The following is a 111898-nucleotide window of genomic DNA, read 5'->3' on the forward strand; positions in this document are numbered from 1 at the left end:
AAACACCGGATTTATCAGAATAACAAAAAAATTTACATTATAAAAAACACAAAAATCCAGACAGAATTTCTGCCGTGAAACCTATATTTCAAGCTATCGTTTACTTGAATATAATAATTCTTATCTTACAATTTATAATAGTAAATTTTTTGTGTAATCACATAACAATATAATATAAAAGATAATAATTTTTAAGTAAAAGACTTTACTACTGAAATTCAGTCAATAAATCCTATCTTTTTCCTAAGGAGAAAGAAAGAACGGGATTCAAAAATGAATCTCGTTCTTAATATTTAAAACAAGCCAATTAAAACTGCCTCTTGTTTAATTATTATTCAACTTTTTCCTCGTAATATGCAGGATAAACAGGAATTAATCGACAATAACTACTATCCGATTGAAATTTACTATAAATTTCCAAAGCATTATCAAAATACGAAACGTATTCATTCCAATTTGCTTCTGTCAATCGTAAATCATTGCAATTTTGATATACAAAATCTGCATCCAATATTAAATCGCCATTCCAATCACGGTAAATTCTAAATCGAATTGTATCTGTCTTAATATCTACCAATTCCACCCAATTACCACCATCACAACCGCCTTTCCAAACAGCAGAAATAGGAACATTTACAGGTTTTTTCCATTCTTCACATGGTTGCTTGAACTTCCAATTAAAGAATAAAATCGCACAAATAATAGCTATTATAATTCCTGCAAAAAAATATAACAATTTAATCTTTATTATCTTTAATCTTAATTTTTGCATCTTTTTCATTGCCTGTTCCGATTATAATAGTTTTTGTTTTAGCATTATATTGAACTCTTGCATTTCCCTCTTCCTGATACTCATCAACAATATTTACAGGACTATTGATTATACTACTTGGTTTATCAACGCTTTTATCTTGCGTAATAACGTTTTCAGCAAAAGTTGCACAATTATTACTTATTATAGAATATTTTTTTCTATCTGGGTCACTGTTTTCTGACATTTTACCTTTGGCGTAGTCATTCATTTCTTTGAATTTATCGCTTATAATATAAGCGCCCTCTATATCTCCACCGTGTCCTGATTAATCAGAAAGTTGTTTCATTACTTTGTTTAAACTTTCGATGGTAGGTTTTCCGTCTTTTCCTATAACGACATTTGAAATTGTAACAGTTCTTACTAAGCCTTTACCCTCTTTATCGTATCTTCCATATTCATAGTATTTTGTCAGACCTGTTTTATTGTCAATCAATAAAACTCCTGCGTGTCCAGTAAATGGAATTCCGTTTGCTCTGTATTTTGGAAAAGCAATATAAATCGCATCCCGCCCATCCGGGTCAATCATATTTATCGGATTATTCCCACAATATACATACGGACTCAAACCGTAATACTTTTCAGACAAGGGGTCCGTCGTAAACCACCGCCCCAAGGATTGGTCGTACATGCGGGCGCCGTAGTCCAGATAGCCCAGGCCGCCGACCGTCTGTAATTCCTTGCCGTTGTATTTAAAACGGTTTGCGGAAGACTGTGCCTGTTCGCTGTGGGGATGCCGGTGACCGAAGGCATAATAATCGTTCTCTTCCAGTAAACGGCCGTTGCCGTCTATAATCGCACGGATACTGCCCAGATGATCTTTCAGATGATAACAGATACCGCTGCCGCTCACCACTCCCTCACTGAAAAGACCGCATTCAAAAACAGAAGAACTACCTCTAACCCGGTAAACCAGGTTTCCCACATAAGCATAACCGTTGCCGTCACTGTCCCATACCCTTAACTTAACTCTGCCGTAACTGTATTCATAACCAGCTATAATCGTACCACCTTCCCTGACATTGTGTAACAAATGTAGAAGATTATATTCAAAATTCAAATTTATTTGAAAAGACCCAAAAAATATATAGATTAAAAAATCCCGGCAGAAATTCTGCCGGGAATAGATTAAAAATGACCTATTGCTTATCATGCAATATCCCTTTACGACGAGGAGCTATATGTATCCATTCCCCATCTTCATTTGGACGACCCAGAAAATCAATATTCAAATCGGGAGAAGGTTCCAATTTACGAACGTAACGTTCATTTATAACAAAATAAAAATGACTGTTACGAAAAAGCGTTTCCATAAAATTAGGAATCGTAGAATAATTGCCTCTGTTATAGAGATATTCCAGCCAATCGTTTCCATACATAAACTGACGCGTTTCAAAACTATGGGGAGGAATATTTAAAATACGATGAGCTTCCATTTCAAGCGTATCACCCTGATATATACCATAAGCTCCGTTCAAGCGGGAAGGATGCCTGCTAGGAATGCTAGGATCTTCCGGATATTCCCGCATAAAAATACGCACAACACTATCACTATGATTCTCTATGGTGATATCCAAAAAAAGAAATCCCATAAAACTCTCTCCCAATGGATAATATTTATCCGGATATTGATCCGAATAGACTCGATCTATACGGATATTGATCTTATCAACCAAAGACTCCGGCTTACGACATCCGTGAAAACCAAAAAGCATTCCAAAAATTATAAAAAAAAGAAATCTGTTCATTTATACCAATATTTTAAAATTAAAGGACGCATCTGACGATAACGGTCCGGGTTCTCCTTTTTTACTATACCATAATATCTAGACAACATTTCTCCACGAAACAGAGGGGTACAATGTTTCCACGAAGCGTGTTTGAATTGCAATTCATAAGCCATATAATGAGTTCTCTTTGTTCTACTGAATCTCCTTATTCCATGTCCGGTATATTCGTGTACACCCAAAACATTTTCAATATGCTCGACTGTATTTAAATCACGTTGTACTCCGTCATCCATCTGATCTACAGATATGCGAAAATTTTTATTTCCGACTATATATGTCGTTATAGCATATTCAACACTAGAAGAAGGATCATTATATGTGTCATCCCCATTTTTTACGGCAACCTCGCCGCCATCCAACAGTGATACATCATAGCCCAATTGTTTCAATATATCCGTATATATACGGGAATAGGATTTAGCCGAAAGAGAAACCTTTTCCAAAGGCTTACTATTCTGAGGACTAAGTCGTTCCTTACTCTTAGGAGCGGCTGTTCGGCCTGTGACAATACGTACTGTTCCACGAAATCCTTCCTCATCTGTCCCTAAAAAAAATCCATCACTATCATAATACGGACTTGCCGCTCTCCCATCCGGGTCAATCATATTTAACGGATTATTCCCACAATATACATACGGACTCAAACCGTAATACTTTTCCGACAAAGGGTCCGTCGTAAACCACCGCCCTAAGGACTGGTCGTACATGCGGGCGCCGTAGTCCAGATACCCCAGGCCACCCACCGTCTGTAATTCCTTGCCGTTGTATTTAAAACGGTTTGCGGAAGACTGTGCCTGTTCGCTGCGGGAATGCCGATGACCGAAGGCATAATAATCGTTCTCTTCCAGTAAACGGCCGCTGCCGTCGACAATTGCGCGGATACTGCCCAGATGATCTTTCAGATGATAACAGATACTGCTGCCGCTCACTACCCCCTCACCGAAAAGACCGCTTTCAAAAACAAAAGAACTACCCGTAACCCGGTAAACCAGGTTTCCCACATAAGCATAACCGTTGCCGTCACTACCCCATACCTTTAACTTAACTCCGCCGTAACTGTATTCATAACCAGCCATAATTATACTACCTTCCCTGACATTATGTAACAAATTTAAAATATTGTATTCAAAATTCAAATTTTTTCGACTGTCTTTTGACAGGTTACCGTAAATGTCGTAGTCATAGCTGCCGCCGGATACATTCTTGCGCTCGTAAATATCGCCCGAAGCGACCACGGCCGATTCCGTCAGGCCGGACAAGCTGTTACCGTTGTAGCTATAGGCCAGATTGTCTACCAGAACACCGTTGCTGTAACGCTTCAATGATAATATATTGCCGTTTTTATCATAACCGATCCCCTGCTCCACATATTTATTTACCAAAACACCGTTTTCGTAATGGTTACCTCCGGTAAATCGGCCGGCTCCGTCATAAGAAAACGTATACAACTGTTCCGCTTTGCTACCGTAACGGCAACTCCATTCCGAAATATCTCCCCCATAAAGTCCCGGCCCTTTCTGTGCATTCTCATACCGCAATCCCAAACGGAAAAAAGAAGAACCCTGTTCCGTCAAACGGCCGCGTATATCATATGACAGGGTTTCCGTCGCCGCATTCTCCCCGTAACGGCGGACAGACAATCGACCCAATGCGTCGTATTCATAATCCACCTTGCCTTTATATACTCCGTTCAGGTATACCTTGCAACAAAGCAAACGACTTACATGGTCATAGTTATTGACTTTCTCCAAATTTGTGGTAACACCACCGACGGTATGAGTTTCACATTCCGAGGTCACATTACCCACAAAATCATAGGCATAATGATAACGGCTCACTCCGCCCAAATGGTTTTTCTCAACACGCTGTATCAAACGTCCTTTACTATCGTAATAAAAACAACGCTCGATATAACGTCCCGAAAGCCCCGGTTCCGAGACACTGTTACCGGACAGTATCCGCTCTTTCTCATACGTCTGTAACCCCACTACACGACTGTCATAAGCCGAAGCATAGCCTGTAGCAGCCACAAACCCCAATCCATTTACCGGGGGATAACTGTCGTAACAACGCTCCGTCAGTACAATACTGCTACCGCTGCCGTAACGGTACGACTCTTGTAACAGACGGTTATGGTTATCATAACTCAACATAAAATGCCGGTCTCCCTGGTCACGGCTGACAGGAAGTCCGGCAGCATTGTAACCGATCTTTTCCGTCACCACACCGGGAAGCATACGCTCCGTAATATTTCCCCGCTTATCGTAATTATAGCGGTAACAATAGGCCGATAAAGAAGCAGAAGAGATTACGGCACTACCTCCGAGCATCGGTGGAATCACACAAACCAGACGATCCAGCACATCATAAACGTAATAGGTATCCAAAGCTTCCCCGGAAGAAGCATAACAGCGCTCCAGTACCGCATCGCCCCGAAAATTGGTAAATACGATGCGACGGCGGTTATCTTCTCCAGATATTTCCTGACGGTACAATGTGCCGGCAGCAAAATACCCCGGGCTACTCACACTGCCGTTAGCATAAACATACCGGCGGACCTCATTTCCGCTGTTCAAGCTATAATTGTAACGAACCGTATGCCCGCCGGACAAGCGGTAGGGGGCTCCGGGCCGGCTGCTTTCCAGCAAACGACCGGCACCCGATTCCTCGTAACGGCGCTCACTGTACGCGTAAGCATTACCGCCCGAAGAACCGTATAGTCCACCATAATAGTTGTTTTGCGCCGATTGTGCACCGGTATTGTAAATCCCCTTATCCGTACCGCCTGCATAAGGAAGATAGGATTTTACCTCTTCACGCCCGTAGAAATCAGGTGAAACGGGTGTAATCAAATCCTGACGGCCCGGATTCGCTCCGGATTCCACCACCTGCACACAACGCCCCAACCCGTCGAAATAGCTGATCGTCGCTTCCGATCCCGACAAACCCAAACGATGATTTACAAAAGTTACCCCAAAATGCGGACGATAACGGATCGTATAATTGCGATCGGCAGAAGGCGTTATCGTATGCAACGGAAGAGGCTCAAGATCGGTTTGAGCCAGCACCCAAAAGCCCCGAAACAAAAAAAACAGAAAAAAAACGATTTTCATAACGATAAAATATTAAATGAAAAAAATTCCGATAATCTCAAAAAAGTTCTCCCCTGTGAAGGCAATCCCCTATTCTTTTAAATGGTATTCATATTGTTCCACAATATTCCCGTCCTCGTCTTTCACCGATAACAAACGTCCGCAGGAATCATAACCATACATCTGTTTCCGGCCCGAAGGATCGGTAACCGACGTCAGACCGGTAAAAGGAAGATAAGTATACAAGGTGACCAAAGCTCCCGGTAAAGCCGCACGCAGACCTTCCAAACGATTCTGATCGCTTGCCGTCGGTTCGGCAGCCATCGCCATCGCGTTTACAACGGAAGTACCTCCCATTGCTGAAACCACCGCCGGATAAGACGCATTCTTAATTTCGGCGACCGGATACAGCCCGTTATGACTCCACAGATAACAGGTCACAGGCTCTCCCGTCCTGGTCATACTGGCAGGACAACCGTTCACGTCATAAGCAGTGACGGTTTTACGGTCGGTTTCGACGTCTTCCACCTGACGATAGACCGTAGACGGCACGGTTATTGTCTTACCACCGCAGGCTACTTGCGTATAATTATAGGTAACAGCCGCTTTTTTCACTCCGTCGATAGAAAACTTTTCTTCTTTCAAAGCCGACAAATTATGAGCACCGATCAGATAAAAATCGGTTGCATACGTATATTCCCGTTTGTACGTCTTGCCGTTACAGGTATAAGACTCACTCCGCAACAATGCCGAATTACCGATATCGGCAAGCTGTATTGTATCGGGAATAAGCGGTCTGTCGATCGAACCGGCGCTCCGGACCGACATCAATAGGGACGTTCCCGGATCGCCGGGATCGGTCGGATCCTTCGGACGCTCAGGAGTAACCGGATGTAAAGTATCTATAGGCCGGTCGATTCCGGGGTTCTCCGGCACCAAAGGCGTATAATTGGCAAAAGGGTCTGTTTCGGCAATCGGAGTACCCGGATTCTTTTGGGGCGAAACGGTATAATATGCATAGTCCCAGCGTTCCCGCAGCGTATCGCTCCCGAAAATCTGCTTTTTCGTCGTCGATTTCAACTTGCAATACCCGTTGTAAAGATTTACATCGAAATAAAAGAAATCATTTACGCTTTTGAAATCTTCCGAATACTGCCCATTGGTCCGGTCCTGTATCGTGTAAACGATACCTTGTACATAAAGTCCTACCTGCAATTCTTTCAAATCGAATTTCTCGTATTCATGGGTTTCTATCTCCACCGGTTTAAAGATTCCGTTTTCTTTTTTATACATTGTACGCCGGATAAGTTTATCGTAAGCCCAATTCGATTCCAGAAAATATCCCGGTATAAATTGTAACTTATAAGGAGCGCACTGGGAAGCCAGGGAACAACCGAAACCGCTCCCCAGATACCGCCGGTCTTCAGATCCTTCGAACGGATAGGAAGGTACATGCGGCCATCCGGCATAAACGAAATGGTTGCGTCCGTAACGCGGGTTGTATTCGTAATCCGTCCGGATCGTATCCCCGCTTCCGGCTCCGGTGGTCAATTCCGATACCCGCCCGTAATATACCCGGGCATTTTCCAGGGATAAGCCGGGCAAAACACTGCCCGAAGAATAAGAATTCGATTGCGACACCATAACCCGTTCAAAAATGGTACCGACACTTTTTATCCCGCTTTGAGTCAGAAAGCAACTGGCATTAACTTTTGTAAAATCTATCGACGTGAAACTGTCGTAATAATTGAAACTCCGTTTGCGTAATAAGGTTCCGTCCGATTCATACTGACCGATTTCCTTGATCCGGACACCGATAGATACCGGACCGATGACCGGTTCATCATGCTGATTCGCTTCATAGACAAACTCCGTATACCCGCCCGTCGCATTCGTAATACGTTTCAAAGAATACCTTTCCGCATCGGAAAAAGAATAATCGTATTTCCCGGGGATCCGCACACTGCCGGTATTCAGAAAAGTCAGATTCTGGGTCTTGGAAGCTGTGTAATACCCAAAAAAATCCTGGGCAAAACGGGAAGAGATAGTTACACTTTCATCTATATATTTAAAACCGTAACGATCGGCAACACTACCGTCCGAACCGTAAACCGTCACTCCCGCCAGACGCAAACGCCCGTCTCCGAAATAACTGTTCTGATTCTGAAACACGGCATACTGCCGTAAAACCGAACCAGCATATACATCCATACGGCTTAACCGGGCTTTCAGGCCGTTATCCGTGCGGTCCTGCATATGTGTAAATACAACCTTCCCTCCTTTATAGCGTATTTCCGATAACACCTTACAATCGAAATATTCCACGGAACTCCAACCCAATATGTCCGGGGAATAATCCCCCACCGGGACATCCCCTAAAGCCGCGCTTGCCGAACCGGATATCGTATTGACCGGTAAACTACGCGACCACTGGCCTACATTCCGGTAAACAAATTCGATGGTCTCCGTTTTATTAAACGTTTCGATTTTTGTCAGATACCAGCTCGAAGTAGTCCTGTAATCCGTATTCACATATAAATTGGTCATTGAAGTCGCTACCGGATTTCGTTTCCCGATCCCTTCCGTTTCCGTAAAATAATACGCTGTACCGTCCGGTGTCGTTATTTTAAAATTGAATTTGGAATAGACCGCCGAAGGTACCGATAATACTTCTATTTTATTATCGGTAACCGGAATCTCGGTAATCTGTTTCGTATTGACATCATAGATAAACGAACCGCTTCCTCCCGGAAAATTGTAATAATACCGGTCGTAACCAGCCTCTTTTTCATGCCGCAACACCTGTTTCAGGTATGTATGCTCCTGCCGGTTTATAATACTGATCTGATCCCGCAAATCGAAAGAACGGGTATCATCAGGCTGGTTGTTGACCACACGACTGATCACACCTCCCGCCACCAGACTCCACCCCAATCCCGTATTACCTGAAACATCCTCCACTTTAATACCTCCCGCATGATAAGACAAACTCAACGGCAATGACAGTTCCCGCAATTTTACAGTATAAAGCGGAACCGATATTTCCGGTATACCCGTACTGTAAGACACCGGATAGTCCACATAACGGATCAATTGAGCCGGCTCAGGGGTCGGTAACGAAAGATTATCCTGCTGGATTTTCGGCAGATCGTACAATTGGTTTAACTGCTGTCCATACCCCCGGCAGAACAATAACATAGCACACGTAAAAAGTCCCAAAGTTTTCATAATTGAAAAGATTTAATAAATAATACAAAAAATAGATCAAGCATTGTCAGACAATTCGAACAATAAGGCAAATAACCTATCTTATTTCGTTTATCACGCGACACATCCGTTATTCAACCGGAACAACACAAAAGCTGCATAATTCATGATAACCGGTTTTTCTGTACTAAATTTAAAGTACAAAAGCCAAAAAAATTCAGACAGGCAAAAACAAAAACCTTATCACTTCACTTATAACAATCTGATTATCAAATGCATTTTTAACAAAAACCTTATCAATATAAATCCGGCCCTTTTTTCTTAAGAAAAAAGGGCCGGAAATTCACAATTTCAGGTTTCGACCTGTTTAAAAATAATACCCGAGATTAAAATAGAAACCCAGCTTATCGGTATAATCGGACATATTGAAACTGCAACCGATGGGCCCGACAGCCGTATCATAAGAATAACCCACACTTCCGCCCCAGATCCCCCGGTCACCGAGGATATCGAAAAAATTATCGTTCTGTAAAGCAAAATTTCCGGTCACAAACAGATAATGGCGGCTTCCCATACGCTGACGGAATTGCAACCTGGCCACCATCAATGATTTTTCAAAGACTTCGATATGGCTGATACCTTCGAACGGAAGCTGCTGTGCCATATAACGGCCTTCTACCTGCCCTCCCATGTAATTCAGATAAGGATAAGGCACGTAATTACCGATCAACACACGCCCGTATACAGAAGGCAACATCTTAAAACGGTTGGAAAGCGATACGACACCCGTGAATCCGGCACTCAAAGCCGAACAGGGAGCATGTCCGTCCAGCCGGACAAAATTATCGGTATGCAACGAATAAGCAGCCTCAAAAGACAATCCCCGGGTCGGATAATATTTTCTGTCATACGTTTCCAAATGAGCCAAGGCAAAATAGCTAATGTATCCTTTCGATATGGCATCCGTACCCTGACTATCCTCCTTATATAAAAAAGGATCATAATCGAAATATTCATACCGCACCCCCACCTGGAATTTGAAATTCCGGAAATAAAGATCGGACAAACTGGCTTCTCCCAAATGATAGCGGTAAGTAATGCTGTTACTTTTACTTCCTTTGTCATACAGATTAAAATCATTGTACCGAAACATATAAGCCAGATTCAAACGCCGTAAAAAAGGATTTTCCAAAGCATAGTCCAATCGGATATAAGGATTTTTATTCAAACGGGCAGTCAGAGAAAACTTGGACCCTCCCAAAGCTTTATAATTGAATTTGGTATTCAATAAAATAGCAGCCATTTCTTCCGTATCGAAACGGAAACCGAGATTCACAACATCCATATGCTTTTCCGTCAGCAACAATTCCAGAACGTATTCCGGCCCCCCGAGCAAACGATAGGTTACTCCGGAAAAAGCTTTTGTCCCATACAGAGAAGCGATAGCTCTATGCAACCCGGTCAGGGTAATCCCTTCATTTTCCTGTATCCGGATATTCCGGCGCAATCGTTTGGCCTCGTCTTCGGATACCCCTTTCAGCACGATCGAACGTATAAAAAAGGTATCTTCCTGTATCTGCCTGGGTTTCCGTACTACCTCCTCCGTTATTCCGATTTCCTTCTTCAAAGCCATCAGCTTTTCCCACTGCGCCTCGGCAGCCCTCTTGCCTCTGACAATCAGCGTATCAACGGCCTGCGGATTAAAGCTGGCAGCCGAATATTCATTAATATCCGGCTTTATATACAAATCCGTCAATGCATAATTTTCTTCGAACTTATTTAAACACATCAGATTAATCAACTGTCCCATCACCTCCGGAAAAGTATTTAACTTATCGCTCTTCCGCAAGTCAGCCTGTACATCCACTCCGATAATGATATCTGCTCCCATAGCCTTGGCTACATCTGCCGGAAAATTGTTGACAATACCGCCGTCCACCAATACCATACTATCCAGATGTACCGGAGTAAAAAAGCCCGGAATCGCCATACTGGCCCGCATCGCCTGCACCAGATTCCCCTTATTCAATACCACCTCCTGTCCGTCTACGATATTTGCTGCAATACAGGCAAAAGGAATGGGCAACCGGTTAAAATCCAACGAATCATGATATCCCAATGTCAAATCTGTAAAAAGATTGTAAACGTTCTGCCCGGCAACAAACCCGGCCGGAACACGCCTTTCCTTCCCTTTACCGAAAGAAAAAGAAAAAACATATTTTTCTGTAGCTTCCTTTTCCATAAAAGGCAGATAATCCCGCTTCACCTTATCGCTCAACAAAAAAGTCCAGTCCTGTTGCCGCACCAGCGTATCCAGTTCCTCTCCGGTATAACCGATGGCATACAATCCGCCAACAATAGATCCCATACTGGTACCGACCACATAATCAATAGGGATTCCGGCTTTTTCCAACACTTCGATTACTCCGATATGGGCTATTCCTTTCGCCCCGCCTCCACTCAACACCAGTCCCACTTTTTTCCGCCCGGCAAAAGAGTCCGAAAATACAATCGACAAACCGATCATAAGGATGACCGACAGATACTGCTTTTTCATGGTTTACAATTTATTTGCTCTAAAAAACAAATATAGAATAAAATCAGTAAAGACACAGAAGTAATCCTCTGTGTCTTTACTATTGAATAATCCGTTTCCCGATTTACACGACATCCAGCGCCGGTATCAATGACTGATAGCTTTGTTATAATCTGCCAGGGAAACTTTCTGTTGCAGCCAGGTTTGAATCAAACTGCTATATGATTGAATCCAGGTCACCTGTGCCGAAAGCACATCGATAATCGGCAATTTTCCTTCCGTATAGCTGAACGTATTCAACTCCAGGTTTTCTTCTGCTATCCGGCAGGCTTCTTCAGCCACCGCTATCTGTTTTGTATTTTCGGTCAGGTTTGTCCAGGCATTACTGACTTCCAGGGTAATCTGATCCTTTGTAATTTGCAGGTCATACTCCTTGCTATGCAACATGGCCCGCTGTACATTCACCTCTTTACGATGAGCCCCCCACTGGAAAACCGGAATACTCACCGAAGCAAAAGCAACCGTATTCCACATTGTCGAACCGTCGATATTCAGCATCTGTGTGCCCCAGTTTTCCTTTAATCCAACCGCCAGGGAGGGCAAATATTTGCTACGGGTCAGATTAACCTGCCGCTTCTGATATTCAATATTCAACCCGGCAATCGTATATTCGGGCCGGTTTTCAAAAGCGGCTTCCGCTCCGATTTGAGGAGGCAGTGCCAGCAACATACTGATACTGTCGGTAATATAAACCTCATTCATCGGTAACTCCCCCATCAATACATTCAGATTCTGCAAGGCCACCTGAAATTGTTTAAAAGCATTACTTCTCTGCAACTCAGCATCCTTTAAACGGGCCTGTACCTGCAAAAGATCGGTTTTGCTGATATATCCGTCATTAAAACGGTCCGTCAGCACCTTCTCCAGTTCTCCGATAATCTTCACATACTGATTCATAACCCGGTACAGGTCTTTCTTGGCCACCGTCGACCAATAATTAACATCGGCGGCATACAGGATATTATCGACGGTCAGTTCTTCCGCTTTCTCGGCTATATTTTTCTGTACCTCGGCAGCCTTATAGCTGTTCCGGACAGCCCCGCCGCCATATAAGGTCTGTGTCAATCCGGCTTCGACACTGTAAGTTTCGTTCGCCATCGGAACCTTGACTCCGCCGAAATCCATATCGTAGTCATTGATACGGTATTGTACATTCCCAGAAACATTCACCTGTGGCAGATAAGCCGTTTTAGCCGTCTTCATCGCTTCCTGCATAGCTATGCGCTGTTCGGCACTCTGCTTGATCTGCTGGCTGTAATTCAGTACCTTTTGCCTGTACTCACCAACTGTCAGCGAAGTTGTCTGTGCAGCCAGCGGTAAACCGCCCAGCCAGCAACAACTGTATATGATCCATTTTTTCATACGTTACATTTATTATATTTCTAATTTTCAATTTACGATCAACAACCTATTATCAGTCACTTCTACAGCCAACTGCCAAAAATCGCAAATCAACAATCTATAATCAATTACCGGTCAATACGTATCTTATAAAAAATACAATAGGTTACCGGCAAAACAAACAAAGTCAGCATTGTCGCCACAAACAGCCCCCCCATAATCGTCGCAGCCATCCCGGCAAACATAGCGTCCCACAACAAGGGCAACATACCCAGAATCGTCGTACCCGACGCCATCGTCACCGGCACAATACGGGTTTTCGTTGCCTGTACCACAGCCTGTACCGGTTCTTTACCCGATTCGAGTTCTATTCCGATCTGATCCACCAGTACAATCGCATTCTTGATATTCATACCGATCAACCCCAATAATCCCAGCATGGCAAAAAAGTCCATCGATTTGCCGAATCCGATCAATCCCCACACCACGCCGATAAAAATCAGAGGCAACATCAGCATAATCACAACCGGACTCCGGTAATTTTTAGGAAACAGTAATAATAAGGTAAGATAAATCAACAAAAACATCAACGGAATATTTTTTCCCAAAGCAGCCATCGAAGTATCCTGTTGTTCCTGATCTCCGAAATATTTCATCTTATACCCCTCAGGCATCTGTACCTGAGTTTGTACACTGGTCAGCACCTGCTGAAAAGCAGCCATCGCATTCGCTCCCCGTTTCGGATCACATTGCATCATCAGGCAACGTTCCCGGTTGTACCGTTTGATAACGCTATAATCGTATTCCAATTTAAAATTATCGGTCACCTGTTCCACTTTTATCGACTTCCCTTTTGAACTGAACACAGGTAACGTACGTATATCCTGCGGATTTATGGAATCCTGATCGGATATTTTCATCAGAATCGGCATAAATACATCACCTTCCCGGTATTCGCCCAAAGGAACTCCATTGGTAGCCGCTTTCAAGGAATACGCCACCTGCTGACGGGTAATCCCCAAACGCAACCCTTTTTCCTGCGAGAACATCGGTTTCCATACAGGTACAGGTGTTCCCCAGCTACTCCTCACTTCCATCACCTCGTCGCATTCACGGGCGATAGCTTTCGCCCTCTCACACAAGGCCACCAGGGTATCGATATTTTCTCCGATAAATCCGATTTCAATCGTCGCCTCCGGCACGGGCGACAACATGAACAAAGACGAACGGGTCAGTACATTCGGATAATTGCGGAGCATATAATCGTAAAACTCCTGCTCCATAGCAGGGGAATCTTTCGGATCGTGTGTTTCTATCAGCACATTGGCAAAATTGGGAATAGGTCCGAAAGAAGAACTGGCCAGGTAGTAACGCAAAGGCGAACTCCCCATCGTCACGGAAAAGGACTTCACCTTCGGATCCTGTTTCAGGTATTCTTCTATCTGAAACACATTCTGTTCCACATCCCGTATACCGTAGCCATTCGGAAATATCAGATCGGCGCGCATATACGGTTTATTCATCAAAGGGAAGAAACTCTGCGGCATCAAAGCCATAACAACCAAAGAAAATATCAACACTGCAATAACCGTAAACAAAGTTATAAAGCGATGATGAATCAATTTATGCAATACTCCTTCGAACCTGTGATAAAATTTCGTATCATAGGGATCGGACTTTACTTCAGAGGTATTCTCTTTCAATATGAAATTCCCGAAAGTCGGTGTCTGGGTCAATGCCAATATCCAGCTAAGTCCGAGAGATACGGCCAACACGATAAATAAAGGCTTTACGATTTCAGCCACGGAATCGGGAGCCAGAAACATCGGTAAAAAAGAACAAACTGCAATAAAAGTCGCACCGAGCAGTCCCCATTGAGGTCCCGTAGCCCCTGCGATCAAAGCTCTGTATCTGGACATGCCCCGTTTGATTCCGATCTGGGCATTGTCGGTCACCACAATGGCATTGTCAACCAGCATACCCATGGCTATGATAAACGCAGCCAGAGAAGTACGGTTCAGGCCTACTCCCAGAAACAACATAATCAACAAGGTGCCCGTCACTGAAAACAACAGAGAACTCCCGATCAGCATACCGGCCCGGGCTCCCATCACGATAAATATAATAGCGACAACAATCAATAAAGATTCGATCAGATTCAGGATAAACCCGTTATTCGCTTCCCGGGCGATTACATTCTCCGGATAAATCGACACCACATCCATGCCGACGGGTATTAATTTCTCCAACAAATGCAAACGTCCGGCCACCAAATCCCCGACAGCAACTACGTTATCCTCAGCCCCGGAAGCGACCCCGATGCCGATAGCCCGTTTACCGTCCACCCGCATCAGATTGGAAGGCGGATCGAGGTACCCCCTTTCAACGGTAGCTATATCCCCCAACCGCACCTCATTACCTTCCTTTGTAATAATCAACTGATTGCGAATATCGTCCAGATCTTTATAAGTACCGTCGGCCACAATCTTTAACTGGAAGCTCCCGGCATTGATTTCCCCCGTATTTACCTGCAAATTCTGTGTCTGTAAAGTCTGGGCGATCAGGTTGGGATCGAGCCCGAGAGCAGACAATTTGGGTACGGAAAACCGTACATACACAACCTCTGTCTGTTCCCCGAACAACTGAACCTTTTGTACCCCTTCAATCGGGGTCAATTCCGTCTTTATTCTCTGCGCCCAGTCCCGCAACTCTTTATACGAAAAGCCCTCATCGATGGTAAGCGCATAATAAATACCGTACACATCCCCGAAATCGTCGCTGACGGTAATATCCGAAGCCCCCTGGGGTAATTTCGGACGGATATTCAACACCTTACGCCTCAACTCATCCCATTTCACAGGCATACGCTCTGGTTTAATGGTCGGTTTCAACTCGATGCTGATTTTAGAAATTCCGTAATACGATTCGGATTTGATCTGTTTTACTTCCGACATCGACTGGATTTCCCGTTCGATGGGTTCGGTTATCAATTTTTCCACTTCCGAAGCCGTAGCTCCCGGATACTGGGTGATCAGCACCGCCTGTTTGATAACAAAAGGTGCGTCCTCTTTTTTAGGCAATTTAAAAAACGAAATGGTACCTCCGATCAGCATGATAATCAGAAAAAAATACACTACTTTCGTATGCTCTAGTGAATATTTTGGAAGATTCATATGCTGCTCTTATTCTGTTAACACATTTACCGGCTGTCCGTCTATCAAACGGGTCGTCCCCGCAATCACCACTTTTTCATCCGGATTCAGTCCTTCTGTAATAATAATCATATCTTTATCCACCAATCCGCCTTCCTTCACTACACGCTGCTCCACTTTACCGGCCGCATCGTTATATACGAACACCCGTTTCTCTTTCGTCCGGGGATCCATAAAAACGGATGTCAAAGGCACCTGCACATAATTTGCATATCCCTCCCGGGATATTTTCAACACCACACGGCAAGAAAAACCGGTAGCGACTTTGTAATCATTCAGATTGAAATCCGGATCGTCTACATAGAGAGATACGGGAACTCCCGAACCGTCGGGAGAAGCTTCGATATACTCTTTCACTTTCGCCTTAAAGAATCTTCCGCGGTAATTTTCGAATTCCACGGCAATTTGGGGCGAAGCGAGCAAATACTGCATATTATTTTCCGGCAATGTAAATTTAACCAATAACTTATTCGGATTGATCAAACATACGATTCCCTGGCCTGCCTGCACTTTCTGATAATTTTCCACATATTTTTTCTGAATAAAACCGTCGAAAGGTGCCAGCAGTTTTGTCTCGTCCAATATGTTCTTTGCATTTTCATAAGCCGCCTTTGCATTGGCATAGCTGGCCTGTGTCGACTCATAATCCTGGTGCGAAATCGCCTGCTTTTTAATCAGTTTTTCCGACCGCTCCATCTGAGATTTAGCCGTCATATATGAAGACTTTTTAGCTTCATACTGTAGACGGAAGTCCAAAGGATCCAACACGGCAACAACCTGTCCTTTCTTCACCCGCTGCCCTTCTTCGACATTCAGGGCAATCAACGGTCCCGACATCTTAAAAGCCAGATCACTGAACTGATCCGGAGAAACGACACCACTGAAAGATTTTTCCACCACATTCAAAGGAAGTGCTTTCGTCACTTTTACCGGACGAGGACCGCTTTCCTTCACTTCCGGCTGTTTACACGACACAATACAAGCCGCACACATCAACCCAAATACTAATTTACCACGCATAATTTTTAAATTATTTCAAACATTTATTCATTCTTCTTACTCAAATAATTGTCAACCAGCTCCAAACCTTTCTGAGTCGCCATACCCCTGGCAAAATTTATAACAATTGTTTCAAACACCTCCGAAAACGAAAAGTTGTATTCTTCGATTTTTTCGAAATTCATCAGGATTTCGAATTGCGCTTGCAAAATCAATGCCAACAAACGACCGTTCAGTTCCGGACGCACATACCCTTCCCGAATCCCCTCCTCCGTCAAACGTATCAACCCCTCCGTATTCGATTTCCGGTTAGCTTCCAGATAAGGAAGTACCTTCGGATGGTATTTCTGTAAATCACGCATATAATTCCGGTTTACCCGCCGTATCGCTTGCGATATCCGGGCAAATTCCTTCAATCCCAATTCAAACGGATTCGTACAGGTAAGCGCCAGTTTATCCCGCTCTTCCCTGCTTTTCTCCTCCTGATATGCCAAAGTTTTCAACAGCAAGGCATCTTTATCCCTAAAAACTTCATACAATGTACGTTTAGAAATTCCAATATCCCCCGCAATAAAATCCATCGTTATCGATTTAATCCCGTGCATCAGAAAAAGTTCAGAAGCACGCTTTACAATCCTTTGTTCCAGTTCTGCATCCATATACCTTATTTTTTGAACCGCACAAAGGTAACCCGAAAACTTTAAAAACCAAAAAAGTTTTCAAATTTTATTTATTGTTTTCAGCCCGAAACAAGTCAAAATATAAAAGAATTACTATCGGCAAAAAGCAGGTCTAAACTTTAAATTTTTAATTATTCAGGGAGAGATAAACATCTGAATTACCAATATCGGTTATCATTTATCGATTTTTTATAACCGTAAATCAAAAATTGGGTCATTTATTAAAACTTATCTGAAAAAATCCCGTAACTCTTTTGAATTCGGGTTCTTTGACATTTTACAACAAGAACAGACCTTTAGAATAGTCATACATTTCAAAAATTTAAAGAACTAAATTCAAGGTATTTACGAAAAAGGGAAATAAGTCAACGGATTTAAAACAATAAAACAGGAAACAGATCACAAAGAAAAATTAGTTAAAGAAAGAAACCCTTGAAATTACCGTAACGTTATAACTGAAAACTAAACTAACGAAAAAAGATGAAAAAGAAACTAGTAATGTTATTAATCGCGTGGGTACCATTGTTGTCATTCGCGCAGGAAAGTACTGAAATAGTGGTACAGGAGAGGAACACTTCCTGGAGTGGCTATGTAACCAATGGTTTCTGGGACAATTGGTTTATATCCATCGGTGCAGGAGGTCAGGTTTATTTCGGACAAAATGACTCCCAGGGTAAATTCGGGAAACGCATTGCTCCGTCTTTCGATTTTTCCATAGGTAAATGGCTCGTACCTACCATCGGCTTACGTGCCCAGGTAAGTGGTTTTACATTAAAAGGATTCACCTATGATCCCAATAACATGTATGTAACAGGCAGTCCCGACAAAGACGGTTTGTACAAACAAAACTGGAAACAGTTCAATGTTCACGGAGACGTGCTTTTGAACCTTTCTAACTGGATCGGCGGCTATCGTACGGATCGTTTTTACGAAGCCGTTCCTTATTTAGGATTCGGTATCATGCATGCTTGTCGTTCTGCCAGTAACAATGTATTCACGGCAAATGCAGGTTTGATCAACAAAATGCGTCTTTCCGATGCTTTTGACCTGAACGTAGAAATCCGCGGTTCGGTATTTGAAAAGAAATTTGCCGGTGAACCGGGAGGTAAGAGAGCCAACGGTATCTTAAGCGTAACTGCAGGTTTTACCTACAAATTCAACGAACGTCACTTCCAACGCAGCATGCAACCGGTTGTTATGGCAGAAGACATAGCTCTGGCTGCTACAACACAACAACTGGAAGCAACACGTGCTCAGTTAGCCGAACAACAGGCGCACAACCGGAAATTACTGGAAGATCTCGACCGTACCAGAGCCATGAAACAAGACGTAAAAGTTGAAAAAGAAACAGTAATGGCTCCGTTAGCTATTTTCTTCACCATCAATCGTGCCAATATTACGGCCCGGGATAAAGTCAACCTGAAATATGTAGCAGAAACGATCAAGCAAAATCCGAACAAAGTCTATACCATTATCGGATATGCGGATAAAGCAACCGGAACACCTGAATTCAACATGCAACTCAGCCGTCAACGCGCCGAGAATGTATTCAAAATCCTGACCAAAGATTACGGTGTTAATCCGAATCAACTGAAAGTAGAAGCCAAAGGCGGTGTCGCCAATATGTTCGACAGCAACCCGCTTAACCGGGTAACCATCGTCGAATAAGACACAAATAAAAAAGAGCAGACCCGAAAATCTGCTCTTTTTATTTTATTCCCGAGTCTGTTATTTCATAGCATCTTTGATCTGTTTCGCCAATTCTTTTACATCCGTACTTTCGGGAGAAAGTTTGAGGGCCTGATTGACATAATCCAACGCTTTCTTGAAATTTCCTAAAGCTTTTTCTTTTTCTGATGCATATTTTTCTTTCTCTGTATTGGCAATCGGAGAAGCTTTCTGTAAAATAGCGGCACCGTTATTAAAATACAAAGAAGCCAAAGCCATAAATGCTTTTGATTTCAGGTCTACATTGGTAAGATTGGTAATTTTCACATAATCGGCAGCAGCAGCTTCCAGATTATTGTTTTTTTGAGCTTCCACTCCTTTTTTCAGATAATAAGAACCGTACATACTTTCCAATTTCACATTTCCCGGAACAGCTTTTAATCCCTCTTCCAATGTGGCCAGCATCTCGCCTTCTTTTTTCAGGTCCTCTTCAGCCTGAGCCTTACCCAAATAAGAATTGGCCACTTTATAATTCTTTTTTATGGCCATCTCAAAATATTTCTCGGCAGCAGCATAATTATTCATTTTGCTTGCAGCAACAGCCGCATTATAAATATAAGCCTTATCGCTAAAATTTACGATCTGCAGATACTTCTCGAAATTCGTAAAAGCCTCTGCATAATTTTTAGCCTTCCAGGCAGCGTTTCCTGCATTCTTTTCAGTAGCACCGGGATCCTGGGCAAAAGCTCCTAAAGCCATAAAACTCATCAAAAGTAACAATACTGTTTTTCTCATAATTTTTCTCTTTTGTATTTAACGAATTTGTATTTTTCCTTTGTGGCAACTAAGGTAATAATGTCAATAAAAAATTCAAAGCAGCATTAATTTTTTTTAACACAAAATTAATTACTATACAATAAAGACAGGATTTTACACAATCCCTGCTCATCCTCTTTATCGAAAGCATCCGGCCGGTCGCTGTCGACGTCCAGACACCCGAATACTTTACCTTCCCTGTCCCGTAACGGGATGACAATCTCGCTTTTCGAAGCCGAATTGCAGGCTATATGTCCCGGAAATTCTTCCACATTGGGAACAATAACTGTTTTCCCGGAACTCACGGCTGCCCAGCATACCCCCGTATGATGGCGCAATTTCTGACAGGCTACAGGTCCCTGATAAGAACGTACAAGCAATTCGTCATCCACCAATACATAAACACCGGTCCAGAAAAAAGTCTGCATTTTATGATGCAACACGGCTTCCATCGTCGCCAAACGGGCCCAGATATCTTCGGTCGTTACGATATATTGCTTGATCTGCTCGTATAGCCGATCGTATTTTTCCAATTTTTTCGACATGTCCTTACCCTCAATTTTCTCCGATATGTTCCAGAATATCGATCAAATGCCGCCACCACATCTCCACCGTTGCAATATTTACTTTCTCATCCGGAGAATGAACACCTCTCAATGTAGGACCGAACGAAATCATATCCATATCCGGATATTTTTCCAAAAACAAGCCACATTCCAAACCGGCATGAATGGAACGAACGATCGGTTCTTTTCCGAACAATTTCCGGTATGATGCGACGGCAATCTTCAACAAAGCCGAATCCGGATTGGGAGCCCAGCCCGGATACCCTTCTCCATGGGTTACTTTCGCATGGGCCAGACTGAATACAGAAGCAACCATATGGGCGATATTCATTTTTTCCGAATCGACATCACTTCGCTGAGAAGTTGTAATAAGCACGTTGTCATCCAGCATCTTCACTGACGCCAGATTCGTGGAAGTCTCCACCATTCCGGGCATACGGTAACTCATGCTGAAAACCCCGTGCGGACAGGCATACAAAGCATTCAACAACCGGGCAGTATAAATCGGGACCAACACCTGCTCCGGCAAATCCGTCGATTCCAGTTCCATCTTTAATCCGGGTTCGGTAAGCTTCCATACCGACTCCATCTCTGCCTGATACACATTGAAATCCACCCGTACCTGCTCTTTACACTTTTCGGAAAAGACAATGACGGCACTGGCTTCCCGGGCAATGGCATTTCTAAGGTTACCTCCCGAAAAATCAGCAATGCGAATACCGTATTTATGATTTAAATCCCATAAAAAGCGGTTCAATATCTTGATGGCATTCCCTCTCCCTTTATTGATATCATCCCCGGAATGTCCGCCCTGCAAACCTTTCACCGTTATTTTTACGGCAAATACACTTCCTATTGGAGCGTCCTTTTCCACCGGCATTTCGATAACGGTATCTATACCTCCGGCACACCCGATAAACAGTTCCCCCTCATCCTCCGAATCCAGATTCAACAACATTCTTCCTTCAAAAAATCCCGGCTTTAAAGCAAAAGCGCCGGTTAAACCGGTCTCTTCATCCACGGTAAAAAGGCATTCCAACGGTCCGTGCTTTATGGTATCCGAAGCCAATATCGCCAACTGGGCAGCCATCCCGATCCCATCGTCCGCCCCCAAAGTCGTCCCTTTGGCTTTTACCCATTCCCCATCTATATAAGGCTGAATCGGATCTTTATCGAAATCGTGAACCGTATCCGCATTTTTCTCACACACCATATCCATATGCGCCTGCAATACAACGGTAGGCGTCTGTTCCATACCTGCCGAAGCCGGCTTTATAATCAACACATTTCCTGCTTCGTCTTTTTTAGCTTCCAATCCCTGCTCTTTCGCAAAATTCAGTAAATAGGCAGCGATCTTCTCTTCTTTTTTCGAAGGGCGTGGAATCTGGCATATCTCCTCAAAATAATGCCATAAATCTTTCGGTTGTAATTCTCCAAATTTCATAAGTAAGTAGTTATTAATCTTAATTCATCAAATCGGTCAATTTCCGTAAAACCCATACACAGGATTTTATTTCCTGCGGAGCAATTGTAAAAGTAAGGTCGGCATGCACCTGCTCTTCCACGCCAATCAAAGCCTTACGGGCTTCCTGTCCCTTCTCCGTTAACACCACAAAGTTATTCCGACGATCCTCCTGGCTCATCTTACGCTGTACAAAACCTCTTTTTGTCAAGGTATTCAGTAACTTGGTCACATTATACTTATCCTTCTGCAACCGTCTGGAAATCGTCTGCTGGTTGACATTGTCTTCTTCCCACAACACCTGAAGCAATTCAAACTGCTCCCGACTAAGATCATAACCTGCTTTCTGAAAAGCCCTGTTTAAAACTTTGGTATAGCCTCTTTCGGCCCTACTCAAATAGGATACCAATTCTCTGACGTCGTTCATTATCTATGTTGCATTTTATACTATACGCAAACATAACGATTTTTTTTAACACTTTTGTCTATTCAAAAGATTTTTTTCTCTTTTCTTTGCTTCCCGTCCCTATTATTCCCGGGTCTAAAAGACTTTCAGACTGGTTAATTCAAATTATCTGATCAAAAAAATTACACACTGGGACGGACTCATTTGTGTAATTTTTGATTTTTGATTTTAAAAACCTCCTTTTGGGTTAAATCTACACCCCAATCGTAAATCAGAAATCTTAAATAATTTTTCTCTTTCCCCGTCTTACTTCAAAATCATCTCCCTGAAAAAAGTAAAAGTTTCCTCTTCAACTTCCCGGAAAGAACCGGAGGTTAGTTCACAGGCAATCACATGGGCGCCGGCATTGGGGAATGCAATTTTTACCTTCCTGTCTTCGGGGGTACCCAGGGCATCATACATCCACAAAGCCGCTTTCACATCTATTGTCGGATCCTGGTGCTTTTTATCTTTATAATAATACCCTAAAAATACGGGCGCCTGCACTTTGGCAAATTCAGCTTCCGTCATACGGGCGTCCAGCAACTGTTGCAAGTAAACCGTTGCTTCCAGCCGGTAACTGCAATTCCAATACTGACATATTTTACTGTCAGGAGCATCCTCACTCTGTCTGTATTTTCCTCCATAGGCCAAGCGGGCGATTTGCAAGCCCCAGGGCCCCGACAAGAGAGGCGCAAACAGATTATTAATGCGTATATTCGGAGAATACAATATCAGTCCCTCCACTTTAGCCGGGAAATCGGCCGCCAACATCAAAGCCAAGGTACATCCGGTAGACGTCCCCATTATAACCACTTTATTTCCCAGATTGTGAGCTATTGCCAAAGCTTCACGGGCAGAAGCATACAAACGTTCGGGAGTCATATTCAAAAGGGCATCGTCCCCCTGCAACCCGTGCTCCGCCAGACGGGGCAAATATGCATTTACATGAAATTCACGGACGAAATCGTGAGTCACAGGATAAGCTTCATACCGACTGGCGGAAAAACCATGTAAATACAAAAGGACATATTCTGTCTTTTTACCAACACCATCTCCCCATAAAACAAGGCTTTGATTGTCCGGTTTCACGGCATAGGCAGCCTCCTGTTCTTCGATATAATTTACAATACGATCGGCAGCAATTTCGATACGAGGAAAATCCGTATTTAAAACAGGTTCCGGAAAACGAGGCCCGGCTAACCAGACAACTACCAGCAGAAGTAAAATACTCCCGCCCCATATCAGCTTTTTCATAATCCCATGATTCCTTTTTTAGCTATCATCTCCAGAATGATCGGATTGTATTCCGGAAGACAGTATTCTTTTTCATTGACATTCACTTTTCCGTCGGATATATCCACAATTACAGCATCTCCGGAACGATATGCCTCTATGATTTCCGGAGCGACGATAATCAACAACCCGTGATTTAAAGCCATCCGGAAAAAATTACGATTAACGGATTTCACGATCACGGCTTTTACCCCGGCTTCCACTAAACCGATGGCGGCATGTTTGATCAATTTACCGCAGCCGAAATCTTCACCTGCCAGAATAATATCACCCGATTCCACCCGTGTTGCAAACGAAGCATCCAAGCCGGCGAGCAAATGCGGGACCATCGCACGCGAATCCTCGATAGAAATCCGGTAAGACTGCTTTTCTTCAAACAACTGACCGGAAGAAATATGATTCACATCCGTATAATTCCAAACATATCCCCGTCTGCGGTCGTCACATTCATCAATCCGTACCGCTACAACGGGAGTCGCCCAATAACCGTATACCTCTCCCGAATATTCTACCTCTGCACTTAGCTTTCCGGTCAATGCAGTCGCGGCAACTGTTGCAGGCGACGCAATGTATTTCTCCACACCGACTTCCGACATCCGCTGCATGGAATTACTATTGGTGGTCGTAATAAAACGTTTGGTATCAGCATTCAGCATATGACTGCTTCCCAGACAAGGTCCGCAACTGGCACCCAACACGGAAGCACCGGCCTTCGTTATTTTATCTACAAGTCCTTCCTCCCGGGCCTGTATATAAATATCATAGGAAGCCGGTATAACGGAAAGCTGAAAACCGGAAGCCAACCGTTTTCCCTCCAGAATACGGGCCACTACCCGCAAATCTTCAATACGTCCGTTAGAACATGCCCCGATCAAACCCTGCTGAATTTCCAGCATTTCCGCTTCGGCAACACTCTTCACATCATTCAACTGATGAGTAACCATAACCAGCGGCATCACCTGTCCTAAATCCAGTGTAAACTCTTTGTGATAAACGGCATTCTCATCCGCCCATACCCCTTGTACGGCATAATCCCCGAAATAATCCGCCAATCTGTCGTCAGGCGGAAACACAGAGGTCTTCAATCCTGCTTCTGCCGATATATTGGCAATTGTCATCCGGTCGGAAATCGACAATTCTTTCACACCTTCACCATGATATTCGACAAGGGTATAATCCACATCCTCATCCCTCAGCATGCCCAGAATATGCAAGGCTAAATCTTTGGCATACACCCCTTCCCTGAACTTACCGGATAACGTAATTTTTACCGTCTCAGGTACCCGGAACCACATCTTTCCGGTCTTCCACAAATAAGCCGTCTCGGTTTTATTCAATCCGACGGCAAAACAGTCTAACGCACCTGCCGTACAAGTATGGCTGTCGCTTCCGACAACAACAAGCCCCTGGTGCAGAAAACCGGCTAAAACCTGATGACAGATCCCTTTATCACAATCGAAAAAATGCTCTACACACTGTTCTTCCATAAAATCATGGATGGAATTGTAATCCTGGATCATATTGTTTACCGTCCCGGTCATCTTACGGTCGAGAACAACCACCAAACGGTCCGGATGCAATACATTTTCTCCTCCCATCTTCTGAAACAGTTTCCGTACCCGGGCGGAATTATCGTGACTGAGTACGATATCAGGCTCGATATATACAATGCTTCCTGCGGGAGCATTCAATATTTTTTCAGCAAAAGTGCTTCTTCTCGTCATACACACTACTTTTTAACAGCTTTATCCGTAAACAAAATCCCTTTCAGATGATCTATTTCATGCTGGAAAACAACTGCGGTAAAACCCTTCACCGTATCCCGGCACACATTATGATTCACCTCATCAATATAACTGACAACAATTCGTTCGGAGCGCATCACGCTATCCCGGGCTCCGGGTAGCGACAGACAACCTTCAGGACCACATTGTTTCTCTTCCGAATACTGTATTATTTCCGGATTGATATAAAACTCAAAAGGTTCTCCCGCCTTATCAAACCGCTGCACAGCGATCAATTGTCTCGACACACCGACCTGCGGTGCTGCAATGCCAACCCCGGTATTAGCCGTATCCCTCACTGTCGCCAGCATACCTGCTTTCAACAGCCTGTATTCCTCTGTCTGTAACATTTCCGGAGTCAAAGCCAAAGCCCGGCTTCTAAGCAACAAAGAATCCTCCCCGTTATCTACCGTATACAACCGCATCATCTTTCCTTCCCGGGACCAGATGATCTGCTTTTCTCCCGGCGTAAAACCTTCCCGGCAACATCCGCCTGCTCCAATCAGATATACCATACTCCCGATAATCCATATATAGCGGGATATACGGGGAAAAACACAACTTGTTGTGTCCGGTTTTCTTTTCATTCGGTATCTTATATCAAAAATTTTGCAATATACTTTTTACATTCCGGATTTTTTCCACATCGCTATAGGCAATATCGTATTCCGGTATTCCCGGTACACCACCCATAAAAACAGCCGGATTCCGGAACGACATTTTACTGTCCCTGCTGCTTTTACCGCTCATATGCAATGCATTGACTCCCAAAGCAGCAATCGTAGCCGCATTAGCGGCACAAACACCGCTGCCGGCCATAATGTGAATACGCCCCTCCGCCGACTTTACAATCTCCCTGAGGGTATCGAATCCTTCCATAACCGTATTCCGGAGTCCCGATGTCAGTATCCGGTAACAACCGGCTTCGATAACAGCCTCCAACGCCTCTTTATAATCGTCCGTCATATCGAAAGCCCGGTGAAAAGTCACCTGCATAGGCAAAGCCAGCCTCACCAATTCTGCCATACGCACTTTATCGACCTTCCCGGCCCGGTCCAATATCCCCAACACGACGCCATCCGCTCCCGTCTCTTTGGCAAAGAGAATATCCTCCCGCATCTGCCTGTACTCCAAATCAGAATATAGAAAATCTCCTCCCCGGGGACGGATCATGACAAACAACTGCATATTCCCGGTAATTTCACGGGCCATCCGAATCGTTGCAGCAGAAGGCGTTGTTCCTCCGTCATACATTCCGGCACACAGTTCCACCCGGTCTGCACCGCCCTCTTTGGCTGCCAGACAAGATTCCAGGGAATATGCACATATTTCCAATTCTGTTTTCATAGATCATAAACTCAATATGAGGATTCCGTTTTATCTCTCAATTTTTGACCACAGCATTCCGGTCTGTCACTTTCAGACTCCTGATCTTCCCGGTAAATCCGTCCTCTGTATCCCCGATTTGTTCCAACGGGAAGACAAGAGTTTGTTGGATATACATCGTACTTTCACGGCCGTTCTTATCTTTTACAACCCGCTTTTTCCCCTCCAAACGCTGTTCCTGCTTCCCATCAACATACAATGTAGTACCTTTAGCATCCCCTTCTATCTTTATCTTCTGCCATTCGGCGGGTTTCAGCTGATAATCGAAAGTATAAAAATAACCGTCACGCCGGAACCCCAATTGTCCGCCGGCAGTATATACGACAACCGCATCGGGCGAACGGAACAGGACAGACTCCGTTGAATTTCCACTGGCAGGCGCAATCTCAAACTCAACCGCATAGTCATATCCGATTTCCTTTACCGGAGTACGAACCATTGTTTTACCGTTCAGCTTTAATCCTTCTGAATTTACAGCCTTTACGGGAATCATGCAATCATACCCATTCCCGGATAAATCTTTACCTTCCGTCGTTGCAAAACGATATTCCAAAACTGTAGCCCCGGCAGATTTTACCTTACCCATCAAATTTACTCCCGGTGCCTCTCTCAAATTTCCCGCTAAAGCGGCAAAAGCTTTATACGGAACTTCTGTACGTCCGGCCCACATTTTCTGTGCCAACACCTGCATCGCGGGAAAAGTCCGGTGATGCACATCTTTTTCGGAAATGCCGTTTCCGCAATGGTCGTTCCACACGGCAAACGTTCCGCCCAGAATTTGCGGGTGACCGGCAGGAAACAACTGATTCCCGATTTGTATGGGTTCCCATTTATCATACACTACACCTAAATTGAGGTAATCATGATAATATCCCGCAGCAGGCACGATATACAACCACCCGTCGGGCGTACTGATCAGCTCATATCCCTCTTTTATCATCTCCTTCGGATCGGCATAACCGTTGTACCAGACATTCATAATTACGTTTTCAGAAGTAACGGGAGTTTTGCCCTGCGCATGTGTCAATGCCCCCCAAAGCCGGGCCCGTTTGCCGAACCCCTGCACATATTTCAGATAATGGTTGGTAAATTTCCGGAAACCCTCCGCCTCTTCTTTAGCATATTCATCCGTACCGATATGTACTTCGGGACCGACAAACACCGGTTTGCTACCCCCGAGATATTCCCTGAACAAACTGTCCAGAAAGGGATATATTTCCGGATTCGACAAATCCAAATGATCCATACCGTATTTCCGGCTCCCCAACGATTTCCGGTAATGTGAAAATGCCAGTGAATGAGCAGGAACATCGATTTCCGGCACTACATTCACGCCATAATCCATTCCCTGTAATTGCAAATCCGTAAACTGACGCTTTGTATAAAAACCATCCTTGGCCGTCAGACCGGGAAACGTTTCACACTCCAGACGGAAAGCCGCATAAGTTTTGTCCCAATCGTTATCGAAAAATTGTATAAACCCATTATCGTTCAAATGCACATGAAATTCATTCATCTTGTAATAGGCCATAATTCTGACATAAGCCTGCAAAAATTCCAGACGGAAAAATTTACGGGCCACATCCAGCATAAATCCCCGGCGCGCATACTTCGGATAATCCCGGATTTTCCCGACGGGCAAACTCAAACGGCCATGTTCTGCAAGTTGTAACAAAGTGCGTGTTCCCCAAAATACACCTTTAGCAGCAACACCTTCTATATCCACCCGCTTTCCTATCGTCATGCGGTATCCCTCTTCCCCCAGACTACGATCGTCTGTTTTCAATGTAAGGTAGATATCTCCTTCACCAGGATTTCCCGTTTTCACCTCGTATTTAAGTCCACATAAAGTATTCATATCTTCAACCAGTATCTCCGCCGTTTTTTGTAATTCGCGGACATAGGCCGGATCAATAACGATAGTTTTCCCTTTTTCCAACAGGAAAACACCTTTTCCTCCACACCATTCCCGTATGGATGGTATCACTTCCGGACAAGCATTGGCATCAGCCAAAGGCGTACACTCTCCCGGAACAAGGGCGTCCAGATGAGTCACTTCCACTGTCTCTCCCGTACCCTGATTAGTAAGCGTAAAATAAAACCGTACATAAGCATCTGTCAAAGGTTTCCCGATATGTCCCTGTGCATCCACTACCGGCAAACGGTCCGTTCCTTTCAATTCCAAAACATACCCCTCCGGTACCGCCGGGAAAACCACCTGTTTATCACCGGCCTGAATACCGGGCATTTTCAATCCGTCGGCAATCCGCTGTATATTAGTTACTGTCAAAGTATCAACAGCAAACACATTCATTATATACAATATACAAATCGCTAAAAATATTCCTTTCTTCATACAAATGTTTTAAAATGCCCTATAAAAGCCGACAATTCATGTTTTACAAATTTTTATAGAGCAGATTGCAAAATATAATATCCATCAACGGATTTATCGATTCAATACACTCATATGATCTCCATGCCCATCACCTCCCGGAAACAGCGGAGAACAACCTGTTTTACCTCTTCCATGCTTACTTTATGCCCTAACTCTTTTTCCAGCGAAGTGACCCCTTTGTCGATAAAACCACAGGGATGAATATAATTAAAATAACTCAAATCCGTATTCACATTCAAAGCAAAACCGTGCATGGTAATATAACGGGAACATTTCACCCCGATCGCACAAATTTTCCGTTCCCTGCTGCTACCAGCCTCTAACCATACACCTGTAGCACCTTCCACCCGGCAACCTTCTATCCCATACTCCCGGATACTCCGTATCACCACTTCCTCCAGCTCATGAACGTATTCCTTTACTCCCCAGCCGAAATTTTCCAGGTCGATAACCGGATAGGCCACCAATTGCCCCGGACCGTGAAAAGTAATATCTCCTCCCCGGTCGACTTTTATAAACTCGGCATGCCTGACCCGAAGTTGTATGGTATCGATCAGCATATTACCCTCTTTTCCGCTTTTACCCAAGGTATATACAGGCAAATGTTCCACAAAGAAAAGGTAATTGGAAGTTACTTTTCCTTGCAGCTTCCGTTCCCTCGTTTCCTCCAGCACCTTCTCCTGCATTTCCCACACTTCCCGGTAACGCCTCGATCCTAAATCCTCATATATCGTATGTCTCTTTTCCATATTGAACTGATAAATTCAAACCTACCGTTTTTCATTCAAAAATGACATTATGAATCATCAAGCGAAAATTCAAACGCCTGATGCCTGTCCTTTGTCCGCATGCAGGACCATCGTTCTCACCAGCTTCTCTTCCGCGATTCTTACAAATCACCTTTCTGACTTATCTGACATGTTTCTCTGCATGATAGCTGGAACGCACCAATGGTCCGCTTTCGACATGTGTAAACCCTTTTTCCAAACCGATACGACGATATTCATCAAACACTTCAGGGGTAACATATTCCTTCACTTCCACATTAGATGCCGTCGGCTGCAAATATTGCCCGATGGTCATGACACGGCAACCGACACTTCTCAAATCATCCATCGTCTGCAAAATCTCTGCTCTTGTCTCACCTAATCCCAGCATAATTCCGGATTTCGAAACAACACCCGATTCCGATACCTGCCGTACAACCTCCAGCGACATATCATAGGTAGCCCGGCTACGAATAGCATTCGTCAAACGCCGTACAGTTTCCAGATTATGCGAAATAACTTCCGGACGGGCAGCAATAACTCGGCCGATTAACTCTTTCCTACCCTGAAAATCAGGTATCAACACTTCCATCGTAACCTCCGGATTCTCTTTTTTCACCGCTTCTATCACTTTCACCCAATGAGCAGCCCCCAAATCATCCAGATCATCCCGGTCAACCGAAGTAATCACTGCGTGTTTCAGTTTCAGTAACTTTACTGAATTCGCAATATTATAAGGCTCTGAGGGATCCAGAGGAGCCGGTTTTCCGGTTTTCACATTACAAAACTTACATCCGCGGGTACAGACATCCCCGCAGATCATAAATGTCGCCGTACCGCATCCCCAGCACTCTCCCTGATTAGGACACATTCCACTCGTACATATCGTATGTAAATGATGCTCCCGAACAATATTCAGTACATCTACCGAAAGCTGTCCCTTCGGTAATTTAATTTTTAACCATTCCGGCTTTCGCCTGCTATTACATGCCATATTATCTGTTTTATATTCTCCACTTTCCAAATTACAATATCTTACAAAAATAGAAAAAAGAATTTGTGAAATCTGAAAATTTAAAGATTAGCTGATGAACTATTTATTTTTATAATACAACGACACTGAAAACAAGCCTCGTATACAAAAAAACGGTACATCCGTTAAGATGTACCGTCTAACTAACCCCATAAACAACAATAATTATTCCCGTAATTATTACTCAGTTGCTATATGAAAAAAACTTTTAGTTGTTTGTAACTAAGATGCACAATTACGGGAATGGTTGCGTTCCGGTATAAAAAAAAATTTATTTTTTTTCAAAATAGCGGCAATAAGCCTTGATACCACACTCTTCACACTTGGGTTTCCGGGCCGTACAGGTATAACGCCCGTGCAATATCAGCCAATGGTGGGCCGTAGAAAGAATATCGGGAGAAATATTTTTAACCAGTTGTTTCTCGGTTTCCAAAGGAGTCTTAGCACCGGTTACCAAACCGATACGGTCTGCCACCCGAAATACATGAGTATCTACAGGCATGGCAGGACGATGAAAAGCCACCGCTTCGACCACATTAGCCGTTTTACGCCCCACTCCCGGTAAGGTCTGAAGCAACTCCATATCATCCGGTACGACACCGTTAAAATCCTCTACCAGCTTCTTCGACATAGCGGAAAGATGCTTGGATTTATTGTTGGGATATGAAATCGACTTTATCAGATCATAGATTTCTTCTACCGTTCCCTCTGCCATAGCAAAAACATCCGGGAAACGCGCGAATAAGGCAGGCGTAGTCATATTTACCCGCTTATCGGTGCATTGGGCAGACAATATCACGGCCACCAAAAGTTCAAAAGGAGTCTGATATTGCAATTCACTTTCCGCCACCGGCATATGCTCACTAAACCAGGCTATAAAACCTTTATATCTTTCTTTCGTTGTCATTTTCTTTTGTATTAAAATTATTAAACACGTTACCTCACCATTTACAATCAAACCTGCACACCCAATCGTAAATCAGAAATGGAAAGAATTTCTCCGTTTACCTCTCCTCCACCCTTGTATTTCAAATTTAAAATCGTAAATCAAAGATCGTAAATCAAAGATCGTAAATCATAAATCATAAACCCCCTTCTCCTATCCTTTTCAAAAACCGCTCTTTCTTCGAGTCCGGACAAAGTGTAATCGTATACAACAACTGCTTGTCTTTATCCCGGATATCCTTCTTATCAGCCTTTTCATTCTTAATGATCTCATTATATTCGGCACTGGAAGATAAGGCATACAAAGACTTATCGGAATATTCGAAATAATACCACATATTGTCATCGTAAAGATACATATAAATCTCATTTCCTGTTCTCCGCCGTATCAATTCCATCTTTATTTTCATCTCTTTTCCGACCGGTTTCTTCATAAACGACAACACCATAACTTTTCCGTTCGCTACATAACTTCTTTTCCCGGCATCCCAACTCAAAGACAACGAATCAAGGACAAACGTCTGATTCAGTGAATCCGGAATATTGTTACCGCTTCTATCCAATTGCTTATTCAACAACGCCATTTCTTTACGCCCGAATACAGCCGTCAGTTTGGAACGCAAAGCCGGCGATATCTGTATCCCCTTCAACTTTTTATCAGTCAAATCCCGTTGCAGCACGGCCTCCATCTTTCCCAACATCGGGAAATTAATGATATACAAAGCATTGTCTATATTCAATTGTTCTTCTCTCAGATTATACCGAATCTGTCCGGCAGTATTCTGATAGATTCCCGGAGCTTCCAAAGCTATATTCAAACGGCCGAAAGCCGATACGGTAGCTGTGGCGGGATCGTAGCACATCCGGTAATCTTTACCGATAAAGGTATCCCGGATAATGTATTTCTTGTCGTGCTTAGACCACACCATCTCCCCTTGTCCTCCGATAATTAATTCGTCATTATAAAAAATCCGGTTACTCTGGAAAGCGGCATAAGGTTTGACAATCTTATCGACATTCAGGAAAATTCCGTTGTAAATCCGCGCATCCTTATCGTTACGGTTCTCCACCTGTACAGGTATACGGATATCATTGGCCGCAAAATAAGTTTTCACCTTCAGCCAATTGTGTTTCAAAAATGAATCATCGGTAATCAAACCGACATAACCGTTGAAAAACAAATGCTTTTCCCTGGAAAACATCGTGATATTGCCTTTATAAACAATGCCTTCATTCAGATCAAAAAAAGCATTGTCAGGAATATTTACTTTCGCATAAATAAAACCGGACGTATCCGCTTTAATCTCCGTAAAGCGGATCACATTCCGTTTCCGGTCCTGATTGATATAATCGAAATCACCGCTACCGTCAAAAGTATACCTGCCCTTTAACTTTAAATCCACATTCGTCAGGGTTTTCGTCCGGTCGGTCAATTCACACAAAAACCGTCCTTGCTTGAATTCCTGAATATCCCCCAAACTACCGATAAATATTTTTCCTTCATCGGGGAAAAAGCGGCCGTTGGCCAAATCGATATGATTGACCCAGAAACATTGTATTTCACCGGTTGCCAGATTATATTTTGCAAGCGGAGCAATAAAAGTAAGCGAATCACAGGCCTTGTCTGTCGAAACGAATATATTCTTCCCCTGGTCGGGTATCCGTTTCTCATCGTCGATCTGCCAGATCCGGTGCAACTCTTTCTCATCCTCAATGCCGATATTCAAATAAGCCTCATCCATATACCACACAAAACTCCTGAAAGAACATTCGTATTTGTTGGACGGGAAATCGGCCTTATTGGCATCCTCATTATTCATAAACTTACCCTTATTCAATGCCAGATCGATATTGGCCTTTACATTGGCTGTATTCAACTGTATGTTCTTATTGCCCAGCGAGCTCAACTGCAAATCGGTATGTTCGGAAAGGATATTATGATCCTGTAAATGAAATAGCGTTGAAGAAAGACTGGCATCTTTCATCTCAATCGTTCCGGAAGCATTCATCCGGTCTTGATACACAAAAAGCGTTCCGGCATGTTTAATCCGGTCATTATACACACTGAAAGGTAAGGTTGTCGAAGTCGCCATCAGATTCTTATCTTTTCGAAGGTATTTAATCTGTACCTCTTTCCCCACAGCCCCCGGACGCCGGTCTGCGACAGAATCTACTGTAATCTGCTTCGTCGCTGTCATCATCGAATCCGGAGTCATCAATATATCGGAAGATTTAAAATCAGTACCGTTCATGGTAACAGCTCCATCTGCCCGGAATCCGTTCTGACTCATCGTAATGCGGCTTTTCAGATTTCCTTCTCCGTACAGCTTCAATCCGTTTCCCGGTGTCTCGTATTCCATTCCCAAAGCATTCCCCTTCATCAACACCAATGTATCGTTGATATCCGGTACGATATGAGACACCATCGTACCGCTGAAAGCATAACGGAACTTACCGGCATCATTGATATTCTTCAATGTATAAGGGCGGATCACAAAATAAAAACTATCCTGCTTATAAACTCCGTTTTGTATCTCCGGATCGTCGAAATACACATAAGAATCTTTCGTCGAGTTGAAAACCGGGAAATCGGGATTTTCTTTCCTTCCGGATTTGTTATCCGGTTTGTCGATGACGATATCGCCGGTTACATCCCGTATCAACGAGTTGATCCTTTCCCCTCTTTTTCTCGTCATGCGGTCCGTAAGATACATGCCGGTAGAATCGACATGTGTCAAATCCACCGTATAACGGTCATATGAAAAGAAAAGATTCGTCCCGTACATATCGAACATTCCGGCTTTCAGCTTACCGCTGAATTCCATATCGCGGTTCTTCATCATCACGACCGTTTTATCCGAAGGTTCCACATAGATATCTTTGGTCTCACTGATCGTAAATTTCTCCACACCGTAAATCTTCAGATTATAATTCCTTAAATCGAGTACGGCATTGATACGTCCGTTCTTCGGATGCGAATCGAAACGGATATTATCGTAATCCCGTTTCCCGACACGGGCCTCCGTATAAGCAAACAAACGGGGCTTTAGCGTCACTTCGTCCTTCTTTTCATTATAGTCCAGAAAATCCCGGTACGACAAAGAAATCAACTCCTTGCGCAACTGGTCTTCCGGTTTTTTCATAATCCCGGCATATTCTCGTATCGAAAATGTATTGGTTTCCAACTCGATTGCCGCTTTATGCAGACCGTTTAAAGGATGCACTTCATCCAGACCCTGCAGGTTATCGTAAATACGATCATTGAAAAAATTCAGGGATTCGACCTGTGCCTTGAAAAGTCCGGAGCGGCTGTTCATACTCATTTCCATATAACTGCTGTCTATCGGCCATATGATCTGCTCTACACTGAACAATATTTTATGAAAATCGTCCCTGAACGGCACATGAAGACTTTGTTCCGTAAGCCGCTTGACCGTTACCGTACGGTTCTTATCCATATAGACAAAATTGACATTCGGATGAAACAACTGTCCGGAATCCATATCCAGAACGATCCGTGAAGTCGCAGCCAGCACACGGCTCGTATCGATCGTAAAACGTTCCGAATAAACATACATATTCAAGGTATCGTTAGGCTGGATATGTACATAGGCCGGATTCTCTCCCGGTCCATACCCGGAAAACTTTTCCCCGGCATAAATAATCCCTCCCCGGTAACTGGCATACGGGAATAAAGAATCGATCACAATATCGGTTGCATACGACATAAAATAAGGATATTCCGCTTTTTTATTCCGGGCATATTTGGAGGCATTATCCTTTAATTTTCCCAAAATCGGCCGGCCATATTTGGCTTCGCAATGAAAAAGCACCGAATCCGCAGCATATTCGGACATATTCAAATCGATCGTGTACCTGGCCAGATCGGCCTTCAAAGAATCCACATCCGACCAATATACGCATCCGCCCCGGCCGCCCCATTTATTACTCTCCAAAAAATAAACCCCTTCTGTAGAAACGATACATATCGAATCTTTAGCCGTCTTACAGACAACCTCCGCCTCTGTATAGTCTATCCGTAGAGGAGTACCCCAAACCCAGCGGGCCTGTCCTTTGATATACCATCTGTGGGATGTCCCGGCAAACAGAAGATCGTCACACGCCAGCTTGCGGGTCGACTCCAGATATCTTTTTACCACGGTCCGTTTTTTATCCGGAGCGTTCAGAGCCTTCTTTATACCGGTCAGCCACACGTCTAAATTTTCCTTTTCCTGTTTTTTGCAAAATGCATTCACACACTCCGCAAAATCCCGGAGTTCTGCAACCGGAGACAAACGCAGTGTCTGCATATCCTGAAAGATAACACGGATACTGTCCTTCTCGTTTTCAGGCAAAAAAGAAGAAGTCCACGTCGCGATACAATCATCGATCAAAACTTTCTTTTCTCCGGAACGGACATCCTTAAATATTGTTTCCAACGACTGGGTTAAAGTCTTGGTATCCTGGGAAAAAACAGAAGAGCAGATACAGCAGCACCAAAGCAAGGAAAGGCAATATAAAGCGACACGCATACAAATTCTTTGTTTTAATTATTTTCAATAAAACTTTACAAAAATAGAATTTCTTACCCAATATTCTTAAAAAGAAATGTCTATTTTTGTCAGTGACACACTAACATGACTAACTATAAGGAATCGTGATGAGGGAATTACTATCCAACTACAATCCGCTGATCGGCGAAAAACTCGGGACATTACAGAAATCATGCCGTAACCTGTTGTCAGAAGAAGACATCCGGCTGGTAGAAAAAGCTTTTACTATTGCCATTCAAAACGGTACACCGCCCGAGACATCATCTGACGTTACACCTGTATTATTACCGGAACAGGAAGTTACTCGTATACTCGACATTGCCTACATTGTCACATCGGAAATCGGCTTGGGACGCACCTCTTTGATTTGTGCCCTATTGCATCAGTCTGTTGAAAAAGAACAAATCCGGCTCGACACCGTCACAGATATATTCGGTCAGAAAGTAGCACAAATCCTCGAAGGCCTCAAAAATATCAGTCATATCTATGCGACACAAAAAATTGTAGACTCGGAAAATTTCCGGAAACTATTATTGAGTTTTGCACAGGACATCCGTGTACAACTGATCTTTCTGGCGGAAAAACTTTATGCCCTCCGGGAAGCCGAACACATGCCTTCCGGGCAACAAAAAGCTCTGGCACAGGAAACAGACTACATTTACATTCCTTTTGCACACCGCCTGGGCTTGTATAACATCAAATCGGAAATGGAAGACCGCTCCCTGCGCTACTCCAATCCCGATATTTATGCCGAAATATCACGTAAACTGGCAGAATCGAAAGACGCCCGCGAAAAATACATTGCCGAATTTATCGCTCCCATCGTCGAAGAGCTGAACAAACGCAACATCCGTTTCAAAGTTAAATACCGGACGAAAACCATCGCTTCCATCCTGAATAAAATGCGTAAAAGCCAGGTGGAATTCGAAGAGATATACGATATTTTCGCCGTACGATTCATCATCGACAGCACAGGTGAAAATGAAAAACCGGATTGCTGGCGCGTATATTCCATCGTAACGGATAAATATACCCCTAATCCGCAGCGGCTGCGCGACTGGATCTCCGTACCGAAATCCAACGGTTATGAATCCTTACAAACCACCGTTTTAGGACCGGGTAAACGCTGGGTAGAGGTACAAATCCGCACCGAACGTATGGACGAAATCGCGGAAAAAGGTTTTGCCGCCCACTGGAAATACAAAGGAGGAAGCTCGGATTCCATCATCGAAAACTGGCTGAACGAATTGCGCGAAATCCTGGAAAGTCCGGAAGAGAATGCCATCGAATTACTGGACGACCTGAAACTGGATTTACAAGACAAAGAAGTCCATGTATTCACTCCCAAAGGAGACCTGATCACTCTTCCGGCAGGAGCCACATTGCTCGATTTTGCCTACGCCATACACACCAATATCGGAGGAAAATGCGTCGGAGGCAAAGTAAACCAACGCAATGAACCCCTGCGCTATCAACTCCGCAACGGCGATCAGATATCGGTATTGACCTCTTCCAACCAGCAGCCGAAAGCCGACTGGCTGAACTTTGCCGTAACCTCCAAAGCCCGCAACAAAATCCGGCAATACCTGAACGAAGAAATCAATCACCAGGCCAATATCGGAAAAGAATTGCTGGAACGAAGACTGAAAAACTGGAAGATCGATTTTACGGACGACGTCATCCGTAAACTGATGCAGCATTACAAATACAAATTTGCCCTCGATTTATACCAGGGAATCGCCATCGGCAAACACGATCCCACAGAGATCAAAGAGATTTTACTGCAGACAAAAGAGGAAGAAAAACCGGCAACCGCCGCAATTCCCAAAGATATACGCATTCATCCGAAAAAAATCAGCGAGGATGTATTGGTTATCGATAAAAACGTAAACAACGTAGATTATAAATTTGCGCGTTGTTGTAATCCGGTATACGGAGATCAGATCATCGGATTCGTATCCATCGGAGAAGGTATCAAAGTACACCGCCAACAATGTAAAAATGCCCTTGATCTGCAAAAACGCTATCCTTACCGTATCGTACAAGCCCAATGGACCAACGAGGGAGCAGCTTCCTACCAAACCGTTCTGGACCTTATGGGAAAAGATGAAATCGGTATTGTCAACCAGATCACGGAATTGATCAGCAAAGATCCCCGGGTAACCATGCGGGCCATTGCCATCAATTCAGGCGAAGGTCTGTTCGAAGGACACATCACTCTGCTGATCGACACCGCAGAACACTTGTCCCAACTGATTACCCGCCTGAAACACCTTCCCGGCGTCCTGAAAGTCCACCGCCAGGATTCCATGCTGGAACAATAAAAAAATCGTCTGACAAATTCAGACGATTTTTATTTCACTACCCGAATATACCCGTCTTAATTATAGCCCCGGACAAAGCAATCGATCCCCTTCTTTTTAAGGGCAGCGGCGGCGGCAGCGGCTTCTTCGCGGGTATCGTAAATGCCGGTGCAATAACGCACGCCCCCGTTGTTCACTTTTTCCGTGAATACAACCGGGAAATTATAGATAAGCTGGGGAACCGTTTTGAAAACCCCCAACTGAAGGGTAAAAAACGCTCCTTTCACACTCTTCAGATCCTTCAACCGGGTCTCGCCCACTTTCTGCACCTCTTCCGCTGTCCGGGCCACCAGATAAGGATTGTGCCGGGAATCGGGACCGGGCTTATAATTGGTACGTGTAACCTTAAACTCGATACGCCGGTTCAATTGCAAGGCATCTTCCCGCTGCTGTCCCCTCAACCGGTTTACAAAACGCTCCGTCAATACATCCCCCACTTTCAGAAAAGAATATGCCTTTGCCGTTTTCTCATCAATCTGCCTCGGCTGGGTCTCACCATAGCCTTTAGCTTCCAGCCGGTCCCAATATACGCCCTTGGAAATCAGATAATCCACGACCGATTGAGCCCGCTTTTCCGAAAGTTCGAGATTGGCCTTATCATTACCGATCATATCGGTATGGGCTGACAATTCTATCGCTATATTGGGATTGTCTTTCAGAATCGTCAATAACTCCTTTAAATTATCCATCGCATCCTGACGCAACTCCCATTTGCCGAGATCGAAATAAATATTCGGGATAACAATCGGTTTTTCGATCGGCTGCATTTCGATAAGCACCTCGAACACCCGGTCTCCCTTTTCCCGATAAGTCGATACCATCCCCTTTCCTTTCAGGAAACGGGGGTTTTCCGCCGCAAACACATATTCCTGTTGAGGCAAAACCTCCATCTGAGCCATACCCGTCGAATCGGTTTCAAGATATACGACACTACCATCGTCGCAGGTTACCGTCACCGCAACCTTAGGAATAGGCAACTCGGTCGTATTGTTACGGGCCAGCAATTTCACCTTCAATTGTTGGGGAATATAAGCAAAACTATAAATTTTATCATTCCGCCCCACCCGGGAAGAAGTGAAAAAACCCTCCTCCTTACCCGATCTGAACGTGATACCGAAATCATCGGCAAAAGAATTGATCGGAGCCGGCAAATGTTCCAGTTGCTGTTCTCCTTCCACCTCCTTTAAACAATAAATATCGAGTCCTCCGTAACCGTTATGGCCGTTGGAGGCAAAATACAACTCTCCGTTATCACGCACATAGGGATACATCTCATCCTTTTCCGTATTGATCAAATCTCCGGCATTCTGCGGTTCTCCCCATTTTCCATCCAGCCATTCGGCAAACCAGATATCTTTTCCGCCTTTACCGCCGGGTAAAAGATCGGTAGCAAAATATATCCGCGAACCGTCAGGCGTAACAGCGGGATGACCGACAGAAACCGAATCCCCGCATATCCCGGATTTCGACAACTTACCCCATATCTTCTTTCCGGTTTTCTCGTCTTCCGTGCGTTGAGCCTTGTAAATCCGGGTTCCCCGGTTTCTTCCTTCCACAACGCGGGAAGAAGTAAAATAAAGATCATTCCCGTCGGCAGAAAAACACAAGCCGCCCTCTCCTTTGGGAGACCAGAGTGAATCCTTGAGAACAGCCGGTTTCAGCCAGCGGGGTTCCGGGAAACGCTTTACTTTTACCTTACCTTGTTTATCGACCGTCTTAATTTCCTGTGTATATTCCGTCACATATATATGACAAAAAGCATCCCCGGTAACCGGGTCCGTTCTCTTCCCTTTCCGCTTCTCCTGCGGACGGCTGGAGGCAAAATACACAATATTATTGTCTTCCGGATAGAATACCGGGCCGAAATCTCCGTAACGCGAATTGAAATCTTTCTGTAATTCCACCGTATAACGGGTCTCTTGAGACAAATCCTTCATCAGCAACTCCACATAATATCTACCGTCTTTTGCCCGTTCGTCCTCCGGAAACAACTCTGCAAAACGCTCGTAATTTTCAAAAGCGGCATCAAAATCCCCCCTGCGTACATTCATCTCCGCCATTTTAAGATACGGATCAGGCAATTTCTTATTGGCCTGCACTGCCTTCCGATACCAATTGTGCGCATCGGCAATCTTGTTTACATCTTCCGTACAACGGGCGGCCAACATCGCGGCACGGGCCCGCAATTCAGGATTCCGGGCTTTATTAAACGCCTTGTCGTATTTGGTTTCTGCCTTATAATAACGTCCGGTTTCATAAATCACATTTCCCCTTCTTATATAATAGCGGGAAGAACAGGACGCACACACCAATACAATTAAAGTCAGTAAGAATGATAATTTTCCGATCATATCTTATAAAGCTGCTATCAATAGATTTATATCTCTGGAAATCAAACCGAATTTATCGGCAATGACTTCTTTCGTCAAAATTCCGTTATAAATATAGACTCCGTTCCGCAAACCGATATCCTGCCGGATGGCATTGGACAATCCGCCCTGGAGTGCTATTTTCTCCAACAAAGGCAAAAATACATTGCTGTAAGCGATCGAAGCCGTCCGGGCTACCCGGGAAAGCACATTCGGCACACAATAATGAACCACTCCCTCATACATATAAACGGGATGCTCATGCGTAGTAGGACCACACGTACCGATACAACTACCGTGATCGATGGAGAGATCGACAATGACAGCCCCCCTTTTCATCAACCGCACCTGTTCTTCGTTAACCACCATATCGTCATCATTATCGAAGCAACGCACTGCACCGATAAGCACGTCTGCCGTCTTCAAAGCCTTTTCCAAAACAGGACGATGCATCACCGACGTATAAACACGCTGCCCGAGGTGCTCGGTTAATTGTTGCAACCTGTTGACCGAACGATCGAATACTTTCACCGTAGCTCCGAGTCCCAACGCATTCCGGGCCGCATACTCTCCCAAAGTTCCCGCCCCGAGAATAACCACCTCCGTAGGTGTAATCCCACTGACCCCTCCTAAAATAATACCTTTCCCGCCTCCGGAATTACTCAGATATTCACTGGCAATCATAATGGCACAATTCCCGGCGATCTCGCTCATAATACGTACTACCGGATAAAAGCCGTCTGCATCCTTGATAATATCGAAACCGACTGCCGTCACTTTTTTCTGCATCATCTCGACAATCGCATCTTTACGCAGATCCACCAATTTCAAAGGAGAAAGAATAACCTGCTTGTCATGCATCAAACGGGCCTCGGACAAAGACACAGAAGTCGCTTTCATAACAATATCCGCAGTATAAACCTCTTCTGCACTCTCAACAATATAAGCTCCTGCGTCACAATATTCCGTATCCGAATAATGGGCATTCCCCCCCGCTCCCCGCTGTACAAACAGAGTATGCCCCATGGATACCAAAATCTGCACAGATTCCGGCGTCAGACAAACCCGGTTTTCACCTTTTTCCAATTCGTTGGGAATACCGATAACTAACTTTTTCTGTTTTCTCCCCAGAAAAACAGCTTTCTCCTGGCAAAACAACCATTCTTGCCCGACAGTACTGCATCTTTTATCTGTATCTCCCATAATTCTAAGGTATTATATTACATATCAACCTCTAACTCCCGGCTACCGTCAGCCAGTTCCCTAAAATAACAAGCCACCGTATCTTCCGGTAACAATTCGGCTATTTTCTCCGGCCATTCGATATAGCAAGGATTCCCGCTGAAAAAGTATTCTTCATAACCGAAATCCAAAGCCTCCGATATATCTTTTATACGATAAAAATCAAAATGGTATATCACTTTTTCATTTTCTGTCTGATATTCGTTCACAATAGCAAAAGTAGGCGAACTCACATCATCGACAACACCACTGCAACCGGCTATGGCTTTTACAAAAGTCGTTTTTCCGACCCCCATAGCACCATATAAAGCAAATATCTTCCGGTCACCGACATAGTCCAGAAATTTCCGGGCTGTCTCATTGATCTCTTCCAAACTACCGATAGTCCATTTCATAACTTTATCTCTGTATTTTTACATCCCCGCCCCCGGTCGTCCCACATTCAAATCATTTAAAACACTGTTTATCATTTACGATTTTTTGACCTTCTTTTAATCTAAAACCGGAACACCTCCATCTCCTTACAAATGCTTACCTGTAGCTCAATCGCAAATTAATAATTACACAACAAGTCCGTCCCAGTGTGTAATTTTTTACCATCAACTCCAAACAACCCCTCCATCTGCTCCAACCCTGTATTTCAATCAATCTGAAATCGTAAATCAAAAATCTAAAATCGTAAATCTAAAATCGTAAATCTAAAATCGTAAATTATCCCCCTTTTCCCAAAAGCCAGCACAAATCCTCCCTCACCCCAATCGTAAATCTAAAATCGTAAATCTAAAATTCATAAGTTATTCCAAATAATATTTTTTGAAAAACTGTAAATACTGTTCTATTTCTTTTTTCTCACACATGGTATCGAAATTACTGTCGGAAATAATAAAATTCCGGTAATCGACATTCCTCAAAGACCGGAACAACTTGCGATTATCGACCGCAGTCTGAAAATAACGCATAGCTTCTTCCTTATTCCGGAATCCGGACACCACCATACAATCGTGCTCATCGTCATACTTCACGTTATTTACCATCAATCCGGCAAAATTAAACTCTTCAAAAGTCGTCTTCAATTTAAAAGGATCGATCGTATTCGGATAAAACAATACGAATTTATGGGCAACACTCTTCGCATATACGAAATCGCCATCTCCGACACCGACTTCCCCGCTTTGATTCCGTTGATAATTATCATCGAAAAATTTCATATACTCTTCGATATTCTGATTCTCCAGTAAAATACCCAAATTGCTCTGCGTAATCGTAAACATATACGAAGATGTACCGGAAAGCCGGTCGAAAATCTCCTTATTGCGCGAAACCAATTGCAGATATTCCATAGACTGCACCTGCGTACCGACATTCTTCACCACAACCATCTCATACCGGTCATCATAAGTCTCTTTTTCCAAGGCAAAAGCAGGTTCTATACCATGCAATAATTCTGCCATTTTTTTCACATTCACCTGACGGTAAGGTACCATTAAGACAAAATCATGCTTTTCATCGGCCTCGTATTTAAACAAATGGGCAGCAGCCCCCTGGCGGCCTGTTATGATCTCTCCCTGACCCCGGTCGTCAAAATAATTCGTTACAAAGAAATCGACATATTGCTCTGCATTCTTCAACCGCTTCAATACGGAAAAATTCGTTTTACTGATTGCAAAAATACGATACCTGGCTCCTTTGAAATTTTTCAATAATGTTTTATCGACGGCAACCCGGTTTAAATACACGGCAGCCTCCCCGTAATTTGCAAAAGGCTCGATCTGTAATGCCGTCGTTTTATACCACAGATCCTCTTTCTTTACCTGATAATCCCCCTTTTCATCTTTCTGTTCCGCCTTCAAAGCCGCATTCAGGAAAGTAAGACGGGTTTGTAAATGCAACACCTGCATCGTCTTCATATCCTCGGGCAGAAGGATAACCACGCAATATTCCTCTTCCTTATTTACTTTATACGGATTTTCCCGGTCCTCTTCCGTATTCTCCGCATTCTTTTCCTCATCGAACGTCCAGTTACGCACCGACTTCAAATAGCGGGCATCATACATCTCGGCATCGGCATACAAAACCGGTTTATCCCCGACATCCATCGAAGCCAGTATTCCGTTGACAACAGTCTGAATACGCTTTGTCGGTTGGGCTGCCAAAACTTCATTCAAAGCAATCCGGGCCTCGTCAGCCGGTTGAAGATTCACGATACACATCGCCCGCAAAAACAACACATAACTGCTCATCTTACTCCCGGGAAACTGCTGTAAAATATCTTCACAACGGGCCAACGCCTCTTTGTAATATACATTCTGATACAACTCGTAAGCTTCCGCATACATCCGGTCGACGGTCCTTAAATCACTGTCCACCTTCTTAAAATATTCGGGATCTTGCAAGCCTTTGGCATAATCGCTGTCGGGAAATTTCCGGATCAGCTCGTCCTTTAACGTCTCCGCCTGGGAGGCTTTGCCGGCTTTTCCCGCCGCTTCATACGCCAGATAATAAACCAACGTGATATTGCCGCTCTCCGGGAAACGGGAGATAAAAGCAGTAAAGCAATCCAATGCTTTTTCCGGATCATTGAATTTATAAAGATACACTTCTCCCGCCTTATAATAGGCATCCTCTATTTTCTTATTGGAAGCGGTCATCTGCTCTTCCGTCAAAGGAATATCTTCGAGATAATAATCACGGCTGGTAATATCCGCCTTCTTTACCGTACCTTCTCCTTCCTCTGCCAATACTTCCGATTCTTCCGTAAAATCGACCATGGCTTTGTTCTGCCGTCTCCAGTTATCTTCCAGTTTACGGCGTCCCCACTTCCGCTTAAAGTCATTTTTCCCCAATGAAATCGTCATCGGATTATAAAAATACCAGTCGCCTCCGCTTCCGGAAGAAGATTGGTTATAAGTATTTCCCCGGCTCAACATATCGTTGCGCTGGAAAAAATTACGCTCGAGCATAGCCTGCTGCTCTATTTCTTTTTGCCGTTTTTCCTCATCCTTAATATCCTGGATAATCCCGTCGATTATATTATTCCGTTCCGCATCCGACAAGCCAGCCAGACGTTGTAAACTATCCTGCCGCTGAATGGTATTCAAATTCGTTACCAGTTCCGTCAAATCGCCCACCAGCGTCTTCAACTGCTCATAACCTTCAATCCGGGAATCCATAAAATACATACAGGAATCGTAACAGCTTTGAGCCGGTACATACTGCCGTTCTTTGTAATAATAACCGCCCAACTTCAAAAACGACAAAGACTTCTGGTTATCGTTGTCTATACTGGATTTTACAGACTTCCAATACAAATCGATAGCAGCCTCCTCATTTCCTTTCTTTTCTTCTATATTGGCCAAAGCATAGTATATACGGTCCTGGTATTCCTCATTCCGGGAATCTTTCAACATCTTATTCAATTTCTTCTTCACACTTTCATCTCCGGCCTGGTAAGCCAATGCCATATTGATCTTGGCATTGAAAACCATTTCGTAATTGAAGTTAAACCGAACCGCTTTCTTTAAGGCAGCCATCGCCTGCGCATCCTGATTCTCTTTGAGATATAGCTGGGAAAGCATAAAATTGTAACGGGGCTTACGCTTCATACTCTTACACACACCGAGCAAATTCTCCGCCTCCCGGATGGCCTGCGGATACTGTGCCTGCCTGACATAAAAATCGGTACGGGCAGCCGCATACATCTCTCTTTGCCGACGTTTCAATTTAGCCCCCTCGAGAGAGGCGAGGTATTGTACCGCTTCATCGTAACGTCCCATCTCGGTCAGGTTCCGGAACATCCACAGATCTACCTCTGTCATCAAAGCCTTATCTTCCGGATACTGCCGCTGAATATAACGGAACGTATTGCCCGCCATGTTATATTTCTCTTTGTAAAAATAGGCTTTACCTAATAGCAAATAACATTTGGCAATCTGATCGTTAAACTCTTTCTTTTTACGGAAAGTCTCGTAATTCTTTGAATTCTTATTCCGCCGTCTCTTCGGTTTTGCTGTGATCGAATGCTTATCGATAGCCTTTACGGCTTTTTCAATCGCATAATCCATATCACTGCCGCCGATAGCCCTGGTCTGTTCATTATTGGAAACAAATACCGGCAATAAATTAGTATAATCCTCCTTGTGGTTTTGTTCCATCTTTTTCACACCGCCCTTCAACGCCTCATCTCCGTTAAAATATACATTATAACGAGTTGTCAACCGGTGATATTGCCGGGTAAAAAAGTTATTCTTTTTAGTAGAGCAGCCCGTCAGTGCAAACACCAAAACAGCTAATGATATATAAAAAATAGACTTCATTGAATATCGGTATCCGGAAATATGCTGTGTCAATGTTTTTGTATTCTTACCCTGCGTGCCTGAGTCGTATTTTCATTAACTGCCCCGGCAACCTGTTCCGCCAATTGCATAAAAGCATTCCCTGTAACCGAATCGGGATTTAAAGCCACCGGTTCTCCAGCATCCCCGCCCTCACAAATACGTTGTACAACAGGAATTTGTCCCAACAAACGCAATCCCTTCTCCTCGGCCAACTGCTTACAGCCTTCCTTACCGAACAGGTAATATTTATTTTCCGGTAATTCTGCCGGAGTAAACCAAGCCATATTCTCGACCAATCCTAAAACAGGAACGGCAATACCGGGAGATTCAAACATCTGGATCCCTTTCACGGCATCGGCCAAAGCCACCTGTTGGGGAGTACTCACCACAATTGCACCGCTCAAAGCCACCGTCTGAACCAATGTCAGGTGAATATCGCTCGTTCCCGGCGGCAAGTCGATCAGCATAAAATCCAACTCATCCCAAAATCCTTGCTCCACCATTTGTTTCAACGCATTGGAAGCCATCGGCCCACGCCACACCGTAGCCGAACCCGGATCGACAAAAAAACCGATAGACAATAATTTCACTCCGTATTTCTCCACCGGAACAATATATTCTTTCCCGTCTATTTCAGACATATACGGACGGGCATCTTCACAACCGAACATCTTAGGGATAGACGGGCCGAAAATATCGGCATCCACCAGCCCCACCTTATACCCCTGTTGCGCCAAGGCCACGGCAAGATTAGCCGCAACGGTAGATTTTCCGACACCTCCCTTACCGGAAGATACGGCTACAATATGCTTCACTTTTTCCAATGAAAACGGACGCTCCATCTCCTGCACAAACACGGTCTCAATAGCGACCTCCTTATAAGCCGTCTTCTCCTTGATCAAAGCATCGCATTTTTTACGCAAAGCCGCTACAAAAGGATCATTTGCTTTTTGAAACACCAAACGAAAAGAAACTTTGTCTCCCTCTATCTTTATCTGTTGCACCATATCCAATGCAACAATATCCTTCGAAGTTCCGGGATATTTTATTTCCGTCAGCAAATCCCGGACGTCTTTTAAATTATTTTGTAACATATCGTTTATGATTTTTTACATACAAAGACCTGCCTTCTGCAAGCCCGTTTATTCTAAAGAAACAAAGATAGAATTTTTACCTCGTATTTTTAGTTAAAAGCAGAGATTTATCCAACCACTTCCATTTTTACACGTAGAAAAAAACGAAAAAACAGAACCCGGTCGATCTCTTCGGTAGCCGTTCAGATTCCGGAGTTCCTTAAACTATACAATATGAAAAAACACCTGCTTTACCTTTGTCTTTTGTTATCCGGTCTGTTCGTAGCATGCGGAGAAGACGACAACGATAATAAAATCTACCAATTACAAGGCACCTGGACCGTCCAGAACAAAGCGGTAAAAGTATGGCCGCGGGAAGGCGGACAAACAGAAGCCCTTGCCCTGGAAGACTCTCTGTTGCAATACACCTTTCTGGAAGAAAATTCAGAAATCATCTTTCACAACGACAGTATCAGTCTTACCATCAGTTATATGGGTTTTACCCAACCGGGCACTTACGCCTGTAGCCTCAGAAAAAACATATTGAACATCGTTCCTCCCGACAATTTACCCCTGATACTGGAAGGAACGGTTAACCTCAACTCCCCGATTCTGGAATTTACCTTTACCACCGAATCCTATATGACGATATTACAACTGCTCCACCCATCGTTCTACGACCGGATACTGTCGGCCAACGTAAGCTACATCCTCCAACGCAACGAATAATTTTGGACATATAGATTTACGATTTTAGATTGGGTCCTACAGACCTACTGTTGCAAAAATAAGAATCGTAAATCTGAAATCAATTACAAACGTGTATTGTAATTGCGCAGTGCACGGCGGTAAGACTCAAATCCGGGACACACCTTCTTCACCAACGCCCAGAAATCAGCGGAATGATTTTTCTCTATCGTATGACAAAGCTCATGCAAAATAACGTAATCGATAACCTCATCCGGCAACTTCATCAATTTGATATTCAAACTGATATGATTATCGTAAGAACAACTGCCCCAATTCGATATATTATTCCGGAAAGACAGACGAGTATATCGGAACCCATATTTTTCAGCCAGCAGCTTTACCCGGCCCGGAAGAATCTTCCGGGCTTCCATCCGGTAAATCTCAAGTAAAAATTTCTTTACAATCTCTTCAATCGCCCCGTAATCCGTTCCTTTAGGAATAAACAAGGTGATCAGCTCCTGCTCAATCCTGTAAGCAGGCTTCTCAATCACTGCCTCTGCTATTTTCAGGGTATGCAATTTCGTCTTTACTTCCGCCCCGACCGCCAGACCGACCCCGGTATCCTTTTCGTACACCTTCATCCGGGATATATGCTGTATGATCCATTCCCTTTTTTCCAAAAGAAACTTCTCGGCCTGACGTCCGCTGACACCGTAAGGAATATTGATCCATACACCTCTTCCCGGAGCGAGACGTACCGACATCGTACGGATATGCCTGCCCCTTCGTATCTTAACGCTTCCGATTCCCGGTATCTCAAAACTTTCCATACACCGTTCTTATAGAAACAAAAAGAGAATGCCTGACGACATTCTCTTCTCTATTATCAGCTATATTCTCAGTCTTCTTTTTTAATAGCTTCACTCAGCTCCGTAAAAGCTTTATCTACGCTTACCAACAAATCTCCGAAAATCCTGTTGAAATGTTTTTTCACTTCTTTTTTATTTTCCAGTTTACCGGCAGCACCGATACGGTCACGCAAATCATTACGGGTAGCAATTATATTTTTTACGATCTCACTTACCTGCGGATTATTTTTACCTGTCACAATTGCATAATTGAAGCAATCGCCTACAACTGAAAATGTCAGGTAATCAATGTCTTTCTTTAATCTTCTGATACTTGCCATAGCTTATTTCATTTAATTTCCATCAAAAGTATAAAAACCATTCCTCCTTTACAAATTTTTCGCCGAAAAGCTTCAAAAATCACCCCGTCACTTCCCCTGATAACAAAATTCCGCTCCTGCCTGAAAATCGTAAATCAAAACCCTGAAATTCATCCCCCTATTCACCCAATCTAAAATCCTAAATCGTAAATAACAAAACAAGTCCCTCCCTCTATGTAATTCCTTACCAATCCACGACTCCAATTTAAAATCTAAAATCTAAAATTTAAAATCCTAAACTACGCCCTCCAAAACCCGCTACAATCCAGCAACCTCCTAAATCGTAAATCAAAACCCCTCATAATTCCTATACCCTAAAACAATAATTCCAATCCAAAAATCTAAATCCACCTTCCCCAATCACCCAATCTAAAATCGTAAATCATAAATCTAAAATCCTAAATCCCCCCCTCCCGTAAAATTCCTATACTTCTAAAACAATAAAACCAATCCAAAATCAAAATCCACCTTCCCCAACCACCCAATCGTAAATCAAAAATCGTAAATCTAAAATCCTAAATCCCCCCTCCTTTAAAATTCCTATACTTCTAAAACAATAAAACCAATCCAAAATCAGAATCCATCTTCCCCAATCACCCAATCGTAAATCAAAAATCGTAAATCTAAAATCCTAAATCCCCCCTCCCATAAAATTCCTGTACTTCTAAAACAATAAAACCAATCCAAAATCAGAATCCATCTTCCCCAATCACCCAATCGTAAATCTAAAATCCTAAATCTAAAATCCTAACTCCCCCTCTCTTCCGGCCTTAGCCTCGAACAGCATATCCACAACCGTCATAGCTGCCATAGCCTCAACCACGGGTACGGCACGGGGCACGACACAAGGATCATGACGGCCGTGAGCCTCCAGAAGAATTTCCTTCCCTTCCCGGTCCACCGTATTCTGTTTCTGCATAATCGTAGCCACCGGCTTAAAAGCCACACGGAAATAAATATCTTCCCCATTGCTGACCCCGCCTTGCAGTCCACCGGAACGGTTACTCTCCGTATGCACCTTTCCTTCTTTCATAACAAAAGGATCGTTATGCTCGCTTCCGCGCATTGCAGCCGCAGCAAAACCGATTCCGTATTCAAAACCTTTAACCGCATTAATACTCAGCATTGCCTGCGCAAGACGCGCCTGAAACCGGTCGAACACCGGTTCCCCCAAACCGGGCATAACACCCCGGATCACACAACTGACCACCCCGCCGACGCTGTCTCCGGCCTCCTTTACCTCCCGGATCAACGCAATCATACTTTCTGCAATCACCGGGTCGGGACAACGAACGATATTCGCCTCGGTCATACTCAGATCGATTTCCTGGTATGAATGGGGTAAAACAACCGTTCCGACTTGAGAAGTATACCCTTGTACACAAATCCCGTAAGCAGCCAGTATCTGTTTCGCAACCGCTCCGCCGACAACCCGGGCAATATGTTCCCGGGCCGAAGAACGTCCCCCGCCCCTGTAATCGCGTACACCGTATTTTTGCTGCCAGGAATAATCGGCATGAGAAGGACGGTACAAATCCTTTAAATGACCGTAATCCTTACTGTTCTGATTCGTATTGTGTACAATAAAACCGATCGGCATGCCGGTGGTTTTACCCTCAAAAATTCCGGAAAGTATTTCCACCCGGTCCGCTTCTTCCCTCGGTGTTGATATCTCCGACTGTCCCGGACGACGACGGTTCAACTCCTGCTGAATCATCTCCGCCGACAATGCGATACCGGCCGGACAACCGTCTATCATTCCTCCGACAGCCACTCCGTGCGACTCTCCGAACGAGCTCAACTTATATATCTTTCCGAACGTATTCCCTGCCATATTTCAAATTTAATCCTGTCATCATTTGCAAACGATAGACCGTATACCTCAGCAACATCCGGGTTCATTTGAAAATTACCTTCGGCTTACACGATCTCAGGACAAAGATAAGGATAAAAAACGAGAGTAAAAGCAGGATAAAACAAGAAAGCCGAACACTCCCCCCTGAAATAAAATTAAAGACCGCCGGATCGGATATCCGGCGGTCTTTAACTATTCTAACTATTCGTGTGTATCAATACAATCCATAACCGGGATTTTGTTGTGTGGCCCGGTCCTCTGCACTCATCAATTCCAGTTCGCGCACAGCGATCGGTAAAAGAATGCGGTGATCATCAAAAGCGATCTCGTCCAGTTCCCTGGGACACCAATGAAAAGTGCGGCTGCCGTCATAGCGAACCACCGGCCGCTGATTACGCCAAAGGTCGAAAGCCCTGTGTCCCTCTCCCAGCAATTCCAGCCGTCTTTCATACAGCACATCGTCCAAATCATAGCCGGCATCATACTTATCCGGGTCCGTAGTCGTACGGTTGCGTCGCAATTCGGAAAGATAATAACTTCCCGTTCTCACTCCTTCCGATCCCCTCAGTGCGGCTTCGGCAGCAATCAGGTAAGCTTCCGACAAACGGAAGATTTTCGGATTACATACAAGCGGATTACCGTCCCGACCCGGATATTTTCCGGAAATGAAATAACACTCATCCCAATCGTTGTCTTCCCAGGGCAACCAATCCCACCAACCATATTGCACTACGCCGAAACGTACATCCTTGGGGTCGGAATTCTTCAACTGCATAAATTCCAGCGATGCCATCACAGACCAGTAACCGTTAGGTGAAACGAAATAACTCAATCCGTCCCAACTACCGTTATCCGATTCCGTCGTCGGCATCTCGAATATGGATTCGGAAGTATAGGTCTGCTGCCAGGCTTTCACATACTGTTCCTGAGAATATAAAGAATAACCGCCGTCATCGATAACCTCTTTCGCACACTGAAAGGCCTTATCCCATTGTTCCGTATACAGGTACAGACGTGCCATAAACATCCGGCCTGCCCAATAGTTGAGATATCCATTCCGGTGTTCTGCAGGAAGTTTATCGACACACTCCTCCATTTCACGGATCATAAAAGCAAACACATCACTCACTTTATCCCGGTAGTACATCCCCTGGATATCCTCCGGCAACTTGTCCGTAATCATAACTCCGAGTGCGTCCTCCTTTATTTTTCCCTTTCCCAGATTAGAAGGCAGAGGCCCGTAGCGCAAAGAAGCATCCCAATGCACCAAAGCCCTTATAAATCTCAGTTCGGCTACCATAGCTTCCGTCTCTGCATTCTGATTTTCGATATACTGCACCTGATTAAGTACGGTATTGATATCGTAAGCCGTAGAATACAGCCGGCTCCACAGGGTCATATTCGTATAATTTACCGAACGTTGCGTCAAATCGTAAAAAAGTTCCATCCGGTAATTTCCATAACAACTTTGCAAATCATCCCCCATCACATCTCCGTCCAGCATACTGCTATAACGGTAATATTCCAGATACGTATACGCTCCGTTTACAGCACTCCGTAATTGCGCATTCGTCCTGATCATATCTTTGTCTACAGGTACCGATCCCGTAGGTTTGATATCCAGAAAATTGTTTCCGCAACCGGCGGCAAACAGCCCTCCTATCACCAAAAGTCCTATTTTTTTGAAGAATTTCATAACTTTTTCATTTAAAATTGAACATTAATACCTACCCGCCAGGATTTCAGCATCGGCCAACCGTCGATACCCCTGGACATTCCGTTCATACCCACCTCCGGATCGATATACTTGCTCTTGGAAAAGGTAAGCACATCGTTTCCGTTTACATATACTTTCGCACCTGCCAGCCCGATCCGGTTTATCCAGGTTTTCGGGAAATTATAAGCCAGCGTAATGTTTTTCACCCGCAGATGATCGGAAGAAAGCAAACGGCGCGTAGAAGTACTTTCCGAAGATTTAAAAGGATTATTATAAATGACAATCGGATTTTTGGCACGGTCGCCCGGTTTCCGCCAGTAATCTTTTCCGGCATCCTTACGGAAATTCTGCCACCCGATATTCCTACCGTCCGTCACTACATCGTAATGCGTATTGTCCCACATATCTCCTCCCAGGGTAAACGTCAGCAAGAAAGAAAGTTCTACCCCTTTATACGTAAATGTATTGGTCAAACCGCCAAACCAATCCGGATATCCTTTACCGACAATAACACGGTCGGCCTCATTCACATCCGTAGTGATACTTTCCCGGTCGATCACATTTCCATTTGCATCCTTCGTATTCATTTTCCAGGTACCCAAACCCGTTTCCGGATCCACTCCGGCCCATTCCCGGGTATAGAACGAATACACATCTTTACCTTCCTGAGTAATATAAGGATGATTGATACGGGCTCCTCCCTTCAAATCTTCTACTTTGGAACGCATATAGGAAATATTGAAATCAGTCATCCACTTAAATTCCCGGTCGATATTGCGACTGCTGAGGGTGATTTCCACACCGGTATTGCGGAGTTTCCCGTCATTGACGATATAACTGCTCCAACCCGTCATATAAGAAACATTCGTCCAGTCGATCAAATCCGTTGTCAACCGGTTATAATATTCCACCGTTCCCCTTAAAGCTCCCTTCAGCACGGAAAAATCAAGGCCGGCATTCCAGGTATACGATTTTTCCCAGGTCAGGGAAGGATTTCCGTAAGAAGAAGCAACGGTAGCTGCCTGCTGATTATGCTTGGCTGTCACCGAGAATAAAGTCATCGAATTGAAATAATTGGAAGGCTGATTACCATTGGTTCCGTAAGATACTTTCAGCCGCAAATTATCAAGCCAGTTTTCAACCGGGGCCATAAAAGCTTCCCGGGTAATATTCCAGGCACCTGAAACAGACCAGAAATTACCCCAACGGTTTTCCCGGATAAAACGGGAGGTACCGTCCCGCCGGAAGCTACCGGACAAATAATATTTATTTCCGTAATTATAATCCAGTTTACTGATAACAGACACCATACGGTCTTTTCCCAAAGCTCCGCCAACACCTGAAGGCACAGCCGCATTTCCCAGATACATCAGATCGCCATATGCAAACTGCTGTCCTTCCCCCGAAAAATTATCGTACAGATATTTCATCGCTTCATAACCGACCAAGGCTGAAACATTGTGCTTTCCGAAATCTTTATTGAAATTCAACGTATTGGAAGTGGTCAGTGTTTGATACATACTACCGTACTGCCATACATAACCGTTGGTAGCGGCACCGTCATTCGATTCCGGTGTCCACACCTGCTTCTGCTGGGTATAATTGATATCCACTCCGTTAACGGTCCGGAAATTCAACCAATCGGTAAATTTCAGCGTAAACACCAGATTGGAAATACTGGACAATTGCTTCGTACCGAACTGCACCTGACTCAGATTAGCTACATAATTGGGGATATTGTTGGCAAACCCCGGCTTCGGATTAAGCGTATGCTCATCCAACCATACCGGTTGGGAAGGGTTGATCTGGCCCAGACCGTAAACAGCGTTGCTGTAATAATAGCCTCCTTCTGCCGTTTGCTCGTCCTTAATAGAATAACCTATATTTTCTCCAATGGAAAAGTCCACCAGTCTTCCGATTTTACCCGTTACGGACAAACGTCCCGTAAAACGCTCGAATTCACTTCCTATCACGATTCCTTTCTGATCGACATACCCCAAAGAAGCGTAAAAATTCAGATTTTCCCTTCCTCCGGTTGCTGATACATTGATTTTATTTTCCTCTCCTGTACGAAAAATAACATCTTCCCAATTGTATTCCCGCGGATGGGTCAGATATTTTTCCAGGTCAGCAGTCGAATAATCGAACGTACCGTCCAGGGGATCGTCAGGGTGAATTAATTTAGCCGTACCTTTCAGATTTTGCATGGCATATGCCCTCGCTGCTTCCTGAATATTCGTATTATTAGGATCATAGTTCGATTGCCAGGGCAAAGCATTGTTGTTATATAAATATCTGTTCTTCAATGCCTCGATCGAATATTCCGTCAATTCTTTCGTATTCATATAAAACCCTTTCAGAGCCCGCGGCATCGCCTGTGAAGACCAGGCCCGTTCATAGGTAACCGAAACCTTTATTTTTCCCTGTTTCCCGGATTTGGTCGTAATGATCACGACACCGTTGGAAGCCCGGTTTCCGTATAAAGAAGTAGCCGCCGCATCCTTCAATACCGTCATCGTTTCTATATCTTCCGGATTCAACATATTCAATCCGGAACTGATCGTCACTCCGTCAATGATATATAAAGGAGCCGTCGACTCGTTCAAAGAACCGATTCCCCGGATCTGTATCGAAGAAAGATCGCCCGGCTGACCGGAAGTACGCGAAAACCGCACACCGGCAACATTCCCTTGCAATGCCTGCACGGCCGATGTACGCGAAGCCGCAGCCTGTGTCAGCTTATCCCCCTGCACACTGACAGCCGAACCGGTAAACGATTCCTTCTTCACCGTTCCGTACGCGACAACCATCACTTCTTCCAACTCCGTATGCTGGGCTACCATCGTTATCCGGATATGCAACCTGTTGCCGACCCGGACTTCCTGCGGTTTCATTCCGATAAACGAAAATTCCAGCACCGCATCGGGATTTTCTCCTATTACCAGTTCAAAAACACCGTTGACATCCGTCGCCGTTCCTTTTTGCTCCCCCTTCACCTTTACCGCAACTCCCGGTAAAGGTACACCGGATTCATCAACCACAACTCCCTGTATCTTTTTCGTATCCTGCGGGGAACCATTCTCCGCTCCCCCCGCATACAAAAAAGATGGAAGAAAAACCAGAAGTAATAAAAACACTTGAAACACATTGTGACGGACAAAGCACAACCTGTACCTCGTCCTCTCCGGAAGATTTATTTGCTTCATAATTTCAATTTTTAACCCTTTAACGGACTATTGTCCTCAAGGCTGGTTAGTAATCAATATTGAAACACACTCTTTTTCCACACCAAAAAACGTAATCTTCTGACATACCCTAAAAAATTGACATCTAAGGAGAACAGACTCCCCTAAAACGTCCGTTTTTATTGGACGAAAAAATTTTTTTTCAAAAAAAAACCAATTCTTTGAAACTAAAGACGATAAATTTTTATTTTTGTAAAAAAAGTTTAAAATTCTCTTCCTAAAAAAACGGACGTTTTCCTGGAGAATAGCACCCGGGGACGGGGCTAAAGTGCTATCCGAAAAGATTCACCAACCAAAATAATCCACTAATTGTTAGCGTGGTGTATGAAAAATTAAAAAATCCAATATGTAGCACCCGGGGACGGGGCTAAAGTGCTACCCGGAAAAATTCATCAACCACAATAATCCACTAATTGTTAGCGTGGTGTATGAAATATAAAAAAATCCAATATGTAGCACTTTAGCCCCGTCCCCGGGTGCTAAAAAAAAATGCCGGCTCCCAAATTTAAGTAGGTAAATATGTGCATGTATTGTATAAATATGTGCAATCCGGACGGATTACGAAGGAAAAGATTGGGAAACCGGCATTATGGATATAAATTTATTGTTCAGTGTATTTTTTCTCATTCGGTGCAAACGGCGGGTATCCGGTCTACAGGAAAATCCGGCGTCGCACCTGTAAGCAAAGGATTAGCGGAAACCACCGTCTTGCAATTGCCGTTGAACGCTCCGCCTTCTTCAATTCGGATGCCCCCAACCGCCACATCACCGGAAACAACACCCCGTTGGCGGATATACAACAACTCGCTGATGTAAAAAATTCCGTCGGCTTCTCCCGATATATCGGCGATACGGCATTCGATGCCTTCCGAATGGACCCGGCCGCCGGGACGTATGATCAAACGACCGCCGATTCGGATCGTCCCCGAAAACTCGCCTTCCACCACCACATCGGCATTACCCGACAAATGCCCCCTGCAATGAACAGACCCGCTGATCAGGGTCGGCGCCAGGGAAACGGAGACCTCCTCCTGCCCTTCTCTGGACTTATTGAAATTCAACATAGCATTTTTTTAATTTCTCATTTTTTACGACAGTCAAAACGTGCCGCATAATAACTGCTCCACCGACCGATACCGGAAAGTACACTGTCGGCTTCCGCCAGTACCCCCGCAAGGCCCTGAAGCCGGGCAAACAACAACTGCAAGGCTGCCTCCAGGCTTCTGCGGGCATGGATATAAAACCGGCTCCGGAAAGCATCCGGTACAGCGGCATCCTCCTCTGTGCAAATGGCTGTAGAAGACCGGGAAATACAGTCACCATACAGCTGTAAGGTATTCCGGAACACGATTGTTTCCGGCAAAATATCCGGCATCCCGGTCTCTGCAAGCAACGACTCCACCCTGCGGCAAAAACCCAGAAAATCCGAAGGCCCCAGGGCGCCACAATCCAGCGGTCCGATACGGTTTATCATACATTCAGCTTTCGGTATATACACCGTACAAAATCATCACTTCTCTTTCAGCCACTTTCCACATAACCAAAACGGAAATGCTACAAAAAAAGCAACTCCCAGAGACAACGCACAGGGCAACAGCAGCAACATACGAAGCAGATCACCCGGAAAACGCTTCAGCCACACAACAACAATACCCCTGTTTATCGAATCAGAAAACATGATCTTGTAATCAAATCAAACACGATTTTAAATCAACATTCATCCGGACAACCATCCCTTAATACAACGGCACTTCCGGCAATCGGAACCAATCCACGGAATCCAAAATATCCGGAGACCCAATCATAAATCATAAATCCCGCCTACCCAGCCTCCCTTCCCGTCCAGCCACTCCTCTATCTTCCCGACCGGGGCATCTTTCAGAATCACACGCTTGTCCTTATCCAGCAGATAAAGCGTAGGCATAGCCTTCAGATCGTACAACCGGGCTTCTGAAAGCGCAGGATTACTACCGTTGATCCAGGCCGGAGGATAGGTCGTCTTTTTCCAAAGCGAAAGATCACCGTCCGGATAAACCGCTACAACAGTAAGCCGTTTCGCTAAAACCAGTTTTCTGAACAAAGCCGAACCGACGATAAACGCTTTGGTAGAGATACAATCCGCACAATCGGGATTGTTAAAAAACAACACCGTATATTCCGACTTTATCCCTGACAGTCGTCCGCTTTTACCGTTAGACAGCGTATAGGTAAAATCCGTCGCCACATCCCCGGGACGGTTCTTCAGAGCCAGTTCCAGCCGATAGCGCGGACGGATTTTATACAATTCCGCCAAATCGGGTAAAGAGACGATATATTCCAATACCGGTATATAAAACTCCTCATTGCGGAACGGGGAATTCGGATCGTAAAGATACTTTCCCGCCAGCTCGGTGAAATACATCAGCATTGTATGATCCACAGAAGCGGAAGCCATCAATCCACGCAAAGCCTTCACCGACTCATCCGGCGATACGTGCGGCAGAACATCCAGAAAATCCGCAAAAGCTTGTTCCGTAATCTCCGGACGGGCAATCAGCGTCGTATCCGAAAAATCGAAGCCGTCCCAATAATGGGCAACCAAATAGGAAGCCCGGTCTCCCGGAGAAATCAGTACAGGCGGAATCTGCGGAAGGGTGAAAACCTTTTCCGGAAGTACTGCTGCCGGCTTTTTTCCTGACTGAGCCTGCGAACAGCCGGCCGTTGCCGTAAACAACATCAACCATAAAACACTATATATATAAAATCTAATCATCGCTTAAAATCTATTTCGGAGAGGGCAAACCAAAAACCGCTGACCGGCCCGTATATACTGCTCAAAAACACAGCTGTCCTTATCTACCTATAAACCGTTAATAATCACTTACACAACGTACATACACATATCCGGTTTTATCAGAAGGATGTGAACGAGGGAAAGTGGCCGAAAAGTCGAAAATCCAGGCGTTGTACACTGTACCCGCCGCCGGTTCCTCTGTGGAACTCCAGTATCTGTGAGTTCCCATCGGCGAAGCGCCGGACACGCCCGTGTATGCATATCTGATTCCGTCACGCAACACCCACATCAGCTGCAACTCCCGCTGGGTGGGAACACGCCACTTGCGCCCGCCGTGGTTGTATGCCGCACAACCGGTCGCCACAGGGTCGGAAAAAGCCGCCTTCGGCACTATATCCTGGCTGCCGCCACCCGATCCGCAGGCCTGGAGCCAGGTCATCATCTGAGTAGCATCCGCCGCGCTCACTGGAGCATCCGCCGGAGCTACAATAAAACGAAAGGCAACACGGCTGTTGATGTTCAGGTTGTCGCCATAGCCTGCGGACACACCGTGGCGGACGGTCCTGTCGTCAAGGGTCAGCCGTTTGCCGAGCGGCCAGTAGGCCGTCACGGGCATTCCCTCGCCGAAAATTACGGCATATGTGCTCGCTGTACCATCCTCCGTTCCCACATGCTCCAGTCTTATCTTCTTTACACATTGTCCGTACAATCCCGCAGGAAAGATGAAAACCGACAAAAGAAAAAATAGTAAATAATTTACAGTATTCATAGTTTTATATTTTATATCAGGGATTAAGGAGATTACGCACAGCACGGCCGTGATAGCGGTCTTCTAGAACGTCCACCCTCCTTACCTCGCCCTTCAGTGTCATTATATAAGCCTGATTACCGGAACTTTCAAGAGTCGACGACCAGAAGCCATTGCCGCTCATCGTACTGATGAGTCCCGAACCGGCTATCCAGATGCCGATTAACTGCCCGATGGCGGGGGCATACCACCAGTGAGGTTTAGAAATATCCGAACCTGGGCTGATTTCATTTTCCAGTCTGTAACCCAGGGAAGCCACAAGCATATAATGTCCTGACTGTATATTCGCCGAAACATATCTCGAATTTTCAAAACCATCCATGAGCTTCAAGCATTTTCCGGCAAAGCTTATAGAAGGGTAACCATTCCTTTTCCATCTCATCGTGTCTCTGCCAAAATAGACATTATCTTTATCAGCACTAGGAAGCCAGAGTTCATTCTCCAGCATCAGGCACCTGTTGTTCTGCGGGTAAACCTCAATTTTCTTTGAGAATCTCCATACTTTAGCGTTCCCGCTAGCAGCCGCCACTTCCGTCCCGTTTTTATCCAGCCCAACCAATATTCCCCCGAAATAACCGGGCTCAAACCGGGTCTCCCCTGCGCTCCCATCTACCGTCGACTTTTTCAGCCTGATCCTATACGTCAGATCGTGGTTGGGGGGAATACTGAAATTGTCCGTAAAATTAGTACCCAGGGGAATATGGAACAGGATAGAACGTTTTATAATCGGAACCTTCTTATCGCTATCAAACTTGTTATATTCGATCTTGTACCCCATCACCTGAAGCTGAGTGGACCCGACGGGAGCCTTTGCCTGACGCTCATAGAGCGTCAGGCCGGCTACCGACGGAAAAAGGTTGACGGATACATCAAACGTTTTCTGAGGGATCGTATAACTTTCCGCAACGGGCGCTGACGGCCACTGATGGCCGGTATATCCGGCTCCGGTGCCCGGGAAAAAGCTGCCCCGGCCCATAGGCAGCAGGTAAGAGGAGGCCGGAATATTCACCAGAGAAGCCTGCCACAGGGGAAACTCCCCCGTTCTGAGCGAGGCATCCAGTTCAACCGGAAGGATTGTGATTTTAGACACATTACGCCGCAAAGAAATATAGAGCGCAGACATACCGGCGGTGATCTTCGCATCCGCGACACCGCACATAACCCGCAATGCACGCCAGACGGGATTATTCGTTGCATCCGGATATCTATCCCTATACAGCGGATAGGCGGTCTGATCTGTTTTATCAGGAAAATAATTCAGGCTCAGCAGATCGTTATAGGTAGACGTGCCCTGTGTCAGGTTCATCCTTATCGGTGAGATACTGTTATTATTACCACTGCCTGCATTGGCGATCACCACAATCCGCTGCTGTCCGGTCCCGGCATTCAGCGTAACCGAGGTGCTGTTCAAAGTGCCGGACGGACAGTTGTAGTAGGCCTTCCGGGTCATGACCGAAGTGGCCGCCGTGCCGTCGAACTGCAACACCCAGAAACCGTAAACCTTGTCTTCTTCCCCGGAACGGGTCAGGGGGACGGGCATCTCCACAAGTTCCGCTTCCACCCCATCCGGAGAAACAGTAAAGGTACGGGTTCCGGCAGAACGGGTACCGGCAGAAAAGGGACTCTCGAAGGAGAGACTGTTGAAACCGAGTGTCACCCGGACCGAATCGGCCGCCAATACAGGTCTTGCGGGACCATCCAGCAGTTCATCCGAACAAGAGCACTGACACCACAGGAACAACAGCAAATACACTATCTTTTTCATATTCATCTTTATCTTTCTTTATAAGTATCGGTATTCCGGATTAAGGGGCTCTGTCGCGGACACAGCGGACGTATGCCTTCTGAGATTTAAGAGTACTCAGGAAACTCCAGCCACGGAGAGCATTATCCGTTCCGGAAACCACCACGTAAGATATCACCCAGGCATTATTTGCATCGGATTCCGTCCCCGTCCAGTAAGGACGGTCGGGGGAAAGGCCCAGAAGCTGTCCCGGATTAGTTTTAGCCTCGAGAAGCATCATCCGGAATTCCGAAGCACGGGGAAGACGCCATTTTCCATCCCCGTAGGCGCGGCAAAATTCCTTAGCCACAAGCGAACCGTCGGCAACAGACCACTCCACGGGCAATGAAACGGCATCTTTTTTGCTCACCCCAAGCATTGAGGCCACCTCCTCCATCCTCCCGGACGGATAGGTATTACCGGCGGCTACTGGAACATAGTTTCCGTTATTCTTCATAGCCACCGTGCCGAGCCAGTCGTTATACATGTACCTCCTGCCGGCAGCAAGCGTATCGTGAGTATAGTGGTCGCCACCCAAGTTCCACCCTCCCGCCTTATACGTCACTCCGGCCGTTTCGATTGCCGGAATCTCAAAGCTGTAATCCAGGCGCAAAGAGGTCCAGTCTGTCAGTGAAAGGCTCATTGCGGTATTGTCATACACCAGGTTGTAGGTGTTCCTGTATCCCTGACGGAAACCGTAGCGGGTGGTATCGCCCGTACCTTCACTGTTGAGGTGGGCATGCCTGAGCGGAAACACCAGCCGGCTTCCCGAAGTGGCATTGCCCGTTTTCAGAAACAGGGCCACACTCCCGCTCTGCACATCCCGGGACATAAACGAGGGTACGAAAAAGTGAAAGGTTTTATTTTCCGTTAGCGACAGGGTATAGTCTTGATTGCCCCCGATCGCTCCGGCAGTGGCGGCATCCGTATCAGCGTCCGCCTCTGCCACCCGCAATCCGGTAGAGGGATCGATGCGGCCCCGGTTTCTGATCCAGAAACCGCCCTGATTATCGACACCGGCACCGCGGATAGTGGCAGCAGCGCTTCCCGCCTTTTTTACGTTGATGACGATGTGTGTCCAGGCATGACTGAAAGAAAGGTTAACCTTCCCGTCATCGCCCACGGTTTTCAACTGATCACCGGGGGCCACAAAGAGCAGTTCCTTCTGCTTCTGGGTCTCCACCTCCATATCGCCGCGGAAATCGAAGGCTATCGTCCCGTCGGCCCCGCGCGTCCAGTCGGCCAGGGGGTACCACGACTGCACGCGGACACGGTCTCCGGGAAGGACCATCGCCCTGCCGGTCAGATCTACCGAACCGTCGGGAGTGTGCAGGCTGCTTTGCCACGCACCGCCCGTTTTCCGGAGATCCATCCGTACATACCCGGAACCCGTGAAAAGGGGAGTCGTGCCGTCCTCTTTCGTCAGCGACATGCCGAACGTGCTCGTCGTGCCGTCTTCCGGGAAACCCGTGATCAGACCACCGACAGCCCTCGTTCCCGGAGTTCCCCCCGGCAAAGAGGCCGAAGCACTGAAACGAAGGGGCACCGCATCGCCGGGCGAAGGAAGATCCGGACCGTCAGGCGTATCGCAAGACACCGACAGCAGGACATACCAAAACAAACAGGACAACGCCATTAAATATTTTTTCCTATTTACACTCATATCATATCATTTAATCTTTACCATCCAGGTCACTACCGATCTGCCTCACACAACGCACTTTGCGCTTTGCCGACTTCGAAGGCCACGGGCCCTTTTCAAACACAGAGCCGGCACTGGCTGTCGAAGCGACATCAAAATCAAAGGCCCAGGCCTGACCGGCCGATTTCACCCCCAGGGTATAGTTGTAAGAGGCGCCAGGCCCCGTACCCGTCACCAGCCCCGAAGGCCGGGGGGCATATTCGTTCCCGCTCCAGTATTTCCCCGTGGGATACCTGAAAACCTCTTCAGGATATTCCCCTGTCAGATCCCCTTTATACACGAACATCAGCGCCAGCTCCGAAAGACGCGGCAGGCGCCAGTCGGTATATCCCCCGCCCTCGTAAGCACGGCAGGCATCGAAAGCGGTCAGGCTGCCGTCCTCCGAACGCCACGGGAACAGGCCGTCAGGGTGGCCGACATCCGTAAGATCATCGGGGGCAATCATCAGGGCAGGATAAGCTCCCTCTACCCAGAGGGCGGCAAATCTGAGGTTATGGACGTCTGATTCCGACACCGTTCCGTAGTGATAGATATCGCCGTTGTTGCTCCCCACCCCTTCATAAGGGTAATAGAAATTGGAGCCCTCGCCGTAGAAATCATTGTAATCAAATGGCTGGTTAACTCCGTACTGATAATCGAGACGCCCGCGCCAGAAAGCGGCCTTTTCATACACCACCCCGGTAGCCGTGCTCTGGGGCCTTCTGTTGCCCGTCCCGAGTTTGTACAACATGCGGACACCCGACACAGGAACAGGAGCCCCATCGGTGATCCCCGTTAGCCAGGGTTTCACTCCCGCGGTAAAGCCCAGTCCCAGCGGTTTCTTTTCGTAAGCCTGCTGGGCCGAAGCGTATCCTTTGGCAGTTACACGTCCGATGCTGATGCTGTAAATGGTGTTGCGCAGGATGTCCAGATTCATCACCGTTTCGGGCGTACTGTTTCCATCACAGATATCAATCCGGTACCAGCTCTTCTCCGTCGAAGCAGCCGGATAATAGCCGCCGACGATAATGGCCAGACGGTTGGTGTGGTTGGCGTCGAAAACCTTATTGGGCGATGCGTCTGTACCTTTCAGTTTCGTTTCCGGCAGGAAGATGCTGCTGACACACCAGCCACCCTTGACGGTATTGCCGGAAATCCCGGCGTTATAATCCCAGGGGGAGGCAACCTCCACGCCGGGGACAACCGAAGGTTCACTGACCGAAGGGACGCCCGCAGCGCTGTAAGTGTGCGCCAACGGTAAACGGGTGTACCGACGGCCGGCTTTCCACACCTGGATATCGGTCATCCGGAAATCGACAGTCCCCGGATTCCAGGTGTTACTGCCGTCGACGGGAGTACCGATACCGACATCCACGCGCGCAACGGCACGCAGCAGTTGTATACCGGAATAGGTTTCCCCCTTCTCAACCCTGACAGGCTGCCCGCGGTTTACCACCCCCGACATCGGAATCACGTCCGAAGCGCCGAAGGTCAGGATTCCGCTGGACAGTGCGCTATAACAGGCCTTCTGAACTTGCTCATAGGTTTTTCCGGCCAGAGAATAGAGATCCGGGGAAGTGCCGAAATTGGCGAGTATGACCAACAGGTACAGATCGTCCGTGTCATTACTTTGCTGCAAGGTGGCCTTGTAAACACCGCCACTGCTGAGCTCACCCTCAGCCACACGCCGCAGTGTACCGTAGCTACCATCGCTTTTGGCATGGAATTGCAACACATAAAGCGAATTGATTGCGCTATTCCCGTTGTCGGGAGTTAGCGCCCTTGTACGGGGCCCACTGCTCTGCGTTGCCGACACGGCAAGTGTCACCAGGGCCGGTCCGCCGGCAAGCACCTCTTCCATCCGGTCGTTACGGCAACCCGCCAGAATCACCGGCAGCAGGAGCAGCAGCAATCCTTTCCTCCATTTCAATATCAGATCGTTCATCATATTCGTCGTTCAAAATAAATGACCGGGTCCGTTACGGCAACCACAGCCACAATCAGTTATACTCTTTCCAGATATGGTTTTCACCCCAGCCCGTCACCACCATCTCCACGTCCACCCCGCTTTCCAGGTTTATCAGCACATGCAGCGTTTTTCCTGCCACAGGGGCTATCGGAAGGCCGTCGCTGCCGGCAGTCACGCTGCGCAGCAACTCCCCGTCGTGAAAAATACCGATCGTCAGCCCTTTCCCCTCCGAAGCAGGAAAAAGACGGAACTCCGGAACCACATAATCCCGTTTAGCATCGAAAGCTCCGGCAGGGGCATAAGAGGCAGACTCTCCCCCGTATATCCCCCCGAAATCGATACGGTCCGGAGTACCCTGGACATTGAGCGAAAATACTCCCGCAGATGTTCCCGCCAGAAGTTCCAGTCCGCGCACCGTTATATTCATCGACGCCACCATCCGCGAAACCGTTATCTTATGTTCCGCAGAAGAACCGGACGCCGTCGTGTTTTCAATTTCAAGCTCCCCGTAAAAAAGATCAGGAGGAGAAACATAGGTTGTCCCGTCCGAACGGGTGGCAACCAAAGGTTCCAGGGAAACAGTCCCCCGGGAAAAAGCATCGCCCACGGTTAAAGGGCTCACACGGATTCCGCCGTCACCGGTATTACACCAGGCCACACAACGCAGGCGCGGAACTCCCCGGTAGTCCAGACGTACCGTCTGGGATATGCTGACAGGAACGATATCCAGCAAAAGGTCTTTGTCGTCGAATATGTACAAACGGACATCACGAACCGACTCCTCACCGCCCGGAACACTTCCATGCAAAGCCACCCGCAGGTCCAACCCCCGGAAACAACCGCTGAGGTCATCGAAAATGCAACCGGCCGCCAACAAAAGCATCAGCAACATTCCTGTCATTCCGGACAAATTCCTGTATTTTCTGCTGTACATCATAAACTTTGTTTCTGTTAAAATTTTGTCGGATGTACCTGTGCTAAAGCATAAACCATAGCACAGGTATTTCATCGTACATTAAATTTCTCCGAAAGAAATTATTAAGAAGTAGACAATACCAAAACCAGGGAAGATATTAATTCCACTCTTTATTGATAACGTTAGGAGTCCACGTTGCAGGCGTTACCGTAATATCAACAGCAGCATCAACAGTTGGAGTATCAGGATCATCCTCACCACCACCTCCGGTACCACCGCCGTCTCCCGGCTTGAAGTTACCGTTCAGTTTAAGATTTACCGTATAGGTATTTCCACTTCGAATTCTCATCTGATCATTACCGTTAAAAGTGACATTGAAAAACAAAGGAGTGTCAGTAGTTCCATCTTTTTTCCAGTTAACCTTAACAACCAATACAGTCGGTTCGTCAAGTTCGTTATTATCAAAAACATACCAGTGACCTAAATTTTCCATCTTATTAGCAGTAAGAGCACCCGGAATAGTGGCAACCCTGTATTCTTCATGCACCCTGTAATCCGTCGGTACAGTAGTAGTGGTAGATTCCCAGGTAACTCCTCCCGCAAATTTCCGGTTATTTTTTGCGATATATTTAAGACTCTCGCCGGTTCCGGTAGGTAAAAAATTGGTCCATCTTTGCGCACGCATCAGATAAATCGAAGCAACTGAAAAATGAGTGCCATATACACTACCTTTACCAATTGCACCGGAAAAATCTATCACCTTAAGGTCGATTCTGGCAGCCACAAAATTAAGCGGAATCGTCACCTGTCCGTCTTTTCCTGTTGCATCATAAGTAATTGTGCCTTCTCCGCTCATATAAACCTTTTCATCATTCTGTACCGGATTCCCGTCTTTAAGAAGATTTGCAGTCGCAGCCATAAATGTAGTCCTGCTGGTCACCGAAGCGAAAATTCCCGTAGTGGTCTGGTCACTACCGATATTAGCTACTACCACAGCCTGTTTTGCACTCGTCGTTGTCTTTACATCCATTACCGCGCTGCCTGTAACTGTCGCTTGGTATACCTTATTGACCAGCGCATCCCCGTCAAAGAAAAACACGGTAAGATCGTTCACTGTCGAATTCTTGGTGTCCAGATCATCTGGCACGCCTGCCGCTCTTGTACTGCCATTCCCCTTTAAACGAAGAGTGACCACCGCCTCCCTAGCATTTACATCCGGATCTCCCGGCAATTCGTTATTTTTCGCACAACCTGCCAATACCGCTATCGCAAGTACCGACAATAAAATTGATCTCATTTTCATCTTCAATTTGTTTTTAATTTAAAAAAATGGTTGATATTTGGTTTATTTTGTATTTCCGGTCAGTACCGGTTCAAAAGTTCTTCCAACTGACGAAGGTTATCCGCCCCCGCCACACAGCCCGACCGGGCGGAACGCTCAAAAAAACGCCGGGCCTTGTCCGCATCGCCTGTCATCATATAACAAACGCCTTTCAGATTATCTGCACGCGGGTCCGGAATAGCAACCACCGCCTCAAGCGCTTCGGCATATTTACCTGCCCGCGCCAGAAAAACGGACCGGTTCAGAACGACAGCCGTCGTATCCGCTATTCTCTCGTAATAAACTCTCACACAGCCCGCCATCCGCAACTGAGGAAAAAAATGTTCCCTCAAGTAACGGTAAGCCTTTCCATCGTATAACGCCTGCAAATGTCCCAGACGGCCCGCCTTTTTCTGTACATCCCAAACCGGCGTATAGTCAATCACATCCAGCACTTCCTGCCTGTAAACCATATCACTGGCAGCTATCAGTTGACGCAGTTCATACCAGGCTTCCTTACCGTTATATTGTACGAAGCAGGAAGCATCCAGCCCGGTACGAACCGTCAGGTAATCCACCAGCGAACGGGCACGGGCATTGGCAACCTGTTCGTTCCAGAACGAAGGACCGTCAGGAGAAGACAGGCCCATCACCAGTATTTTAACGATACGGGAATCTTTAGAAGAGGCTATCCGATCAACGAGCAAAAGCATGTGTTCCAGCTCCCGGAGGTTATTTCTGTATCCCGGAACGATCTTCGTCTCCCCCACGGGAAAGTAAATTACAGGACTACTTGCTTCTACCCGGCGTACAACGGCAATTGTATCCGAAATACCCCCCGGCCAGCGTTCTACAAAACGGTCCTGCTCCGAAAGTTTATCCCCGGCAGACAGGGCAGGAACAATATCCGCAAGCACAGGACGAAACTCCTCTGCAGGTGTAAAAAGAACGATATCCGAAGCCAATAGTAAAGGATCGGGATGCATCGTGCGGCAGCAGGTGCGCAACTCCGCATCCAGGCGAAGCCCCGAACCGTTCATCCAATGCTCGTAACGAAAGGTATCCCGGTAAAAAACCGTATCCCCCGAATTATGACAGACCGGCACAGCGGACTTGTCCTTCGCCTTTTTCCACAGGCGAAGCTGGGCACGGCGACTGCCGTACAACACGGGCGGCAGGCTACGGACACCGCCAGTGCCTTTGTATAAAACAGGCGTAAGTGTCACCAAATTATCCGAACCGATATCCGTCACACGAAGACGCAGAGAAACATAAACAGAATCCCCGGCACGGCGGACGGAAACCTCCCCCGGCTCTATAAATTCCGTATTCTGAGCCGAAAGCCCGAAGGAATACAACAGTCCAAAACACAATAAAATAATATATTTCATACCTCTTTTTATTTATAACCTACCTACCGGCAACAAGGGCACACACTCTAGTAATAATAAATCAGGTTGACAGCGGCCTTCGTCGGGCCTATATAATGCTGTACACCGCTGCCCAGTTTTTCTCCACAATTCTCACAGCGGTATTTGTCGTATTTCAAATAGGCATACCCCAGCCCCAGTGTCGCTTCTAAACTCCAATGCTTACCCAGAATCCAGTTGTAACCGTAACTGACGCCGGCACCGGCCAACCAACCTTCGTAACGGTTTTTCTCAATATGCTTGTTACGGACAGCCCCGAACCCCCAAGGAAGCATTCCCCCCAGATTGAACTGCCCTGCATGCGCATGAATCCCGAAAAAATGCCCCGAAAAAGGCTCACACCCCCACCAACGCAGTTCGGGCTGTAAAAGCCAGTGCTTCATCTTACGTGTCGGCGAAAAATTCCACGCATTATAATTCGCAGATACGTCCAGCGTCCACTCATAGTCCAGACTGAATTCCATCCCGAAATTCAGCGTACCCGTCACATCATAAAGCAGATTGCTCTTCACTCCCCCCTCTTGAGCCGACACCCGTGCTCCCAGAAAACAGAAAACAACAACAATGAATATGTTTACTTTTAATCCCATATAATTATACTTTCATTTCTTCATTCTATTCCAAACTCCTCCAACTTACAACCCTGCAAACCGAAAAAACACCACCCCAAAACCCATCTCTGAAAAACTCTATTTAGTGATAGAGTATGCAGAAAAATAAAAAGCAATAAACACCTGATTATTAACACATAATCTATTGAAAAGTAAAAAAAATTGTTTCAGCAAATATTACACGAAAATCAGAAGTACATTTATACTATATAAATATCTGTTTTTTAAATATTTATATAAATATATACTGCAACTTTGCTGAAACACGATTAACCGAATTAAAACAAAAACATCAATATTTAAGAACATGCATAAAATTTTATTAAATAAACTGCTCTACGTAAACGAACACCAGAGTTGCAAAAATTACCAAATAGAAATCGACACCGGATTCAAATACATCGAAGTGCAGGAAGGAACACACGTATACGAACCCAAACTGCATTACAATAATGTAGTTATACTCATTGAGGGTGAATGTGTTATCAGTTGTAACCAATATAACAACCGTAAAGTATCTTCTTCTGAAATGGTACTTTTACCCAGAGGAGCTCTCGTAGACGCTCACACCCAAAAAGACTGTAAATTACTGTTATTCAGCTTCGGAAGGGTCAGAAACGTATGCGACGTAAATATGCTCGAAACTTATTACAATTTACACAGGGATATCCGGTACGATTTCGTCCCTCTCAAAGTCAGGCATCCGCTAAACGAATATATAGAACTACTGGTATTCTGTCTCAAAAATGGAATGAACTGCGCTCATTTACATGAAATTAAGCACAAAGAATTCTTTCTCTACCTCCGTGGTTTCTACACCAAAAAAGAGGTCGTCCAACTGTTTTATCCCATCATGGGAAATAAAATAAAGTTCAGAGATATGATCCAGGAAAATTATATCAAAGCCGGAAGTGTAGAAGAAATGATACGGCTTTTGAGGATGAGCAAAAACGCATTTTATACAAAATTCACAAAAGAATTCGGAATGTCACCCAAGCAATGGATGCTGAAACAAATCAGACACCAGGTTTTTGTAAAAGCAGCCGTACCCGGAATCACAATAAAGGAGCTGATAGATTTATTTAATTTCGATTCGCCGGTCCAGTTCAACCGCTTTTGTATACGCGAATTCGGTTGTCCCCCCGGAGAGTTAATCAAACAACAGCAACAAGTTAGCAATGAATCGTAAAAATAACGCCACAAAACGAAATGATAAAAGATTAGTACGTTTTGTTAATAAATATCAGAAACAAACCCCTATCTTTGTCCTGTCAAAAGATGTTAATCTTTTATAAGTTTAAAGGTGTATCTCTATCACTAAATAGAGCGATTTTACAAATATATAAAAAATGTAATTTTATCAAAAAAAAATTACATTTTTTTACATTTCTACAAGTTGGGCTACCAATTGATCGCATTCATCCAAAACCTTCTGATCGAACTCTTTCAGATAAATCCGTGTTGTTTTTTCAGAAGTATGTCCGAGCCCTTCGCTGATCACCGAAACAGGAATGCCGCATTCCTTAGCCTGGGTTGCCCAGCTATGTCGGGCGACATAGGTGGTCAGTTCGACCTCATACCCCAGCCGCTGCCCCAACTGCTTGAGCCTCCGTTCCGCCTTTCCCAACGCCAGACGGTATTGGCGGTAAGGCGAAAGACCGGAAGAATCGTCAATAACCGGAAAAATATAATCCGTATCATTCCGGTAACGCGAAATGATGTCTTTCAATTGATCCGTCAGACTGACCCGGATAAGCTGCTGCGTCTTGTGACGGTAATACTCGATAAAATTACACTTTATATTCTCCTTCTTTAAAAAAACCATATCCACAAAAGACATTCCCCGGGCATAAAAACTAAACATAAACAGATTACGGACAAAATCGAGTTCGGGAGCGTCCTCCAGCGAAAGCTGCATCAGCCGACGGATATGGTCGCGGCTCATTGCTCGCTTCACGGTTTTGGCCGGACGGGTCTGTGCATGTTGAAAAGGATTTGCGGATGACTCCATTTTCCCGTCCAGAATAGCCTGGTTATAAACCGCACGCAGATTGCGCATATAAAAACTCACCGTATTACGGCATACCCCGCTTTTTAAAAGGTATTTCTCATAGGCCCTCACAAAAGCGGCATTCACTTCGGAAACAGCCACCTTCTCTTTCCCGGTAAAATGCAGCAAGGACGAACGGGTACTACGGTAGGCCGCCGCTGTCCCCAACCGGTTCAGTTCCTCTTTCTGGCGAATACAACCGTCTATAAAAGCAAACAGTCCCTCGCCTTTTACAGGCCCCTCGTAATGTCCGGTAATATCAGACACAGTAAAATCAGGCATACTCTCCTTCAATTCACCGATCAAACTGTTCAGCTTTTTCCGTTCCTTTGTGATCCAACGGTTGATAATGCGAACCTCACGATGAGTCAGCCCGTCTTTCCGGTATACCACTTTCTCTTGCCCGGCATCATAATCCGGCTCGGCAACTTTAAATCGGCTATAAATCAATTTTTTACGTCTGCGATGGATGACCTGGAACACCAAAGGATAAGTTCCGTTCAGTAAAATACGGTCTTTGTTCAGTTTCAGTTTAACAGATGTCATATCTCTACTATTAATAAGTATTATAAAACACTAGATACGGACATACGGCTTTATGGTAAACAAAAATCCGGAAATAATCCGTATTATCCCCTGAATAACATCGCCGGAAAACCGATCCACGACTTTCAGGTGTCACGATTCCATCCGTAAACCACACTTTAAAAGTATAAGTCAAATAAAGTTTTTACTTTATCCGATTTTTTCAATTAAAAAATTTTACAAAGTTGCATTTTTTACTACCTTTACGCCGTCAAAAAATAGGTGCCAAAGACAACGTTTGCGTAGCTTACTGACAATCAGTTACAAAATCGGGTTTTCGAAACAATCTGTCTATATATAAAATAATATATAAATAATAATTAAAATAGCATGGAAAACAGACTGAGTAAAATTTGCAGCCAATTCCAACTGGAAGGCTCTATTCTATCGGTAAAACCCCTGGGACAAGGTTTTATCAATGACACATTGTTGATCACAACAGCAGAAGCTACAACCCCCAACTATATTTTACAACGTAAAAACAAAAATATTTTCAAGGATGTTCCGGCCATGATGGACAATATCTACCGGGTAACAAACCACCTGAAAAAGAAAATCGTAGCAGCGGGAGGTGATCCGATGCGGGAAGCGATGACCATTATTCCGACTAAAGACGGAAAATTATATTACCAGGACGAAGACGGTGAATTCTGGGCCGTATGTGTGTTTGTCAGCGATACGATCGATTATCAGAAAGCGGATACACCGGAACTGGCTTATCAGGGAGGCAAAGGCATCGGTAAATTCCAGGCCATGCTGTCGGATTTCAAAGAACCGCTCGCCGATATTCTGCCGGGTTTTCATAACATCCGTTACCGCTTCAAACAATGGGATGAGGTATTGGCCAAGGACCCGGTAGGGCGTAAAGCCACTGTCCCCAGTGAAATCCAATGGATTGAACGCCGCCGGGAAGAAATGCTGCACTTCTGGGAATTGGTTGAAAACGGAACCATCCCGACCCGTGTCACCCACAACGATACAAAAATCAACAATATTCTGTTCGATAAAGCAGGCAATGTACTTTGCGTCATCGATCTCGACACCGTATTAAGCAGTACTTGCCTCAACGACTACGGAGATGCCATGCGGTCGTATACAAACACCGGTCTGGAAGACGACGAAAATCTGGACAACGTATCCATGAACATTGATATCTTCCGGGGATACACACAGGGCTATCTGTCAGAGACAGCCAAATTCTTAAATCAAAGCGAAATCGACTACCTGGCTTTCTCCGCCAAATACATCACCTATGAGCAGGTATTACGCTTCCTGATGGATTACATCGACGGAGACAAATATTACAAAGTAAAAAATCAGGTACATAACCTGATCCGTGCCCGTGCACAGCACAAGCTTTTACAAAGCATGGAAGATCAATACACAAAAATGTGCGATATTGTAAAAGAAGAAATAAATAAGCTGAAATAATCGCTATACGTTTTTTTTGATTTGTGATTCGGTGTATATTTGCACACGAATCACAAATCAAAATCATTCATTCAAGGTGAGTCTCATGTTTCAGGTAAAAAAAATTGCAGCTTTGCAAGCGGACCGTCTGAACGAAGCCGCCGGGCTTCTGGCGCAGCAACCCGCCTTCCCCATCGGGTGCAACAACTGGTCTGAACAATATCCCTATTCCCCCCAGGTCGCCTTCAACATCGCCCACAACGACAAGGCTATTTTCATCCGTTTCGAAGTATCCGAAAATTATACGATGGCCCATGTGCAGGAAGACAACGGACAGGTATGGACCGATTCCTGTGTCGAATTTTTCCTCTCTCCCGATGATAACGGCTACTACAACTTTGAATTCAACTGCATCGGCAAAGCGTTGTCTGGATTCCGGCAAACCCGTGAAAATGCAGAACATGCAAACCCGGAAACAATGCAAAGCATCCGACGGCTTTCTTCACTGGGGAACGAAAACTTCGAAGAACGGGAAGGTGACAACCACTGGTGGCTCATCGTCGCTATTCCGGCTACAGCCCTTTTCAAACACAGTTTCAAAAACCTGTCCGGCATAAAAGTAAAAGCCAATCTGTACAAATGCGGAGACCACTTATCTAAACCCCACTTTTTGTCCTGGCAACCGATCGATACCCCCGAACCGAATTTCCATGTACCGCAATTCTTTACCGAACTGGAATTTCAATAATACATCCGGAATTTAACTTTGTAAAAACAGATGAAAGACAAATTGTATATCGGTTTACTGGCCGGGCTCACCGCCCCGTTTATCATTGTCGCACTGATCTACTTACTGCGCTTCAATTATCTCTCTGTCACTGCATTTATCGAACAGGCATTCGTATTGAAAGTACATTTGAAAATTGTTGCCATCGGCGTATTTTTTGCCAATCTGGGATTGTTTTACCTGTTTCTGCGCTTTAATAAAAACAACGCCTCGAAAGGCGTTATCTTATCCGTTTTCCTCTATTTCTTCATCATGCTGTTCGCATCCCTTTGAAATCCGTCACTTCACCTCTTCATAATCGGTGTCTTCGATATCCCGGTCTCCGTCCAGTTTCTTTTTCTGCTCCTCTTCTTCCCAATGTTTCCGCATCTTATGAATACCGTACTGACTGATCAGATCGGTGATTCCATAAAACATGGAAGTGATTCCCAATATGATGACAACATATTCAGCACTTCCCCAAGGTCTGAAAACCACGACCAATCCCGCCAACATAATCAGGATAGGGAAAAAATAGTTCATAGGGGAAATGTAGCCGAGCTGACGGGCTGCCGACAAAGTCACCAATTGTGCAATTGCCGCCAAAAGCAAAACACATCCCAATATAACCATCAATATCGTTGTGAAAAACAAAGGTATGGAAATAAGCAAAATACCCAGCACCATACTTCCGATTCCATTCAGGGACAACAAGCCGTCAGCCCGTTGTTCGGCCTGCTGGCGACGGTAAGAAGCAACGAAAGCCATTATTCCGGTAAGCAGGAACAAAGCTCCGATAAACATAACGATGGACTTTAGGGCGACATCAGGCCAAGCAATCAAAACAACCCCGATGATAACCGAGATCAATGCCCGGTATACGGCATTCCGGAAAGTCGTCTTACTATAAACAATTCTCATATCCGATATTTTAAGTATTTTATAAAAACTGACAATCTGTTGAAAGATACAATAACCTGCAACTCAAAAAAACGACAAAAGAAAAACCGGAACGTAAAATTGAAGTCCGTAAACCCAGGCCGTTTTCTCTTTCCCTTGATTTAACGAAAGTAATCAATTTTTGTTAGAATCCTATAATTATCCGGCATCTGTTTTTTCAAACAGGCAACGAATATAAAAAATATCCGGAAAGCCAACGTTATGACGACGACTTTCCGGACGATACTTATTTTATGAGCCTTCCCGGAATATTACCGGATCAAATCGACACTCCTCTTCACAAACCTATTCAAAGCTTCTCCTTTCAGTAAACCGTTTGCCAGTAAAGCCAAATCAATCAACTGCCCTACGATCTTATTCTCCTTGCCGTATTCCTCCAACAAGGTTTCTTTCTGCTTTTTCAGTTTATCGATCTGCTCGGAATACTCTTTCAGGCGATCTTTATCGACTTGTGGTACTTCCTCGTCTTTTTTACCCTTATTCAATTCGTCCAGTTCCGTTTTCTTCCCTTCATTCTCCTTAATTTCGAAATTAATCGGAGCCAGTTTGGCATCCATCGATTTTTTCTCATCCTCCAAAACGGTTTTCACCAGCTTATGATCGGTATTTACAACCAAAGTATACTGGTCGCCCATTGCCCCGTAAAAATTCATTCCCGGATTCATGGCAGCCATTTCTTTCATACGGCGCATAAACTCCGAACGGGTCACGACAACCGGATCGCTGCCTTCTCCCAAAGCCTCGAAGCTGACCATAAACATGCCGTTATCCTTGGGTAATTGTGAAGAAAATACCGGACGCAACTCATCCTGTTCCGCTTCAGAAAGATCGCTCTTACGGGTTTCTTCCTTCTGAATCAGTTTCTCTACAACATCCGAATCCACCCTAAAATATTTGTGGTCGGCATGTTTCTGCTCCAGATGATTGATAAAGTGGGTATCCAACTGTCCGTCCATCAACAACACATCGTATCCTTTGGCTTTCGCCTTCTCGATATAACTGAACTGCTCGGTAGCATCTGTAGCATAGAGGGAAACGATATTCTTATCCTTATCCGTCTGATTTTCTTTTATCAGAGTATCATACTCTTCAAAAGTAAAATATTTTCCGTCGGTGTTTTTGAACAAATAAATTTCCTGGGCTCTCTCCGCAAATTTTTCATCGGTCAGCATTCCATACTGAATGAATATTTTCAGGTCATCCCATTTCTTTTCGTAATCTTCCCGGTTGTTTTTGAAAATATCGCTCAGGCTGTCTGCCACCTTCTTCGTTATGTGGTTGGATATCTTCTTCACATTGCGGTCGCTCTGCAAATACGAACGGGAAACATTCAACGGAATATCCGGCGAATCGATCACCCCATGCAATAAAGTCAGGTATTCGGGTACAATCCCTTCTACGGAATCCGTAACATACACCTGATTGCTGTATAGCTGAATCTTATTTTTCTGAATCTCAAACTTATTACTGATTTTCGGGAAATACAGTATACCGGTCAGATTAAAAGGATAATCCACATTCAAATGGATGTGAAACAGAGGATCTTCTGCCATCGGATACAACTGACGGTAAAACTTCTGATAATCTTCTTCCGTCAGTTCGGAAGGTTTACGTGTCCAAGCCGGATTAACATCGTTGATCACATTGTCGGCATCAGTCTCTTCATATTTCCCGTCCTTCCATTCCTTCTTCTTCCCGAAAACAATTTCTACAGGTAAAAACTTACAGTACTTATTCAACAATTCGCTGATTTTACCTTCTTCCAGAAATTCTTTATCATCGTCGTTGATGTGCATAATGATATCCGTTCCCCGTTCGGCCTTTTCCGTATCGTCCAGGGTATATTCCGGATCCCCCTTACAGGTCCATCTGACTGCCTGCGCACCTTCCCGATAAGATTTCGTTACGATCTCCACTTCATCGCTGACCATAAACGAAGAATAAAATCCCAAACCGAAATGCCCGATAATGGTTGCCGCATCGTCCTTGTGTTTTTCCAGAAATTCTTCGGCACCCGAAAAAGCAATCTGATTGATGTATTTTTCCACTTCTTCACGGGTCATACCGATCCCGTTGTCCGAAATCGTCAGCGTGCCTGCCTCTTTGTCAGCCTTCACCCGTACCTTCAATTCTCCCAGCTCGTCTTTAAACTCACCCGAGGAAGCCAGAACCTTCAGCTTTTGAGTAGCGTCTACGGCATTCGAAACGATCTCACGTAAAAAAATATCATGATCCGAATAAAGAAACTTTTTGATAATCGGAAACAAATCAGTTGTTGAAACACCAATTTTGCCTGTTGTCATAGCGTATATATTTTAATGATTAGTTATTTTTCTGATTTACGCTATTCAACAGGCAATTGTTGTGCCATTCGGAAAATACTGACAGGATGACAGTCGCACTGATTTATTTTCAGGCTTCCTCCTGCACGGCCTCTGCAATCAACTCCAGTGCTTTTACCGCAGTCTTGGCAATATTGCGCTCCCGGGTAAAAGAAAATACAAACTTCCGGGCAAACGTTTTACAAGGAGTAGCCACGCCGATCCAAACCGTACCTACCGGTTTCTCCGGTGTTCCCCCGGCAGGCCCGGCAACTCCGGAGGTCGCAACGGCATAGTCCGCACCCATCACCCGCTTTACTCCCTCCGCCATCTGTTTCACAACTTCCCCGCTTACGGCCCCATATCGCTCTATATCGTTCATATCCACCCCTAACACCTTATTTTTCACCTCATTGGCATACGCAACTACGCTCCCTTTGAAATAATCCGAACTCCCCGCTACAGAAGTAATCAGATGAGCTATATATCCCCCCGTACAGCTCTCTGCCGTAGCAACCGTCAGATTCCTTTTGCGCAGACACTCCCCGAACTGCTTTTCCACAGAATCCGCTTCCCCCTCGGTATAGTACAAACCGGTAAGACTTTCCTTCAACGTTTCATAATACGCTTCCAGCTTTTCGACCGCTTTCCCTTTAGCCGTAATCCGCAGCTTAACCAAACCGGGAGAAGGCAGGTAAGCCAATCCCAGGCCTTCCGGCAAAGCCTCCTCCCAACTGCTCAGCCGTTCGGCCAATTCCGATTCCGGAATATCGTACACCTGCAACATCCGGTAAGCCAACTGCAAATGCGGATATCTCCTTTTCAACTCCGGAAGTACATACGTTTCCATCAGATGCTCCATTTCAAAAGGGACACCGGGCAAAGAAATCAAAGACTTCCATCCCCGCTCGAACCACATACCGGAAGCGGTTCCCTTAAAATTCCGCAGAACCCGGCAATTGTCCGGCAATACCGCCTGACTTTTATTGTTCTCATTCAAAGCAATTCCCCGGCCCCGTAACAATTCCTCCAACCACACCATAACTTCCGGATTTAACGTCAGCTTAGAACCGAAATACTCCGCCAGCACCTTTTTCGTTACATCATCCTTCGTCGGTCCCAACCCTCCGGTCACAATCACCAGCTCTGCCTCATTCATGGCATAGTCCACGGCTTCGTAAATCTCGTCCCGCCTATCGGCGACAGAACGCATCTCTGTAACCTCGATCCCGGCCAATGTCAGATGTCCCGCAATAAACCTGGAATTCGTATCCAGAATCTGACCCAGTAAAATTTCATCACCGATGGTAATAATAATCGCTTTCATAACTACTTCGTCTTAGCTGTTCCGTAAATCCGTATCCGCAAAAGGACCGGAAATTCACAAATCTGTTTTTAACCGAAACAAAACTACAACATTTTTCCCTCCGTTATCCATCTGCCAATCCCAAAATTCAAAACTTTTCTTTACCTCTATTTTCCGGCTTTTATTACCTTTGCAATGCCTTTGTTGCAAAAACAATACCGACAACGCATTTTAAATTTATGATTTACAATTGCTCAAAATTACACACTGGGACGGACTCATTGTGTAATTTTGAGGTATGGTCAAATAAATCCGACAACGAATTATTTTATCGGCTAATCTACAGTCTGAAATCATAAATTTAAAATTTACAACGAACCTATGAATAGTGAAACAATATATATCATCATCCTGCTGTTTTTATGTGCAGACTTTATCTTCGAAAGATTTTTAGAAGGATTGAATATACGGGCGATGTCACCCGTCCTACCGGAGAAATTAAAAGGTATTTACGACGAAAAAGAATACAAACGGTTTCAATCCTATAAAAAAGAAAACAACCGGTTCGGCCTGATCAGTTCCGCTTTTTCTTTTACCGTAACCGTCCTGTTTCTGGCAGCCGGAGGTTTCGGCCTGTACAACGACTGGATTGTAAGCCGCACCGACAGCATCCTCTGGCAAACCCTGTTCTTTATGCTGGGCTTGTCTGTGGTATCCACCCTGTTGGAAATGCCGTTCAGTTGGTATGCCACATTCCGGATAGAAGAAAAATACGGTTTTAATAAATCGACGCTCAACACCTGGATAACGGATGCGGTAAAAGGGGTATTTCTCTCATTGATCATCGGTGGACTCATTTTATCCGCCGTCGTCGGCTTTTATTTATGGACAGGAAGCCGGTTCTGGATATATGCCTGGGTATTGATCAGCTTATTCTCAATATTCATGGCCATGTTCTATTCCCGCCTGATTGTTCCTTTATTCAACAAACAATCCCCGCTGCAAGCCGGCAGTCTGCGGGATAAGATCGAGGCATTCGCATCCCGGACCGGTTTCCGGTTGAAAAATATCTATGTAATCGACGGATCGAAGCGATCGACAAAAGCCAATGCCTATTTTACCGGATTGGGGGCGGAAAAACGGATCGTCCTCTACGACACCCTGTTACAAGATCTGACAGAAGAAGAAATTGTAGCGGTACTGGCACACGAAATCGGACATTACCGCAAAAAACACACCCTGAAATTCATGTCCGCCTCCATTCTGCAAACCGGTTTCATGTTGTGGCTATTCTCCTTACTGGTTAATATACAGGCTTTTTCAGAAGCACTGGGGAGCGATCGGGCCTATTTCCAGCTGGGTCTGGTTACCTTCGCTATCCTGTACAGTCCGGTCAGTATGTTATTGGGAATATGCATGAATATCTGGTCCCGGAAAAATGAATACGAAGCAGACGCATTCGCAACCCGGCATAACGAAGGAGAAGCACTCGTCAGCGGATTGAAAAAAATATCGGTAAAATCCCTGAGCAACCTCACTCCTCATCCCTGGTATGAATTCGTATATTATTCCCACCCCTCGCTGCTGAAAAGGATAAAAGCTATCGAACGGACTGATCGTTGAGCCATTCCTCTACCTTCCGGGGTGTACCGGAATATACATTTCCGAAACGGTCGGTCGCCTCCACCCTGATCACTGCTCCGGCAGAACGGGGAATCGCAAAAAACAGATGTTCCGTCGGTTCAGCCCCGATATAATCGTATTTAAAACTCTTCCGGTGAGACACAACATAGCTGTCGATAACCGGATCAATACCGGTATAACGTTCCATCTCCCCCATTCTCTCCCCGTCCTCATACCAATATATCTTCCAGGACGGGTCATAATTCCACACATTTACAGTCAATGCTTCCGGTTTCAAATCATTTTCTCCGGCGGCATATGCCCTGAACTGATAAGAACGGTCATCTCCAACCGGCTTGAAATACCAGGAAATGCTGTCTCCGTCCATTTCATACACCGTATAACCGATGGGGGTACCGTCACCACACCACGGTGCCTGCCAAAACAGACCGCAGAGAGAGGCATGTACATGCTCGTACAAATTATCCGCTATCACATAATTTTCATGATAATGGGTATGTCCCGATAATATCTGTACCCGATAAGACTTCAACAAATCGTACAAATGAGCACGATTGTTAATCACCTGTGAAGTCCGTTCTTTCGCATAATTTCCACTCCGGGCCTCCCGGGAATAAGTCGGAATATGGGTCAATACCACCACCGGCGAACCTTCCGGAACCAATGCCAGATCCTGTTCCAACCATTCCAATTGCCTTTCAGCCAGATAACCGGTATATAAATAATCCTTTCCCAAAGCAAACACCCCGTCCAAAACAATATAATGTACTCTGCCCCGGTTAAAAGAATAGTAGGCCGGACCGAAATGAGCGGCATACATCGTCCTGGAACGCTCATTCGAACGTCCTCCCCTGTCCAGATCGTGATTACCGGCAGCATAGAAAAAAGGAATCTGCGTATGATACAGAATATGTTTCACCGCCCCGAAACATCCCGGATTCCGCTGTATATCCCCGATCACATCCCCCGCTACCATCCCATAAACCGGTATTTCCCCGTATTTACCGGCCACCCAACTCTGCATATCATCTGCAATCTTTTGCAAAGCCGGAAGCTCTTCATCGAAATACACCTGCGGGTCGGCAGCCACCACCACAACATGCCTGTCATCGTTCCTACCGCTTTTTTGCAGGTAAAAATCAAACTTCTGTTTCTTTGCAGCCTTGTTAATCCGCCGGAAAAAACAGGGTACTTCATCCTGCAACGGTACTTCATAACCGGCAGGCAAAGTGATATATACAAACTCTGCCGCTGTATTCCCCGGCAGCCGGTATCTCCCCCGGGCATCCGTCCTCACCACCGTATAACCGTCGGTTACAGCCACGCCCTCCACGCCGCGCCCTTCGGAAATAACACGGCCGGACAATTCCGGAAAAAACGCGGCCGGACAAACAGTACCCCAGCCCATCCATAAACACAAAAAAACAAACTTCTTAAAACACCACATGTCAGAATGTATATAGAGAGATTGTAGATTTTAGATTGTAGATTGTAGATTACACGATTATAGATTTCAGATTATCTGATAAAACGGTTGCCGATTTATTGAATCACAATTCAAAATTACACACTGGGACGGACTCATTGTGTAATTTTTACCTCAAAAACCTTCCAACCTCCATGCAAAAACACGAAAACAAAAACCTATACAAAGCACCCCAAACACCAATCGTAATCAAACTTATAGGTCAATCTAAAAATCAAGTTGCGGAATCTGCATAACCTACGGGCCCAATCTAAAATCAAAGTCTCCTTCATATTTTCTCGTAAAAATACAAAAGATTTAATATTAATAACCACATTTATTAAAAAAATTATTAACACTACTCGGTGATAAAATTTTTGGAAATCTCGGAGCGGGTCGTTTTGGAAGGTACGATAAGAATCAAAACTGAGCCCAGCAAAATAATACCGCCGATAAAAAAATCTTTTGTGCTCAATTCCGGTTTCATCGCAGCGTAAAAAAGAGCCGCCAACAACTCCAAAGTATAAGTCAGGATAGGTTGAAATACACGAAATGCCATAAAGGTTTCTGACTTTGTCCACTTTAATGCAGCATAAAACCAATAAACCGAAGCGGAGTTCAGAAAAAAACCGGCTAAACAACCGCTGATTACGGTTTCAGGATTCAGCATTTCCGTCATTTGAGGCAAATAATTCAAAAAAAAGAACAGTTTCGGTAAACTCTCTCCGAACAAAAAAGTGATACCTGCGATCCCGAAAAAGAAAACAATAAGAACCGTACCCCCGACAAACATCGTATATCCGGAAATACCGCATTTTTGACGAACGGTGGTTTCCGGACTTTTACGGGAAGTCTGTTCCACAACGATAGAACGGATACAACTCGCAGTGGCTGCAAGCAATATCAATACAGCCGTCGGGATTCTCACAGCTGTCGGTAAAGAATAAATCAACAGTAAAAAACCGATAAGAATTACAGCAATCCCCCAATATTCCCGTTTGTGAGGAACCCGTTTAAAAAACAGATAAGCCATCAGATAAGTAAGCACAACCTCTATATTAATCAACAAACTCGTTTCCGTCGTCGTGATGTATAAATAGGTCGAAATCATAAAAAAACTCTTGGTCATCTGCATCGTTGTATAGAGCCAGGAATAATGCACTCCGCTCTTCCAATTTTCCGGATTTACCCGTTCCCGGATCAAGAGCAAAGCCACACCTCCCGAAAAAATAAGAAAAGACGTAAACACAAGCACATTAATACCGTACTTCGATACGCAATAGCGATTGACCACCCCCATCAGTGCCCATGTCAATACTGTAGCTAATGCAAATAAAGCGCCTTTCATTATCCGGTACGATTCGACGATGTGTTGTTCTATATGCGCATATGTACGGAAAGGGACTGATTTTGTTCCGGCATCAGCCCGTTACAGAAGGAATAAATTCACTCACGGACAAAAATCCGATACTCCTGAATAAAAAAGAGCCTGACTAGATATATAGCCAGGCCCTCTTATTCAATTAAGCTTCGATTAATGTGCCCATTCGGCAAAAAAATCGTTGCCTTTATCGTCGACGATAATAAAAGCCGGGAAATTTTCCACCCGGATCTTACGTACGGCTTCCATACCCAATTCTTCGAAATCAACCACCTCTACAGACTTAATGCTGTTTTTAGCCAAAATAGCTGCCGGACCACCGATAGAACCCAGATAGAAACCTCCGTGCTTCTGACAGGCATCGGTAACGGCTTTCGAACGGTTGCCTTTGGCTACCATAATCATAGAACCGCCCATAGACTGGAACAGATCTACATAAGGATCCATTCGCCCGGCTGTCGTCGGTCCGAAACTACCGGAAGGCATCCCTTGCGGCGTTTTAGCCGGTCCTGCATAATATACCGGATGTTTCTTAAAATACTCGGGCATCGGCTTGCCTTCATCTATCATCTGTTTGATACGTGCATGAGCGATATCCCGGGCAACGATCAACGTACCCGACAAATTCAGACGGGTCTTAACCGGATATTTAGTCAGTTCTTTCAACACATTTTCCATCGGCTGATCCAAATCGATATTTACTGCAGGCGCCAAAGCCGGCGTTTCAGCCGGTAAAAACCGGGCCGGATTCTTCTCCAATTGTTCCAGGAAAATACCGTCTTCTGTAACCTTCGCCTTGATATTCCGGTCTGCACTACAACTTACCCCAATACCGACCGGACAGGATGCAGCATGACGCAGCAAACGGATCACCCGGACATCGTGTACCCAATATTTACCTCCGAATTGAGCGCCGATCCCTTTTTGCTGGCATATTTTCTGAATTCTTGCTTCCCATTCTAAATCCCGGAATGCACGTCCGCCCTCATTACCGGAAGTGGGCAAATGATCGTAATATCCGGCAGATGCCTTTTTCACCGTAGCCAGACAAGCTTCAGCGGATGTACCGCCGATAACCACTGCCAAATGATAAGGAGGACATGCGGATGTACCGAGATCAAGTACTTTTTCCGCAATAAACTTCGTCAATGTCTCTTCATTCAATAAGGCTTTGGTCTGCTGATACAAAAAAGTTTTATTAGCAGAACCTCCCCCTTTTGTCATAAATAAAAATTTATAGGCATTCCCCTGGGTAGCATACAAATCGATTTGTGCCGGTAAATTCGTCCCGGTATTCTTCTCTTCCGTCATCGTAAAAGGCACTACCTGGGAATAACGCAAATTACGGTCGCGGTAAGTTTCAAAAACCCCTTTACTGATAGCCTCTGCATCATTATATCCGGTATATACGTCCTGACCCTTCATACCGATACAAATTGCCGTGCCCGTATCCTGACAAGTAGGAAGCTGACCTTCCGCAGAAACAACCTGATTCAATAACAACGTATGAGCGACAAATTTATCATTATCGCTGGCTTCCGGGTCTTTTAAAATATCGGCCAGCTTCTGCAAATGAGAAGCACGCAGATAAAAGGAAACATCCGCATACGCCTCACGGGCTAATAATTCCAGTCCTTCTTTTTCAATTTTCAAAATTTTCCGCCCGTCACAATCCACGGTTTTCACATAATCTTTCGTCAACAAACGATACTCGGTCGTATCCTTTTCGATCGGAAACGGCTCCTGATACTTGAACTCTGCCATCTTATATAAGTTTTAAATTACAACTACTCGGTCACTACCGCTATTCGGCAACGAAATTAAGATTAATAAGTGAAAATATCTAACGTTTTTAAAGAAAAAATTCTGTAATTACACAACGAAAAGAAAACACCGGATTTTCCCCGCCCGCCCTTTCTGAATCCGGAACTACAAATCCTTATAAACCTTACATCCCGACAATTAATCACCGATCAAAAATTACACAATGAGTCCGTCCCAGTGTGTAATTTTACTTTCGACAAATGTCAGTATCTGCTCTTTTTCTTCCGGATAAAACCAGGAAATATCTGCGTCCCTTCGGAACCAGGAAAGTTGTTTTTTGGCATACCGCCGCGAATTGCGTTTGATCAGACGTACCGCTTCGTCATAGTCTGTTTCCCCTTCAAAATAATCGAAAAATTCCTTATATCCGACCGTATTCAAAGGATTCAGATTCCGGTACGGCAAAAGGGCCCGGGCTTCTTCTTCCAGGCCTTCCGCCAGCATCATGTCCACCCGTTTATCAATCCGATCGTACAATTCCTGTTTATCCCGGTTCAAGCCGATCCTGATGATCCGGAATCCCCGGTCTTTAGGGGTGTTGGTACGCAGCGAAGAATAGGGTTTTCCCGCCATCAGACATACTTCCACGGCATGCAGCACCCGTTTGGCATTATTCAAATCGACAACCTCATAAAACACCGGATCCAGGCTTTTCAACATCGTCTGTATAGCAGCCAATCCTTCCTCTGCATACCGTTGCATCAAATCCTCCCGGAGTTTCGGGTCTATCGTCGGTATATCGTCTATGCCTTTACACACGGCATCGATATACATCATCGAACCGCCGACCATCAGGACGACATCCCTTGTCCGGTGTAATTCATGGATTTTTGCCAAAGCCTGTTGCTCAAATTGCCAGGAATTATAATAGTCGTGCACAGACAGCGTATGTATAAAAAAATGAGGTACGGCTGTCAGCTGTTTTTTCTCCGGAACCGCAGTACCGATCCGCATTTCCCTGTACATCTGCCTGGAATCACAGGACAGAATCGAAGTCCCGAAATGCCGGGCCAAATCAATACTCAAATCCGTTTTTCCGACCCCGGTCGGCCCCAGCAATACGATCAGTGTTTTTTCCATACCAGCTTATTAAACGAAAAAGGCCGGAAGACCAAAGCAAACCGTCCGGTCTCCTCTGGCCTTTCGACCTCTCCGTGTTTTTCCGAATTACAATTTATCGATATAGTCGTCTATACTTTCATACCGGTCGTCGTATCTCCCTTCATCTTCAAACTCATCATCATCACGACCGAACTCGTCATCCTCGTCGCGATAATCGTCCGAATCATTGGAAAACTCTTCCATAAAACTATCGTCATACTCTTCTTCCGGTTTGTCGAATCCCCATTTTTCCTCACCTTCAAACTCCATCTGTTCCGGAATATCACCATCACAATAGATACATACCGGCAACACATCGGCAGAATCCGCGATATATTCCCCGGCGTATTCTACCCGGAAATAACGATTATTGAAAAAATCGAAAACATACTCCAATTCAATACAGTTGGCATTGACAATCTCCTGTATCTCCGTCACGTCCATAACCAACGTATCCGTTTCCTCATCTTCGGTAGACATATCCATAAGGGCAATTTCCTTCACCCGGTTGCCCATTCTGTCCAAGGTGTAAAACGAAGCCATTTGCGACCCGTCATACCCCAACACTTCTATAATTTTATCGTGAAATTGCTGAAAAGTCTGCTTTCCACCCATAGCAATCTCACATCTGAAATCCGAACTGTTCGGTAAACTGATTTCAAACCTGTAGTTCATAATGAGTCAATATTTATAGTCCGCAGCTTGCACCAATTCCAGCCGCAATAATTCCACACACCACTAAAATAACGACAAAGAAAACAAGCACAGCAATACAGATACCGATAATACCACATATCCGTCCTGCATTGACATTCTTGTATGAAACCGGAGTATAGGCCTCCGGATCAGCCTGATACAAGCGGCGAGGCGTTCCGGATAATGCCACGGCAATAATTCCTAAAATCAATCCGACAATTCCGTAGCACCAGCAGAAAACCAATGAAAGTATTCCCAATACCAATACGGCTGTGGAATTCGGTAAATCTTTTTTATTCTGATCAATAATTTCCATAAGATTAAGTTATTTATGATTTAAATTCAAAAACGATCAAACTGTGAATCAATCATTTCCCTTTCAAACATCCAAATATCTCAAGTGATTGTTAATTTTAGCAAATATGAAATTAAAATTATTCCCAAACAAACAAATCCGCTAGTTTTTATCCATCCGGAAGTAATTTTTTTCACTCCCGTTACTTTCAATAAAGCCAATATTAAAAACAACATCAACGGCAATAATGCCGGATAGGTGGTAATCGAAGCCCATAATTCTCCTTTCAGCAAAAGGATCAAAGCCCTCTGCATACCGCATCCCGGACATTCTATTCCGGTCAGTGATTTAATCCAGCAGGACAATTGATGTGCCTCCAACCATTCGAGCATACAATACGTCAATACAATTAGAACTGTTACATTCAAAATACCACAACCACACCCTTTTTACGTTCGGTAAAAGCTAAAATTCCAAATTCCGGAAACGTGCTTCCCCAAACCACTGTAGATCTGTTCCCTCCCAAGCGTAAATCAAAAATCCAAAACAGTTTTCTCCAAAACATCCATCGCCTCCTTTACCAGCTGCATATCAGCCTGGGCACCCATATGTCCGATCCGGAATACTTTTCCTGCCAGACAACCGTAGTTTCCTCCCACAACAAGTCCTTCCTCTCTTAAAGCTGCATCCAGTTTTTTCCAGGACACACCTTTCGGAACATATAAAGCCGTTACTGTGGGCGACAGGATGGCATCCGCAGCAGGAAACAACGTCAATCCCATCTGCAAAGCCCGTTCCCGGCAATAAGCCGCCACTTTTTCGTGCCGGTTGATTACCCTGGTCAATCCTTCATCCAATATCAGGCGGCACGCGGCATGCAACTGTGCCGTTCCATGCCAGTAGGGCGTATAAGGAAAATACCGGTTTCGTACAGCCTCCCGGAAAGGCATAAGTGCATCGTAACCGACATAGCCGGTCTCCTCTATAATCTCCCAAGCCCGCTCACTGACGGATAAAAATGCCATATTCGCCGGCGCCGACAAACATTTCTGGGAAGCTCCCAAACACAAATCGACATGCCATTTATCTGTTTCGACCACACTCCCACCGAGTCCGGACACCGCATCCACATACAACAGCGGGACATTGTACTTTTCTTTCAAATCCCCGATACGTCCGACCGGATTCAGCGTACCGCTAGGAGTCTCGCTTTGTACCATCGTAATCATTTTCGGGCAGAACTCCCGGATAGCCCTTTCTACCGTTTCAAAATCAGTAATCGATTCATCGAAGGAAAAACCGACAGTACGCACCTCACATCCCAGTGACTCCGCCATTTCTCCGATTCCATAACCGAACAGCCCGGTCGATAAAGCCAATACTTTATCTCCCGGTTGTAAACAACTCTTCAATGCACCCCATAAAGCAAGCATCCCTTCTCCCGTCTGTATCACAACCGAATTCCGGGTACGCATAATCTTTTGCAATGCTTTTTCGGTTGCTTTATATAAATCGATATATTCTTTTTCTAAATCTGCCGATCCGTAATTAACGACTGCGGCATCCAATATCTGCTGTGGTACCGACACGGGGCCGGGAACCATCGGAAGTCTGTATTTTTCCATATCATCATTTATTTTAGATACACAAATTTAGATTTTCTTTTGCAATATAGTCGCAAAAGCCCTGAAAAGTTATTGTCTGTCCCTAAAAAACAAGCGAAGTTTATGCGATCTTTACTTTATCCCCCGGATAGAGGCAACCGACAAAAAAATATTCCGTAATAATCTGTCTAAAGGATAGTCTGAAGGCAGAGACTTTATAGATATCCCACTTTTTGCCGCTTTGTTTTTACTTTTAAGTATAAAAAATTATATATTTGTAACCTTAAAAACGGGACGTTTACTATATGAATAAACCGGAAGAATTAGTAAATAAAATAATAGAAAGTCTGGACGAAAACAAAGGACATCAAATTGTAAAAATTGATTTAAGAAAGATTGAAAACTGTTTTTGTAGTTTCTTCGTAATATGTCATGGAACCTCCAATACCCATGTATCCGCATTAGCAGACGGCGTAGAGGATAAAGTTCAGGAAGATTTGCATGAGAAACCTTTCCACACGGAAGGCCGGGAGCAAGCACAATGGATCATTGTCGATTACGGGGATGTCATTGTACATGTTTTCCAGAAAGAACAACGGGATTATTATCAACTGGAAGACTTTTGGGGAGACGGCATAAAAGAAGAAATCAACAACTCGGAACAATAATAAAAACAAAAAAGTAATAAAACAGGCCGGGTATTCCGGCCGTTTGTGAAGCGACTGAAACATATGGCAGAGAACAAAAAAAACAATAAAGAGAACTTCAATTTTCCCCCTGTCGGTGGCGGCGGAAAAAATATAAAAGCTCCGAAAGTCGGAGGATATTGGTTATATCTCATCATAGCACTTATCATTGTCGGGTTTAATTTCCTCAACCTGCAAACCGAACCGGTGAAAACCAACTGGCAGGAAGTAAAAACCAAAATGCTGGAAAAGGGGGACATCGAAAAATTCGTTGTCATCACCAATAAGGGACAGGTGAACGTATTCCTAAAACCGAATAAAATCGAGGATTATTCCCAACTGAAATCCAAAGGATTCAAAAACTCGAGTCCCGGTCCCCAATTCACATTTGCGATCGGTTCACTGGAAGGATTCGAGAAAAATGTAGCCGAAGCCCAGAAAGATATTCCGGGAGCGGCTAACACCACCATAGAATATGAAAAAGAATACGACGGTTGGGGAGATATTTTATCCTTCCTTTTCCCGTTGGCTCTATTGGTATTCATTTGGATGTTTTTCTTCCGGCGGATGAGCAAAGGCAGCGGTGGCCCCGGCGGAGGCATATTTAATGTCGGCAAGTCCCAGGCCAAACTATTCGATAAAGAATCGAATATCAAAGTTACCTTTAAAGATGTTGCCGGATTGGCAGAGGCCAAGCAGGAAGTGGAAGAAATCGTATCTTTCCTGAAAAGTCCGGACAAATATACCAAGTTAGGAGGAAAAATTCCGAAGGGAGCCTTACTGGTAGGTCCTCCGGGAACCGGAAAGACATTGATGGCCAAAGCAATGGCAGGAGAGGCAAACGTACCTTTTTTCTCCATGTCAGGTTCTGACTTTGTGGAAATGTTCGTCGGTGTAGGAGCATCCCGTGTACGCGACCTTTTCAAACAAGCCAAAGAAAAAGCACCGTGTATCATTTTCATCGACGAAATTGATGCCATCGGCCGGGCCCGCGGTAAAAACCCCAATATGGGTTCCAACGACGAACGGGAAAACACGCTGAACCAATTGCTTACCGAAATGGATGGCTTCGAAACCAATTCAGGGGTTATCATTCTGGCAGCAACCAACCGGGCAGACATTCTGGACAGCGCATTGCTGCGTGCCGGACGGTTCGACCGCCAGATTTATGTTGACCTGCCCGAATTAAAAGACCGCGAAGCGATATTTAAAGTACATCTGAAACCGCTGAAACTGGCAGAAGATGTGGACGTCGATTTTCTGGCCAAGCAAACGCCGGGCTTCTCGGGTGCCGACATTGCCAATGTAGCCAATGAAGCCGCTCTGATTGCCGCCCGTAAAAATAAAAATGCCGTTGAAAAACAAGATTTCCTGGATGCCATCGACCGTATTGTCGGAGGTTTGGAAAACCGCAGCAAAGTAATTAAATCCAGCGAAAGAAAGGCCATTGCCTACCACGAAGCCGGCCACGCAACGGTATCCTGGTTATTGGAACATGCTCATCCCCTGCTCAAAGTGACAATTGTTCCGAGAGGGAAAGCCTTGGGAGCTGCCTGGTATTTACCGCAGGAAAGGCAAATCACCACCAAAACCCAATTACTCGACCAAATGTGTTCTGTATTGGGAGGACGGGCTGCCGAAGAACTGGTATTCGGACAAATCTCTACCGGAGCGCAAAACGATCTGGAAAAAGCAACGAAACAAGCTTACGCCATGGTAAGCATCTTCGGTATGAGCGATAAAATCGGCAACCTGAGCTATTACGATTCGTCAGGACAGAGTGATTTCAGTTTCACCAAGCCCTATTCGGAAAAAACAGCCGAATTGATCGACGCCGAAGTCAAAGAAATGGTGGAAGCAGCCTATGTCCGTGCCAAACAACTCTTATCCGACCATCTGGAACAGCACAGGGAGGTGGCCGAGTTACTCATTGAAAGAGAAGTTATTTTCAGCGACGACCTCGAGCGTATACTCGGTAAACGTCCCTGGAAAGACGAAGAAGATGAAAAAGACGGTTCCGGCGAAGAAGCAACGGAACAGCCACAGGGAGAACAATAACACATAACCGGTGACTTTGTGCCGCCGGTTATACAAATACCCGACCGTATGAACAATTGGATATCCATCTTCGAAACGGATCAGCTTTACAAAGCAGAATTAGTAAAAAGTGTATTGTGCGATAATGGTGTAGAAGCGGTTATACTGAATCAGAAAGATTCTTCTTATAACACATTCGGAACCATACAGGTTATGGTAAGCCGCGATCATAAAGATCAGGCCGAAGAAATCATAAAATCCATTCATTGTGAGTAATTTCGTCAAACGCGCTATCAGCGGTTTATTTTTTGTTGTCATTCTGACCGGTTGCATTTTTCTGCACCCGCTTTGTTTTTTTGTTTTGTTTTTTATCATCAACATACTGGGATTACGCGAGTTTTCCATGATGGCCAGACGAATGAATGTCGACATCAATCTACCGATGCTTTTAATCTGCGGCAGCATTCTGTTTACAGCCGGATTCTTACACAAATACCTGGGCAACAGAGACGGTTATCTTTATTTCTTCATAGCCACCTTTGTATTGAGTATCTGGGAATTATACCGTAAAAAAGGCAACTCTTTTCAGAATCTTTCTTTCTCCTATTACGGCTTGCTTTATTTGAGCCTGCCTTTTACCCTGTTGATCTACCTGCCTTATATGACCAATGACGAATGGCGTCCGGAGATCATCTTCTTTCCCTTTCTGCTCGTCTGGTTCAACGATACTTTCGCATTCCTGCTCGGCTCACAATTCGGACGACACAAACTATTCCCGAGGATATCTCCCAAAAAATCCTGGGAAGGAGCGATAGGCGGCGGAATATGTACGATTCTGGCAGCCCTGTTCATCGCGCCCTATATCGAAGGACTAACCATATACAGCAATATGGTCATAGCTGCTATTGTCGTTGTATTCGGTATTTTCGGAGACTTACTCGAATCCATGTTCAAAAGAAGTATCGAAATCAAAGATTCCGGAAACATCATGCCCGGTCACGGCGGCATACTCGACCGTTTTGACGCAGTTCTGTTTGTCATACCGGCCATATTCGTATACCTGGAATTCGTATATTAAATAACCGGAACCGAAGTTTCTTTTTGCCCCGGCTTTTTGACTTTTGACTTTTTATAGTACCTTTGTCAGCCGTATATTAATCACTTAAATAGAAAAAAATGACACTTCATAAAGCAGGTTACTCTTTATTACTGAAGATATTGGCTTTTCTGGTGATCTTGAATTGCATTACCTTCTATTTTATCGACAACACAATTGTCACCTATATCATATTGGGAATATCCTGCATACTCTACCTTTGGGCGATCAACTTTTTCCGGTTTCCGAACAGGCATATCATTATTGACGACAACACGATACTGGCCCCTGCCGACGGTAAAATCGTAGTGATCGAAGAAACCGAAGAACCGGAATATTTCAAAGACCGCCGGTTACAGGTATCCATTTTTATGAATATCTTCAATGTACATATCAACTGGTTTCCCGTTAACGGAATCGTAAAATATTTCAAATACCACAAAGGTAACTTTGCAGCGGCCTACCTGCCGAAGTCTTCCACTGAAAACGAGCGGACGAGCATTGTCATCGAAACCGGTGACGGACAGGAAATCTTAATGCGTCAGATAGCCGGAGCTATGGCCCGGCGGATTGTATCCTATGCACCTGTAGGTGAAATTTCCCGACAGGATAAACACGCCGGATTTATCAAATTCGGATCCCGTGTCGACCTCTTCCTGCCCCTCGGCACACAAATCGAGGTCAGACTCGGACAGAAAACAGTCGGTTCACAAACGATCATCGGAAGATTTAGTAAAACAAATCAAAAGTAAGACCGGAGAAATCATCCGATCGTTAAACAATTTCAGCTATGTCAGTAGAATCTAAAGCAAAAATTGTAACTACCCACGTTTTATACGAAATGAAACAAAGGGGAGAAAAAATAAGTATGCTCACCGCCTATGATTATTCTATGGCACGCATTGTCGATGCTGCCGGAATAGATGTCATTCTGGTAGGCGACTCGGCTTCCAATGTAATGGCCGGTAACGAAACGACCCTGCCCATTACCCTCGACCAGATGATTTACCACGGTGCCTCTGTAGTAAAAGGTGTAAAAAGGGCCCTGGTCGTCGTCGACATGCCTTTCGGCAGCTACCAGGGCAACAGCAAAGAAGCCCTTTGTTCTGCCATCCGGATCATGAAAGAAACGGCAGCCGATGCCGTAAAGCTCGAAGGCGGTATTGAAGTTGTCGAATCCATCAAACGCATACTTTCAGCCGGCATACCGGTTATGGGACACCTGGGACTGACCCCACAAAGTATCCATAAATTCGGTACCTATTCCGTTCGGGCCAAAGAACAGGCCGAAGCCCAGAAGCTGATCGAAGACGCTCATTTACTGGAAGAAGCAGGCTGCTTCGGTATTGTGCTTGAAAAAATACCGGCAGCCCTGGCCGAACAGGTGGCCCGCGAATTATCCATTCCGATAATCGGTATCGGTGCCGGTAACGGAGTAGACGGACAGGTACTGGTCATCCACGACATGCTCGGTATCAACAAAGAATTTTCGCCCCGTTTTTTACGCCGTTACCTCAATCTTTTTGACGAAATGACCGAAGCCGTCGGACGTTATGCTGCCGATGTGAAAAGCGGTGATTTCCCGAATGAAAAAGAACAATACTAGCGTTGCGACCCTTTAAATATTTTCAGGGCTGTTGCCCTCTTTATTTACGATCGATACACAATTGGAACGAAAATTGCTGTCATCTACCGTAAATCAAAAACTTAAATAAAGCCTCCGGATCCGTAAAATCTTATGGATATCAACGACTTTATATACGAAGTTAGTATATACACAATTTAAAATTACTATATATTCCGGTGCCCCGTTAACCGGTCGGCAGCAAAACCTGTATCCTCACCGGAAAGATAAATGTATCGTAACTCATAATATGGACAGAGCGGTAAAAAACATAAAAGAAATGGAAGAAATGGGCATACGTCGCCTGTTGTGGAAATATTTTCTTCCGGCTTTTACAGGAGTACTCGTCAACGCATTGTACAACATCGTCGACCGTATATTTATCGGTCGCGGCGTCGATGCTCTGGCTCTTTCCGGACTCAGTGCCGTCTTTCCCCTGATGCTGATTATCTTTGCCTTCGCTATGCTCGTCGCCATCGGAGCCAATGTCCGCATTTCCATCAATATGGGAAAAAGAGACTACAAACGCGCCGAATGGGTTCTGGGAAATGCCGTCACATTGGGTATAATCATTTCCATTCTGCTGACCCTATTCGGATACATATACCGGTATCCCCTGCTGAAAATTTTCGGAGCAGGAGAAGGAGCCATGCCCTATGCACTGGAATATTTCGAATACATCCTATTCGCCAATATCTTCGCCAACATCGGATTTATCCTGAACAATGCCTGCCGGGCCGAAGGCAATCCGAAAACCGCGATGTATTCCCTCTTTATTTCTGCCGGTACCAACACGGTACTCGACCCGATTTTCATTTTCGGTTTCGGTATGGGGGTAAAAGGTGCCGCCATCGCCACCATCATTTCCCAATTCGTACTCTGTATATGGGTAGTAGCCCATTTCTACAGCAAACGCTCTACCCTTAAACTGCATTTCAGTAACCTGCGTCTGAACAGCCACATCATATACAACATCATCACCATCGGCTTCGCGCCCTTCTCCATGCAAATGGCGGCCAGTGCCGTGCAAGCCGTGCTAAACACCCAATTGATCCGCTACGGGGGAGAACTGGCTGTCGGAGCAATGGGCATCATCAACAGTGTAGGTCAATTGCTGGTTATGAGCATCATAGCCATCAATATGGCATCACAACCCATCATCGGATTTAACTTCGGAGCCGAGCAGTACAAACGGGTCAAAGAAACCCTGCTCATCTGTATCTATGCCGCCACATTCATTTCCTTCGGCGGATTTGCACTCACACAGCTATTGCCCGGAGAGATTGTCCGGATTTTCAATACCAATAACCCGGAACTATTCGAACTCGGACGGAAAGGCTTGCGGATATTTACGCTCTTTTTTCCGGTCGTTGGTTTTCAAATCATTATCGGCAGCTACTATCAATCCATCGGTAAGGCAGGCATCGCCGCTTTTCTCTCCCTGCTTCGCCAGGTGATTATCCTGATACCGATCCTATACCTGCTTCCCCGATTTTATCACCTCGACGGAGTATGGTTTGCCAATCCTATCTCCGACCTGCTGGCCGGAGCCATCAGTTCCATATTCCTGATAAAAGCATTGAAAAAACTCAACAAAGCCTGATTTTCAAAAATAAAACGGCTGCCTGGAAATTTCAGACAGCCGTTCAAATCATTAATACATTGCGGACTACCAGATAACAGCCCGTTTTTCCGGAGCCAGATACAACGGATCACCTTCCTGAATACCGAAAGCTTCATACCAGGCATTGATATGCGGAAGCGCACCGTTCACCCGCCAGCGTCCCAATGAATGAGGATCGGATTTCGTCTGTACCCGGATTTGCTCATCCCGGATATTCCCTGCCCATACATTGGCATAAGCCAGGAAGAAACGTTGTTCGGGCGTAAATCCGTCGATAACCGGCAACTCTTTACCGGCAGTAGCTTCCTTAAATGCCGTATAAGCCACCTGTAAACCTCCGTGGTCAGCTATATTCTCTCCCAAAGTCAACTTACCATTGGCAAACAATCCCGGTAACACCTCTATACTATCGAAGTGATTTACCAGTTTTTGGGTACCGGCCCCGAAATTAACGGCATCGGTCTCCGTCCACCAGTCGGCCAGATTCCCTTCCTTATCGTACTGCCGTCCCTGGTCGTCGAATCCGTGGGTCATCTCGTGTCCGATCACAACACCGATAGCCCCGTAATTAAAGGCATCATCTGCATTCATATCGAAAAACGGATATTGCAAAATACCGGCAGGGAAACAGATTTCATTCGTCGTCGGATTATAATAGGCGTTTACCGTCTGCGGGGTCATAAACCAGCGATCCCGGTCAACCGGTTTACCGGCGTCAGCGATCATATAATTATAATCGAATTCATTCGAACGCATGATATTTCCCCAGTAGGAATCATCCTTAATTTCCAATCCTGAATAGTCACGCCACTTGTTGGGGTATCCTACCTTCACATAAATAGTCGAGAGTTTTTCCAGAGCCTTTGCCTTGGTTTCCTCGCTCATCCAGGTCAAGTTTTTAATGCGCTCTCCCAAAGCCGACTGTAAATTAGCCACCAATGCGGTCATGCGCTCCTTAGCAGCAGCCGGGAAATATTTCTCCACATACATTTGTCCGACAGCTTCACCGAGTACGCCGTTCACCGTCCCGACAGCTCTCTTCCAACGCGGCTTGATCTGCTGCTGTCCCGACAAGGTTTTACCGTAAAAATCGAAACTCTCGGCAGCAAAGGCATCGCTCAGATAAGAACCGGCTTCATCAAGCACCTTCCATTGCAGATACGCTTTCTGTTCGTTTAAAGGCAATTTGTTCCAGATATCGGCAACAGCCTTTAAAACTTCCGGCTGTCCGACATTCAGTTCTTCTATGCCTCCCAACCCGGCAGCAGCCAGATATACATCCCAGTCGATACCGGGAACTTCCCGCTTCAGATCGGTCACCTTCATCTTGTGGTAATTCGCCTGAGGATCACGTAACTTTACGTTATCGTAAGCCGCTTCAGCCAACATCGTTTCCACCTTCAAAACAGCATCGGCATCCTTCCGGGCTTCCTCGTCCGTAAACCCGGCCAGACGGAACATATTGGCGACATGTTCCCGGTATTTCTCCCGAATCTCTCTGGTATGATCGTCGTTATCCAGATAATACTCCTTCTCGCCCAGACTCATCCCGCTTTGATAAGCATATACAATATTCATCGTACTGTTCTTTTCATCTGCCCCGACACCAAGTACAAAATAGGCATCGAATCCTTTACGGCGCATCTCCGCCACAATCTCCGACATCTCTTTCACATCCGTTATCGCAGCGATCTTTTCCAGTTCTCCCGATCGGTTCCACCCCGTCGGCATTCAATTTCACCGAATCCATAGCTACATTATAAAGGTCTCCGATCTTCTGGGCCACGCTCCCCGGGGTTTCCGGTTTGGCAGCCAACTCCCCGATCAACGATTTCAATTGCTCCCGGTTGTTCTCTGCTAACAGGTCGAACGATCCGAAACGGGCATATTCAGCCGTCAACGGATGAGCTTTCATCCATCCGCCACAGGCATATTGGTAAAAATCGGTACCCGGCATAACCGTAGTATCCAAATTCGCCGGATCAATACCGGCAACATCTTTTTTTCCGCCTCCACAGGCAACCGTAGTCAAAGCCAATGCAAGCACAGGTAAATACAATTTTGTGTTCATATCATTTAGAAATTTAACGTATCTTTTTCTGAATAATTCCACTATTCAGGAGTTTGCCAAAAGTAATCCGGATTCGAAGTCATGTATCCGGAAGCATATCTATGTCTGAAATCTTTAGGTAACAAGCTCACATATTCCGAAGGCCTACCACCCACCGACTCCACATCTCTCCGGCTGTCTTTCGTACATTCGAACCAATACAGATTTTTTGCCATATACCGGTCCAGATAGCTTTCCTTCGTTTGCCGGGTACGGTTATTCCAATTGGCATCCTCATTCAGCACCAAAGGTTTTCCCATCACCAGTCTTTCCCGGACTTCCGCAATCCCCAGTAACATCCCGTCCTCATCCGATACGTAAGCATTAAAAGTAGGGTCCATCCAAATCCATTTGTGCAGCATGCGCGAATATACGATGGTAATGACATGACAATCAGTATCGGTCTCTGATTTCGGCAAACAGGTTACAAAACGGGAAGGAAATCCCATAGCCAGATAACATTCGTTCAGGATAATAGCCATCATCCGGCAATTGATCCCCCGGTTTTCCGTCCGGCAAATCCGGATCAAATCAATGGCATTCCGCTGTTCCGGACTATACGAATTCCCATCATGCCTTACGGCATCATGCACCCATGCCAATAAATTCTTTATCCGGCTGATCTCATCTCCCTCCCCGGCAATACTATCCAGATTAAAATATTTCCGGATCTCTGCCAACTCCGGATCATCCTCCGGCTGATAAGTAAAACGCAACGTATCAGAAAACGATACGCCCGTATAGAAAGCCTTTTGCAACATAGTCACATAATCCCGGCTCTGACGCAATCCCTGTAATAATTTTTTAAATTCAGCCTCTTCGCGGATGGGATTCAAATCCGTATCCGTCATGATGTGTTCATAATCGTCGAAACCGTTTTCCAGTGATTCGCCCAAAACCTCTGCGGCCTTCTTTCTTTCTCCGGCCAACGCATAGGCACAAGCCAAATTATAATATACCCGGCTTTTCAATTGCTTTTTAATATAGGGTTTAAAATCCGGCTCATCTTCGATTTGTCCCAGTAATTGATACGACAACTCCACCGCTTTCGGATAATCGGAAAGTCCCATCACCCGTACCACATCATCAAAAACACCTCTCACCTGCTTCAAAGCCGTTTGTAAACGATCCTGCTGAGTCTGAGCCATTCCGCTTTGCCAGTGGCAAACCATAAAGCCTCCCAGCAAAAAACAGAGGCCAAAACAACACAGAAAGAAAAATCGTTTTTTCATATAGCCGTAGTTAAGCTCATTTCTTTATAAAAGAAGAAAGAAAATAGCTTTCGAAGTTATACAATAATTTTTTAAAATTATCGTTCTCACCCTTTCCATTTTGGATATTTTATTTTTTCAATCTATTTTTACGGAAAATAAACCGACATGAGAAATTCCTATATACTTTTATGCAGCCTGTTCGTTTTGCTAAGCGCATGCCGGGAAGAGCAGCCCCGTAAGCTTACCCCCAAAGAACAGTTAGGTAAACTGATCTTTTTCGACACGGCCTTATCAAACCCGCCGGGACAATCCTGCGCCACCTGCCATACCCCCGCCAACGGGTTTGCCGACACCCTTTCCCGTCCTATTTCGGAAGGAGCCGTCAAAGGTCTGTTCAGCAACCGCAATTCCATGACAATCTGTTATTCGTCATTTGTCCCTGCACTATCTTACGACCAGGAAGAAGAAACCTATATAGGCGGTCTGTTCTGGGACGGGCGCGTCAACGACCTGCAGGCACAAGCCGGCCAGCCTTTTGTCAATCCGCTGGAAATGGGCAACACCGACCACCTTATGATTACCCGAAAAATAAGACAAGCTCCTTATTACCCGGAACTGACGGCCATATACGGCGAAACGGATAACAGTGACACCCTCTACGCCCACATCACCGATGCTCTGGCGGCCTATCAAAGTTCGGCGGAAGTAAATCCGTTTTCTTCCAAATACGACGCTTATCTGGCCGGAAAATACCACCTGACAAAGCAAGAAAAAGAAGGATTGGAACTATTCGAGAAAAAAGCATTATGCGCCGAATGCCATATACTGACTCCCGATCCGAAAGCCGGAAAAGTACTATTTACCGATCATACGTACGACAACCTGGGCATCCCGCGTAATCCGGAAAACCCTTATTTCACCCTGCCGGCCGAATACAACATCCAGGGTGAAGCCTATATCGACCTGGGCCTGGGAGCCATCGTCAACGACAGCACCGAAAACGGAAAATTCCGGGTACCGACATTACGTAATATCGCCCTTACCGCACCTTACGGCCACAACGGTTACTTCAAAACGTTGGAAGAGATCGTACATTTCTACAACGTACGCGATGTAAGCAATGAATTTCCACCGGCCGAATACCCTGCAACCGTTAACTATGACGAACTGGGTAATCTCGGCCTCAGCCCCGAAGAAGAAGCGGCTATCGTAGCTTTCCTGCTGCTACTCACCGATGAATAACCGGAATATAACCTGCAGATTTCGCCGATATACTCCTCTAATGAATAACCTGTACATACCGGCGAAATCCGCAGACCTATCAAAATCGTAAATCAAAAATCTGAAATCGCAATCGTAAATCAAAAATCGCAAATCGCAAATCGTAAATCGTAAATCGTAAATCGTAAATCAAAAATCCCCCTTCCCACTTATTTCATCTTCTTCCGCGTCAACAAAAACCTGGGCGAAAGGCTGATAATTGCCATATCTTTCTCATCGATACAGATTTCCCCAAAAATAACCCGCAGCCTGCCGATATCGTACGTACACAAAAATTCGTGAAACTCCCCGACCTGTTCCTGCGACAAACCGCCGGTCGTATCTACCCCTACTTCTGCCAGCTTTTCTTTCAGCAAAAAATGAATATCTACATCTACCAGCGTATCCGATCGGCTGATAAGCCGGAATCTGTTGTCCTCAAATTCATAATACACACCTCCCCCGACTGCATTATTGAGAATCTGCCGCAAACTGTCGAACCCGCTGATATCAAACGTCGCACCGTAAGGATACACCAGATATAACATTTCATCGTCAACACCATTCCATCCCCAATCGTCTTTCACCTTTTCGGGAATATTCTCTTCCAGATACTCACAATCGAATCCGAAACGCTCCCGCATATATTCAGCACTTTTGCGACTTTGAACATACCTGGAAGAATTATACAACATCATATACCGGGCCGAAACCACCGAGTCGGTACCGTCATTCCATCTTTCTCCCGTTTCCGGATACAATACCGTCCTGATCCGGTTCTCCTGAGAACGCAAACCCAAATCACCCGCATTTATTCCCGGAATATAGGTAAATACGGCAAGCGTCGCCAAAACCCCCAATACCACCCATTTGTAGTTACTCCAGCGGGGAATCATAAATAACACCGCCGTAAAGGTAGCCATACACGCAGACAGCATCAGATAAACCCTCCATTCCGTCCAGCCATACTCACCTACCCGGAACAGTACACTGATCCACAACATCGCCAGAGGCAACACCACCCACAAACTGAAAAAACGATAATACCAATCGTAATACCGGCGGCGTAACACAGGCTGTATGGACTTTACCGCCAGCAATAAAAGTATAAAGGCCAGAACCATATAGGCAACTCCCCCTTTCGGCAACGACCACACCACGGCAATTTTTACAAAATACAGATACAAAATCAAATTGTAGATCATCAATGCCGGAGTAACGATAAAATTCAACAAAACGTCCAAAAAGGAATTGGCTATGAATTCCTGGTTCTGACGTATACCGAACATTAAAAACAATATCGGCGCCACCATAAACCAGACACCCTGACTGATGTACACCATTATACGATAATTCGCAGACAAATCGAAAATATACGTCACCGAAGCATAAATCGCCCAGGCCAGCAACCAGCCCACCAGAGCCAATACCGTCGCCGCCACCATATTCCGGACATAACACAAGCCATTCCGGACAAAAGCATCATTATCCGCAGCTCGCGCACTCAATAATACCAACAATTGACTAACAATCAGAGTTATCCAGTATATTGAATCCGTCAGTCGTAAATTCCAGGCCCAAAATCCCCCGATACTCAAAACCGATATATAATACAGCCAACGCCATCCGGTTCCCCTGCTAAACCTGTTCACAGCATAAATCAGGCAAAAGCAGATGGGAAAAGATCCCAGAAAATCATCATAACCGATATGCTGATAATAACTGACAACGGCTGTAAGAAAATACACCGACGAAACAACGGCTTCCACCGGCGAAAATACGACAGCCTTCCGGAACCTTTCCCGGATTTTTTTTAACTTTATAAACATAATGCAATATTTTAGACGGGCCCAAAGGTATAAAATTCCCGACGGTCTGACGAAAAGAAATACCCGATTAATTCACCGGAAAACGATTCACACAATCCAGTAACATCACAATGCCTGTGCGCATAGCTTCTTCATCCGGAGAAAAACCGGGATTATGCAAGGGAGGCATCGCATCCTGTATCGGCGGACACACCCCTAACACCCACATCACACCGGGTATCGATTGCAGATAAATAGCGAAATCTTCTCCCAAAGTCAAAGGTTCCATCAGACGGACATGTTCCTGTCCCAAAAGATATCCGGCTCTCCCGACAAATTGTTCTGTCAGCAGCCGGTCATTCATCAGCACAGGCAGACCGTTCATCGTTTTATCCCGTTTAAACCGACATCCGTAAAGTCCGCAGATCGCTTCCGACTTCTCATCTATCAACTCAAAAATCCGGTCCCGTAATTCATTATCGTGTGTACGTACCGTTCCTTTGACATCCACCCGGTCAGGAATTACGTTGTTAGCAGTGCCTCCGTGTACGGAAGTCACAGAAACTACGGCAGGTGTAAGCGGATTACGGAATTTCGTCACCAACGTCTGGTAAAACTGAATCAGACAGGCCGTTGCCAAAATCGGGTCCGAACCGTTCTGGGGCATCGCCGCATGGGTTCCTTTTCCCTCTACTGAGAAAATAATATTATCCGAAGAAGCGAAAAAAGCACCGGAACGCACTCCCACGCACCCCGTCGGTAAACCGGGATAAACATGCTGCGCAAAAATCGCCCGGGGCACCGGATCTTTCAATAATTCAGGCAACAACAGACGGGCACCGCCGGGACGCTTTTCCTCACTCGGTTGAAAAACGATTTTCACGGTTTTTTGTAACAGCGGTTCCTGTTGCTTTAAAGCTATCGTCACCGCCAACACCATCGCCAAATGCATATCATGCCCACAGGCATGCATCACCCCTTCGTTTTCAGAAGCAAAAGGCAAACCGGTCGCTTCCTTCACCCGTAAAGCATCCATCTCCCCCCGTAAAGCGACACAAAGTGCCCCTTGCCCCACACGGGCGATAATTCCTGTACCGACAGTTGTATACGCAATCCCATAACGTTGCAACACATCGGTAATATAAGCCTGCGTTTCGTATTCCTGTTCTGCTACTTCCGGTTTCCGGTGAAAATAACGGCGAAAATCCACAGCCAAACGGTATATTTCTTCCAAATCCATACCCAATACTCAAAATTCAAAGCAAAAATACCGAAAAATCAATACACCAATCTGACATTATCGACCCAAAACTTACTGTCCAGACTTCCGATATAAGGACCGCCGTTACTGGACGAAAATTGCAGCACGATATGAGTAATCTCTTCATCCGGACTTCCCCAGCCTATTTCCTGAATCGGCACAATCTTTCCCTTGCTGTTACGGGTATAATAAGCATGCTCTCCGTTTATCAACCCCATATAATTTTCATAATAGGGCTCGGAAGTAATATCACCGTAATACACCGGCAGACGATAATCGGTTTGCCAATCGGTTTCCGATTGCTCGTAATGCTTCCAGGCCGTAGCCACCCGGCGGGCATAAACATTTCCGGCGGCATCTTCCCAACGATGCTGCAACAACATGGAAGTTTCGGCCATATCCCTGTCCTTCCGAGGCTCAGGTTTTCCGAAACCGGAAGCATAGGTGCGCAGTCCTCCCGTTATGACCTTATAATCGTACATCAGGGCTATCGGCCGTCCCGTAAAAGGAATACCCGATATCAGCTTACTCTGCGGATTTTTAGTATCCGTAATGGGTTCCACCATTTGTCCTAAAAATACCGTACCACTCGCCACAACCCGTATATTAAACAATCCCAACACCTTGCAAGTCTCCATCCGGGTTTCCAAACGGGCACAATAACCGTCTCCCCGCTTTTCCGGAAAAACCGTAAGACTTGTCTTTACCACTCCGCTTACCTTGGCCATTACCGAAGAAGTCGCCCAGGGCGAATCCGTATTTTTATAAGGCGTATTATGCAGTAAAGTATCCCCACTGGCAATCTCATACAAATATTTGGTATTTCCCCCTATCACAAAAGACTCCTCGACCTTCCGTACCATCCATTTATCCATATCTCCATATCCGATTAACTCCACTCTTTCCTTCTGGGCATACACCGGTACGACATAAAACAGCAAAAAGCACCGGACAACCGACCGCATGTTCAATAAGCATTTCATCTCTCAAGCATTTTTCTCTATAGAACGAAAACTAATAAGTATAGGTTTCCAAAATAAAACCCATGCACATAATTTTATTAAAAATGCTTTATATATGCAAAAACAATGCCAAACCGTCCCCCGTCGGTATCCGAAATCAGCGTCTTACTTGTCGATTTTAGTCAGGATCAAAGTCAAAGCACCGTCACCGGTAATATTACATGCCGTGCCGAAACTGTCCTGCAAAGCGAATATGGTCAGCAGCAAGGCAGTACCCGCCTCGTCGAATCCCAAAATCGAAACAACGATACCCAGAGAAGCAATAACAGTCCCTCCGGGCACACCCGGAGCACCGATAGCAAAAATTCCGAGCAATAAAATAAACAAAACCATCACGGAAACGGCAGGTAAAGTACCGTATAACATCAAAGACACCGTCATGACAAAAAAAACCTCTGTCAGAATAGAACCGCAAAGGTGAATATTGGAAAACAGAGGAACGGCAAAATCTACCACCTCATCTTTTAAAACCGGACTTTTCTTGGCACATTTCAAGGCCACAGCCAATGTTGCCGCCGACGACATCGTCCCGACAGCCGTCAGGTAGGCCGGACCATAATATTTCAACACCAGCCAGGGATTCTTACGGCTGACAAGTCCGGCCGAAAGATACAGAAACGTCAGCCAGATAAAATGAGCGACCAATACAATACCCATGACCCCGATAAAAACAGGCAGTTGCCGCGTAATCGAGCCTTCATAACTCAAGGCACAAAAGTTTGCCGCAATAAAAAACGGGAGCACCGGAATGAGAATACGGTTAATCAGCAACAACACCATCTTCTGAAAATTATCGAGTATATTGCCGAAAACTTCCGATTTTGTCCACACCGTAGCCAAACCGATCATAATCGAAAGTACCAAAGCACTCATAACGCTCATAACAGGAGGTATATCCAGCCGGAACACCAGCGGCGGAATCTCCTTCAACCCCTCGGTAGCCGGCTCCACAGACAAAAGAGGAATCAGCCAATACCCGAGCACCAGGGCAAAAAAAGCAGCTCCTACAGAAGAAAAATAAGCCAACCCCAATGCACTGCCCAACATACGGGAAGCATTACCCTTCATCCGGGCAATCGAAGAAGATATAAAACCGAGAATAATCAAAGGCACCATAAAAAAGATCAATTGCCCCAGAATATATTTTACAGTCACCACTACATTCATAAACCCTTCATTTACGAAAAAGCCGGCTACAATACCGATGGCAACTGCCAGTAAAAGTTTGAATATCGTACTCTTAAAAATTAGTTTCCACATATCTTCTGTTTTTTCAGTTTCTACAAAATTAAGCCTTTATTCCTTTCCCCCCTATATCGTCCGGAAGAAAAACCGATAAATACCCACTCAATATATTTTCAAAAAAATAAGGCAAATCCTTATTCAGATCTGCCTTACTCCTTTTACGGTCATATACTTTCCGGGATTTAAACACCCGCTTAAAACCAATCGGATGCCCATGCCGGGCAATCTCTTCTTCCCGGCTGATCTTCCGGTTCATCCGGATATAATCCTCCGTAGTAATTTTCATCTTCTTTTTCATCTCACCTCTTATTCAATAGCGAAAAAACAAAGCCATACACATGCCGGGTCTACACTCGTTTTTTCCACCCTGTGTCTGCAATTTTTCGGTAAAAATAAATAATCTCCCGCTTTCAATTCTACCAGCTTGTCCTCAATTTCCAGTACAGCCTTCCCCTGAATCAGCATAATCCACTCATCGTCTTCCTGATCATACCAAAACCCCTGGGGCGAACTATGCCCCGAAGAAACAATCCGGTCTATGCGGTAATGTTTTCCTTTTATCAATAAATCAAATTGCTCTTCTTCCCCGACCAAAGCAATGCCCTGGAATATATTTTTGATCTCTAAATCCATATAAATAATAAATTATAATGCAAATGTAATAAAATTCTTTCATTTTTAAACAATAACCACCCAAAAAGTTCCATTCCTTAATACCTTTCTCCTTATCTGCATTATCCTCTGCCTTCAATCAAAAGCCAATAAGACAGGGGGTACATCTTCCGGTAACGAATGTAGGACAGCTATCCAACAAATACATTCTGATCGATTCAATTTGCCGGATTCAATTAAAAGCGGTTTACTACTGCATTTACTGACCTTTAGTGAAATATTTCAATTCTATAAAACAAACAAAACGGCTGATTCATGCAGTCAAAAATCGGAAATAGCAAAAGAATTTCGTACTTTTGCACCGATTTCATAAAACTAAATCCAATGCTGGAAATTTTATACGAGGACAACCATATCATCGCTGTCAACAAAAAGAACTCCGACATCGTGCAGGGAGACAAAACCGGAGACACGCCTCTGAGTGAAGAAGTAAAGAGTTACATCAAAAAAAAATACAACAAACCGGGAGACGTATTTCTGGGAGTGCCCCATCGCATCGACCGCCCGGTAAGCGGTGTCGTATTGTTTGCCCGTACCAGCAAAGCCTTGGCCCGACTGAATAAAATGTTTCAGGAACACGACGAGGAAATCTCCAAAAAATACTGGGCCATTGTCGGTAACCTGCCGCCTCAGGACAACGGGACATTGATACATTACATGATCAAAGACTCCGAAAAGAATAAATCCTACGCCTACGAAAAGGAAAAAAAGGGGAGTAAAAAAGCCATTCTGGAATACAAACTGATCGGCCATTCCCAAAGATACTACCTGTTGGAAATCAAATTGTGCACCGGCCGCCACCACCAGATACGCTGCCAGTTGGCCAAGATCGGCTGCCCTATCAAAGGCGACCTGAAATACGGTTTCCCGCGCTCAAATGAAAACGGAGGTATCAGCCTGCACGCCCGCGAAATCAGTTTTATCCATCCCGTCAGTAAAGAGCGCGTCACCATCGCGGCCACACCGCCCTTAAACGACACCTTGTGGAAGGAATTTTACAGCAATCTGTAAATTTATTTCCTTACTTTTTCGAGGATGCGCCTGTAAAAACAATACCAACGGGGCGGTAACAGCAATAACAGGCTAATCCCCAACCGGGACATTCCCCAATAATTCCGTTGTGCAATCACCTGTCGGCGGTTTTCCCGCAAATAACGCATCATATACGAAAAATAGGGTTCTGACAAACGATAGCCGGTCTGTATAATCCTGCCGATCATCATTATGTGGTAACGGATTGTCTGCCGTTTGGCCAAAGAAAGCAATTCCGGATACTCCCTGCGTATCCCAGACTCGATCTTATAAGTACGATACAAAGTGTTGTGCAGGTAACGCCGTAAATCCTTCTTATAAAACATCCGGCATTCCGAATCATCCCGCACATTGTAGGTATACAGGGCCCGGTCGGTAAATACAGTCTGTCCTGCCCGCCGGAAAGCGGCATAATTGAACAAAAAATCCTCATCGTTCCTTCCTTGCTCGAAACGGATACCGTGGGCCTCCAGAAATGTCCGCCTGTATATCTTCGTCCACACATAAATATCCATCTTCTCCCGTGAAAGAAATTGCTCCATCCCTTCCCGGTTCGACAGATAAAATGTCTCTCCCGAATGCCGGTCGTGCGACACCTTCCCCCGCATATCCCTTTCGTTATACGAACAGGCCGAAATATCGGTCCCGGCTGCGCCGGCATTTTCAAGCAACACCCTGAAAATAGAAGGATGCAGAATATCGTCATTATCACAAAAACCGACATAATCGCCTACGGCAGCATCAATTCCCCGGTTACGGGCCGCTGCCTGTCCGCCGTTAGACTGATGAATCACCCTGATCCGCGGATCACGTACGGCATATTCGTCGCATATCCTCCCCGATCCGTCTGCCGATCCGTCGTCCACCAACACCAGTTCATAATCTGTAAACTCCTGAGCTGCTACCGAATCCAGGCAGGGTTTCAGATAATTTTCCGCATTATAAACCGGTATAACAATAGTCAGTAAAGGCATATTTCAAAGCTAAATTATAAATTAACGACAATTACCGTATCCTCCGATCCTGCTTATCTGAAAAAATAACAAACATTCCAAACAAACCGGCCGACTTATTTACAGCAAAATTAAAGAAATATCGGCGTAGAAAAACTATATTCGCATAAATAAAAAAACGGCGCAATGAACACACCCCTGCTCAGCATCATCATTCCTGTTTACAACGTATCGCCTTACATCGGCGAATGTCTGGACAGTTTACAGGCACAAACTTTCCGTGACTTCGAAGCATTGCTTGTCGACGACGGCTCGACAGACGGTTCGGGCCTGATCTGCGACCGTTATGCCGCAGCCGACTCCCGTTTTAAGGTGATCCGTAAAACCAACGGCGGTGTCAGCAGTGCCCGCAACGCAGCCCTGGACAAATGCACCGGCAAATACCTCACGATGCTCGACCCCGACGACTCCGTTTCACCCGACACTTACGAAAACGTCCGCTATCTCGAAGCTCATCCTGACATAGACATCCTGCAATTTCCCTACATCAATTGCTACGAAAACGGACGGCAGGAAAAGTTGGAAGTACGCCCGCAACTCATCGAGGGGAAAGACCGCATACTGCTTAACTGGTGGGAAGGCAACATCCTCCATTTCGCCAACCTGAACAAAATATTCCGGCGCACCGTATTCGAAGGACTCCGCTACCGGGAAGGCCATGTATCCGAAGACACCTACCTTGTCGCCGACTTCGTCGAACGGGTAAACCGGGTCTGTATCTCCGGCCAGGGCCGTTATTATTACCGCATACGCAACAACTCCCTAACATCCGCCTACACTTTTCCGAAACACATCGACCTGTTTGAAGCCCACCTGCGCACCTATGCCAAAATGACCGAATACCCCCTTCTGCGTCCCGCCCGGGTCACCGCTTTCACCCGGCTTTTCCGCCGCCTGATTTCCGCCCGGCTCAGTTCTCCGCAAACAGACATCCATCCTTACCTGACAGCCGTAAAACCATACGTACCCCGTTGGTCGGACATCACAGCCCATCCTACCGCCTGGATCATCGCCCTGAAAATACTGGGTCCCAAACGTTTTATGCACCTCCTTTGCCGGCGCATTCAAAAAAACGGTAAAAATTAAAAACCGATGCTACCGGAATAAAATACAATTTCCTTTAACCGTCAAACACCTTACCATCTCCAGACTAAGACCGTTGCCGTTCCATATATTCTGCCAGTGTCAAAAGCGGGGGACGTTTGGAAAATTTCTGACGTAGCTTTTGTTTCAAAAGATAATTTAATGCGCCGAGCGTCTTACACACTTCCTTCGAAGCGGAACGTCTGGGATAGAGCTTTTCCACCATTTCCCGGCTCCACGGCTGTGTAAAAAAAGAAAGGTAATAAGGATCCTGCGGATTAACAACCACCTCGATATTATCCCGCCACTCATAACGATTGAGCATGATATCCCCCTCCGTAAGCCACAAAAGCTTATAGGGTAAAGATTGAAAAGGCAGATAATTCAAAAACAGTTCTCCGTAATTATGGGCATAATTCCCGGGCATCAGCGACTTTTCATACATAACCAGCTTATTATCGATATCCAGGATAACCCATTTATGCGACAACTTGGGAAACAAAAATTCTCCCAACAAACTCGGCGTTTCGATATACCCCCGTTTAGCCACCCGGCATTGCTCGGCAATAAACTTTTCCGGCGATTCCACATGCTCGAGTACTTGGTTACAAATGACATAATCAAACTCCTTATCCTTAAACGGAAGATTTTCACCGTCTGCCTCGATAAATGTCTGGTGAGGATAGATTTTCATATCCCCACAACGGTGATAATTCGAATCGACAAACTTTTCGGCAATCACATCAGAGCGCACGGAAGGATTGTGCCCCGGCCCAATCTCCAGCACCCTGTCACGTTTCTTGATATGCAAATCACCCCTATCGTATGGAGAACGTATTTTCATAAACACTACCTACTTTTCAGAATATCAAAGATATTATTTTTTCCATAGATAATCACCTATCGACTCAATTAAAAGCCGCTTACAAAACAAAAATACACATTAGATCAAAAATCTTAATTCTACCTTAGTTCAATTAAAAGTTCAGGGTGAGTTACAAACAGGGTATAAATAAACACGTTTCAATTCTACCTTAGTTCAATTAAAAGAAAATCTTTCAGATTCCCGGCAAAGCCGATTTTATCGTTTCAATTCTACCTTAGTTCAATTAAAAGGATTCCAGCGCGAGCGGGAAGAGCATTTGGAGAAAAGTTTCAATTCTACCTTAGTTCAATTAAAAGTCGTTACGTGTACATTATAGCACGTAGTAAATGACGTGTTTCAATTCTACCTTAGTTCAATTAAAAGGAGTGGATAAGGCTGCTTTGTGTGTTGTGGTCAAATGTTTCAATTCTACCTTAGTTCAATTAAAAGTAAAAAATTCGTGAGCCTGTACGATTTCGGAAAAAAGTTTCAATTCTACCTTAGTTCAATTAAAAGTTATAGGAACTGACGCTAATGGATTGCTTAGTGCAAGGTTTCAATTCTACCTTAGTTCAATTAAAAG

The 111898-nt window shown here is 45.1% G+C and carries 85 protein-coding genes, 1 pseudogene and 1 CRISPR repeat array; of the genes and pseudogenes, 18 read left to right on the forward strand and 68 right to left on the reverse strand.

Annotation, left to right across the window (positions count from 1 at the left end; translation table 11 throughout):
* Nucleotides 1-331: 331 nt before the first annotated feature.
* The 11 genes from DD657_RS04425 to DD657_RS04475 all read right to left on the reverse strand — a co-directional run bounded on the left by DD657_RS04425 (nucleotide 332) and on the right by DD657_RS04475 (nucleotide 17707).
* The gene (locus DD657_RS04425) at nucleotides 332-781 is read right to left on the reverse strand and encodes a hypothetical protein (protein WP_287048672.1); all 450 of its coding nucleotides are present in this window, start codon (nucleotides 779-781) and stop codon (nucleotides 332-334) included.
* Nucleotides 738-1022 (reverse strand): hypothetical protein, encoded by a 285-nt coding sequence (locus DD657_RS04430; protein ID WP_287048674.1) that lies wholly within the window; start codon nucleotides 1020-1022, stop codon nucleotides 738-740. The genes DD657_RS04425 and DD657_RS04430 overlap by 44 nt, the downstream gene beginning before the upstream one ends.
* A gap of 57 nt (nucleotides 1023-1079) precedes the next feature.
* Nucleotides 1080-1844 (reverse strand): RHS repeat domain-containing protein, encoded by a 765-nt coding sequence (locus tag DD657_RS04435; RefSeq protein WP_287048676.1) that lies wholly within the window; start codon nucleotides 1842-1844, stop codon nucleotides 1080-1082.
* Between the two features lie 106 nt (nucleotides 1845-1950).
* Nucleotides 1951-2526 (reverse strand): hypothetical protein, encoded by a 576-nt coding sequence (locus DD657_RS04440; RefSeq protein ID WP_287048677.1) that lies wholly within the window; start codon nucleotides 2524-2526, stop codon nucleotides 1951-1953.
* 29 nt (nucleotides 2527-2555) lie between these two features.
* A complete protein-coding gene (locus tag DD657_RS04445; protein WP_287048679.1) occupies nucleotides 2556-5714 on the reverse strand; it encodes an RHS repeat domain-containing protein in 3159 nt (1052 codons plus the stop codon).
* Nucleotides 5715-5783: 69 nt separating this feature from the next.
* Nucleotides 5784-8921 (reverse strand): RHS repeat domain-containing protein, encoded by a 3138-nt coding sequence (locus tag DD657_RS04450; protein ID WP_287048681.1) that lies wholly within the window; start codon nucleotides 8919-8921, stop codon nucleotides 5784-5786.
* Nucleotides 8922-9267: 346 nt separating this feature from the next.
* On the reverse strand, nucleotides 9268-11457 hold the full coding sequence (locus DD657_RS04455) for a patatin-like phospholipase family protein (RefSeq protein ID WP_021988640.1): 2190 nt from the start codon (nucleotides 11455-11457) through the stop codon (nucleotides 9268-9270).
* Nucleotides 11458-11583: 126 nt separating this feature from the next.
* On the reverse strand, nucleotides 11584-12858 hold the full coding sequence (locus DD657_RS04460; protein ID WP_068689315.1) for a TolC family protein: 1275 nt from the start codon (nucleotides 12856-12858) through the stop codon (nucleotides 11584-11586).
* A gap of 107 nt (nucleotides 12859-12965) precedes the next feature.
* A complete protein-coding gene (locus DD657_RS04465; RefSeq protein WP_021988638.1) occupies nucleotides 12966-16010 on the reverse strand; it encodes an efflux RND transporter permease subunit in 3045 nt (1014 codons plus the stop codon).
* A gap of 9 nt (nucleotides 16011-16019) precedes the next feature.
* Nucleotides 16020-17069: an efflux RND transporter periplasmic adaptor subunit gene (locus DD657_RS04470; RefSeq protein ID WP_068689312.1), complete on the reverse strand. Its 1050-nt coding sequence runs from the start codon at nucleotides 17067-17069 to the stop codon at nucleotides 16020-16022.
* A 23-nt stretch (nucleotides 17070-17092) separates the two neighbouring features.
* Nucleotides 17093-17707, reverse strand: coding sequence for a TetR/AcrR family transcriptional regulator (locus tag DD657_RS04475; RefSeq protein WP_021988636.1), 615 nt, complete (start codon nucleotides 17705-17707; stop codon nucleotides 17093-17095).
* Nucleotides 17708-18208: 501 nt separating this feature from the next.
* On the opposite strand from DD657_RS04475, the gene DD657_RS04480 reads away from it, so the two are divergent.
* On the forward strand, nucleotides 18209-19396 hold the full coding sequence (locus tag DD657_RS04480; protein WP_021988635.1) for an OmpA family protein: 1188 nt from the start codon (nucleotides 18209-18211) through the stop codon (nucleotides 19394-19396).
* A 60-nt stretch (nucleotides 19397-19456) separates the two neighbouring features.
* Here the strand turns inward: DD657_RS04480 and DD657_RS04485 are convergent, their stop codons facing one another.
* The 13 genes from DD657_RS04485 to DD657_RS04545 form a co-directional block, all read right to left on the reverse strand.
* Entirely contained in the window at nucleotides 19457-20191 is a 735-nt protein-coding gene (locus DD657_RS04485) for a tetratricopeptide repeat protein (RefSeq protein ID WP_287048684.1), read from the reverse strand.
* A 107-nt stretch (nucleotides 20192-20298) separates the two neighbouring features.
* Nucleotides 20299-20757 (reverse strand): free L-methionine (R)-S-oxide reductase MsrC, encoded by a 459-nt coding sequence (gene msrC, locus DD657_RS04490; protein WP_082989214.1) that lies wholly within the window; start codon nucleotides 20755-20757, stop codon nucleotides 20299-20301.
* A gap of 10 nt (nucleotides 20758-20767) precedes the next feature.
* Complete coding sequence (locus DD657_RS04495; protein ID WP_021988626.1) at nucleotides 20768-22222, reverse strand: aminoacyl-histidine dipeptidase; 1455 nt, start codon at nucleotides 22220-22222, stop codon at nucleotides 20768-20770.
* Nucleotides 22223-22241: 19 nt separating this feature from the next.
* On the reverse strand, nucleotides 22242-22667 hold the full coding sequence (locus tag DD657_RS04500) for a MarR family winged helix-turn-helix transcriptional regulator (RefSeq protein WP_021988625.1): 426 nt from the start codon (nucleotides 22665-22667) through the stop codon (nucleotides 22242-22244).
* A 285-nt stretch (nucleotides 22668-22952) separates the two neighbouring features.
* Entirely contained in the window at nucleotides 22953-23942 is a 990-nt protein-coding gene (locus DD657_RS04505) for an alpha/beta hydrolase (protein WP_021988624.1), read from the reverse strand.
* Nucleotides 23939-25705 (reverse strand): aconitase family protein, encoded by a 1767-nt coding sequence (locus DD657_RS04510; RefSeq protein WP_068689301.1) that lies wholly within the window; start codon nucleotides 25703-25705, stop codon nucleotides 23939-23941. The genes DD657_RS04505 and DD657_RS04510 overlap by 4 nt, the downstream gene beginning before the upstream one ends.
* Before the next feature lie 5 nt (nucleotides 25706-25710).
* Nucleotides 25711-26352: a peptide deformylase gene (gene def, locus DD657_RS04515; RefSeq protein WP_021988622.1), complete on the reverse strand. Its 642-nt coding sequence runs from the start codon at nucleotides 26350-26352 to the stop codon at nucleotides 25711-25713.
* Nucleotides 26353-26365: 13 nt separating this feature from the next.
* Complete coding sequence (locus tag DD657_RS04520) at nucleotides 26366-27112, reverse strand: copper homeostasis protein CutC (RefSeq protein ID WP_287048689.1); 747 nt, start codon at nucleotides 27110-27112, stop codon at nucleotides 26366-26368.
* Between the two features lie 37 nt (nucleotides 27113-27149).
* Nucleotides 27150-29507, reverse strand: a complete 2358-nt coding sequence (locus DD657_RS04525) for a beta-N-acetylhexosaminidase (protein ID WP_287048690.1) — start codon at nucleotides 29505-29507, stop codon at nucleotides 27150-27152.
* 110 nt (nucleotides 29508-29617) lie between these two features.
* Nucleotides 29618-30298, reverse strand: coding sequence for a lipoyl(octanoyl) transferase LipB (gene lipB, locus DD657_RS04530; protein ID WP_287048692.1), 681 nt, complete (start codon nucleotides 30296-30298; stop codon nucleotides 29618-29620).
* A 160-nt stretch (nucleotides 30299-30458) separates the two neighbouring features.
* On the reverse strand, nucleotides 30459-31310 hold the full coding sequence (lipA, locus tag DD657_RS04535; RefSeq protein ID WP_021988618.1) for a lipoyl synthase: 852 nt from the start codon (nucleotides 31308-31310) through the stop codon (nucleotides 30459-30461).
* Nucleotides 31311-31620: 310 nt separating this feature from the next.
* Nucleotides 31621-32256 (reverse strand): endonuclease III, encoded by a 636-nt coding sequence (gene nth, locus DD657_RS04540; RefSeq protein WP_021988617.1) that lies wholly within the window; start codon nucleotides 32254-32256, stop codon nucleotides 31621-31623.
* Nucleotides 32257-32431: 175 nt separating this feature from the next.
* The gene (locus tag DD657_RS04545; protein WP_287048695.1) at nucleotides 32432-36826 is read right to left on the reverse strand and encodes a hypothetical protein; all 4395 of its coding nucleotides are present in this window, start codon (nucleotides 36824-36826) and stop codon (nucleotides 32432-32434) included.
* Between the two features lie 128 nt (nucleotides 36827-36954).
* Between DD657_RS04545 and DD657_RS04550 the strand changes: the two genes are divergently transcribed.
* Complete coding sequence (locus DD657_RS04550; protein ID WP_287048697.1) at nucleotides 36955-39171, forward strand: RelA/SpoT family protein; 2217 nt, start codon at nucleotides 36955-36957, stop codon at nucleotides 39169-39171.
* 56 nt (nucleotides 39172-39227) lie between these two features.
* On the opposite strand, the gene DD657_RS04555 is transcribed toward DD657_RS04550, so the two are convergent.
* The 5 genes from DD657_RS04555 to DD657_RS04575 all read right to left on the reverse strand — a co-directional run bounded on the left by DD657_RS04555 (nucleotide 39228) and on the right by DD657_RS04575 (nucleotide 48249).
* On the reverse strand, nucleotides 39228-41561 hold the full coding sequence (locus DD657_RS04555) for an OmpA family protein (RefSeq protein WP_287048699.1): 2334 nt from the start codon (nucleotides 41559-41561) through the stop codon (nucleotides 39228-39230).
* A 3-nt stretch (nucleotides 41562-41564) separates the two neighbouring features.
* Nucleotides 41565-42782, reverse strand: a complete 1218-nt coding sequence (locus DD657_RS04560) for an alanine dehydrogenase (protein WP_021988613.1) — start codon at nucleotides 42780-42782, stop codon at nucleotides 41565-41567.
* A gap of 17 nt (nucleotides 42783-42799) precedes the next feature.
* Nucleotides 42800-43216 carry a tRNA (adenosine(37)-N6)-threonylcarbamoyltransferase complex ATPase subunit type 1 TsaE gene (gene tsaE / locus DD657_RS04565; protein ID WP_021988612.1) on the reverse strand — a complete coding sequence of 139 codons (417 nt, stop codon included), beginning with the start codon at nucleotides 43214-43216 and terminating at the stop codon, nucleotides 42800-42802.
* 399 nt (nucleotides 43217-43615) lie between these two features.
* Entirely contained in the window at nucleotides 43616-47134 is a 3519-nt protein-coding gene (gene porW / locus DD657_RS04570; RefSeq protein ID WP_287048702.1) for a type IX secretion system periplasmic lipoprotein PorW/SprE, read from the reverse strand.
* A gap of 29 nt (nucleotides 47135-47163) precedes the next feature.
* Entirely contained in the window at nucleotides 47164-48249 is a 1086-nt protein-coding gene (locus DD657_RS04575; protein WP_021988610.1) for an Mrp/NBP35 family ATP-binding protein, read from the reverse strand.
* Nucleotides 48250-48462: 213 nt separating this feature from the next.
* Here DD657_RS04575 and DD657_RS04580 point away from each other — a divergent pair, with 213 nt between their 5' ends.
* Entirely contained in the window at nucleotides 48463-48957 is a 495-nt protein-coding gene (locus DD657_RS04580; protein ID WP_068689261.1) for a hypothetical protein, read from the forward strand.
* 83 nt (nucleotides 48958-49040) lie between these two features.
* Here DD657_RS04580 and DD657_RS04585 read toward each other — a convergent pair whose 3' ends face one another.
* The 17 genes from DD657_RS04585 to DD657_RS04665 form a co-directional block, all read right to left on the reverse strand.
* Nucleotides 49041-49748: a M48 family metallopeptidase gene (locus tag DD657_RS04585; RefSeq protein WP_021988608.1), complete on the reverse strand. Its 708-nt coding sequence runs from the start codon at nucleotides 49746-49748 to the stop codon at nucleotides 49041-49043.
* Nucleotides 49749-49816: 68 nt separating this feature from the next.
* Nucleotides 49817-50107, reverse strand: a complete 291-nt coding sequence (locus DD657_RS04590; protein WP_021988607.1) for a hypothetical protein — start codon at nucleotides 50105-50107, stop codon at nucleotides 49817-49819.
* Nucleotides 50108-50885: 778 nt separating this feature from the next.
* Nucleotides 50886-51980, reverse strand: a complete 1095-nt coding sequence (aroC, locus tag DD657_RS04595) for a chorismate synthase (RefSeq protein WP_287048706.1) — start codon at nucleotides 51978-51980, stop codon at nucleotides 50886-50888.
* A gap of 235 nt (nucleotides 51981-52215) precedes the next feature.
* On the reverse strand, nucleotides 52216-53697 hold the full coding sequence (locus DD657_RS04600) for a RagB/SusD family nutrient uptake outer membrane protein (protein ID WP_287048707.1): 1482 nt from the start codon (nucleotides 53695-53697) through the stop codon (nucleotides 52216-52218).
* A gap of 11 nt (nucleotides 53698-53708) precedes the next feature.
* The gene (locus DD657_RS04605; RefSeq protein ID WP_287048709.1) at nucleotides 53709-56924 is read right to left on the reverse strand and encodes a SusC/RagA family TonB-linked outer membrane protein; all 3216 of its coding nucleotides are present in this window, start codon (nucleotides 56922-56924) and stop codon (nucleotides 53709-53711) included.
* A 662-nt stretch (nucleotides 56925-57586) separates the two neighbouring features.
* Nucleotides 57587-58027: a bactofilin family protein gene (locus DD657_RS04610; RefSeq protein ID WP_287048711.1), complete on the reverse strand. Its 441-nt coding sequence runs from the start codon at nucleotides 58025-58027 to the stop codon at nucleotides 57587-57589.
* A gap of 17 nt (nucleotides 58028-58044) precedes the next feature.
* Nucleotides 58045-58437, reverse strand: a complete 393-nt coding sequence (locus tag DD657_RS04615) for a hypothetical protein (protein WP_021988603.1) — start codon at nucleotides 58435-58437, stop codon at nucleotides 58045-58047.
* A gap of 36 nt (nucleotides 58438-58473) precedes the next feature.
* Nucleotides 58474-58641 carry a hypothetical protein gene (locus DD657_RS04620; RefSeq protein ID WP_154670129.1) on the reverse strand — a complete coding sequence of 56 codons (168 nt, stop codon included), beginning with the start codon at nucleotides 58639-58641 and terminating at the stop codon, nucleotides 58474-58476.
* Nucleotides 58642-58764: 123 nt separating this feature from the next.
* Complete coding sequence (locus DD657_RS04625) at nucleotides 58765-59715, reverse strand: DUF5106 domain-containing protein (RefSeq protein ID WP_287048714.1); 951 nt, start codon at nucleotides 59713-59715, stop codon at nucleotides 58765-58767.
* A 97-nt stretch (nucleotides 59716-59812) separates the two neighbouring features.
* A complete protein-coding gene (locus DD657_RS15215; protein ID WP_287048716.1) occupies nucleotides 59813-60178 on the reverse strand; it encodes an Lcl domain-containing protein in 366 nt (121 codons plus the stop codon).
* A 343-nt stretch (nucleotides 60179-60521) separates the two neighbouring features.
* On the reverse strand, nucleotides 60522-62309 hold the full coding sequence (locus tag DD657_RS04635; protein WP_287048718.1) for a hypothetical protein: 1788 nt from the start codon (nucleotides 62307-62309) through the stop codon (nucleotides 60522-60524).
* 40 nt (nucleotides 62310-62349) lie between these two features.
* Nucleotides 62350-63990, reverse strand: coding sequence for a fimbrillin family protein (locus DD657_RS04640; RefSeq protein ID WP_287048720.1), 1641 nt, complete (start codon nucleotides 63988-63990; stop codon nucleotides 62350-62352).
* Nucleotides 63991-64000: 10 nt separating this feature from the next.
* Nucleotides 64001-65956, reverse strand: a complete 1956-nt coding sequence (locus DD657_RS04645) for an Lcl C-terminal domain-containing protein (RefSeq protein WP_287048721.1) — start codon at nucleotides 65954-65956, stop codon at nucleotides 64001-64003.
* 52 nt (nucleotides 65957-66008) lie between these two features.
* Nucleotides 66009-66914, reverse strand: a complete 906-nt coding sequence (locus DD657_RS04650) for a FimB/Mfa2 family fimbrial subunit (protein ID WP_287048723.1) — start codon at nucleotides 66912-66914, stop codon at nucleotides 66009-66011.
* A gap of 136 nt (nucleotides 66915-67050) precedes the next feature.
* A complete protein-coding gene (locus DD657_RS04655; RefSeq protein WP_287048725.1) occupies nucleotides 67051-68196 on the reverse strand; it encodes a fimbrial protein in 1146 nt (381 codons plus the stop codon).
* Nucleotides 68197-68255: 59 nt separating this feature from the next.
* Entirely contained in the window at nucleotides 68256-69605 is a 1350-nt protein-coding gene (locus DD657_RS04660) for an OmpA family protein (protein WP_287048727.1), read from the reverse strand.
* 47 nt (nucleotides 69606-69652) lie between these two features.
* On the reverse strand, nucleotides 69653-70234 hold the full coding sequence (locus tag DD657_RS04665; RefSeq protein ID WP_021988594.1) for a DUF3575 domain-containing protein: 582 nt from the start codon (nucleotides 70232-70234) through the stop codon (nucleotides 69653-69655).
* A 328-nt stretch (nucleotides 70235-70562) separates the two neighbouring features.
* Between DD657_RS04665 and DD657_RS04670 the strand changes: the two genes are divergently transcribed.
* Nucleotides 70563-71444, forward strand: a complete 882-nt coding sequence (locus DD657_RS04670) for a helix-turn-helix domain-containing protein (protein WP_068689236.1) — start codon at nucleotides 70563-70565, stop codon at nucleotides 71442-71444.
* Nucleotides 71445-71636: 192 nt separating this feature from the next.
* On the opposite strand, the gene DD657_RS04675 is transcribed toward DD657_RS04670, so the two are convergent.
* Nucleotides 71637-72851 (reverse strand): site-specific integrase, encoded by a 1215-nt coding sequence (locus DD657_RS04675; RefSeq protein ID WP_021988592.1) that lies wholly within the window; start codon nucleotides 72849-72851, stop codon nucleotides 71637-71639.
* Nucleotides 72852-73220: 369 nt separating this feature from the next.
* Between DD657_RS04675 and DD657_RS04680 the strand changes: the two genes are divergently transcribed.
* The 3 genes from DD657_RS04680 to DD657_RS04690 all read left to right on the forward strand — a co-directional run bounded on the left by DD657_RS04680 (nucleotide 73221) and on the right by DD657_RS04690 (nucleotide 75360).
* Complete coding sequence (locus tag DD657_RS04680; protein ID WP_021988591.1) at nucleotides 73221-74321, forward strand: phosphotransferase enzyme family protein; 1101 nt, start codon at nucleotides 73221-73223, stop codon at nucleotides 74319-74321.
* Nucleotides 74322-74406: 85 nt separating this feature from the next.
* Nucleotides 74407-75048, forward strand: coding sequence for a carbohydrate-binding family 9-like protein (locus DD657_RS04685; protein WP_287048731.1), 642 nt, complete (start codon nucleotides 74407-74409; stop codon nucleotides 75046-75048).
* A gap of 30 nt (nucleotides 75049-75078) precedes the next feature.
* On the forward strand, nucleotides 75079-75360 hold the full coding sequence (locus tag DD657_RS04690) for a hypothetical protein (RefSeq protein WP_021988589.1): 282 nt from the start codon (nucleotides 75079-75081) through the stop codon (nucleotides 75358-75360).
* 6 nt (nucleotides 75361-75366) lie between these two features.
* Here DD657_RS04690 and DD657_RS04695 read toward each other — a convergent pair whose 3' ends face one another.
* From DD657_RS04695 to DD657_RS04705, 3 genes are all read right to left on the reverse strand, one after another.
* Entirely contained in the window at nucleotides 75367-75987 is a 621-nt protein-coding gene (locus DD657_RS04695) for an HdeD family acid-resistance protein (RefSeq protein WP_021988588.1), read from the reverse strand.
* Between the two features lie 290 nt (nucleotides 75988-76277).
* A complete protein-coding gene (htpG, locus tag DD657_RS04700) occupies nucleotides 76278-78329 on the reverse strand; it encodes a molecular chaperone HtpG (RefSeq protein WP_118773973.1) in 2052 nt (683 codons plus the stop codon).
* Nucleotides 78330-78438: 109 nt separating this feature from the next.
* Entirely contained in the window at nucleotides 78439-79674 is a 1236-nt protein-coding gene (locus DD657_RS04705) for a competence/damage-inducible protein A (protein WP_287048732.1), read from the reverse strand.
* A gap of 360 nt (nucleotides 79675-80034) precedes the next feature.
* Between DD657_RS04705 and DD657_RS04710 the strand changes: the two genes are divergently transcribed.
* The gene (locus DD657_RS04710; RefSeq protein WP_287048734.1) at nucleotides 80035-81276 is read left to right on the forward strand and encodes a M48 family metallopeptidase; all 1242 of its coding nucleotides are present in this window, start codon (nucleotides 80035-80037) and stop codon (nucleotides 81274-81276) included.
* Here the strand turns inward: DD657_RS04710 and DD657_RS04715 are convergent.
* From DD657_RS04715 to DD657_RS04750, 8 genes are all read right to left on the reverse strand, one after another.
* Nucleotides 81254-82744 (reverse strand): calcineurin-like phosphoesterase C-terminal domain-containing protein, encoded by a 1491-nt coding sequence (locus tag DD657_RS04715; RefSeq protein ID WP_287048736.1) that lies wholly within the window; start codon nucleotides 82742-82744, stop codon nucleotides 81254-81256. The two genes, DD657_RS04710 and DD657_RS04715, sit on opposite strands and share 23 nt — an antisense overlap.
* Nucleotides 82745-83120: 376 nt before the next feature.
* Entirely contained in the window at nucleotides 83121-84110 is a 990-nt protein-coding gene (locus DD657_RS04720) for an EamA family transporter (RefSeq protein ID WP_068689226.1), read from the reverse strand.
* 186 nt (nucleotides 84111-84296) lie between these two features.
* Nucleotides 84297-85907: a fumarate hydratase gene (locus DD657_RS04725; RefSeq protein WP_287048738.1), complete on the reverse strand. Its 1611-nt coding sequence runs from the start codon at nucleotides 85905-85907 to the stop codon at nucleotides 84297-84299.
* Nucleotides 85908-86123: 216 nt separating this feature from the next.
* Entirely contained in the window at nucleotides 86124-87047 is a 924-nt protein-coding gene (gene miaA, locus DD657_RS04730; protein WP_287048740.1) for a tRNA (adenosine(37)-N6)-dimethylallyltransferase MiaA, read from the reverse strand.
* Nucleotides 87048-87134: 87 nt separating this feature from the next.
* A complete protein-coding gene (locus tag DD657_RS04735; RefSeq protein ID WP_287048742.1) occupies nucleotides 87135-87743 on the reverse strand; it encodes an IS1096 element passenger TnpR family protein in 609 nt (202 codons plus the stop codon).
* Nucleotides 87744-87756: 13 nt separating this feature from the next.
* Nucleotides 87757-88080, reverse strand: a complete 324-nt coding sequence (locus tag DD657_RS04740) for a CCC motif membrane protein (RefSeq protein ID WP_118773969.1) — start codon at nucleotides 88078-88080, stop codon at nucleotides 87757-87759.
* Between the two features lie 80 nt (nucleotides 88081-88160).
* Nucleotides 88161-88451: a DUF2752 domain-containing protein gene (locus tag DD657_RS04745; protein ID WP_021988578.1), complete on the reverse strand. Its 291-nt coding sequence runs from the start codon at nucleotides 88449-88451 to the stop codon at nucleotides 88161-88163.
* A gap of 141 nt (nucleotides 88452-88592) precedes the next feature.
* Nucleotides 88593-89684 (reverse strand): pyridoxal-phosphate-dependent aminotransferase family protein, encoded by a 1092-nt coding sequence (locus DD657_RS04750; protein WP_021988577.1) that lies wholly within the window; start codon nucleotides 89682-89684, stop codon nucleotides 88593-88595.
* A gap of 284 nt (nucleotides 89685-89968) precedes the next feature.
* On the opposite strand from DD657_RS04750, the gene rsfS reads away from it, so the two are divergent.
* The 7 genes from rsfS to DD657_RS04785 all read left to right on the forward strand — a co-directional run bounded on the left by rsfS (nucleotide 89969) and on the right by DD657_RS04785 (nucleotide 96709).
* Complete coding sequence (gene rsfS / locus DD657_RS04755; RefSeq protein WP_021988576.1) at nucleotides 89969-90331, forward strand: ribosome silencing factor; 363 nt, start codon at nucleotides 89969-89971, stop codon at nucleotides 90329-90331.
* A gap of 63 nt (nucleotides 90332-90394) precedes the next feature.
* Nucleotides 90395-92407: an ATP-dependent zinc metalloprotease FtsH gene (gene ftsH, locus DD657_RS04760; RefSeq protein WP_068689220.1), complete on the forward strand. Its 2013-nt coding sequence runs from the start codon at nucleotides 90395-90397 to the stop codon at nucleotides 92405-92407.
* 48 nt (nucleotides 92408-92455) lie between these two features.
* Nucleotides 92456-92662, forward strand: a complete 207-nt coding sequence (locus tag DD657_RS04765; protein ID WP_118773981.1) for a putative signal transducing protein — start codon at nucleotides 92456-92458, stop codon at nucleotides 92660-92662.
* Entirely contained in the window at nucleotides 92655-93464 is an 810-nt protein-coding gene (locus DD657_RS04770; RefSeq protein WP_287048748.1) for a phosphatidate cytidylyltransferase, read from the forward strand. Before DD657_RS04765 ends, DD657_RS04770 begins: the two co-directional genes overlap by 8 nt.
* Before the next feature lie 98 nt (nucleotides 93465-93562).
* Nucleotides 93563-94234, forward strand: coding sequence for a phosphatidylserine decarboxylase family protein (locus DD657_RS04775; protein ID WP_021988572.1), 672 nt, complete (start codon nucleotides 93563-93565; stop codon nucleotides 94232-94234).
* A gap of 38 nt (nucleotides 94235-94272) precedes the next feature.
* Nucleotides 94273-95088, forward strand: coding sequence for a 3-methyl-2-oxobutanoate hydroxymethyltransferase (gene panB / locus DD657_RS04780; RefSeq protein WP_068689216.1), 816 nt, complete (start codon nucleotides 94273-94275; stop codon nucleotides 95086-95088).
* A 268-nt stretch (nucleotides 95089-95356) separates the two neighbouring features.
* On the forward strand, nucleotides 95357-96709 hold the full coding sequence (locus DD657_RS04785; protein WP_021988570.1) for an MATE family efflux transporter: 1353 nt from the start codon (nucleotides 95357-95359) through the stop codon (nucleotides 96707-96709).
* 66 nt (nucleotides 96710-96775) lie between these two features.
* On the opposite strand, the pseudogene DD657_RS04790 reads toward DD657_RS04785, so the two are convergent.
* Both DD657_RS04790 and DD657_RS04795 read right to left on the reverse strand, forming a co-directional pair.
* Nucleotides 96776-98801 (reverse strand): annotated as a pseudogene (locus DD657_RS04790) (M13 family metallopeptidase).
* Nucleotides 98802-98842: 41 nt separating this feature from the next.
* Nucleotides 98843-100072: a TPR end-of-group domain-containing protein gene (locus tag DD657_RS04795; protein WP_287048750.1), complete on the reverse strand. Its 1230-nt coding sequence runs from the start codon at nucleotides 100070-100072 to the stop codon at nucleotides 98843-98845.
* Between the two features lie 147 nt (nucleotides 100073-100219).
* Here DD657_RS04795 and DD657_RS04800 point away from each other — a divergent pair, with 147 nt between their 5' ends.
* A complete protein-coding gene (locus tag DD657_RS04800) occupies nucleotides 100220-101296 on the forward strand; it encodes a cytochrome-c peroxidase (RefSeq protein ID WP_287048752.1) in 1077 nt (358 codons plus the stop codon).
* A 188-nt stretch (nucleotides 101297-101484) separates the two neighbouring features.
* Here the strand turns inward: DD657_RS04800 and DD657_RS04805 are convergent, their stop codons facing one another.
* The 6 genes from DD657_RS04805 to DD657_RS04830 all read right to left on the reverse strand — a co-directional run bounded on the left by DD657_RS04805 (nucleotide 101485) and on the right by DD657_RS04830 (nucleotide 107283).
* Nucleotides 101485-103143 (reverse strand): DUF4153 domain-containing protein, encoded by a 1659-nt coding sequence (locus DD657_RS04805; RefSeq protein ID WP_287048754.1) that lies wholly within the window; start codon nucleotides 103141-103143, stop codon nucleotides 101485-101487.
* Between the two features lie 67 nt (nucleotides 103144-103210).
* Nucleotides 103211-104362, reverse strand: a complete 1152-nt coding sequence (locus DD657_RS04810) for a M20 metallopeptidase family protein (RefSeq protein ID WP_021988565.1) — start codon at nucleotides 104360-104362, stop codon at nucleotides 103211-103213.
* Between the two features lie 38 nt (nucleotides 104363-104400).
* Complete coding sequence (locus DD657_RS04815; RefSeq protein WP_021988564.1) at nucleotides 104401-105366, reverse strand: PCMD domain-containing protein; 966 nt, start codon at nucleotides 105364-105366, stop codon at nucleotides 104401-104403.
* A gap of 144 nt (nucleotides 105367-105510) precedes the next feature.
* The gene (locus tag DD657_RS04820; RefSeq protein WP_021988563.1) at nucleotides 105511-106665 is read right to left on the reverse strand and encodes a dicarboxylate/amino acid:cation symporter; all 1155 of its coding nucleotides are present in this window, start codon (nucleotides 106663-106665) and stop codon (nucleotides 105511-105513) included.
* A gap of 28 nt (nucleotides 106666-106693) precedes the next feature.
* Complete coding sequence (locus tag DD657_RS04825; protein ID WP_118773962.1) at nucleotides 106694-106948, reverse strand: hypothetical protein; 255 nt, start codon at nucleotides 106946-106948, stop codon at nucleotides 106694-106696.
* Between the two features lie 8 nt (nucleotides 106949-106956).
* Complete coding sequence (locus DD657_RS04830) at nucleotides 106957-107283, reverse strand: cupin domain-containing protein (protein WP_021988561.1); 327 nt, start codon at nucleotides 107281-107283, stop codon at nucleotides 106957-106959.
* 366 nt (nucleotides 107284-107649) lie between these two features.
* On the opposite strand from DD657_RS04830, the gene DD657_RS04835 reads away from it, so the two are divergent.
* Complete coding sequence (locus DD657_RS04835; protein ID WP_068692086.1) at nucleotides 107650-108333, forward strand: RluA family pseudouridine synthase; 684 nt, start codon at nucleotides 107650-107652, stop codon at nucleotides 108331-108333.
* 2 nt (nucleotides 108334-108335) lie between these two features.
* Here DD657_RS04835 and DD657_RS04840 read toward each other — a convergent pair whose 3' ends face one another.
* Nucleotides 108336-109328, reverse strand: a complete 993-nt coding sequence (locus tag DD657_RS04840; protein WP_287048758.1) for a glycosyltransferase — start codon at nucleotides 109326-109328, stop codon at nucleotides 108336-108338.
* 165 nt (nucleotides 109329-109493) lie between these two features.
* Here DD657_RS04840 and DD657_RS04845 point away from each other — a divergent pair, with 165 nt between their 5' ends.
* Nucleotides 109494-110453, forward strand: a complete 960-nt coding sequence (locus DD657_RS04845) for a glycosyltransferase family 2 protein (protein ID WP_068689175.1) — start codon at nucleotides 109494-109496, stop codon at nucleotides 110451-110453.
* 64 nt (nucleotides 110454-110517) lie between these two features.
* Here the strand turns inward: DD657_RS04845 and DD657_RS04850 are convergent, their stop codons facing one another.
* Nucleotides 110518-111294, reverse strand: a complete 777-nt coding sequence (locus DD657_RS04850; protein WP_287048759.1) for a class I SAM-dependent methyltransferase — start codon at nucleotides 111292-111294, stop codon at nucleotides 110518-110520.
* Nucleotides 111295-111404: 110 nt separating this feature from the next.
* A CRISPR array of direct repeats spans nucleotides 111405-111898; the repeat unit is 30 nt; unit sequence GTTTCAATTCTACCTTAGTTCAATTAAAAG.

This window comes from Culturomica sp. (assembly GCF_003524185.1).
In the GTDB taxonomy this organism is placed as follows: Bacteria; Bacteroidota; Bacteroidia; order Bacteroidales; family Marinifilaceae; genus Culturomica; species Culturomica massiliensis.

Bases quoted from the DNA above. Each gene is read 5' to 3' on its own strand.
- DD657_RS04495 (WP_021988626.1), bottom strand. From the start codon at position 22,222: ATGAAATTTGGAGAATTACAACCGAAAGATTTATGGCATTATTTTGAG.
- DD657_RS04800 (WP_287048752.1), top strand. From the start codon at position 100,220: ATGAGAAATTCCTATATACTTTTATGCAGCCTGTTCGTTTTGCTAAGC.
- DD657_RS04775 (WP_021988572.1), top strand. From the start codon at position 93,563: ATGACACTTCATAAAGCAGGTTACTCTTTATTACTGAAGATATTGGCT.
- DD657_RS04555 (WP_287048699.1), bottom strand. From the start codon at position 41,561: ATGATCGGAAAATTATCATTCTTACTGACTTTAATTGTATTGGTGTGT.
- DD657_RS04640 (WP_287048720.1), bottom strand. From the start codon at position 63,990: ATGAGTGTAAATAGGAAAAAATATTTAATGGCGTTGTCCTGTTTGTTT.
- DD657_RS04715 (WP_287048736.1), bottom strand. From the start codon at position 82,744: ATGTGGTGTTTTAAGAAGTTTGTTTTTTTGTGTTTATGGATGGGCTGG.
- DD657_RS04510 (WP_068689301.1), bottom strand. From the start codon at position 25,705: ATGACGAGAAGAAGCACTTTTGCTGAAAAAATATTGAATGCTCCCGCA.
- DD657_RS04845 (WP_068689175.1), top strand. From the start codon at position 109,494: ATGAACACACCCCTGCTCAGCATCATCATTCCTGTTTACAACGTATCG.
- DD657_RS04680 (WP_021988591.1), top strand. From the start codon at position 73,221: ATGGAAAACAGACTGAGTAAAATTTGCAGCCAATTCCAACTGGAAGGC.
- DD657_RS04685 (WP_287048731.1), top strand. From the start codon at position 74,407: ATGTTTCAGGTAAAAAAAATTGCAGCTTTGCAAGCGGACCGTCTGAAC.
- DD657_RS04430 (WP_287048674.1), bottom strand. From the start codon at position 1,022: ATGAATGACTACGCCAAAGGTAAAATGTCAGAAAACAGTGACCCAGAT.
- DD657_RS04850 (WP_287048759.1), bottom strand. From the start codon at position 111,294: ATGAAAATACGTTCTCCATACGATAGGGGTGATTTGCATATCAAGAAA.
- DD657_RS04670 (WP_068689236.1), top strand. From the start codon at position 70,563: ATGCATAAAATTTTATTAAATAAACTGCTCTACGTAAACGAACACCAG.
- DD657_RS04550 (WP_287048697.1), top strand. From the start codon at position 36,955: ATGAGGGAATTACTATCCAACTACAATCCGCTGATCGGCGAAAAACTC.
- DD657_RS04725 (WP_287048738.1), bottom strand. From the start codon at position 85,907: ATGGCAGAGTTCAAGTATCAGGAGCCGTTTCCGATCGAAAAGGATACG.
- DD657_RS04470 (WP_068689312.1), bottom strand. From the start codon at position 17,069: ATGCGTGGTAAATTAGTATTTGGGTTGATGTGTGCGGCTTGTATTGTG.
- DD657_RS04810 (WP_021988565.1), bottom strand. From the start codon at position 104,362: ATGGATTTGGAAGAAATATACCGTTTGGCTGTGGATTTTCGCCGTTAT.
- lipA (WP_021988618.1), bottom strand. From the start codon at position 31,310: ATGGCATGTAATAGCAGGCGAAAGCCGGAATGGTTAAAAATTAAATTA.
- DD657_RS04745 (WP_021988578.1), bottom strand. From the start codon at position 88,451: ATGCTCGAATGGTTGGAGGCACATCAATTGTCCTGCTGGATTAAATCA.
- DD657_RS04690 (WP_021988589.1), top strand. From the start codon at position 75,079: ATGAAAGACAAATTGTATATCGGTTTACTGGCCGGGCTCACCGCCCCG.
- panB (WP_068689216.1), top strand. From the start codon at position 94,273: ATGTCAGTAGAATCTAAAGCAAAAATTGTAACTACCCACGTTTTATAC.
- DD657_RS04675 (WP_021988592.1), bottom strand. From the start codon at position 72,851: ATGACATCTGTTAAACTGAAACTGAACAAAGACCGTATTTTACTGAAC.
- DD657_RS04585 (WP_021988608.1), bottom strand. From the start codon at position 49,748: ATGGAAAGTTTTGAGATACCGGGAATCGGAAGCGTTAAGATACGAAGG.
- DD657_RS04820 (WP_021988563.1), bottom strand. From the start codon at position 106,665: ATGTGGAAACTAATTTTTAAGAGTACGATATTCAAACTTTTACTGGCA.
- DD657_RS04650 (WP_287048723.1), bottom strand. From the start codon at position 66,914: ATGATGTACAGCAGAAAATACAGGAATTTGTCCGGAATGACAGGAATG.
- DD657_RS04825 (WP_118773962.1), bottom strand. From the start codon at position 106,948: ATGAAAAAGAAGATGAAAATTACTACGGAGGATTATATCCGGATGAAC.
- DD657_RS15215 (WP_287048716.1), bottom strand. From the start codon at position 60,178: ATGATGACCTGGCTCCAGGCCTGCGGATCGGGTGGCGGCAGCCAGGAT.
- DD657_RS04475 (WP_021988636.1), bottom strand. From the start codon at position 17,707: ATGGATGCAGAACTGGAACAAAGGATTGTAAAGCGTGCTTCTGAACTT.
- aroC (WP_287048706.1), bottom strand. From the start codon at position 51,980: ATGGCAGGGAATACGTTCGGAAAGATATATAAGTTGAGCTCGTTCGGA.
- DD657_RS04735 (WP_287048742.1), bottom strand. From the start codon at position 87,743: ATGAACTACAGGTTTGAAATCAGTTTACCGAACAGTTCGGATTTCAGA.
- DD657_RS04560 (WP_021988613.1), bottom strand. From the start codon at position 42,782: ATGGGAGATACAGATAAAAGATGCAGTACTGTCGGGCAAGAATGGTTG.
- nth (WP_021988617.1), bottom strand. From the start codon at position 32,256: ATGACAACGAAAGAAAGATATAAAGGTTTTATAGCCTGGTTTAGTGAG.
- DD657_RS04480 (WP_021988635.1), top strand. From the start codon at position 18,209: ATGAAAAAGAAACTAGTAATGTTATTAATCGCGTGGGTACCATTGTTG.
- DD657_RS04460 (WP_068689315.1), bottom strand. From the start codon at position 12,858: ATGAAAAAATGGATCATATACAGTTGTTGCTGGCTGGGCGGTTTACCG.
- DD657_RS04620 (WP_154670129.1), bottom strand. From the start codon at position 58,641: ATGTTTTCTGATTCGATAAACAGGGGTATTGTTGTTGTGTGGCTGAAG.
- DD657_RS04600 (WP_287048707.1), bottom strand. From the start codon at position 53,697: ATGAAATTCTTCAAAAAAATAGGACTTTTGGTGATAGGAGGGCTGTTT.
- rsfS (WP_021988576.1), top strand. From the start codon at position 89,969: ATGAATAAACCGGAAGAATTAGTAAATAAAATAATAGAAAGTCTGGAC.
- DD657_RS04695 (WP_021988588.1), bottom strand. From the start codon at position 75,987: ATGAGAATTGTTTATAGTAAGACGACTTTCCGGAATGCCGTATACCGG.
- msrC (WP_082989214.1), bottom strand. From the start codon at position 20,757: ATGTCGAAAAAATTGGAAAAATACGATCGGCTATACGAGCAGATCAAG.
- DD657_RS04740 (WP_118773969.1), bottom strand. From the start codon at position 88,080: ATGGAAATTATTGATCAGAATAAAAAAGATTTACCGAATTCCACAGCC.
- DD657_RS04785 (WP_021988570.1), top strand. From the start codon at position 95,357: ATGGACAGAGCGGTAAAAAACATAAAAGAAATGGAAGAAATGGGCATA.
- DD657_RS04610 (WP_287048711.1), bottom strand. From the start codon at position 58,027: ATGTTGAATTTCAATAAGTCCAGAGAAGGGCAGGAGGAGGTCTCCGTT.
- DD657_RS04580 (WP_068689261.1), top strand. From the start codon at position 48,463: ATGAAAAAACACCTGCTTTACCTTTGTCTTTTGTTATCCGGTCTGTTC.
- DD657_RS04485 (WP_287048684.1), bottom strand. From the start codon at position 20,191: ATGAGAAAAACAGTATTGTTACTTTTGATGAGTTTTATGGCTTTAGGA.
- DD657_RS04765 (WP_118773981.1), top strand. From the start codon at position 92,456: ATGAACAATTGGATATCCATCTTCGAAACGGATCAGCTTTACAAAGCA.
- DD657_RS04440 (WP_287048677.1), bottom strand. From the start codon at position 2,526: ATGCTTTTTGGTTTTCACGGATGTCGTAAGCCGGAGTCTTTGGTTGAT.
- DD657_RS04615 (WP_021988603.1), bottom strand. From the start codon at position 58,437: ATGATAAACCGTATCGGACCGCTGGATTGTGGCGCCCTGGGGCCTTCG.
- DD657_RS04805 (WP_287048754.1), bottom strand. From the start codon at position 103,143: ATGTTTATAAAGTTAAAAAAAATCCGGGAAAGGTTCCGGAAGGCTGTC.
- porW (WP_287048702.1), bottom strand. From the start codon at position 47,134: ATGAAGTCTATTTTTTATATATCATTAGCTGTTTTGGTGTTTGCACTG.
- DD657_RS04840 (WP_287048758.1), bottom strand. From the start codon at position 109,328: ATGCCTTTACTGACTATTGTTATACCGGTTTATAATGCGGAAAATTAT.
- DD657_RS04750 (WP_021988577.1), bottom strand. From the start codon at position 89,684: ATGGAAAAATACAGACTTCCGATGGTTCCCGGCCCCGTGTCGGTACCA.
- ftsH (WP_068689220.1), top strand. From the start codon at position 90,395: ATGGCAGAGAACAAAAAAAACAATAAAGAGAACTTCAATTTTCCCCCT.
- DD657_RS04445 (WP_287048679.1), bottom strand. From the start codon at position 5,714: ATGAAAATCGTTTTTTTTCTGTTTTTTTTGTTTCGGGGCTTTTGGGTG.
- DD657_RS04425 (WP_287048672.1), bottom strand. From the start codon at position 781: ATGAAAAAGATGCAAAAATTAAGATTAAAGATAATAAAGATTAAATTG.
- DD657_RS04545 (WP_287048695.1), bottom strand. From the start codon at position 36,826: ATGCGTGTCGCTTTATATTGCCTTTCCTTGCTTTGGTGCTGCTGTATC.
- DD657_RS04500 (WP_021988625.1), bottom strand. From the start codon at position 22,667: ATGAACGACGTCAGAGAATTGGTATCCTATTTGAGTAGGGCCGAAAGA.
- DD657_RS04660 (WP_287048727.1), bottom strand. From the start codon at position 69,605: ATGAAATATATTATTTTATTGTGTTTTGGACTGTTGTATTCCTTCGGG.
- DD657_RS04795 (WP_287048750.1), bottom strand. From the start codon at position 100,072: ATGAAAAAACGATTTTTCTTTCTGTGTTGTTTTGGCCTCTGTTTTTTG.
- DD657_RS04590 (WP_021988607.1), bottom strand. From the start codon at position 50,107: ATGGCAAGTATCAGAAGATTAAAGAAAGACATTGATTACCTGACATTT.
- tsaE (WP_021988612.1), bottom strand. From the start codon at position 43,216: ATGAAATGGACTATCGGTAGTTTGGAAGAGATCAATGAGACAGCCCGG.
- DD657_RS04450 (WP_287048681.1), bottom strand. From the start codon at position 8,921: ATGAAAACTTTGGGACTTTTTACGTGTGCTATGTTATTGTTCTGCCGG.
- DD657_RS04575 (WP_021988610.1), bottom strand. From the start codon at position 48,249: ATGTTACAAAATAATTTAAAAGACGTCCGGGATTTGCTGACGGAAATA.
- DD657_RS04710 (WP_287048734.1), top strand. From the start codon at position 80,035: ATGAATAGTGAAACAATATATATCATCATCCTGCTGTTTTTATGTGCA.
- DD657_RS04520 (WP_287048689.1), bottom strand. From the start codon at position 27,112: ATGAAAACAGAATTGGAAATATGTGCATATTCCCTGGAATCTTGTCTG.
- DD657_RS04720 (WP_068689226.1), bottom strand. From the start codon at position 84,110: ATGAAAGGCGCTTTATTTGCATTAGCTACAGTATTGACATGGGCACTG.
- DD657_RS04645 (WP_287048721.1), bottom strand. From the start codon at position 65,956: ATGATGAACGATCTGATATTGAAATGGAGGAAAGGATTGCTGCTGCTC.
- DD657_RS04815 (WP_021988564.1), bottom strand. From the start codon at position 105,366: ATGAAATGCTTATTGAACATGCGGTCGGTTGTCCGGTGCTTTTTGCTG.
- DD657_RS04625 (WP_287048714.1), bottom strand. From the start codon at position 59,715: ATGATTAGATTTTATATATATAGTGTTTTATGGTTGATGTTGTTTACG.
- DD657_RS04830 (WP_021988561.1), bottom strand. From the start codon at position 107,283: ATGGATTTAGAGATCAAAAATATATTCCAGGGCATTGCTTTGGTCGGG.
- DD657_RS04465 (WP_021988638.1), bottom strand. From the start codon at position 16,010: ATGAATCTTCCAAAATATTCACTAGAGCATACGAAAGTAGTGTATTTT.
- DD657_RS04525 (WP_287048690.1), bottom strand. From the start codon at position 29,507: ATGAAGAAAGGAATATTTTTAGCGATTTGTATATTGTATATAATGAAT.
- DD657_RS04455 (WP_021988640.1), bottom strand. From the start codon at position 11,457: ATGAAAAAGCAGTATCTGTCGGTCATCCTTATGATCGGTTTGTCGATT.
- miaA (WP_287048740.1), bottom strand. From the start codon at position 87,047: ATGGAAAAAACACTGATCGTATTGCTGGGGCCGACCGGGGTCGGAAAA.
- DD657_RS04655 (WP_287048725.1), bottom strand. From the start codon at position 68,196: ATGAAAATGAGATCAATTTTATTGTCGGTACTTGCGATAGCGGTATTG.
- DD657_RS04605 (WP_287048709.1), bottom strand. From the start codon at position 56,924: ATGAAGCAAATAAATCTTCCGGAGAGGACGAGGTACAGGTTGTGCTTT.
- def (WP_021988622.1), bottom strand. From the start codon at position 26,352: ATGAAAAGAAAACCGGACACAACAAGTTGTGTTTTTCCCCGTATATCC.
- DD657_RS04705 (WP_287048732.1), bottom strand. From the start codon at position 79,674: ATGAAAGCGATTATTATTACCATCGGTGATGAAATTTTACTGGGTCAG.
- htpG (WP_118773973.1), bottom strand. From the start codon at position 78,329: ATGACAACAGGCAAAATTGGTGTTTCAACAACTGATTTGTTTCCGATT.
- lipB (WP_287048692.1), bottom strand. From the start codon at position 30,298: ATGGAAAAGAGACATACGATATATGAGGATTTAGGATCGAGGCGTTAC.
- DD657_RS04665 (WP_021988594.1), bottom strand. From the start codon at position 70,234: ATGGGATTAAAAGTAAACATATTCATTGTTGTTGTTTTCTGTTTTCTG.
- DD657_RS04635 (WP_287048718.1), bottom strand. From the start codon at position 62,309: ATGAAAAAGATAGTGTATTTGCTGTTGTTCCTGTGGTGTCAGTGCTCT.
- DD657_RS04505 (WP_021988624.1), bottom strand. From the start codon at position 23,942: ATGAAAAAGCTGATATGGGGCGGGAGTATTTTACTTCTGCTGGTAGTT.